109 protein-coding genes, 1 tRNA gene and 1 pseudogene (2 of these 111 cut by a window edge) are annotated in these 113,563 nt (G+C 63.6%); 53 read left to right on the forward strand and 58 right to left on the reverse strand.

The window, feature by feature from the left end; genetic code table 11:
- On the forward strand, window positions 1-327 hold the 3' portion of the coding sequence (locus ACXJ16_RS04890; protein WP_324695300.1) for an EF-hand domain-containing protein. Its footprint begins 141 nt before the window's first position; only the last 327 of its 468 coding nucleotides appear in the window; its start codon lies off the left edge, out of view; the stop codon is at window positions 325-327.
- Between the two features lie 40 nt (window positions 328-367).
- Here ACXJ16_RS04890 and trmFO read toward each other — a convergent pair whose 3' ends face one another.
- On the reverse strand, window positions 368-1,717 hold the full coding sequence (trmFO, locus tag ACXJ16_RS04895) for a methylenetetrahydrofolate--tRNA-(uracil(54)-C(5))-methyltransferase (FADH(2)-oxidizing) TrmFO (protein WP_324695298.1): 1,350 nt from the start codon (window positions 1,715-1,717) through the stop codon (window positions 368-370).
- Between the two features lie 99 nt (window positions 1,718-1,816).
- On the opposite strand from trmFO, the gene ACXJ16_RS04900 reads away from it, so the two are divergent.
- On the forward strand, window positions 1,817-2,446 hold the full coding sequence (locus tag ACXJ16_RS04900; RefSeq protein WP_324695296.1) for a hypothetical protein: 630 nt from the start codon (window positions 1,817-1,819) through the stop codon (window positions 2,444-2,446).
- Window positions 2,447-2,450: 4 nt separating this feature from the next.
- Here the strand turns inward: ACXJ16_RS04900 and ACXJ16_RS04905 are convergent, their stop codons facing one another.
- Window positions 2,451-2,795: a DUF952 domain-containing protein gene (locus ACXJ16_RS04905; protein ID WP_324695294.1), complete on the reverse strand. Its 345-nt coding sequence runs from the start codon at window positions 2,793-2,795 to the stop codon at window positions 2,451-2,453.
- A complete protein-coding gene (gene gyrA, locus ACXJ16_RS04910) occupies window positions 2,792-5,620 on the reverse strand; it encodes a DNA gyrase subunit A (RefSeq protein WP_324695291.1) in 2,829 nt (942 codons plus the stop codon). Before gyrA ends, ACXJ16_RS04905 begins: the two co-directional genes overlap by 4 nt.
- Before the next feature lie 317 nt (window positions 5,621-5,937).
- Between gyrA and ACXJ16_RS04915 the strand changes: the two genes are divergently transcribed.
- On the forward strand, window positions 5,938-7,287 hold the full coding sequence (locus ACXJ16_RS04915; protein WP_324695289.1) for a hypothetical protein: 1,350 nt from the start codon (window positions 5,938-5,940) through the stop codon (window positions 7,285-7,287).
- An 80-nt stretch (window positions 7,288-7,367) separates the two neighbouring features.
- Here the strand turns inward: ACXJ16_RS04915 and ACXJ16_RS04920 are convergent, their stop codons facing one another.
- Complete coding sequence (locus ACXJ16_RS04920) at window positions 7,368-8,036, reverse strand: carbonic anhydrase (protein ID WP_054437788.1); 669 nt, start codon at window positions 8,034-8,036, stop codon at window positions 7,368-7,370.
- Between the two features lie 84 nt (window positions 8,037-8,120).
- Here ACXJ16_RS04920 and lipA point away from each other — a divergent pair, with 84 nt between their 5' ends.
- Complete coding sequence (lipA, locus tag ACXJ16_RS04925; RefSeq protein WP_463921758.1) at window positions 8,121-9,074, forward strand: lipoyl synthase; 954 nt, start codon at window positions 8,121-8,123, stop codon at window positions 9,072-9,074.
- Window positions 9,075-9,090: 16 nt separating this feature from the next.
- On the forward strand, window positions 9,091-9,531 hold the full coding sequence (locus tag ACXJ16_RS04930) for a type II toxin-antitoxin system RatA family toxin (RefSeq protein ID WP_054437784.1): 441 nt from the start codon (window positions 9,091-9,093) through the stop codon (window positions 9,529-9,531).
- A gap of 42 nt (window positions 9,532-9,573) precedes the next feature.
- Here the strand turns inward: ACXJ16_RS04930 and ACXJ16_RS04935 are convergent, their stop codons facing one another.
- From ACXJ16_RS04935 to ACXJ16_RS04945, 3 genes are read right to left on the reverse strand one after another with little or no spacing between them, the layout of a single operon-like run.
- Entirely contained in the window at window positions 9,574-10,101 is a 528-nt protein-coding gene (locus tag ACXJ16_RS04935) for a CinA family protein (RefSeq protein ID WP_132469772.1), read from the reverse strand.
- A gap of 1 nt (window position 10,102) precedes the next feature.
- The gene (locus tag ACXJ16_RS04940; RefSeq protein ID WP_324695285.1) at window positions 10,103-10,660 is read right to left on the reverse strand and encodes a hypothetical protein; all 558 of its coding nucleotides are present in this window, start codon (window positions 10,658-10,660) and stop codon (window positions 10,103-10,105) included.
- Between the two features lie 10 nt (window positions 10,661-10,670).
- Window positions 10,671-11,855 carry a bifunctional 2-C-methyl-D-erythritol 4-phosphate cytidylyltransferase/2-C-methyl-D-erythritol 2,4-cyclodiphosphate synthase gene (locus ACXJ16_RS04945; protein ID WP_324695283.1) on the reverse strand — a complete coding sequence of 395 codons (1,185 nt, stop codon included), beginning with the start codon at window positions 11,853-11,855 and terminating at the stop codon, window positions 10,671-10,673.
- Between the two features lie 100 nt (window positions 11,856-11,955).
- On the opposite strand from ACXJ16_RS04945, the gene dusB reads away from it, so the two are divergent.
- The 7 genes from dusB to hflX all read left to right on the forward strand — a co-directional run bounded on the left by dusB (window position 11,956) and on the right by hflX (window position 21,449).
- A complete protein-coding gene (dusB, locus tag ACXJ16_RS04950; RefSeq protein ID WP_463921509.1) occupies window positions 11,956-12,999 on the forward strand; it encodes a tRNA dihydrouridine synthase DusB in 1,044 nt (347 codons plus the stop codon).
- Entirely contained in the window at window positions 12,996-14,123 is a 1,128-nt protein-coding gene (locus ACXJ16_RS04955; RefSeq protein WP_185997386.1) for a two-component system sensor histidine kinase NtrB, read from the forward strand. Before dusB ends, ACXJ16_RS04955 begins: the two co-directional genes overlap by 4 nt.
- Complete coding sequence (locus tag ACXJ16_RS04960; RefSeq protein WP_185997387.1) at window positions 14,120-15,535, forward strand: sigma-54-dependent transcriptional regulator; 1,416 nt, start codon at window positions 14,120-14,122, stop codon at window positions 15,533-15,535. The genes ACXJ16_RS04955 and ACXJ16_RS04960 overlap by 4 nt, the downstream gene beginning before the upstream one ends.
- Window positions 15,536-15,646: 111 nt before the next feature.
- Entirely contained in the window at window positions 15,647-17,821 is a 2,175-nt protein-coding gene (locus ACXJ16_RS04965; protein ID WP_324699051.1) for a sensor histidine kinase, read from the forward strand.
- 58 nt (window positions 17,822-17,879) lie between these two features.
- Window positions 17,880-19,277: a nitrogen assimilation response regulator NtrX gene (gene ntrX / locus ACXJ16_RS04970; protein WP_132469775.1), complete on the forward strand. Its 1,398-nt coding sequence runs from the start codon at window positions 17,880-17,882 to the stop codon at window positions 19,275-19,277.
- Between the two features lie 215 nt (window positions 19,278-19,492).
- Window positions 19,493-20,086, forward strand: coding sequence for an RNA chaperone Hfq (hfq, locus tag ACXJ16_RS04975; protein ID WP_132469776.1), 594 nt, complete (start codon window positions 19,493-19,495; stop codon window positions 20,084-20,086).
- A 22-nt stretch (window positions 20,087-20,108) separates the two neighbouring features.
- Window positions 20,109-21,449 carry a GTPase HflX gene (hflX, locus tag ACXJ16_RS04980; protein ID WP_185997390.1) on the forward strand — a complete coding sequence of 447 codons (1,341 nt, stop codon included), beginning with the start codon at window positions 20,109-20,111 and terminating at the stop codon, window positions 21,447-21,449.
- Here hflX and mazG read toward each other — a convergent pair.
- From mazG to ACXJ16_RS05030, 10 genes are all read right to left on the reverse strand, one after another.
- Complete coding sequence (gene mazG, locus ACXJ16_RS04985) at window positions 21,426-22,214, reverse strand: nucleoside triphosphate pyrophosphohydrolase (RefSeq protein ID WP_324695272.1); 789 nt, start codon at window positions 22,212-22,214, stop codon at window positions 21,426-21,428. The two genes, hflX and mazG, sit on opposite strands and share 24 nt — an antisense overlap.
- Window positions 22,215-22,282: 68 nt before the next feature.
- Entirely contained in the window at window positions 22,283-22,453 is a 171-nt protein-coding gene (locus ACXJ16_RS04990; protein ID WP_324695270.1) for a hypothetical protein, read from the reverse strand.
- A gap of 11 nt (window positions 22,454-22,464) precedes the next feature.
- Entirely contained in the window at window positions 22,465-23,244 is a 780-nt protein-coding gene (locus tag ACXJ16_RS04995; protein WP_324695268.1) for an MBL fold metallo-hydrolase, read from the reverse strand.
- The gene (locus ACXJ16_RS05000; protein WP_463921759.1) at window positions 23,241-24,017 is read right to left on the reverse strand and encodes a TatD family hydrolase; all 777 of its coding nucleotides are present in this window, start codon (window positions 24,015-24,017) and stop codon (window positions 23,241-23,243) included. The genes ACXJ16_RS04995 and ACXJ16_RS05000 overlap by 4 nt, the downstream gene beginning before the upstream one ends.
- Window positions 24,017-25,576, reverse strand: coding sequence for a methionine--tRNA ligase (metG, locus tag ACXJ16_RS05005; protein WP_463921511.1), 1,560 nt, complete (start codon window positions 25,574-25,576; stop codon window positions 24,017-24,019). Before metG ends, ACXJ16_RS05000 begins: the two co-directional genes overlap by 1 nt.
- A gap of 31 nt (window positions 25,577-25,607) precedes the next feature.
- A complete protein-coding gene (locus tag ACXJ16_RS05010; protein ID WP_463921513.1) occupies window positions 25,608-26,582 on the reverse strand; it encodes a DNA polymerase III delta subunit-related protein in 975 nt (324 codons plus the stop codon).
- Entirely contained in the window at window positions 26,579-27,217 is a 639-nt protein-coding gene (gene tmk / locus ACXJ16_RS05015; protein ID WP_185997396.1) for a dTMP kinase, read from the reverse strand. The genes ACXJ16_RS05010 and tmk overlap by 4 nt, the downstream gene beginning before the upstream one ends.
- Window positions 27,214-28,377: a D-alanyl-D-alanine carboxypeptidase family protein gene (locus ACXJ16_RS05020; protein WP_054437757.1), complete on the reverse strand. Its 1,164-nt coding sequence runs from the start codon at window positions 28,375-28,377 to the stop codon at window positions 27,214-27,216. Before ACXJ16_RS05020 ends, tmk begins: the two co-directional genes overlap by 4 nt.
- A gap of 61 nt (window positions 28,378-28,438) precedes the next feature.
- A complete protein-coding gene (locus tag ACXJ16_RS05025; RefSeq protein ID WP_463921515.1) occupies window positions 28,439-29,401 on the reverse strand; it encodes a septal ring lytic transglycosylase RlpA family protein in 963 nt (320 codons plus the stop codon).
- Window positions 29,385-30,437: a lytic murein transglycosylase gene (locus ACXJ16_RS05030; protein WP_054437753.1), complete on the reverse strand. Its 1,053-nt coding sequence runs from the start codon at window positions 30,435-30,437 to the stop codon at window positions 29,385-29,387. Before ACXJ16_RS05030 ends, ACXJ16_RS05025 begins: the two co-directional genes overlap by 17 nt.
- A gap of 166 nt (window positions 30,438-30,603) precedes the next feature.
- On the opposite strand from ACXJ16_RS05030, the gene ACXJ16_RS05035 reads away from it, so the two are divergent.
- Together ACXJ16_RS05035 and ACXJ16_RS05040 are read left to right on the forward strand one after the other, a co-directional pair.
- Window positions 30,604-30,693: transfer RNA gene (locus ACXJ16_RS05035), tRNA-Ser, on the forward strand.
- A gap of 20 nt (window positions 30,694-30,713) precedes the next feature.
- Window positions 30,714-31,040 (forward strand): annotated as a pseudogene (locus tag ACXJ16_RS05040) (IS3 family transposase); the annotation flags it as partial.
- A gap of 91 nt (window positions 31,041-31,131) precedes the next feature.
- Here ACXJ16_RS05040 and ACXJ16_RS05045 read toward each other — a convergent pair.
- Window positions 31,132-31,818, reverse strand: coding sequence for a TetR/AcrR family transcriptional regulator (locus ACXJ16_RS05045; RefSeq protein WP_082370425.1), 687 nt, complete (start codon window positions 31,816-31,818; stop codon window positions 31,132-31,134).
- 347 nt (window positions 31,819-32,165) lie between these two features.
- Between ACXJ16_RS05045 and ACXJ16_RS05050 the strand changes: the two genes are divergently transcribed.
- The 7 genes from ACXJ16_RS05050 to ACXJ16_RS05080 all read left to right on the forward strand — a co-directional run bounded on the left by ACXJ16_RS05050 (window position 32,166) and on the right by ACXJ16_RS05080 (window position 40,153).
- Window positions 32,166-32,474 carry a Dabb family protein gene (locus tag ACXJ16_RS05050; protein ID WP_185997398.1) on the forward strand — a complete coding sequence of 103 codons (309 nt, stop codon included), beginning with the start codon at window positions 32,166-32,168 and terminating at the stop codon, window positions 32,472-32,474.
- A 55-nt stretch (window positions 32,475-32,529) separates the two neighbouring features.
- Window positions 32,530-33,429 carry a 3-keto-disaccharide hydrolase gene (locus tag ACXJ16_RS05055; RefSeq protein ID WP_463921516.1) on the forward strand — a complete coding sequence of 300 codons (900 nt, stop codon included), beginning with the start codon at window positions 32,530-32,532 and terminating at the stop codon, window positions 33,427-33,429.
- Window positions 33,430-33,431: 2 nt separating this feature from the next.
- Window positions 33,432-36,464 carry a glycoside hydrolase family 9 protein gene (locus tag ACXJ16_RS05060; protein ID WP_463921517.1) on the forward strand — a complete coding sequence of 1,011 codons (3,033 nt, stop codon included), beginning with the start codon at window positions 33,432-33,434 and terminating at the stop codon, window positions 36,462-36,464.
- A gap of 369 nt (window positions 36,465-36,833) precedes the next feature.
- A complete protein-coding gene (locus ACXJ16_RS05065; protein WP_185997400.1) occupies window positions 36,834-37,832 on the forward strand; it encodes a rod shape-determining protein in 999 nt (332 codons plus the stop codon).
- 133 nt (window positions 37,833-37,965) lie between these two features.
- On the forward strand, window positions 37,966-39,051 hold the full coding sequence (locus ACXJ16_RS05070; RefSeq protein WP_463921518.1) for an alpha/beta hydrolase: 1,086 nt from the start codon (window positions 37,966-37,968) through the stop codon (window positions 39,049-39,051).
- Window positions 39,052-39,200: 149 nt separating this feature from the next.
- Window positions 39,201-39,617, forward strand: a complete 417-nt coding sequence (locus ACXJ16_RS05075; RefSeq protein WP_463921519.1) for a carboxymuconolactone decarboxylase family protein — start codon at window positions 39,201-39,203, stop codon at window positions 39,615-39,617.
- A gap of 11 nt (window positions 39,618-39,628) precedes the next feature.
- A complete protein-coding gene (locus tag ACXJ16_RS05080) occupies window positions 39,629-40,153 on the forward strand; it encodes a (R)-mandelonitrile lyase (protein ID WP_463921520.1) in 525 nt (174 codons plus the stop codon).
- Here ACXJ16_RS05080 and ACXJ16_RS05085 read toward each other — a convergent pair.
- The 7 genes from ACXJ16_RS05085 to rsgA form a co-directional block, all read right to left on the reverse strand.
- Entirely contained in the window at window positions 40,131-41,294 is a 1,164-nt protein-coding gene (locus tag ACXJ16_RS05085) for a VWA domain-containing protein (RefSeq protein WP_463921522.1), read from the reverse strand. The genes ACXJ16_RS05080 and ACXJ16_RS05085 overlap by 23 nt on opposite strands.
- Entirely contained in the window at window positions 41,291-43,519 is a 2,229-nt protein-coding gene (locus ACXJ16_RS05090; RefSeq protein ID WP_324695126.1) for a DUF5682 family protein, read from the reverse strand. Before ACXJ16_RS05090 ends, ACXJ16_RS05085 begins: the two co-directional genes overlap by 4 nt.
- A gap of 4 nt (window positions 43,520-43,523) precedes the next feature.
- On the reverse strand, window positions 43,524-44,603 hold the full coding sequence (locus tag ACXJ16_RS05095) for an ATP-binding protein (protein ID WP_324695124.1): 1,080 nt from the start codon (window positions 44,601-44,603) through the stop codon (window positions 43,524-43,526).
- Window positions 44,600-46,024 (reverse strand): DUF5691 domain-containing protein, encoded by a 1,425-nt coding sequence (locus ACXJ16_RS05100; RefSeq protein ID WP_324695123.1) that lies wholly within the window; start codon window positions 46,022-46,024, stop codon window positions 44,600-44,602. Before ACXJ16_RS05100 ends, ACXJ16_RS05095 begins: the two co-directional genes overlap by 4 nt.
- The gene (locus ACXJ16_RS05105) at window positions 46,017-47,408 is read right to left on the reverse strand and encodes an SWIM zinc finger family protein (protein WP_463921524.1); all 1,392 of its coding nucleotides are present in this window, start codon (window positions 47,406-47,408) and stop codon (window positions 46,017-46,019) included. The genes ACXJ16_RS05100 and ACXJ16_RS05105 overlap by 8 nt, the downstream gene beginning before the upstream one ends.
- A gap of 133 nt (window positions 47,409-47,541) precedes the next feature.
- Entirely contained in the window at window positions 47,542-47,697 is a 156-nt protein-coding gene (locus ACXJ16_RS05110; protein WP_165913197.1) for a hypothetical protein, read from the reverse strand.
- Window positions 47,698-47,701: 4 nt separating this feature from the next.
- A complete protein-coding gene (gene rsgA, locus ACXJ16_RS05115) occupies window positions 47,702-48,736 on the reverse strand; it encodes a ribosome small subunit-dependent GTPase A (protein WP_185997408.1) in 1,035 nt (344 codons plus the stop codon).
- Between the two features lie 458 nt (window positions 48,737-49,194).
- Here rsgA and ACXJ16_RS05120 point away from each other — a divergent pair, with 458 nt between their 5' ends.
- Together ACXJ16_RS05120 and ACXJ16_RS05125 are read left to right on the forward strand one after the other, a co-directional pair.
- Entirely contained in the window at window positions 49,195-49,509 is a 315-nt protein-coding gene (locus ACXJ16_RS05120) for a DUF6481 family protein (RefSeq protein ID WP_054438941.1), read from the forward strand.
- Window positions 49,510-49,594: 85 nt separating this feature from the next.
- Window positions 49,595-50,293, forward strand: coding sequence for a spermine/spermidine synthase domain-containing protein (locus ACXJ16_RS05125; protein ID WP_185998779.1), 699 nt, complete (start codon window positions 49,595-49,597; stop codon window positions 50,291-50,293).
- Between the two features lie 115 nt (window positions 50,294-50,408).
- Here ACXJ16_RS05125 and acs read toward each other — a convergent pair whose 3' ends face one another.
- Window positions 50,409-52,358: an acetate--CoA ligase gene (gene acs / locus ACXJ16_RS05130; protein ID WP_324695118.1), complete on the reverse strand. Its 1,950-nt coding sequence runs from the start codon at window positions 52,356-52,358 to the stop codon at window positions 50,409-50,411.
- 258 nt (window positions 52,359-52,616) lie between these two features.
- Between acs and ACXJ16_RS05135 the strand changes: the two genes are divergently transcribed.
- Window positions 52,617-53,129: a GNAT family N-acetyltransferase gene (locus ACXJ16_RS05135; protein ID WP_054438939.1), complete on the forward strand. Its 513-nt coding sequence runs from the start codon at window positions 52,617-52,619 to the stop codon at window positions 53,127-53,129.
- An 84-nt stretch (window positions 53,130-53,213) separates the two neighbouring features.
- Here ACXJ16_RS05135 and lpdA read toward each other — a convergent pair whose 3' ends face one another.
- The 3 genes from lpdA to ACXJ16_RS05150 are packed head-to-tail and all read right to left on the reverse strand — an operon-like array spanning window position 53,214 to window position 56,329.
- A complete protein-coding gene (gene lpdA / locus ACXJ16_RS05140) occupies window positions 53,214-54,632 on the reverse strand; it encodes a dihydrolipoyl dehydrogenase (RefSeq protein ID WP_463921526.1) in 1,419 nt (472 codons plus the stop codon).
- A 4-nt stretch (window positions 54,633-54,636) separates the two neighbouring features.
- Window positions 54,637-54,975 carry an acyl-CoA thioesterase gene (locus ACXJ16_RS05145; RefSeq protein ID WP_054438984.1) on the reverse strand — a complete coding sequence of 113 codons (339 nt, stop codon included), beginning with the start codon at window positions 54,973-54,975 and terminating at the stop codon, window positions 54,637-54,639.
- Between the two features lie 43 nt (window positions 54,976-55,018).
- The gene (locus tag ACXJ16_RS05150; protein ID WP_185997411.1) at window positions 55,019-56,329 is read right to left on the reverse strand and encodes a pyruvate dehydrogenase complex dihydrolipoamide acetyltransferase; all 1,311 of its coding nucleotides are present in this window, start codon (window positions 56,327-56,329) and stop codon (window positions 55,019-55,021) included.
- Between the two features lie 166 nt (window positions 56,330-56,495).
- Here ACXJ16_RS05150 and ACXJ16_RS05155 point away from each other — a divergent pair, with 166 nt between their 5' ends.
- On the forward strand, window positions 56,496-56,951 hold the full coding sequence (locus ACXJ16_RS05155) for a universal stress protein (RefSeq protein WP_132468799.1): 456 nt from the start codon (window positions 56,496-56,498) through the stop codon (window positions 56,949-56,951).
- A 51-nt stretch (window positions 56,952-57,002) separates the two neighbouring features.
- On the opposite strand, the gene rnr is transcribed toward ACXJ16_RS05155, so the two are convergent.
- From rnr to radA, 11 genes are all read right to left on the reverse strand, one after another.
- Window positions 57,003-59,255, reverse strand: coding sequence for a ribonuclease R (gene rnr, locus ACXJ16_RS05160; protein ID WP_324695110.1), 2,253 nt, complete (start codon window positions 59,253-59,255; stop codon window positions 57,003-57,005).
- Between the two features lie 62 nt (window positions 59,256-59,317).
- Entirely contained in the window at window positions 59,318-60,193 is an 876-nt protein-coding gene (locus tag ACXJ16_RS05165; protein WP_054438935.1) for a sulfite exporter TauE/SafE family protein, read from the reverse strand.
- A 288-nt stretch (window positions 60,194-60,481) separates the two neighbouring features.
- Complete coding sequence (locus tag ACXJ16_RS05170) at window positions 60,482-61,822, reverse strand: M20/M25/M40 family metallo-hydrolase (RefSeq protein WP_324695108.1); 1,341 nt, start codon at window positions 61,820-61,822, stop codon at window positions 60,482-60,484.
- 40 nt (window positions 61,823-61,862) lie between these two features.
- Window positions 61,863-62,447 carry a DUF805 domain-containing protein gene (locus ACXJ16_RS05175; protein ID WP_132468796.1) on the reverse strand — a complete coding sequence of 195 codons (585 nt, stop codon included), beginning with the start codon at window positions 62,445-62,447 and terminating at the stop codon, window positions 61,863-61,865.
- A gap of 18 nt (window positions 62,448-62,465) precedes the next feature.
- Complete coding sequence (gene proS / locus ACXJ16_RS05180; protein WP_420719838.1) at window positions 62,466-64,049, reverse strand: proline--tRNA ligase; 1,584 nt, start codon at window positions 64,047-64,049, stop codon at window positions 62,466-62,468.
- Between the two features lie 53 nt (window positions 64,050-64,102).
- Window positions 64,103-64,660 carry a polyhydroxyalkanoate synthesis repressor PhaR gene (phaR, locus tag ACXJ16_RS05185; protein WP_054438930.1) on the reverse strand — a complete coding sequence of 186 codons (558 nt, stop codon included), beginning with the start codon at window positions 64,658-64,660 and terminating at the stop codon, window positions 64,103-64,105.
- A 95-nt stretch (window positions 64,661-64,755) separates the two neighbouring features.
- Window positions 64,756-65,799 (reverse strand): alanine racemase, encoded by a 1,044-nt coding sequence (gene alr, locus ACXJ16_RS05190; RefSeq protein WP_324699043.1) that lies wholly within the window; start codon window positions 65,797-65,799, stop codon window positions 64,756-64,758.
- Entirely contained in the window at window positions 65,789-67,417 is a 1,629-nt protein-coding gene (locus ACXJ16_RS05195) for an MFS transporter (protein ID WP_324695102.1), read from the reverse strand. Before ACXJ16_RS05195 ends, alr begins: the two co-directional genes overlap by 11 nt.
- Window positions 67,418-67,476: 59 nt before the next feature.
- Window positions 67,477-67,896, reverse strand: a complete 420-nt coding sequence (locus tag ACXJ16_RS05200; RefSeq protein ID WP_324695100.1) for an iron-sulfur cluster assembly scaffold protein — start codon at window positions 67,894-67,896, stop codon at window positions 67,477-67,479.
- A complete protein-coding gene (locus ACXJ16_RS05205) occupies window positions 67,896-68,417 on the reverse strand; it encodes a CvpA family protein (RefSeq protein WP_185997416.1) in 522 nt (173 codons plus the stop codon). The genes ACXJ16_RS05200 and ACXJ16_RS05205 overlap by 1 nt, the downstream gene beginning before the upstream one ends.
- 10 nt (window positions 68,418-68,427) lie before the next feature.
- Window positions 68,428-69,801 (reverse strand): DNA repair protein RadA, encoded by a 1,374-nt coding sequence (radA, locus tag ACXJ16_RS05210; RefSeq protein ID WP_185997417.1) that lies wholly within the window; start codon window positions 69,799-69,801, stop codon window positions 68,428-68,430.
- Between the two features lie 71 nt (window positions 69,802-69,872).
- Here radA and ACXJ16_RS05215 point away from each other — a divergent pair, with 71 nt between their 5' ends.
- Window positions 69,873-72,173 carry a patatin-like protein gene (locus ACXJ16_RS05215; protein ID WP_463921531.1) on the forward strand — a complete coding sequence of 767 codons (2,301 nt, stop codon included), beginning with the start codon at window positions 69,873-69,875 and terminating at the stop codon, window positions 72,171-72,173.
- A gap of 49 nt (window positions 72,174-72,222) precedes the next feature.
- Here the strand turns inward: ACXJ16_RS05215 and dnaJ are convergent, their stop codons facing one another.
- Both dnaJ and dnaK read right to left on the reverse strand, forming a co-directional pair.
- Entirely contained in the window at window positions 72,223-73,353 is a 1,131-nt protein-coding gene (gene dnaJ / locus ACXJ16_RS05220) for a molecular chaperone DnaJ (RefSeq protein ID WP_185997419.1), read from the reverse strand.
- An 81-nt stretch (window positions 73,354-73,434) separates the two neighbouring features.
- Window positions 73,435-75,345, reverse strand: a complete 1,911-nt coding sequence (gene dnaK / locus ACXJ16_RS05225) for a molecular chaperone DnaK (protein ID WP_324695093.1) — start codon at window positions 75,343-75,345, stop codon at window positions 73,435-73,437.
- Between the two features lie 205 nt (window positions 75,346-75,550).
- Here dnaK and ACXJ16_RS05230 point away from each other — a divergent pair, with 205 nt between their 5' ends.
- Together ACXJ16_RS05230 and ACXJ16_RS05235 are read left to right on the forward strand one after the other, a co-directional pair.
- Window positions 75,551-76,087 (forward strand): copper chaperone PCu(A)C, encoded by a 537-nt coding sequence (locus tag ACXJ16_RS05230; protein WP_324695091.1) that lies wholly within the window; start codon window positions 75,551-75,553, stop codon window positions 76,085-76,087.
- Window positions 76,087-76,593 carry a vgr related protein gene (locus tag ACXJ16_RS05235; RefSeq protein WP_324699042.1) on the forward strand — a complete coding sequence of 169 codons (507 nt, stop codon included), beginning with the start codon at window positions 76,087-76,089 and terminating at the stop codon, window positions 76,591-76,593. The genes ACXJ16_RS05230 and ACXJ16_RS05235 overlap by 1 nt, the downstream gene beginning before the upstream one ends.
- Before the next feature lie 79 nt (window positions 76,594-76,672).
- Here ACXJ16_RS05235 and ACXJ16_RS05240 read toward each other — a convergent pair whose 3' ends face one another.
- From ACXJ16_RS05240 to hrcA, 3 genes are all read right to left on the reverse strand, one after another.
- Window positions 76,673-76,930, reverse strand: a complete 258-nt coding sequence (locus ACXJ16_RS05240; RefSeq protein ID WP_054438912.1) for a YMGG-like glycine zipper-containing protein — start codon at window positions 76,928-76,930, stop codon at window positions 76,673-76,675.
- A 141-nt stretch (window positions 76,931-77,071) separates the two neighbouring features.
- On the reverse strand, window positions 77,072-77,647 hold the full coding sequence (grpE, locus tag ACXJ16_RS05245; protein ID WP_324695088.1) for a nucleotide exchange factor GrpE: 576 nt from the start codon (window positions 77,645-77,647) through the stop codon (window positions 77,072-77,074).
- A 16-nt stretch (window positions 77,648-77,663) separates the two neighbouring features.
- Complete coding sequence (gene hrcA / locus ACXJ16_RS05250) at window positions 77,664-78,707, reverse strand: heat-inducible transcriptional repressor HrcA (RefSeq protein ID WP_054438908.1); 1,044 nt, start codon at window positions 78,705-78,707, stop codon at window positions 77,664-77,666.
- A 220-nt stretch (window positions 78,708-78,927) separates the two neighbouring features.
- Here hrcA and rph point away from each other — a divergent pair, with 220 nt between their 5' ends.
- The 4 genes from rph to ACXJ16_RS05270 are packed head-to-tail and all read left to right on the forward strand — an operon-like array spanning window position 78,928 to window position 82,328.
- Window positions 78,928-79,644: a ribonuclease PH gene (rph, locus tag ACXJ16_RS05255; RefSeq protein WP_054438906.1), complete on the forward strand. Its 717-nt coding sequence runs from the start codon at window positions 78,928-78,930 to the stop codon at window positions 79,642-79,644.
- Window positions 79,641-80,273 (forward strand): RdgB/HAM1 family non-canonical purine NTP pyrophosphatase, encoded by a 633-nt coding sequence (rdgB, locus tag ACXJ16_RS05260; RefSeq protein ID WP_324695085.1) that lies wholly within the window; start codon window positions 79,641-79,643, stop codon window positions 80,271-80,273. Before rph ends, rdgB begins: the two co-directional genes overlap by 4 nt.
- Before the next feature lie 10 nt (window positions 80,274-80,283).
- Window positions 80,284-81,435, forward strand: a complete 1,152-nt coding sequence (hemW, locus tag ACXJ16_RS05265; RefSeq protein WP_463921534.1) for a radical SAM family heme chaperone HemW — start codon at window positions 80,284-80,286, stop codon at window positions 81,433-81,435.
- Window positions 81,432-82,328, forward strand: a complete 897-nt coding sequence (locus tag ACXJ16_RS05270; protein WP_463921535.1) for a tyrosine recombinase XerC — start codon at window positions 81,432-81,434, stop codon at window positions 82,326-82,328. Before hemW ends, ACXJ16_RS05270 begins: the two co-directional genes overlap by 4 nt.
- Window positions 82,329-82,334: 6 nt before the next feature.
- On the opposite strand, the gene aqpZ is transcribed toward ACXJ16_RS05270, so the two are convergent.
- The gene (aqpZ, locus tag ACXJ16_RS05275; protein ID WP_054438899.1) at window positions 82,335-83,033 is read right to left on the reverse strand and encodes an aquaporin Z; all 699 of its coding nucleotides are present in this window, start codon (window positions 83,031-83,033) and stop codon (window positions 82,335-82,337) included.
- A 44-nt stretch (window positions 83,034-83,077) separates the two neighbouring features.
- Window positions 83,078-83,401, reverse strand: a complete 324-nt coding sequence (locus ACXJ16_RS05280; protein ID WP_463921536.1) for a hypothetical protein — start codon at window positions 83,399-83,401, stop codon at window positions 83,078-83,080.
- Window positions 83,402-83,474: 73 nt separating this feature from the next.
- Here ACXJ16_RS05280 and ACXJ16_RS05285 point away from each other — a divergent pair, with 73 nt between their 5' ends.
- The 4 genes from ACXJ16_RS05285 to ACXJ16_RS05300 are packed head-to-tail and all read left to right on the forward strand — an operon-like array spanning window position 83,475 to window position 84,560.
- Window positions 83,475-83,684 (forward strand): cold-shock protein, encoded by a 210-nt coding sequence (locus ACXJ16_RS05285; protein ID WP_054438897.1) that lies wholly within the window; start codon window positions 83,475-83,477, stop codon window positions 83,682-83,684.
- Between the two features lie 58 nt (window positions 83,685-83,742).
- Window positions 83,743-83,961: a hypothetical protein gene (locus tag ACXJ16_RS05290; protein WP_054438896.1), complete on the forward strand. Its 219-nt coding sequence runs from the start codon at window positions 83,743-83,745 to the stop codon at window positions 83,959-83,961.
- 60 nt (window positions 83,962-84,021) lie between these two features.
- Window positions 84,022-84,300 carry an antitoxin Xre/MbcA/ParS toxin-binding domain-containing protein gene (locus ACXJ16_RS05295; RefSeq protein WP_054438895.1) on the forward strand — a complete coding sequence of 93 codons (279 nt, stop codon included), beginning with the start codon at window positions 84,022-84,024 and terminating at the stop codon, window positions 84,298-84,300.
- 8 nt (window positions 84,301-84,308) lie between these two features.
- Window positions 84,309-84,560, forward strand: coding sequence for a hypothetical protein (locus ACXJ16_RS05300; RefSeq protein WP_463921538.1), 252 nt, complete (start codon window positions 84,309-84,311; stop codon window positions 84,558-84,560).
- Between the two features lie 31 nt (window positions 84,561-84,591).
- Here the strand turns inward: ACXJ16_RS05300 and ACXJ16_RS05305 are convergent, their stop codons facing one another.
- The gene (locus ACXJ16_RS05305) at window positions 84,592-85,752 is read right to left on the reverse strand and encodes a penicillin-binding protein activator (RefSeq protein ID WP_185997426.1); all 1,161 of its coding nucleotides are present in this window, start codon (window positions 85,750-85,752) and stop codon (window positions 84,592-84,594) included.
- A 41-nt stretch (window positions 85,753-85,793) separates the two neighbouring features.
- On the opposite strand from ACXJ16_RS05305, the gene rsmI reads away from it, so the two are divergent.
- The 7 genes from rsmI to ACXJ16_RS05340 all read left to right on the forward strand — a co-directional run bounded on the left by rsmI (window position 85,794) and on the right by ACXJ16_RS05340 (window position 92,100).
- Entirely contained in the window at window positions 85,794-86,621 is an 828-nt protein-coding gene (gene rsmI, locus ACXJ16_RS05310; RefSeq protein ID WP_324695071.1) for a 16S rRNA (cytidine(1402)-2'-O)-methyltransferase, read from the forward strand.
- The gene (locus tag ACXJ16_RS05315) at window positions 86,618-86,980 is read left to right on the forward strand and encodes a YraN family protein (protein ID WP_443477841.1); all 363 of its coding nucleotides are present in this window, start codon (window positions 86,618-86,620) and stop codon (window positions 86,978-86,980) included. The genes rsmI and ACXJ16_RS05315 overlap by 4 nt, the downstream gene beginning before the upstream one ends.
- Before the next feature lie 118 nt (window positions 86,981-87,098).
- Window positions 87,099-88,085, forward strand: a complete 987-nt coding sequence (gene gshB / locus ACXJ16_RS05320) for a glutathione synthase (protein WP_054438888.1) — start codon at window positions 87,099-87,101, stop codon at window positions 88,083-88,085.
- A 30-nt stretch (window positions 88,086-88,115) separates the two neighbouring features.
- Complete coding sequence (locus tag ACXJ16_RS05325) at window positions 88,116-88,715, forward strand: DedA family protein (RefSeq protein ID WP_324695066.1); 600 nt, start codon at window positions 88,116-88,118, stop codon at window positions 88,713-88,715.
- Between the two features lie 65 nt (window positions 88,716-88,780).
- Window positions 88,781-89,179: a Rap1a/Tai family immunity protein gene (locus tag ACXJ16_RS05330; RefSeq protein WP_324695064.1), complete on the forward strand. Its 399-nt coding sequence runs from the start codon at window positions 88,781-88,783 to the stop codon at window positions 89,177-89,179.
- A 157-nt stretch (window positions 89,180-89,336) separates the two neighbouring features.
- Window positions 89,337-91,334, forward strand: a complete 1,998-nt coding sequence (gene parE / locus ACXJ16_RS05335; RefSeq protein WP_132468792.1) for a DNA topoisomerase IV subunit B — start codon at window positions 89,337-89,339, stop codon at window positions 91,332-91,334.
- Entirely contained in the window at window positions 91,327-92,100 is a 774-nt protein-coding gene (locus tag ACXJ16_RS05340) for a hypothetical protein (protein ID WP_132468791.1), read from the forward strand. Before parE ends, ACXJ16_RS05340 begins: the two co-directional genes overlap by 8 nt.
- A 6-nt stretch (window positions 92,101-92,106) precedes the next feature.
- On the opposite strand, the gene ACXJ16_RS05345 is transcribed toward ACXJ16_RS05340, so the two are convergent.
- From ACXJ16_RS05345 to ACXJ16_RS05370, 6 genes are all read right to left on the reverse strand, one after another.
- On the reverse strand, window positions 92,107-92,823 hold the full coding sequence (locus ACXJ16_RS05345) for an NYN domain-containing protein (RefSeq protein WP_185997429.1): 717 nt from the start codon (window positions 92,821-92,823) through the stop codon (window positions 92,107-92,109).
- 14 nt (window positions 92,824-92,837) lie between these two features.
- On the reverse strand, window positions 92,838-94,058 hold the full coding sequence (locus ACXJ16_RS05350) for a glycosyltransferase family 87 protein (RefSeq protein WP_324695059.1): 1,221 nt from the start codon (window positions 94,056-94,058) through the stop codon (window positions 92,838-92,840).
- A 248-nt stretch (window positions 94,059-94,306) separates the two neighbouring features.
- Window positions 94,307-95,257 carry a glycerophosphodiester phosphodiesterase family protein gene (locus tag ACXJ16_RS05355; RefSeq protein WP_324695057.1) on the reverse strand — a complete coding sequence of 317 codons (951 nt, stop codon included), beginning with the start codon at window positions 95,255-95,257 and terminating at the stop codon, window positions 94,307-94,309.
- 100 nt (window positions 95,258-95,357) lie between these two features.
- Window positions 95,358-97,826 (reverse strand): TonB-dependent receptor, encoded by a 2,469-nt coding sequence (locus tag ACXJ16_RS05360; RefSeq protein ID WP_463921540.1) that lies wholly within the window; start codon window positions 97,824-97,826, stop codon window positions 95,358-95,360.
- A gap of 125 nt (window positions 97,827-97,951) precedes the next feature.
- Entirely contained in the window at window positions 97,952-99,088 is a 1,137-nt protein-coding gene (locus ACXJ16_RS05365; RefSeq protein ID WP_443477839.1) for an ROK family transcriptional regulator, read from the reverse strand.
- Window positions 99,089-99,658: 570 nt separating this feature from the next.
- Complete coding sequence (locus tag ACXJ16_RS05370) at window positions 99,659-100,270, reverse strand: TetR/AcrR family transcriptional regulator (protein WP_324695053.1); 612 nt, start codon at window positions 100,268-100,270, stop codon at window positions 99,659-99,661.
- Window positions 100,271-100,410: 140 nt separating this feature from the next.
- Between ACXJ16_RS05370 and ACXJ16_RS05375 the strand changes: the two genes are divergently transcribed.
- From ACXJ16_RS05375 to ACXJ16_RS05395, 5 genes are all read left to right on the forward strand, one after another.
- Window positions 100,411-100,857 carry a VOC family protein gene (locus ACXJ16_RS05375; RefSeq protein ID WP_463921541.1) on the forward strand — a complete coding sequence of 149 codons (447 nt, stop codon included), beginning with the start codon at window positions 100,411-100,413 and terminating at the stop codon, window positions 100,855-100,857.
- Between the two features lie 229 nt (window positions 100,858-101,086).
- On the forward strand, window positions 101,087-101,596 hold the full coding sequence (locus ACXJ16_RS05380) for an RNA polymerase sigma factor (RefSeq protein ID WP_324695049.1): 510 nt from the start codon (window positions 101,087-101,089) through the stop codon (window positions 101,594-101,596).
- 103 nt (window positions 101,597-101,699) lie between these two features.
- Window positions 101,700-102,680, forward strand: coding sequence for a FecR family protein (locus tag ACXJ16_RS05385; protein ID WP_463921760.1), 981 nt, complete (start codon window positions 101,700-101,702; stop codon window positions 102,678-102,680).
- A gap of 121 nt (window positions 102,681-102,801) precedes the next feature.
- Window positions 102,802-105,258 carry a TonB-dependent siderophore receptor gene (locus tag ACXJ16_RS05390; protein WP_463921542.1) on the forward strand — a complete coding sequence of 819 codons (2,457 nt, stop codon included), beginning with the start codon at window positions 102,802-102,804 and terminating at the stop codon, window positions 105,256-105,258.
- 56 nt (window positions 105,259-105,314) lie between these two features.
- Complete coding sequence (locus ACXJ16_RS05395) at window positions 105,315-106,022, forward strand: energy transducer TonB family protein (protein WP_463921544.1); 708 nt, start codon at window positions 105,315-105,317, stop codon at window positions 106,020-106,022.
- A 211-nt stretch (window positions 106,023-106,233) separates the two neighbouring features.
- On the opposite strand, the gene ACXJ16_RS05400 is transcribed toward ACXJ16_RS05395, so the two are convergent.
- Window positions 106,234-106,980, reverse strand: coding sequence for an SDR family NAD(P)-dependent oxidoreductase (locus tag ACXJ16_RS05400; protein ID WP_292636457.1), 747 nt, complete (start codon window positions 106,978-106,980; stop codon window positions 106,234-106,236).
- The gene (locus ACXJ16_RS05405; protein WP_463921545.1) at window positions 106,980-107,402 is read right to left on the reverse strand and encodes a DoxX family protein; all 423 of its coding nucleotides are present in this window, start codon (window positions 107,400-107,402) and stop codon (window positions 106,980-106,982) included. Before ACXJ16_RS05405 ends, ACXJ16_RS05400 begins: the two co-directional genes overlap by 1 nt.
- Before the next feature lie 161 nt (window positions 107,403-107,563).
- Between ACXJ16_RS05405 and ACXJ16_RS05410 the strand changes: the two genes are divergently transcribed.
- Window positions 107,564-107,947 carry a winged helix-turn-helix transcriptional regulator gene (locus tag ACXJ16_RS05410; protein WP_185997440.1) on the forward strand — a complete coding sequence of 128 codons (384 nt, stop codon included), beginning with the start codon at window positions 107,564-107,566 and terminating at the stop codon, window positions 107,945-107,947.
- Between the two features lie 55 nt (window positions 107,948-108,002).
- On the opposite strand, the gene ACXJ16_RS05415 is transcribed toward ACXJ16_RS05410, so the two are convergent.
- Window positions 108,003-109,094, reverse strand: a complete 1,092-nt coding sequence (locus tag ACXJ16_RS05415; protein ID WP_185998782.1) for an alpha/beta hydrolase — start codon at window positions 109,092-109,094, stop codon at window positions 108,003-108,005.
- A gap of 52 nt (window positions 109,095-109,146) precedes the next feature.
- Window positions 109,147-110,340: an MFS transporter gene (locus ACXJ16_RS05420; protein ID WP_324695035.1), complete on the reverse strand. Its 1,194-nt coding sequence runs from the start codon at window positions 110,338-110,340 to the stop codon at window positions 109,147-109,149.
- Window positions 110,341-110,470: 130 nt separating this feature from the next.
- Between ACXJ16_RS05420 and ACXJ16_RS05425 the strand changes: the two genes are divergently transcribed.
- From ACXJ16_RS05425 to ACXJ16_RS05440, 4 genes are all read left to right on the forward strand, one after another.
- Window positions 110,471-111,358 carry a LysR family transcriptional regulator gene (locus tag ACXJ16_RS05425; RefSeq protein WP_054438862.1) on the forward strand — a complete coding sequence of 296 codons (888 nt, stop codon included), beginning with the start codon at window positions 110,471-110,473 and terminating at the stop codon, window positions 111,356-111,358.
- A gap of 304 nt (window positions 111,359-111,662) precedes the next feature.
- Window positions 111,663-112,508: an AAA family ATPase gene (locus ACXJ16_RS05430; RefSeq protein ID WP_463921761.1), complete on the forward strand. Its 846-nt coding sequence runs from the start codon at window positions 111,663-111,665 to the stop codon at window positions 112,506-112,508.
- Between the two features lie 10 nt (window positions 112,509-112,518).
- Window positions 112,519-112,959 (forward strand): GFA family protein, encoded by a 441-nt coding sequence (locus ACXJ16_RS05435; protein WP_185997443.1) that lies wholly within the window; start codon window positions 112,519-112,521, stop codon window positions 112,957-112,959.
- 29 nt (window positions 112,960-112,988) lie between these two features.
- Window positions 112,989-113,563, forward strand: the 5' portion of a protein-coding gene (locus ACXJ16_RS05440; protein WP_463921547.1) for a DUF817 domain-containing protein. The gene runs 274 nt beyond the window's last position; 575 of the gene's 849 nt are visible here — the first part of the coding sequence; the start codon lies at window positions 112,989-112,991; the stop codon falls past the right edge of the window.

Here is a 113,563-nt window from a genome sequence, read left to right on the forward strand (position 1 = left end):
CCAAGTGCTGATCTCACCGACATTGAAGGGCCGGACCTTCCGGAAGCTACCGAGCAGACGCGCGAACAGCGCCGCTTTGGCCGCTACGATCGTGACCGCGACGGCCGGATCACCCGCAACGAAATGCTGTCGACACGAGTCGATGCCTTCCGAAAGCTCGACAAGGACGGCAACAACCTGCTGACGTTTGAGGAATGGGCGGTCGCGACCGTCACGAAATTCGATGGCGCCGATACGAATCGCGATCAATCGCTGACACCGGGCGAATTCAGAAAGACCGCGCCGCCCCCGGCCAAGCCCAAACCCAAGTGCAGTTGCGGATCCTAGAGACGTCCCGGATCGAGTCCGGGACGCTAGGATTTCGAGGTCAGGCTGTCGGCACCAGACCTTCAAGCCAGGGCGCGATCTCTTCCTTGGCGCGCGAGGTATAGGCTTCCTTGCGCTGCTTCTTCTTCACGTCGTGAAGCGGCGGGAACAAGCCGAAATTCACGTTCATCGGCTGATAGGTCTCCGCCTCGGCATCGCCGGTGATGTGGGAGAGCAGAGCGCCCAGTGCCGTCGTTCGCGGCGGCGTCTGCCAGTCCCGACCGGAGAGTTCGGCTGCCGTCATCAGTCCGGCCATCAGCCCCACTGCGGCGCTTTCGACATAGCCTTCGCAGCCGGTGATCTGGCCTGCGAACCGCACATGGGGTGCGGTCTTGAGGCGAAGCTGGCGGTCCAGCAGGATCGGCGAGTTGAGGAACGTGTTACGGTGAAGTCCGCCGAGCCGCGCGAATTCGGCATTCTCCAGGCCCGGGATCGTTCGGAACAGGCGAACCTGCTCGGCATGCTTCAGCTTGGTCTGGAAGCCGACCATGTTCCAGATCGTGCCGAGTTTGTTGTCCTGGCGGAGCTGGACGACCGCATAGGCCCAGCGGCCATTGGGATGTTCCGGGGTCGCCCAGTGCGGGTTGTCGAGCCCGACCGGCTTCATCGGTCCGAATCGCAGCGTTTCGACGCCGCGCTCGGCCATGACCTCGATAGGCATGCATCCGTCGAAGTAGGGGGTATTTTCTTCCCATTCCTTGAAGGCGGTCTTCTCGCCGTCGAGGAGGGCCTGATGGAACGCAAGGTACTGGTCCTTGTCCATCGGGCAGTTGATGTAGTCCTTGGTTTCGCCCTTGTCCCAGCGGGAAGCCATCCAGCATACGTCCATGTCGATCGAGTCACGATAAACGATCGGCGCTATGGCGTCGAAGAAGGCAAGGCTGTCAGCTCCGGTCGCGCGGCCGATGCTGCCGGCGAGCATTTCCGCCGTCAGCGGACCGGTGGCAACGATGGTCGTTCCGGTTTCGGGGAGCGTGTCGATCCGCTCTCGCACGATCTCGACATTGGGCAAGGCCGACAGCCGAGCTTCCACTTCGGCGGAGAAGACATCGCGGTCCACTGCCAGTGCCGAACCGGCAGGCACCTGTGCCTTGGCCGCGGCAGACATGATCAGCGAATCGCAGCCGCGCATCTCATGGTGCAGCAGGCCTACGGCGTTCTTCTCGTGGTCGTCGGAGCGGAAGGAATTGGAGCAGACCAGTTCTGCCAGACCGTCGCCCTGGTGGGCGGGGCTACGCTCTCCGGTTCCGCGCATTTCCGAGAGACGGACGCGGAAACCGCGCCGCCCAAGTTGCCAGGCGGCCTCGCTGCCGGCCAGGCCGCCGCCGATGATGTGGACGTCTTGTGTCATGGCGCTTGCGCCTAGACCTTTGCGTGGCATCAGGGAAGGGTGGTGCTGCGGCTAAAAAGGCAAATCCCGAAGCCGCGCCGCAACCGGAGAGTTCAGCGAATGCCCAAGCGCGCCCTGATCGAACGCCGCCCCTGGCTGCTTGCGGCCATAGTCGCGGCGGTTCTGTTCCTATGGTGTCGCAACAGCACGATGCCGGGGCTTTATCTGCTGGCGCTCAAGGCGCTGCCTTTCCTCCTTCTGGCCGTTTATGCGGTCTTGCGGCATCGCGGGAAGGACACCCGGACTCTGGCTGCGATGCTGGTGTTGGAAGGGACAGGTGCGGCGCTCCATGACCTCTACGACTACCCGGCCACGGTTCTGATGATTATCGGGCACGTCATGGGAATTGCTCTGTTTCTGAACCATTTGCGCCGCGATCTTGCGATGGCCCGGAAGATCTTCGCCACAGCGCTGCTACTGCTGACCCCGCTTGTTTTCCTGTTACTGACGAACACCGACCGAGGAGCGGCGCCGGCATTTCAAGGGCTGGCACTCGGCGGGATGGCGGCAAGCGCCTGGGCCAGCACTTTCGTGCGTGCGCGGGTCGGAAGCGGCGCGCTGATCGTGGTCGTGGCCTGCCTGATCGCGCTGGAATGGCCGTCCTGGCAATTCGCCTGGCCACTGTTCTTTGTCGGAAATCTGGTGCTGGCAACGGGGGTGACCGGCGAATTGCGGTCACGCCCGGACTGAACGTTCAGGCCGGGGGCAGGATCAGATTCCCGTCATCACCACGAACCACGGGCCCGTGAGCAAGCACGGCAGAGAGCGGAAGATCGGCATAGATGTGCGGAAACAGCGCGCCGCCACGCGAGACTTCCCACTTCACCGCATCGCCCAGCACGCCGAGGTCTACCACGGCAATAGCGAGGCCGGTCTGTCCGGCGAAGTGCTTGTCCAGCGTTTCCTGCGCCTGATCGGCGGTCGACATATGGATGTAACCGTCCGCCAGATCGACAGGCGCGCCGGTGAAGACCCCGTCGGAGAGCAGCCGTTCAAGCTGCTCCCCGTTCAGAATCTTGTAGGCGACGGTATCGCTCACTCTTCGTCTTCCGAAGAATCACTGTCTTCGGCAGTGTCGGCTTGCGGCGTATCGCCTTCGGTGGCGTCAGGCGCGGTCTGGGCGGCTGCAGCGCCATCGGCCGAAGGTGCCTCGCCCTCCAGCACTTCTTCTTCAGCCGGCTCATCAAGCCGCACGGCGCTGACGACGTGCTCGTCACCCGATACGTTGAACAGGCGCACGCCCGCCGAACCGCGCCCGATCACGCGCAGTGATTCGAGCGGCAGGCGGATAAGCTTTGCCTGATCCGTCACCAGCATGAGTTGGTCGGCACGGGTGGCCGGGAAGCTGGCGACGACCAGACCGTTGCGGCCGATATTGTCGATATTGGTGATGCCCTGGCCGCCGCGGCCCGTACGGCGGTATTCGTAAGCGGAGGACATCTTGCCGTAACCATTGGCACAGACGGTGAGGATGAACTGCTCCTTCTCGGCGAGATACGCGAAACGCTCCTCGTCGATCGGGTTTTCACCGTCCTTGTCACCCTTCCACGGCGCGAAGCGCAGGTAGGCATCGCGCTCGTCCTGGTCCTTCATGCCGACGCGGTGAAGGATCGAAAGCGAGATTACCTCGTCGCCGTCCTTCAGGGTCATCGCCTTGACGCCGGTGGACGTGCGGCTCGCGAATTCGCGAACGAGTTCACCGGCAAAGCGGATCGCCTTGCCCTGGCGGCTTGCCAGCAGCACGTCGTCCGAATGCGCGAGAAGGGCGACCCCGATCAGGCGGTCATCGTTCGGCGTGCCATCGGCGTCGGGTTCGAACTTCATCGCGAACTTGCCGTTCGACGGGATGTTCGCGAAGGCGTCCATGGAGTTACGGCGAACATTGCCCTTCGCGGTCGCGAATACGACCGAGAGCTTGCTCCACTCCTTCTCATCTTCCGGCAATGGCAGGACGGTCTGGATCGTCTCGTCCTTGTCCAGCGACGGCAGGAGGTTGACGATGGGGCGGCCGCGCGTGGTCGGGCCGCCTTCGGGCAGCTTGTAGACCTTGAGGCGGTAGACCTTGCCGGCGGTGGAGAAGAACAGCACAGGATTGTGAGTCGACGTGACGAACATCGTCGTCACGACATCCTCGTCCTTCGTGGACATGCCTGCACGGCCCTTGCCGCCGCGCGCTTGGGCGCGGAAGGTCGAGAGCGGGGTACGCTTGATGTAACCGTCCATCGTGACGGTTACGACCATTTCCTCGCGCTCGATCAGGTCCTCGTCCTCGATGCCGTCGGCGGCACCGGTGATCTGCGAGACGCGGGGCGTGGCATAGAGTTCGCGAACCGCGGTCAGTTCGCCGCGCATGACGCCGTAGAGCTTCACGCGGTCGGCGAGGATCGAGAGATATTCCTCGATCGCGGCGGCCAGGATCTTGAGCTCGTCACCGATCTCGTCGCGGCCGAGCGCGGTGAGGCGGTGCAGGCGCAAGTCGAGGATGGCCTTCACCTGGACTTCGGACAAGCGATAGGAGCCGCCATCCTGTTCCGCGTCGGGCTCGATCGCCTCGACGAGGCGGATGTAGGGCGCAATGTCCCCGATCGGCCATTCCTTCGCAAGCAGGCGCGCACGCGCTTCGGCCGGGTTCGGGGCACTGCGGATCATCACCACGACTTCGTCGAGGTTCGACACCGCAACGACAAGGCCGAGCAAGATATGCGCCCGGTCACGCGCCTTGTTCAGTTCGAACTTGGTGCGCCGGGTGATGACCTCTTCGCGGAACTGGATGAAGGCGTGGATGATGTCGCGAAGGTTGAAGACTTCGGGACGTCCGCCGCGGATCGCCAGCATGTTGGCCGCGAAGTTCGACTGTGCGGGCGTATTGCGCCAGATCTGGTTGAGCACGACTTCGGGGGTCGCGTCGCGCTTCAGTTCGACGACGACGCGCATGCCTTCGCGGTTCGATTCGTCGCGGATGTCCGAGATGCCCTCGATCCGCTTGTCCTTGGCGGCCTCGGCGATCTTCTCGACGAGGTTGGACTTGCCGACCTGATAGGGGATCGAGGTGAGCACGATCGAGCGACGGTCGCCCCGGCCTTCTTCGATTTCGTGACGGCAACGCATGATGACCGAGCCGCGGCCCGTGAGGTAAGCGTTGCGAGCGCCGCCCTGGCCCAGGATCAGCGGTGCGGTCGGGAAATCCGGCCCGGGAATGATCTGGATCAGTTCCTCGGTGGTGATCCCCGGATTGTCGATCATGGCAAGGCAGCCATCGACGACTTCGCCGAGGTTGTGCGGCGGGATGTTGGTCGCCATGCCGACCGCGATGCCGCCCGCGCCGTTGACCAGCAGGTTCGGGAAGCGCGCCGGAAGCACGGTGGGCTCGCTTTCGGAGCCGTCGTAGTTGTCGGCGAAATCGACGGTATTCTTGTCGATGTCCGAGAGAAGCTCGTTCGCCACCTTGTCGAGGCGCGCTTCGGTGTAACGCATGGCGGCCGGCGGATCGGGATCCATCGAGCCGAAGTTGCCCTGACCATCGACCAGCGGCAGTCGCATCGACCACGGCTGCGTCATGCGCGCCAGCGCGTCGTAGATCGCGCTGTCGCCATGGGGGTGATACTTACCCATGACGTCACCGACGATACGGCTCGACTTGCGATAAGGACGACCGGCGACGTAGCCCGCTTCCTGGCAGGCGTAGAGGATACGGCGATGCACCGGCTTCAGACCGTCGCGAACGTCGGGCAGGGCGCGGCTCACGATCACGCTCATCGCGTAATCGAGATAGCTCGTCTTCATCTCATCGACGATGTCGATGCGGGTGTATTCGCCTTCGGGACCGATATGCTCGGGGCCGTTAATGTCGGTGTCGTCGCTCACGCGCTGGATCGTTCGTTGCTGCGGGACAAAGGGTGATGGATCGCCCTAGGACATGCGCGGGGGGAAAGCCACCTGAACAGGTGCCACCGCGCCAAGGAGGCGCTCTTTTTCCACACTTATGGGGCGAGTTGGTCTTGCGAGGCGCAGGGAACCGTTCGGGCTGCGACGAATTGCATTCAATCAGCGTTCAGTGGCGGCCTTCTAATCGCCGGGCGAGGTTGCCAAGCGTTCAATTCGACGCCAAACCGGCACTGCAATTTTTACGGAGTCCCGCTTTCGGGCGCGCCTCCACGTGTCTTGATGAGGAGTAGGCCTGGATGGCTCGCAAGTTCCTGATTTCCCGTGTTGCCCTGGCTGTGGCCATGACTGGCGGAATGGCCGCCGCGGTTGCTCCCGTGGCTGCTGTCGCCAAGGAAAAGGCGCCTGCCAAGGCGACGTTCTCGAAGGAATACGCCGCCGTCGCCGCTCCGGTGGACAAGGCTATTGCCGACGCCCAGGCAAATCCCGCAGTGAAGGCCGCCTCGGACAAGGCCAAGGCCGCGCAGACGGATGCCGAGAAGGCTGCCGCGCGCGCCGAAGTGGACGCGGCCATGGGCGGTATCCTGGCGCAGCTCCAGACGGCGGGCGCAGCCGCGCAGCAGCCGATCGACAAGCTCAAGCAGGGCGAGATGACGCGCAATGTCGGCGTTCTGATGAATGACCCCGCCTTGCAGCACAAGGGTCTCGTCATGATGCTCGACAGCGGCCAGACCAGCCCGGAAACGCTGGGTCAGGTCCAGTATCTTGCCGGCGTCACCGCTTATCAGAGCGCGCAGTACGACGTTGCCGCACGCTATCTCCAGCAGTCCTTCGACGCGGGTTACCGTGACCAGCAGAACATGATCCAGCCGCTGCTGGCGGATTCCTACAAGCGTTCGAACAACCCGCAGGCGGCTCTGGCCATGGTCCAGAAGGAGCTTGAGGCGGCGAAGGCAAACGGCACCAAGCCGAACGAAAGCTCGATCCGTAGCGCGCTCCAGGCCTCCTACGACGCCAAGCAACTTGCGCCGTCGACCGAATATGCCGCCATGCTGGCGCAGTACTACCCCAGCGTGGCGTCGTGGAATATCTCGATCTCGATCGTGCGCCAGCTTGCCTCGCTCCAGAACCAGGAAAACATCGACCTGATGCGCCTGATGTTCGCGACGGGCTCGATGAAGGACAAGCGGGACTACTTCGAATATATCCAGAACGTCGATCCGCGCGCGTTCCCGGGCGAAGCCGTCAAGGTCATGGACCAGGGCCTTGCGAAGGGTCTTCTGACCCAGGCCGAGGTCGGCCAGGACCGTGCCAACAGCGCTGGCCGCGTTGCTGCGGACAAGGCATCGCTTCCGGCCGCCGAACGCGACGCTCTCAAGCCTGCCGCAACGGCCGCCTCCGTGACCGGCTCGGCGGACGTCTTCCTGAGCTACGAGCAGTACGCGAAGGCCGAAGAACTTTACAAGGTCGCGCTCGGCAAGCCCGGCGTCGATGCCAACAAGGCGAATCTCCGCCTCGGCATGGCTCAGGCCATGCAGGGCAAGGCCGCCGATGCGCAGGCCAGCCTCGCCAAGGTCACCGGCACGCGCGCACCGATCGCCAAGCTCTGGTCGGCTTATGCCGCTTCCAAGGCTACGCCGGCCTCGTAAGCCGACGTAACCTGGCCAAAAACACGAAAAGGGCGGCGGGAATAACCCGCCGCCCTTTTCTTTTGCCGTTTCCCGAAGGGTCAGGAAATCGGTGCGAATTTTCCGCTGGCGTCATCCATCAGATGAAGCTGCCCGTCTGAGATCGCGAAGAACGCGCCGCGCAGCTTGAGTTCACCGGTCTTCACCTTGTGGCGAACGCAGGGGAACGTCATCAGATTGTCGATGCTGACGCGCACCGCGGCCTGCTCCATCTGGCGTTCGGCCGGGCGTCCGGTCGTGCCGAATTGCGCGGCGACGGGAGCGCGGGCCTCATCCAGCATCGAAATCCAGTCAGCGATGAAACCGCCTTGTCCCGGCTCGGCGCCGTGGAGCTCCTGCGTGAGCGCCGCCTTGCAGCCGCCGCACATGCCGTGGCCCATGACCACGATTTCCTTCACCTTCAGCACCTGTACCGCGAATTCAAGAGCAGCGGAAACACCGTGGTGGCCGGGCGTGGTCTCGAAGGGCGGAACGAGCGCCGCAACATTGCGGACCACGAAGATTTCGCCCGGATCGACGTCGAAGATCTGCGAAGGGTCAACGCGGCTGTCGGAACAGGCCACGATCATCACTTCGGGTTGCTGCCCCTCGCTGAGACGCTCCCAACGCTCTCGGTGGGGGCTCCACCCGCTGTTGCGGAACCGGCGATAGCCGTCGATCAGGGTATCGAGGACGCGTTGTTCTGATTGCGGGGCGTTGGAATCTGTCATGGGTTGCCTCCATTGAAACGCACGCAACCCATAGAGCGGATATTCGCACTGGCAAGCAGGCAAGCTTGCGACTATCTGGACGCCATGAACGACCTTTCCTCCGTGCCGAGCCCCGAGCAGAAGCCCGAACGTCAGCGCAAGCCTGACTGGATCCGCGTCAAGGCGCCGACCAGCAAGGGTTATGGCGAAACGCGCCAGCTCATGCGGGATCTCAAGCTCAACACGGTCTGCGAAGAAGCGGCCTGCCCGAACATCGGCGAATGCTGGACGAAGAAGCACGCCACGGTGATGATTCTGGGCGACACCTGCACACGCGCCTGCGCGTTCTGCAATGTGAAGACCGGAATGCCCGGCCGCGTGGACCCTTCCGAACCGGAACATGTCGCCGAACTGGCGCTCAAGACGGGTCTTGAGCACATCGTCATCACCTCGGTCGACCGGGACGACCTGCCCGATGGCGGCGCCCACCAGTTCGTGAAGGTGATCCAGGCCCTGCGCGCCGCGACTCCGTCGACCACGATCGAAATTCTCACGCCCGATTTCCGCGGCAAGATGCGCCGCGCGATCGAGGCGATCGTGGCGGCCGGCCCCGACGTCTACAACCACAACCTCGAGACCGTGCCCCGCCTTTATCCCACCATCCGCCCCGGCGCCCGTTACTATGCGTCACTGCGCCTGCTGGAAGAGGTCAAGGCCCACGATCCGAAGATCTTCACCAAGTCCGGCGTGATGCTGGGCTTGGGCGAGGAGCGCCTCGAAGTCCACCAGGTCATGGATGACATGCGCTGCGCCGATATCGATTTCCTGACCATGGGTCAGTACCTGCGTCCCACGCCGAAGCACGCCGAGGTCAAGGAATTCGTGACCCCCAAGGCGTTCGATGCCTATGGCGCCATCGCCCGTGCGAAGGGTTTCCTGCAGGTCGCATCCTCGCCGCTGACGCGTTCGAGCTATCATGCCGGCAAGGATTTCGCCGAAATGCGCGCCGCCCGCGAAGCGCAACTGGCCAAGACCGCGCTGACAAAGACGCCGCGCTGAGCCGAAAGACGTTACTGTGCCCGGAATCCACGAAACCCAGCGCTTGCCCTACAGCGCCGAGCAGATGTTCGACCTCGTAGCCGATGTCGGCCGTTATCAGGAATTCCTGCCCTGGGTGGTCGCCACCCGGGTGAAGTCCGACACCGGAACCGAAATGGTCGCGGACATGCTGGTCGGCTTCAAGGCCCTGCGCGAAAAGTTCACCTCGCGCGTCGAGAAGGTTCGCGCGCGCGAGATCAAGGTCCACTATGTCGACGGGCCGATGAAGGACCTGCACAACCACTGGACGTTCCATCCGGTCGATGCGCATAGCTGCGATATCGAATTCGACGTGCGCTTCAGCTTCCGCAACGCCCTGTTCGAGAAGCTGGCAGGCCAGTATTTCGACAAGGCCTTCCGCAAGATGGTGGCCGCCTTCGAAACCCGCGCCCACGAACTTTACGGCGAACCGGTCTGACCGGACAGGCATCGTCCCGGAGCGATCCGGGACGATGAACGCTCAGTCCGCGTAGGCGGGCAACTCGGTTCCAGGCAGCAGCAGTTCCAGCGCGACCACTGCCGCGTGGTGGCGGATTTCAGCGCGGTTCGCACCTTCGATCAGCTTCTGTTCGGCATGGACCTCTTCCTCGCCGCGATGCGCGCGGGCGAAGACCACGGTTCCCACCGGCTTGAGTTCGCTGCCGCCTTCGGGCCCGGCAATGCCGCTGATCGCGACCGCCACGTCGGCATTGCTGTGCGTGATCGCCCCTTGCGCCATCGCCCATGCCGTAGCCGGTGAAACCGCGCCAAGCGTGTCGATGATATCCGACGCGACCCCCAGCATCTCCTGCTTCGATTCGTTCGAATAGGTCACGAATCCGCGGTCGAGCACGGCGGAGGAGCCGGCCACTTCGGTCAGCGCGGCGCAGACGAGGCCACCCGTGCAGCTCTCGGCCAGTGCGACCTTGCGGCCGATCGCCTTGTTTTCGGCGATCACGCGCACGGCGAGATCGTAGAGGTCCTGCGGGAATAGGATGTTGCCAGACATGTCAGTCCTTGCAGAGAGTGAAGCCGCCGAGCTTCGCCTTGCCGGGCGCCACTTCGTCAGCCTTCGAGGTGACTTCGATGAGCAGCGCGATGAGGCCGGCGGTGTTTTCGGGCGGGAGAGGGGAGAGCAGGTCGAGCGCGAGATCGACCTTGTCGCAGGATTTCAGCGGAAGACCCTGCGAGACCATCCCCTCGACAGTGATGTCGACGAGCGGACGAAGCGATTCGTCGGGAAGATTGCGCGCGAACTGGCCGACTTGCGCATCCTTGCCTTCGCCCAGCTTTAGGAAGGCGATCTTGGCTTCAGGCCAGTAACGACTTTTCTGCGCCGTATAGCGGGCGACGAGTTCGGCGCCGTGATTGCGCAGGTAGGAATCGCTGGGCAAGACCTGGGCGCACCGTTTGCTGGTGCCGGAAATGACCTGGGGAAGGGCATAGCCGAACAGGGATCGCGCCTCGACCTTGGTCAGGCAGGCGGACTGCTGGGCACTTGCCACGCCGGGCAGGATCGCGAGCGCGGACACCGCGGCTAAAGTGAGCATCTTGCGGAAAGCAGGCATCGTAGGCTCCTTAAATCCTGACCAGGCTGACCGCAGCCTGGCAGGCGATTCCCTCTGCCCTGCCAGTGAAACCCAGCTTCTCGGTCGTGGTTGCCTTCACGCTGACAAGGGAGGGATCGGCGCCGAGGATTTCGGCGAGGCGAGCCCGCATGGCTTCGCGGTGCGGGCCGATCTTGGGCGCTTCGCAGATGATCGTCACGTCCGCATTGCCAAGCGCATAGCCGGCCTCGGCCACGAGCTTCGCGGCATGTGCCAGGAACCGGTCGGATGCAGCGCCCTTCCACTGGGGGTCGCTGGGCGGGAAGTGCTGGCCGATGTCGCCCTTGCCCACGGCGCCGAGTAAAGCGTCGACCAGCGCGTGGATGGCGACATCGGCATCGCTATGGCCGGATAGTCCGTGGGTATGGGCGATCTTCACGCCGCAAAGCCAGAGTTCCTCGCCTTCTTCCAGACGGTGGACGTCATAACCGGTGCCGACGCGGATCGGCGGCAGGGCGCCGGCGAAGTCCGCGGCATATGTCAGCTTGTGCAAGGCTTCGTCTCCTTCGACGAGCGCGATACCCATGCCGGACGCCTGCGCCACCTGCGCGTCGTCTCCGGCGGTGGTCGGCCCGTCCCATGCGCGGTGGGCGGCGAGGATTTCGGGGAAGCGGAAGGCCTGAGGGGTCTGTACGCGGCGAAGATCCTCGCGGCGGGCAGGGGCGCCCATCATCTGCCAAACCTCGCCGGGCTCGGCGTGAGCGAGGCTGTCCACGACGGTCAGCACGGGAATCGCCGCCTCATGAACCGCCAGGGCATCCATCAGCCTGTCGATCACGGGGCCAGGGAGAATCGGCCGGGCCGCGTCGTGGATCAGAACCCGGTCGGGATGGCTGCTCACAAGCACTTCGAGCCCGAGTCTGACCGATTTCTGCCGGGTTTCGCCGCCGTTCGCCAACTGGACACCGGGGATGCCGGCCAGCGCTTCGGCGGCGATTTCCTCGGCGCCCTGGGGGATCACGACGAGAATCGGCGAAACCCCCGCGCGGGCCAGCGCTTCGGCCGAATGGCGAACCACCGGCTTGCCGCGCCAGAGCGCAAATTGCTTGGGAACAGGCTGGCCTGCGCGCAGTCCTTTGCCTGCAGCCACCACGATAGCGGCTGTGCGGGGATGTTCGGCGGGACGCGGGAGCGTTTCTGACAGGTCTTGCGACATTGTCGTTGCCGGTAATCGCTTGCCGAGGCGAGGGCAATCCACTATGCGCTGCCTGTTTTTTAGGCACTATACGTTTTTTAGGCAATTCCGGGCTCGCGCAATGAACACACTGCCTACTCCTCCGGCTCTGAAGCCGATCGAAGTCGGTCCCGTGACGATCGACTGTCCGGTCGTGCTCGCCCCGATGACGGGCGTTTCCGATTTGCCGTTCCGCCGCATGGTGCGCGGATTCGGGTCAGGTCTGAACGTCACCGAGATGATCGCCAGCCCGGCCGCCATCCGTGAGACGCGCGTTTCGCTTCAGAAGGCCATGTGGGACCAGATCGAGGATCCGGTTTCGATGCAGCTCGTCGGCTGCGAGCCGGAACAGATGGCCGAAGCCGCCAAACTCGTCGAGGATCGGGGCGCCGCCATCATCGACATCAACATGGGCTGCCCGGTCCGCAAGGTCGTCAACGGCGATGCCGGATCGGCGCTCATGCGCGACATTCCTCTCGCAACCCGGCTGATCGAAGCCACGGTCAAGGCCGTGAAGGTTCCCGTCACCGTGAAGATGCGCATGGGCTGGTGCCATGACAGTCTCAACGCCCCCGAACTCGCGCGGATCGCCGAGGATCTCGGTGCGAAGATGATCACCGTCCACGGCCGCACCCGCAACCAGATGTACAAGGGCTCGGCCGACTGGGCTTTCGTGCGCGGCGTGAAGGACGCGGTCTCGATCCCGGTCATCGTCAATGGCGATATCCTGAATATCGAGGATGCCGCCAGGGCGCTGGAACAGTCCGGTGCCGACGGCCTGATGATCGGTCGCGGCGCTTACGGCAAGCCGTGGATTCTCGCCAAAGTCATGCAGTGGTGGCGCGGCAACGGGCTTATGGAAGAGCCCGGTTTCGGCAAGCAGTACGAAATCATCCGCGAACACTACGAGGACATGCTCTCCCACTACGGCAGCGATACGGGCGTGAAGATGGCCCGCAAGCACCTGGGATGGTACATCAAGGGCATCAAGGGTTCGGCCGAGTTCCGCAACCGCATCAATTTCGTCAACGATCCTGACGAAGTGCTGCGTCTGCTAGCCGAATTCTATGCGCCTTACCGCGATCAGGGCAGCGAAACCGCATCGGCAGACCGTCAGGCTGCATGAGCCTCGCGCCGCACACGGCCTTGCCCGCGGCTTCGCGGCTTCTCGCAAGCCTTCCCCAGGCTGTCGTGCTGCTGGAACCGGGGCTGCGGATCGCATCGCTCAACCCCGCCGCCGAGCAGTTCTTCGGGCAATCGCTGCGCTTGCTGGTCGGTACGCCCTTGCGCGAGATCCTGACGTTTTCCGACCAGCTCCTGCTGGAGCGTCTCGACGATTATGAAACGCCGGTTTCGGCGCGCGAAGTCGTGGTCACGCTCAAGGGCAAGGGCGCACGAAGGATCGACATCAACGTCGCCCCAGTGGCCGATACGCCGGGCTGGCAGGTGCTTACGATCCATGACAACACCGCCACCGAGGCGCTGGGCGACGATTCCGGAGGCCCGGACAATGCAGTGCTGCGCGGGCCGGAAATCATGGCTCACGAGATCAAGAACCCTCTGGCCGGCATTCGCGGCGCGGCCCAGCTCCTTGCCCGCAAGATCGAGGACAAGGACCGCGCACTGACCGAGCTTATCACGCTCGAAGTCGATCGCATCGCCAATCTGATCGACCAGATGCAGAAGCTCAGCCGCCGCACGGCTCCGCCGGTCGAACCCTGCAACCTTCACGAAGCCGCGCGGCGCGCGATCAACGTGATGTCCGCCGCGCGCGGTGATGCGCCGGAGCGGGTGCGTCTTGTCGAGGAATTCGACCCTTCGCTGCCCGCCGTGCTCGGCAGCCCGGATGCGCTGGTGCAGGTCATCATCAACCTCGTGGCCAATGCTTCCGAGGCCTGCGCCGCCGAACAGGCGCCCCGCGTGACGATCCGCACGCGCTTCGCCAGCGGCCTCCAGCTCCACACCAGCGATTCCGGAGAGCCGGTGCGCCTGCCGGTGGAACTGCGCGTGTCGGACAATGGGCCGGGCGTGGAGCCGGCGATGCGCGATCATATCTTCGAGCCCTTCGTCACCACCAAGAAGTCTGGTCAGGGGCTGGGCCTTCCCCTCGTACGCAAGCTGGTGCGCGACATGAACGGACGCATCACGCACGAACGCGACGAGGAAGGCGGGTTCACCCATTTCCGTGTCCACTTGCCCCTGGCCCGCGAAACCCGCAGCCGCTCAACCAGAAGGAGGCCGGCTGCATGAGCGTGCTGCTCGTCGAGGACGACCTTTCGATCGCCATCGTCATTACCGCCGCGCTGGAGGCCGAGGGTTTCACCGTCGTCCATTGCCAGTCGATCGGCGAGCGGGACCGGCTGCTGGGCGAGGGCAGCTATCAGGCCCTCGTCACCGACGTCATGCTGCCTGACGGCGACGGAATCGAGACGATCGACCGGGTAAGGGCGCTGCATCCGGCGATGCCGATCGTCATCCTTTCGGCCCAGAACACCCTCGATACCGCCGTTCGCGCAACCGATACCGGGGCCTTCGAGTACTTCCCCAAGCCCTTCGATATCGACGAACTGGCCCGAACCGTGCGCCAGGCGGCAGGTGCAGGGCAGGGCAGCGCCCCCGAAGGCGACGAACCGCTGGGCGACGGCCTGCCGCTGGTCGGCCGCAGCCTTGCCATGCAAACGGTATTCCGCATGATCACGCGCGTCCTGCGCAACGATCTGACCGTGCTGATCCTTGGCGAATCCGGCACCGGCAAGGAACTGGTGGCGGAAGCGGTCCACAATCTCGGGCACCGCCGGGCAGGTCCGTTCATCGCCGTGAACACGGCGGCAATTCCGGCCGAGCTGATCGAGAGCGAGCTGTTCGGCCATGAAAAGGGCGCCTTTACCGGCGCGGTCGCCCGGCATGTCGGCAAGTTCGAGCAGGCAGCGGGCGGCACCCTGTTCCTCGACGAAATCGGCGACATGCCGATGCAGGCCCAGACCCGCCTGTTGCGGGCGCTCCAGTCGGGGACGGTGCGGCGTGTCGGCGGGCGGGACGAGATAAGGCTGGACGTGCGCATAATCGCTGCCACCAACAAGGATCTGGAGCCGGAGATCGCTGCCGGGCGCTTCCGCGAAGACCTGTACTACCGACTCAATGTCGTGCCGATCCATATGCCGCCGCTGCGCGACCGCCGGGACGACATCGAGGTACTGGCCCGCCATTTCCTCCAGCACGCCGCCAACGAGGGGCTGCCGCGCCGGCAGTTGACCGCCGAAGCGGCGGAACTGCTCAGCCGCCAGCCCTGGCGCGGCAATGTGCGCGAGCTCAAGAATTTCATCTACCGGCTTGCCCTGCTGGCACGCGAGGATGCGATCGATCCCGAGAGCATCCTGCCTTTGCTGGCCGCGGATACTTCGTCGGCGCCTGCTGACGTCAGCGAACCCGACGACATCGCGCAGGCGGTCAGCCGCTGGCTGGCTGCTACGCGCCCGGCGAACGGCACGATCTACGAAACGGCGGCAGCCGCATTCGAGCGTCCGCTTTTTGCGGAAGTGCTTAAAGAGACAGGCGGAAACCAGCTTCGTGCAGCCCAGGCACTCGGGATTAATCGCAACACCTTGCGCAAACGTCTTGGCGAGCTTGCACTCGACCCCGAGGACTTCACTCGTCGTTCCTGATCGGGCATTGATGGATTTGCTCTTGCAAACAGGCAACACCGGCGTTGTAACAGCGCAACGATGAGCGAGATCATGATCCACAAACGCGCCTGGCCACGATGGTGGCGGCGCATGCAGGTTGCAGCCCGCCGCGCGAACTTCTTCGCGATGATGGAAGTGCTCTCGATCGTCGCTTTCCTGGTGATGACCGGCATCACCTGGGTCGCGCTGAATTCGCGGGACAAGGGGCAATTGCTGCCCTCCAACCTCACGGCAACGCTGCTGGTCGGCACGCTGGTTCCGGCCATGGCCATCCTCGTGCTGCTGGGGCGCCGGATGGCACTGCGCCGCGCCGCCGAAAACATTGGCGGCACCGGCCAGATGCACGTCCGCCTGGTGTTCATCTTCTCGCTGATTTCGGCCGTTCCCACGCTGCTGGTGGTGGTTTTCGCGTCCTGGCTGTTCCAGTCCGGCGTCGAATTCTGGTTCTCGGACTCCTCGCGCGGGCTGCTGGAAAATGCGAACAAGCTGGCGCGCGGCTACTACGAGCAGACCCAGCGTGACGTCGGCTACGAATCCGCCGCCATGGCCAACGACACCCGCGTCACTCTCGGCGAATCGCCGGTTGCCAGCGCCTATTTCCAGCAGTTCTTCGCCAGCCAGGTGGTCCGCCGCAACCTGTCGGTAGCCGCGATCATCCAGGTCGCGAACGACGGTAGCCAGCGCACGCCGATCATCGTCGATCCCGAGGGGAAGACCGATGACAAGCGAATCACTCCCGAAGTCCAGGCCCGCCTCAACAAAGGGGAGCCGCTGGTCGTAACCTCGAACGCCGACCGGGTGGTGGCCGTCGTGCCGATCGAACGGGAGGCAGGCGTCTATCTTTATGCCGCCCGCAGTTCGGACCTGCTCGCACTCAGCCAGGGGCAGCGCGCCGAAAACGCGGAGAACATCGTCCAGGCCTACGAAGTGCTGACGAGCCGCGCCCGCGTACTCCAGCTGCGCTTCAACGTGGCTTTGTTCGTTGCGTCGCTGGCACTCGTCGGGCTTGCCGTATGGTTCGCGCTCCGCTTCGCCGACCGTCAGGTCAAGCCGCTCTACGAACTCGTCGATGCGGCTCGAAGGGTTGGCAGCGGCAACTTCGCCTTGCGGATCGAAGGCCGTACCGGCGCTGACGAGATCGGCCTGCTCAATCGCGCGTTCAACCGCATGACCGCGCAGATCGAAAAGCAGACCCAGGCTCTTTTGGGGGCCAACCGCCAGCTTCACGAACGCCGCGTGTTCATCGAAGCGGTGCTGGAATCGGTGACCTCGGGCATCATCTCGCTCGATACGGAAGGGCGCATCCTGCTGATGAACAGCACGGCGCAGAAGCTCCTGACCCAGCGCTCCGAACTGCCGGAAGACATGCCGCTTTCCGATCTGGCGCCGCAGTTTGCCGCCCTGATCGAGCAGGGTGGCTCTGGCGGGCTGGTCCAGTACAACCGCCACGGAGACCTGCTGACCTTCGCCGTCAAGGTGACGCGCGACGTGACCGGGCATGTCATCACGTTCGAGGACATCACCCGCCAGCTGCTCGACCAGCGCACGGCGGCATGGTCCGACGTGGCCCGCCGCATCGCCCACGAGATCAAGAACCCGCTCACGCCGATCCAGCTTGCCACCGAACGTCTCAGCCGGCGCTATCGCAAGCAGATCGTCGACAATCCCGAGCTATTCGAAGACCTTACGCGCACGATCATTCGCCAGGTGGGCGATCTTCGCAAGATGGTCGACGAGTTCTCCTCCTTCGCCCGCCTGCCGAAGCCGGTGTTCCGCGCCGAAGATCCGGTTGCGCTGACCCGGCAGGCACTGTTCCTCCAGGAAGTCGCAAGGCCGGATATCGCCTTCAGCTTCGCCGGCGATCCCGCCATCGGCTCGATCGACTGCGACCGGCACCAGTATGGCCAGGCGATGACCAACGTGCTGAAGAACGCGGTCGAGGCCATCGAGGCGAAGGCCAAGGATGCCCCGGCCGACTATCGCGGCGCAATCGCCGTCACCGTGGAGGCGCTGCCCGAGGCGATCCTCGTCCGCATTGCCGACAACGGCATCGGACTTTCGCAGGACCGCGAACGCATTATCGAACCTTACGTCACCACGCGAGAGAAGGGCACCGGCCTCGGTCTCGCCATCGTGAACAAGATCATCGAAGAGCATGGCGGCGAAATGCTGTTCCTGCCGACCGCCGGCGGCGGCACGACGGTAACCATGCGCTTCGCCACCGATCCGCTCGCCCATACACGCAAGCAGGAGGCCGCCGAATGATCCCGGCTTGCCGCACCCTGCCTGCCACTCCCATCCTCCTGACCAAGAAGACATTGCCATGGCTCTAGAAATCCTGATCGTGGACGACGAACGCGACATCCGCGAACTGGTGGCCGGCGTTCTCAGCGATGAAGGCTACGAATGCCGCACTGCGGGCGACAGCGGTTCCGCGCTTGACGCCATCGACGCCCGCCGTCCCTCGCTGGTCCTCCTCGACGTCTGGCTGCACGGCAGCCCTATGGACGGTCTGGAAGTGCTGGATGCGATCAAGGCGCGCGAACCGGAACTGCCGGTCATCATCTTCTCAGGTCATGGGAACATCGATACAGCCGTGGCCGCGATCAGCCGGGGCGCGGTGGACTTCATCGAAAAGCCGTTCGAGGCGGAGAAGCTGCTCCATCTCGTCGGCCGTGCCACCGAGACAGAGCGCCTGCGCCGCGAGAACGCGCAGCTTCGGCACGACTTCTCGATGGGTGAGGAGTTCACCGGGTCGAGCGGCTCGATCAATCAGGTCCGCGCCACCCTCAAGCGGGTGGCCAACACCGGAAGCCGCCTGCTCATCACCGGACCGGCCGGTTCGGGCAAGGAAGTGGCCGCGCGCCAGCTCCATGCCTGGAGCGCGCGGGCCGGGAACGCTTTCGTCAGCGTCAATTCCGCGCGGATCACGCCGGAACGCTTCGAGCAGGAACTGTTCGGGGAGGAAGCGGACGGCGCCCTGATCCGGCCGGGGCTTCTGGAAACAGCGGATGGCGGCACGCTCTATTTCGACGAAGTGGCCGACATGCCGCTGTCCACGCAGGCCCGCATCCTGAGGGTCCTGACCGATCAGGCGTTCGTCCGGGTTGGCGGCACCCGCCAGATTCGCGTCGATGTTCGGGTCGTATCCTCGACCTCGCGCGATCTGGAAAAGGAAATCGCCGAGCGGCGCTTCCGCGAAGACCTGTTCTATCGCCTCAACGTGGTGCCGGTAACGATCCCGGCCTTGCGGGAGCGGCGGGACGACATTCCCGCCCTGATCGACCATTTCTTCGCGCGCTATGCCAACGAGCAGGGGGTTCCCCCGCCGCAAGTCACCGGAGAGGCGATGACCGCGCTCCAGGCATATGAATGGCCCGGCAACGTGCGGCAACTGCGCAATGTGGTCGAGCGGACTGTCATCATGGCCCCGCGCGAGAAGCTGGCGCGGATCGATGCCGACATGCTGCCGCCGGAAATCTTCAACAGCCGCGGCGGCGGCGACGCCGGCGTCACGGTGATGATGAGCGCCCCCTTGCGCGAAGCACGGGAAAGCTTCGAGCGCGAGTACCTGCGTGTCCAGATCCGCCGATTTTCGGGCAATATCTCGAAGACCGCCTCCTTCATCGGCATGGAACGTTCGGCGCTCCACCGGAAACTGAAGCTCCTGGGCATGGCCGAGCGCCGCGAAGGGGAACACGAAAGCGAGGAACAGGCCTGAAGAACCGCAAGTTACCGCGATTTTTCAAGGCCACGGCATGGCCCGGACGCATCCTCCATCAAGTGTATCCGGGCACCTGTCACAAGAATGCTACATTTTTCGCGTTTACTGCATTGCAGCAAGTCGATAGATTTCGATTCGAGAACGGCATTGGGATTTTCCGGTGACCAGATCGCGGACCGCACAGCGGCCGCCAAAAAGAAGGAGAAAATGATATGGCCGGCCGTACGCTGACCGCGCGCCCGCGAACCACTCCCGCAGTGGAAGAACCCGAAGCGGCACCGTCGCCTTCCGGTTCGGTGGCTCCTCCCGTCACCGCCGGCACTTCGGCAGGGAAGGGGCAGAACCTCCAGGACCAGTTCCTGAACCTCCTGCGCAAGAACAAGACGCCCGTGACCATGTTCCTCGTGAAGGGCGTGAAGCTTCAGGGCATCGTCACCTGGTTCGACAACTTCTCCATCCTTCTTCGCCGCGACGGCCAGTCGCAGCTCGTCTACAAGCACGCCATCTCGACGATCATGCCCTCGACCCCGGTCGATGCGCGCCAGTTCGCGAGCGGCGCCGACAATGGAAAGAAGACCCGCGTCCTTCAGGACGTGTTCCTTTCCAGCATCCGCAACGCGGGCGTGCAGGTCACCATGTTCCTGATCAACGGCGTCATGCTGCAGGGCCGCGTGGCTGCCTATGATCTGTTCTGCATGCTGCTGGAGCGCGAAGGCTACGTCCAGCTTGCCTACAAGCATGCGGTTTCGACGATTCAGCCCGTGACTCCGGTCGATCTTCAGGCGCATGAAGAATCCGACGACTGAAACTTGCGGAAGCTGAACTGATTTGAACGAAGAACTCAAGGGCGAGGTCACGCGCGGTGCGCGTGCCCTCGTCGTTTATCCGCAGATGCGCGGCAGAGGGGATCTCGATCCCGAAGCGCGTCTCGAAGAGGCCAAGGGCCTCGCTCTGGCGATCGGGTTGATCGTGGCGGATGCCATGGCCATACCCATCCGGGAACCGCGCGCCGGAACGCTGTTCGGCGAAGGGCAGATCCAGAACATCGCAGTTGCCTGTGAACTGCACGAAGCGGAACTCATCATCGTCGATGGCTCGCTTTCGGCGATCCAGCAGCGCAATCTCGAAGAGAAGTTCAAGCGCAAGGTCATCGATCGTACCGGCCTGATCCTCGAAATCTTCGGCGAGCGTGCGGCGACGGCGGAAGGCCGTCTCCAGGTCGAACTGGCTCACCTGGACTATCAGGCAGGCCGTCTCGTACGCAGCTGGACCCACCTCGAACGCCAGCGCGGTGGCTTCGGCTTCCTGGGCGGTCCGGGCGAAACGCAGATCGAGGCCGACCGCCGCATGATCCGCGATCGCATGGCCCGCATCCGGCGCGAGCTGGAGCAGGTGCGCCGCACCCGCGGCCTTCACCGCGATCGCCGCGAAAAAGCACCATGGCCGGTCGTTGCGCTGGTGGGCTATACCAATGCGGGCAAGTCCACGCTGTTCAATTACCTGACCGGCGCGGGCGTGATGGCGCAGGACCTGCTGTTCGCCACGCTAGACCCGACAATGCGGGCGATCCGTCTACCGGCTGTCGAGAAGGCGATCCTGTCGGACACGGTGGGCTTCATTTCCGACCTTCCCACCCAGCTCGTCGCGGCCTTCCGCGCAACGCTGGAAGAAGTGAACGCGGCCGACATCATTCTCCACGTTCGCGACATCGCCAACCCGGATACCGAATCGCAGAAGCGCCAGGTGCTGGAAGTTCTGGCCGATCTCGGCGTGGCGACCGGGGAAGGGCAGGTCGAAGAGAGTGAGGAGGCCGCGCCCGCGATCCCGATCATCGAAGTCTGGAACAAGTGGGACCTGCTTGAGGCCACGCATGCCCAGGAACTGCGCGAAGCCATGGCCCAGCGTTCGGACGAGACCATCGTTCCGCTGTCCGCGCTTACCGGCATGGGCTGCGATTTCCTGCTCGAAACTGTCGGCAGGACGCTGACGGCTGACGCCAAGCTTTACAGCTTCGTGCTGCCGGCGGCCGATGGCCAGCGGCTCGCATTCCTACATGCACGGGGCGAAGTAGTGGCCGAAGAAGACGCGGGTGAGGGGCCTGAAGGTCCGATGCTCCGCCTCCAGGTCCGCCTTGCCGAGCGTGAACTAGGCCGTTTCAGCGCGCTCTGAAGCCTTTACCGCCTGCCAATAGGCTTCCTGTTCGTCGAGCGAGAGCTTGTCGAACAGGAAGCCGTCCCGATGGGCGAACGCTTCCATCGCCCGGAACCGACGCTCGAACTTGGCGTTGGCTGCGCGCAAGGCATCTTCCGGGGCGATGCCGTTGAGCCGCACCAGATTGACAGCGGCGAACAGCAGGTCGCCGGCTTCTTCAAGTTTCTCGGCCGGTGAGGCTTCCGCCAGTTCCGCCATTTCCTCATGCACCTTGTCGGCCGCGCCGCTTGGGTCGGGCCAGTCGAAGCCGACCCGCGCAGCTCGCTTCTGCAACTTTTCGGCACGCATGAGCGCGGGAAGCGATATCGCCACGCCATCGACAGCGCTGGTTTCACCCTTGGCCTTGCGCTCTTTCGCCTTCAGCTTTTCCCAACGCTCCGTCTGGGCATCTCCCGTGGCTTCGTCGGCAAAGATATGCGGGTGACGGGCTTCGAGCTTGTCGGAGATCGCGGCGGCCACATCGCCGAAAGCAAAATGCCCGTCTTCCTCGGCCATGCGGGCATGGAAAACGACCTGAAGCAGCAGATCGCCCAGTTCATCACGCAGATCGGCCAGATCCTGCCGAGCAATGGCATCGGCAACCTCGTAGGCTTCCTCGATGGTATAGGGCGCGATGGTTTCAAAACTCTGCGCGACATCCCATTCGCAACCGGACACGGGATCGCGAAGCCGCGCCATGATCGAGAGGAGCCGGTCAAGCTGCTGATGGCGAGTTTCTGTCATTTTCCCCGAGCGCATATGCAAGATTGATAATAGAGATTATGTTAAACCATGCGCCGCTGAGCGCGGTGTCACGGCTTTATCCTGAAGCCCGTCACCTGGATCAGCAGGACAAACCCGATGATGATCACGGCCCAGATCAACGCCATCTTGAGCATCCTGCTCTGAGGCAAGGATCGAAAACGGGAATTGCTCGTAACGAGAATGAGCGCCCCGATCACCGAGATGATGCCGACGATCATTCCTGTCTGGTTCACGGCTCGATCACCATTCCGTCATAGGCAACCCGAACATTCTCGGGAATTTCAGCGCTCAGTGTCGCATAATCCATGCTCTTGTCGAGATGGGTCAACACCGCTTGTCCGACCCGGCAGACTTCCGCGAGTTCCAGCGCCATGCCAAGATGAGCGTGCGTTGGATGCGGTTCGCGGCGCAGGCAGTCGACCACGAGAAGATCGGCGCCGTAGCACAAGTCGATCATGTCGCGGGTAATTTCACTGAAGTCTGTCATGTAACAGACTGATTTTCCGTCACAATCAAACCGAAACGCAGTCGATTCCGCAGGACCGTGCGGCATTTGCGCATGATCCACGCGAAACCCTTCGCAGAGCCTCAGCGTGTCGAGATTATCCAGCGAAATCAGTGTCGGATAGCCGAACTGCCCGGCGAAGACATATCCGAAACGCTGGCGCAGCCGCCTGACGGTCTCGGAGTTCGCAAAGCCGGGGATCGGGCCTGCGCGGCCGTAGCGAAGCGGGCGCAGATCATCGATTCCGTGGCAGTGGTCCGCATGGTCGTGCGTCCAGAACACGGCGTCGATGCGGTGGATTTCGTTCTGAAGAAGCTGCGCGCGCAGATCCGTGGAGGTGTCCACCAGGATCCTGGCGCCGGCATCGCTTTCCAGAAGGATGGAAACGCGGGTCCGTCGATTCCTGGGTTCGTCGGGATCGCACAGGCCCCAGTCGGCGCCGAATTCGCCGCCAAGACGAGGAACGCCGGTCGAAGTGCCGCTGCCGAGAATGGTAACCTTCACGCTGCGGCCTTCGTGAACAGCGAAAAGAAGTTGCGCGTCGTCGCTTCGCCGAGTTCCTCCACGGAAACGCCGCGCAGATCGGCTACGAAACGCGCCGTATCGGCCGTGAATGCCGGCTCGCAGCGCCTGCCCCTATGTGGCACCGGCGCAAGGAACGGCGAATCCGTTTCGACCAGCAGGCGATCCTCCGGAATGGTGGCAACAACCTCCTGCAAGTCCTTGGCATTCTTGAATGTCACAATGCCGGAAATCGAAATCGTCAGTCCCAGATCCAGCACCTTGCGGCCGAAATCGGCGCTGGCGGTGAAACAGTGGATCAGGGCCGGGAACGCCCCCTTCCCCATCTCGTCCTCAAGGATATGGAACGTGTCCGCTTCGGCGTCCCGCGTGTGAATGATCATCGGCAGCCCGGTTTCGCGGGCCACCGTGATATGCGTGCGGAACAAGGCCTGTTGCACCTCACGGTCGGACTTGTCGTAATAATAGTCGAGACCGGTTTCGCCGATGCCGATGACCTTGGGATGCCGGGTCGCTTCGAGAAGCGCGGCCTCGCCAAGGTCGGCATGCTGATCCGCCTCATGCGGATGAATACCGACCGAGGCCCATACATCGGGTTCACGAGCAGCAGTGGCGACCACCCTCTCCCATTCGCTGCGGCGCGTCGAGATGTTCAGAAATCCGCGAATGCCCGCCGCGCGGGCCCGGTCGAGAACACCTGTCTGGTCCTCGACGAGACCTTCGTATTCGAGGTGGCAATGCGAATCGATGAGCATCACGCGGCGGCTTCCTCCGGCAGTTCAAGGCGCGGGAAAACGCCGACCGGCTTGTCGACCTTGAAACCGCTGGCGGCGAGAGCCGCGAACCAGCCATCGTCGGCAAGAGCCGCGAAACTGCGCGCTTCGGCAGGCTGGCCCATCTGGTCCAGCAACTTGTCGATGGAAGTGGGAACCACGGGACGAACCGCGATCGCGAGGTCGCGAACGACCTGGAACAGCATCATCAACACTGCTTCCATGCGCGCGGGATCGGTCTTGCGCAGGGTCCACGGAGCCTGTTCATCGACATACTGGTTGCAGGCGAAGACGGCGCGCATCCATGCCTCGAGGCCTTCGCTGAACGACAGTTCGTCGAACGCCTTGCGCAGGCCGGCAATGCCTTCGGCAACGGCCGAAAGCAGGGCCAGATCAGCTTCGGCCTTCGGAAGATCGCCCTTAAGTTCTCCATCCATGTTCTTGAAAATCATGGAAAGACTGCGCTGAGCAAGATTGCCGAAACTGTTTGCGAGTTCGGCATTGGCCCGCGTCACGATGGCTTCGGCGGACCACGATCCGTCCTGACCGAATGCCACTTCGCGCAGGAAGAAATAGCGGAGCGTGTCGACGCCATATGTCTCGGCCAGACCGATCGGGTCGGTAACATTGCCGAGTGACTTCAATTCCTTCTGCCCCCGGTTGAGCAGGAAGCCGTGGCCGAACACCTGCTTGGGAAGTTCCAGCCCGGCGCTCATCAGGAAGGCCGGCCAGTAGACGGTGTGGAAACGGACGATATCCTTGCCGATGAGGTGAACGTCGGCAGGCCAGAACCTGGCGAATTCGCTCGTTTCTTCGGGGAAGCCAAGGCCGGTGATGTAGTTGGTGAGCGCATCGACCCAGACGTACATCACGTGATTTTCGCTGCCGGGCACCTTGATGCCCCAGTCGAAACTGGTGCGGGAAACCGAAAGGTCGCGAAGGCCGCCCTCGACGAAACGCAGGATTTCGTTCTTGCGCGTCTCAGGACGGATGAAGTCGGCCGAATTGTAGAGTTCGAGCAGCTTGTCCTGATATTTAGACAGGCGGAAGAACCACGATTCCTCGACCGTCCACTCTACCGGCGTTCCCTGCGGGGAAAGCTTTTCCCCACCTTCGCCTGCGACCAGTTCGCCTTCGTCGTAATAGGCTTCGTCACGGACGGAGTACCACCCCTCGTAACGATCGAGATAGAGGTCGCCGTTGGCCTCCATCCGGCGCCACAGTTCCTGTGTCGCGGCGTGATGGCGTGGCTCCGTCGTGCGGATGAAAACATCATAACCGACATTCAAGACATCACACATCTCACGGAAATGTCCTGACATTTCCGTTGCCAGATCCGCAGGTGTCGTGTCCAGATCGCGTGCCTTTTGCGCCATCTTGAGGCCATGCTCGTCCGTACCGGTCTGGAACCGGACATCGAAGCCTTCGGCCTTCTTGAAACGGGCAATGACGTCGGCGGCGATCGCCTCGTAGGCATGGCCGATATGCGGCTTGCCGTTGGGGTAGCTGATCGCTGTCGTTATATAATAGGGCTCGCCCATGCGGCGTCGCGCTTTCTTTTCCAGGAGTGTCTTAGCGAGCCGTCTCTCTAGGCATAGCGGCCGAAGCCAGCAACCCGCCAATTTCCATTATCAGGAGGCCCGCGTCGAAATTGTAGGTCGGCGCCTGCGTAGACAGGCGTGTCAGGGTGCCATGTGCCTCGATCAGCCGCATCTGGCGCGCGGGCGATGCGCCGGCCAGTTCGTTGGCGAGCGCCGTTCGCGCCAGTTCCAGCGTGGCCAGTTGGCGATCCCGTGCCGGGCGAGCACCCATCTCTTCGGCAAGGCTGCCGCGCAGATGATAATCTGCATCACCTTCTCGCAGGATCTGCATCATCAGGCGGTTAATGGGGCCAAGATCATGTTCGACGAAACTGATGGCGATGCCCGGCGACCCATGCGATGCCGCCACTGCGGCACGCCGCGTCTCTGCATCGGAATGAGGAGCATCCCGGCGAAGGACTTCATCGAGTTCCTGCTCGTTCAAAGCGGCGAAGCGCAAGACCCGGCAGCGCGAGCGGATAGTCGGCAGCAGGCGCCCCGGCTGATGGGCCAGCAGCAGGAAGTAGGTTCCCGTAGGGGGCTCCTCAAGCGCTTTCAGCAGTGCGTTGACCGCGCTCTTCTCCATATCGTCGGCCGGATCGATGATGATGGCGCGGCGATCGCCCAGCGTTGGCTTCGTCGCAAGGCGGCGGATCATTTCGCGCACCTGGTCGACCGAGATATTGCGCTTGGTCTGGTAAGGCTTGCCCTCGGCCTTCTTCTTCGCCTCGTCGTCGTTGGCGGGAAGATGCTCGAGGATGTGAATGTCCGGATGGGTGTCCGGGTCGGGCCTCGGCGCGCCGGGCAATCGTACCAGTTCGGCCGCGGCCACCCGCGCGAAACCGCGCTTGCCCAGGCCCTTGCCGCCAGCCAGCAGCCAACCATGGTGCATGCGCCCGGAATCGATCGCGGCCAGCCATTCTTGCCACGCGGCGTGCTGGCCGACGAACGGGAGTTCCTCGCTCATGTGCCTTCGCCCATCAGGCCGGTCAGTGCGGCGAGTACGCGGTCCCGCGTTTCCTCGGGTGTCCCGTCCCCGTCGATCCGTGCGAAACGTGCTGGTTCCCCTTCCGCGAACCGCGCGAATGCCTGCGCCACCCGGGCGTGGTAGGTCGCCTCGCGGCCGCCGATCCGATCGGTTCCGTCAACGTCGCGCAAGGCGAGCCGCTTGGCCGCGACGGCGGGAGACACTTCGATCAGCACGGTCAGATCCGGGAGCATTCCTTCACTGCCGATGGCATGAAGCGTGCGAATGTCACCATCCGAGAGACCGCCGCCGCCGCCCTGATAGGCTCGGCTTGAATCGAGAAAACGATCGCAGACGACCCAGGCCCCACGATCGAGAGCGGGCCGGATCAGCTTCTCGACGTGATCCGAACGCGCAGCGGCGAACAGCAGCGCCTCGGCGCGGGCTCCCCAGCCATCACCATCGCCATGGAGCAAAAGCTCGCGGATCGCTTCCGCTCCTCCGGTTCCCCCGGGCTCGCGAGTGGTCACGACGTCCAGTCCTCGTGCACGCAATGCCTCGGCGAGCAGGCGCGACTGGGTCGATTTCCCCGCCCCCTCCCCGCCTTCCAGCGCGATGAATTTTCCCCGGCTCATGAGAAGAAGCTGATAATCCCGTTCATCAGCCTGTCCAGAGGACCGGCCACGCCAACATCCTTTCCGGCGAACAAGGGGATATGCCCCGGCGCCAGACCTTCAACCTTGATTTCCAGTTCGCCGACCTGGTCGCCCTTGCGGATCGGCGCCACCAACGGCCCCTTGTAATGCACCGCAAGCGAGACTTTCTCGTGCCCGCCTCGAGGCAGGGTGGCGTGGACTTCGCGATTGGCGACCAGCGGCACCTCACGGGCTGCACCGCCCTGCACGCTGGCTTGCGCCACGGGTTGCCCCTGATCGAACAGATGGCGCGCTTCCCATGCCGAGAAGCCCCACTCCAGCAGCGCCTTGGCGGCATCGTCGCGCACCTTGGGTTTTGGCGAAGCGGCCAACATCATGACGAGACGGCGACCATCTCGTTCGGCGGTGCCGAGGAAGTTGTAGCCTGCTTCACGCGTGTAGCCGGTCTTGATCCCGTCCGCGCCTGGAACCACGCCAACCGTCGGGTCATGGCTGCGCATGGCAACGTCGCGCCAGAAGTAGTGCTTAACACCTGAAAACTCATGGTAAAGTTGCGGATGGCGCGTGATCATGGCGTCCGCCAGCTTCACCATGTCGCTGGCGGTGATGTATGTGTGGCCGTCATCCATCCAGCCATTCGGCGTGTTGTAGTGGCTGCCGGTCATGCCGATCCGGCGCGCGGCATCGTTCATCATCGCAGTCCATGCCGGCACGCTTCCCGCATACCCCTGCGCCAGCACCACGGCGCCGTCGTTCGACGATGCCGTCATCACGCCGTGGAGCAGATCGCGAACGGTAGGATGATCCTTTTCCGTCAGGTACATGGACGTACCCTTTGCGAACCATTCCCGCGCCGTTTCAGGCCGAACCGACATTTGCCGATCAAGGCTGAGCCGGCCTGCATCGATTTCCTCGAACGCGACGAAAGCGGTCATCACCTTGGTAACGGAGGCAGGCAGGAACGGCACATCGGGGCGGCGCTGGACAAGAACCTGCCCTGAACCGATGTCTACCAGGATGCTTACCGGTATCGGCGCGAGTTCCGGCGGCGGAGTGGGAATGGCTGCTCCTGCCGCACTTGCTGCGATGACGCTCGCGGGGACCGCAAGCAGGAGGGCAAACTTCAGGAAGGACTTCAAGGCGCGACTTCTCCCCGCGCATCCGGAACGGACGCGTTGGCCTGCGCGAAACGACCCGAAATCAATTCGCGCGCTGGATTCGTGCGTCGCTATACCCTGCCGCCCGGGCCTTCTCCAGCGCTGCGGCGGCTTGTGCACTGTTTGCGAAGGGCCCCATCTGCACACGCCAGAACTTGCCCGCCCTGCTCACGCTTGCACCAAGAGGACGCGCTGCCTTGCGAGCATTTTCTTCAACAGAAAATGCTCCAATCTGAACAACTTGCGAGCCATATTTTACAACCGATGGCGCAGGTTTGGCAGGAAAATGCGCTACTGTTTCCTGGGGTTGCGGCGTGGCGGGAGATTTTTTCTCAACCTTCGGCGGCACCGCTACCGCGACGGGGCCGGGATTCGCCTTTTGCGAATGAATTTCCGGCGTGGCAGCGGGTTGGATTGCCGGCCCCTTCGGCATCGTGGGGGGTGTGGACGGCAGCGGCAGCAACGGCGACTGGCTTTCGAGCTTGCGCCGCAAGACCTTGAGCAAGCCTTCCGGCGTTTCCATCCGCTCGGGCGCCTTGCCGCCGCTTCGCAGCATGGCCCGCTCCACTTCGGGAGGATTGACGCGTCGCACGCGAACAGGTGCATGGGCACCGCCCGCGATGCCGAGCTGCGCCGCTGCTTCCGGCGAAAGTTCGATGAGTGCATCGTTCACCATGGGCCCCCGCCGCTCCAGCCGGACCAGGATCGTACGACCGGTTCCCAGTGCGGTGACTTCGACATAAGCCGGCAACGGCAAGGTCTTGTGAGCGGCGGTCACTCCGCTGCCTTGGCCCACGGAAGCCATTCCCACGGCATCGTAGTTGAGCTGGTCAATCGGCGTCCACGTCGTCCCGCCAATGGTGAACGGATCGCCGAGGACGACCGGATAGTCGCCGGCAGGCCCGCTTGCAGGCAGGACGGGACCACGGTCCTTGCCAAACGCCGGAGCGGCAATCGATAGAATCAGCGCCGCAAGTGGCAGCGCATGGTTAACGGGCAATCTCATCTGCAAGCAACCCCACGGACAGTGCGTAGTAGTTCGAGCAGTTGTACTGAAGGATGACCCGATAATTCCCGGTTAACAGATAGGCCGGCGTGCCCGGCCCGTCAGGCTGGAACAGCGATGTCAGCACGTTGTCGGCAATCGCGCGCTGCGGTGTCACGCCGAGAGCCCGCCATTCCGAAACGGTCTTCCACTGGGAATGACGGGCGTGGACACGGTCGCAGCTAGGCGCTGCAAGCTTGCTGGCGTAACTATCGACATTGAGCCCGGAAGGCACCGATACGCGAACGCCCCATGGCTGCCCCGCACGCCATCCTGCATCGCGAAAATAATTTGCGATCGACGCGATAGTGTCTGCCGGGCTGGTGAAGATATCGCGGGTTCCATTGCCGTCACCATCGACAGCCAGCCGCAGGTACACGCTCGGCAGGAACTGGGGGTAGCCGAAGGCCCCTGCCCAGCTTCCCTTGAGACGGTAAGTGGGAACGCCCTGATCCACCATCTTGAGCAGCGCCACAAGCTCGCCCTCGAACAGCGCCCGACGGCGCCCTTCCCAGGCCAGTGTCGCGAGTGAGCGCGCCAGGTCGAAATCGCCGACATAGCTGCCGTAGTTCGTCTCATGCCCCCAGATCGCGAACAGTATGGGCGCAGGAACGCCATATCTACGCTCTATCGAGGGAACGATGCCGGAAAGGTCTGCATAACGCGCACGTCCACGAGCAATGATGCTCGGCCCGACGTGCTGGGCAATATAGGGAGCAACCGGCGGAGGCGTTGTCGCGCGGCTTGGCTGCGCCGAATCCAGTTCGACCACTCGCTGGTTCGGCGTGAGCCCGGTGAGCACCCGCGAAATGGTCGCCTCGGAAACGCCCTCCCGGCGCGCCCGCGCGCCCACCGCTTGCAAATAGCTGTCGAAGCTCTGCCCTCCCACGCTCTGAACCACTGGCTGCGCCTCGAGAACCGAGGCCATCGGCATGGCGGCAAGGGCGGCTGCAAGGAAAGGGAGACGCAGGGAACGAAGCTTCGAAGAAACAGTCATCCCGGCAAATCTCGCACAATGCGGCTGAGTTGCAAATGCCTTGAGCGTCATGGCCGTGGACAGTCATCGCAAGCCAACTGCCATCCGTCCCAATCCGCAATCGTTGTGGGACAACAAGCATACCCCTTGCAAGCCGCGCTGTTTTCTCTATGCGCTCAATCCGTGCGGACAGGTGGCCGAGTGGTTTAAGGCAGCGGTCTTGAAAACCGCCGTGGGTGCAAGCTCACCGTGGGTTCGAATCCCACCCTGTCCGCCAACGGTCCTTCCCAAGACATCCCAAAACAACGGGTATTGATCCACTCGGATCAAGGCTCGCAGTTCACCAGCATGGACTGGGCGGCCTTCATCCGGGCTCACAATCTTGAGCATTCGATGAGCCGGCGCGGCAACTACCATGACAATGCGGTGGCAGAGAGCTTCTTCTCGTCGCTCAAGCGAGAACGCATCCGGCGCCGAACCTACAAAACGCGCGACGAAGCCCGGCAGGACGTGTTCGATTACATCGAGATGTTCTACAATCCGCTCCGCAAGCAGGTCAGGAACGGGATGCTGTCACCCGCACAGTTCGAGCGGCTGCAGATTTTGAAAGCGGAAGGCGTCTAGAAAACTAGGGGCTACTCAGCCCTCCACAAGGCCGCGCTGACCTGTTGCAGGTGTTTTTCCTCGTACCGTTCTGCGTTTTGAGTGGTGAACTTTAGACGCTTCTCTGCGAAATCTCAGCCAATGCCATCCACCCGTCGACAATGAAATGAGTCAAAAGCCCGACTAAGTGGGCTGCTTCGTCGGGGTGCAATTGTCCGTCCGCAGTCGGCCGATCTCGCTCGATCACTATCCGCAGCGCTGCCAGGATCATTTCAAAGCCGGCGTCTTGTGACGTCGCATCCATCTCAGGGAAAAGTCGAGCAAGCTCGAGGCGGAATCTGTTGCCGTTTGGATAGATGAATTCTTCCAGCAAACCGCGAGAGGCACTGGCAGGGTCATGTGCCTCCTTGACCATGATCGCGACGAAGTGCCTGCCGCGCGGATCACTAAGCATCCGGGCGGGGCCATCAAAAAAAGCCCGCACTACGGCCCGAAGTTGCTCCTTTTGCGGCGCATCAGAAGCAGGCTGCTTCTCCAAGAGTAAAGTGCCTGCATCCACTTGGCTGATCCAATTCTCCCAAATTTCACGGTAGAGCGTCTCTTTCGTACCGAAGTGATACGGCAGTTGTCCCAGGTGAACACCTGCGGCTCCAGCAATTGCTCGCATTGATACGCCCGCAAATCCCAGTTTTGCGAACAGGGGTTCTGCAGCTTGGAGGATCCGCTGCCGGGTCGAAAGTTCGGGATTTGCCATCAGTCCTCCCATGGCTGCTGGCGCCCCTGCCATCAATGCCACCACTCGAATTATGATTTGTACGGCCGTACAAATGTCAATATGCAGACCCTGTCAACGAGAGATCAACGGGTCGTGATTCGTCACATCACCGAACAAATCCTTGCTGTTTGGGAGAGATTTTATGGGGCATCGCGAGGACTGCGTGTCTCGGCTGATCGGGCCGCAAGCTATCGTCGGCGCGGCTACCTACAGCCCCCGCAGGTGACGACCCACAAGAAAAGACTGGCGCTTGGGTCGGAAGCCCGCCGGCCCATTCGCGAATGGTACGAATGCTTTGTCGATTACCCGAGCGTGCACCGACAAGGTCAAATTACCGATCAGTTCCGCCGCTCCGAAACCGAGGGAAGCCGATGTACATTCACATCTTTTTGTTTCGCTGGAAGCCTGATGCGACAGCCGATGACTGCTCGCGTGCGACCCACGCAATCGAAGGTTTCCGCGGCGAGATTCCCGGGCTGCTCGAAGTTGCAGTTGGACCGAACGTTGCAGTCAACCACGGGGGCTACGGTTTTGGCGGATATATGAAGTTTGCGAACGCAGCGGCTTGCGCAGCGTATGCAGACCATCCTCTCCACGTAGCGCTTCTCGAATGGCTGTTGCCGCTGATCGAGGCTGTGGAACTCGACCTCAATCCCAGCAAGTTCGAAGGAACACCTTGAGATGAGCACCAGATTGGCGGTCGCGATGGCCGGACTAAGCGTTGCCGCGGCAGGAGTGACCCAGACCATCCTGGCTGCTCCCCCGCCGGCCGCTGATCTTCCACCGATTCAGATTATTCCAGGCACTCCGCCATTCAAAATCCAAAAGCTGGCGCTGGCCGAAGTTCCGCGACCGAGCGGAAAAGCGGAATCGCTCTTTAACGGCCGCGATCTCAGCGCATTCACGCCGTGGCTTGGCAAGCCAGGGGGCGGCATGATCTTTCCCGGTGCCCCGGAGCAACCGCTGGGAAGGACCGGTATCGGCGACATATTCCGTGTTGTCCGGGTAGACGGGGCTCCCGCGATCTATGTCTCCGGTCGTACATGGGGGGCACTCAATACGCGGCGAGCCTACTCGAAGTACCATCTCAGCCTGTCTTATAAATTCGGCAGGCAATGGTCGCCCGAGACACCGCCGAACAGCGGCGTGTTGTATCATAGCTTTGGCAAGGAGGGCGCCATACTGGGTGCTTTGGCTAGCTCGGTTGAGTTCGAGATTTCCCCACCCAGGACAGGCATGGTCATGCCGGTCGGGCTAGGTGTCCGCATGGATGTGACAATCGGTGAAGGTTCTGAAAAAGGGTCGATGGGCGGACCCGACTATCGTTTCCTAGCCGGGGGCAGGCTTGCCACCATCCGTATGCCGACCCAGGTCCGGCAGGCAACCGATGCCGAGCATCCACTCGGGCAGTGGAACCGGCTCGATCTATATGTCGCCGGCGAGAACTCTGTCCACGTCATCAACGGCGAACCGGTGATGGCATTGTCCAATCTCAAGGCCATCGGAGACGACGGTAAAGCGCGGCCGCTCACCAGCGGAATGATCCAGCTCCAGTCCGAAGGCACCGAAATCTATTTCCGCGACATTCGGATCGAACCGATCACGACCGTTCCGCAGATTGTTGTTAGGAATTGAACATGAAGGTAACGCAAGCCGCGCCTCGGTTCGATGTAACCCGCAGAGGACTTCTCAAATCTACTTCGACGCTGGCCGTCATTAGTTTGATGCCGGGCCAACTGGCCGCCGCGGGCATAGGCCGTGGAACTTCCACTCCAGCGATGTGGCAAGGGCGCTGGCCGATCCGTCCTTTGCTCAAGGCGGACCTGTCAAAGCTTCTGGACGAGAAAGGTCGCGCCAAGCCTGTCCATGAGCGCAGGCTGATCGATGACATGGAGTCTGACAATGGCTGGGTAGCATCTGCGGCGGTCTCGCTAAGCTACACCAGCGAACGGGCGCGATCCGGTAGCCGTTCGCTTCGGTTCAGCACGTTGCTACGTAACGAGGACTACATTCGGGCGGCGCGCCGTCCCAACGGCACGTTCCATGGTGAGGGTGTGCTCTTTGAAGGGCAGCCATTCGCAGCTTTCGCACGACGCACCTTCAAGGAGCCACAGGACTGGAGCGCGTTCAATCGCATTTCCATGTGGGCTTACGTCCACCCGACTACTAATCCGGTCAATGTGATATCGCTGCAGTTCACCTGTGAAGGCGCCCCAGCAGGCCCACTCGATCCGGTTGCAGTGCACTATATTGGCGACCTGAAACCGGGTGAGTGGAATCATTTGGTGTGGGAAATTCCCGAGCAGCACCGCGATCGCGTTTCCGAGTTTATGATTTTCCAAACGCTTTCCGGTGTCAGCATCGGCGGAGCAGACACGCGTATCACTTATGATTTTGATGAGCTGGCAGTCGAGAGGATCGATGCTGAGCAGCCTAAGGGCTGGGCCATTGCCCCTGGAACCATCGCCTTCAGCCACGTCGGCTATCAACCTGCCGGACCAAAGATCGCCATCGCACACGAGGGCTCCCACTCGTTTCAGATTGTTGAAGCTGATAGCAACCAGGTAGTGGCGACCTTGGACGCCGCCCCGGTCATTAACTCGCGCGGCTCCTATCGTAAGCTGGACTTCACCTCATTCAGTAAGCCTGGGCGTTATCGGCTGCGGCATGGCTCGACCAACAGCGATCCCTTCCTGATTTCCGACGACGCCTGGGAGCCAGTGATCGAAGCCACGCTCAACGCCTTTTACGGGTTGAGGTGCGGCTTCCCTGTGCCAGGTGTCCAGGATGCGTGCCATCGGGACGTCTTTGCGCTCTACAAAGGAGAAAAGCGCAGCGTCGAAGGCGGATGGCATGATGCCGCAAACCTGACCCAGAGCCCCTATCGAACCCACCTCTCGATCTACGCGCTGCTTGATTTGCACGATGCGTTGAAACTGCGCGGGAAGTCGGCGCTGGCCGAGCGCGCATTGGAAGAAGCTCTCTGGGGCTTGGACTGGTCGGTTCGTACCCGCTTCGCTCCGGCTCAGCGCGCGCTCTACAACCATGTGTCCTACTGGACCGACAGCAAGGTCGGCACCGCAGACGATGTCATTCAGGACGACGAGCGCAGTTCAGTTGGCCGGGATGATTTCCAGAACATCCTCGGTGTTCTTGCTGGTGCACGCTCTGTGCGAACTTTGCGGACGCGGGATGCCAAGCTTGCATCGAATGTGCTCAAGGCTGCGCGCGAGGACTTCGCTCTCGTTGCGGCGGCAATCCAACCTCCGAAGGATGCTCCTCCGCTCGAGATCAACCAGCCGAGTTGGCGGGACTTTATCGGCTATGCGACGCTGGCTGCCGTCGAAATGTACCGCGCAACGGGCGAGCGGCAATATGCAACCGAAGCGGCTCGCTTTGCCAAATGGCTCGTGGCCATCCAGGAACGCACCTTTATCGACGGCATTGGCATAACCGGCTATTTTTACGAAGACGCTGGAAGGACACGCATAGTCCACGAATACCACAACAGCTTCGAGGATTGCGGTCTTCTCGCGTTCTCGGCGCTGTGTGATGCGCTGCCCGATCACCCTGACTGGATGGACTGGTACGCGGGGTTGGCAATCTACGCCGATCATTTCTGTGTGACCGGCTCAGAGGCATCGGGTCCATTCAACATCATTCCAGCGGCGGTCTGGCGCAAGTCTGACCTAGACGCTCCGCAACCTCTTGATCGGACGGGCATGATGCTAGCGCAAAAGCCCAGCGCTGTGTTCCCCACACCGCCCATGCCGGACGTGATCCGCCGCCAAATGCAACAGCAGTACGATGCTGGAACCTCGCTCGGACCCAATCATACCTTGCGCATCTTCCCGCTCTGGTACGATCACGTTCGTAAGGGATCGAGTACGGTTCATATGAGCAAGACCATCGGTCTCGGTGCAGCGGCCGCGACGCTCCAACGAGCCGACCTCTCCGACTTGGCAGCGCGTCAGGTTCAGTGGGTCCTCGGCGCAAACCCATTTTCCCGCTCGCTTCTGTACGGCGTAGGCAACGCGTTTTGGCAGAATTTCACAGTGGCACTGCCAAACTTCGTTGGTGGCATGTCGCTCGGGTTCAATTCCTATGAGGAAGACGCCCCCGCCTGGGGTAACAATGCGGTGTTCCCGTACAAGGAGATGTGGGTTTACTCGAGCTGTCGCATGGCCATGAATTTTTCCCGCGTGGGAATTGGCGCTCGGCTGAAGGGAACAGCACCACAGGGAGCCGAGTTCCGGAACTCGCGAACAAAGAAGACGACTCGGGTGCGTCCGGGCAAGTTTGATCTGCAACTCGATGCCGGTCGTTACGATGTCCGATATGGCTCCATCGAAAGGCAACTTGCCGTCGCCGACGCCTCTTCTGTGGTTCTGTCGCTGGATCCACTGCGCACTGCAATCCTTTCGGCAACTTCGCGCCTAACTGAGGGCGGACGGCACCAAATCGATCTGACAGTTTCCGGTGCGGGTACACATGAACTGACGGTCCGGACGTGGAACGCTGCAGTGAGCGGTCCCAAGCAGGTCATCGCAACACAAACGGCAAAAACCTATCCGATTTCACTTGAAATCACTGATCCGTCAAAACCGTGGATCGTCGCGTTTGGTACGGCGAATGAACCCCACAATATGCTGACGATCAGCGGTAAGTAAACATGGAATAGTATACCAATTCCTGTTTCTGGATCCAATTACTTGTTACGCCAACGTTGCGCAAGATCGATGCGCAACGTTGGCGGGGCTGGCCTGCCTTATCTGGCAAAAGCCGGCAGCACGAAAAGGCTGAAAAGAACCAGGACGATCGCAGCTGCAGAGAGAATGCCGATCAACGAATGGGCTGATACTTTACCGCGCGGCGGTTGCCGTTGAAGAGGCCCCCGTAACGGCTGAAGCCGATGGGACGAAGGCGTCCGTGCATCGGGTAGCAGGCCCATAGAAAGCTGGTCCGTCCAATGAGAAACGCCCGAAAACGTCCGGAGAGTTGTTGAAGACAACGATCCAGCGGGCTGCTAGAGGGCAGCCATGGCTTCAATTTTTTCCTTGAAAAAGCCGGAAATCGCGATTGATTTCGGCACTGCGAATGTTCGCGTGGTTCATCGCTCCGATGGCATTTTATTCGATGAACCGTCGCTTTGCTGCTTCACTGGTCCTTCGGGTGCCGAGCGACTTCTTGCAGCCGGACAAAGCGCGCGGGCGATGGTGGATCGCACGCCAAGCCACATGCGGATCAAGCGTCCGCTTCGTCGCGGAGTCCTGCAGGACATCGATGCGGCCACGCACATGCTCAGCTATGCGCTGCGCAGCGCGATGGGACGCACACGGCTGGGCCGGACGCGCGTCCTGATCGGGGTGCCTTCGGATGCCACTCAGGCGGAGCGGGCAGCGCTTCTTACCGCGGCAAGCGACGCTGGCCTGGCCTCGGTCCGGCTTGTCCCCGAACCGCTGGCCGCCGCGATCGGTGCCGAATTGCCCATCGAGCGTCCCTCCGGAACCATGATCGTCGAATGCGGCGCCGGTACCAGCGAAGTGGCGATAATATCGCTTGGCGGCATCTGCGGGACGCGATCGGTACGTGTCGGCGGGGCATCGCTGGCCCGTGCCATCGCCGACGATCTGCACCTGCGGCACAAGTTGCTCGTCGGCGATCTCACCGCGGAACGCGTGATGGAGGAGTACAGCAACCACGCGCAAAACGGCGATCGTTCCGTACCGATCGAGGTCAAGGGACGCAGCCTTCGCACTCAGATGCCGGCTATCCTGTCGCTCTCCTGCGCAGAACTCGATCTTGTCGCGGAGAAGCATTTCCGCGTGATTATCGAAGCCGTACGTCAACTGCTCAGCGAAACTCCGCCGGAACTCAGCCATGACATTCTGGCGGACGGCATCGTGCTGACCGGCGGAGGCGCGCTTTCGCCCTTGCTCGGCTCGCTCATGTCAAAGGAAACCGGCCTTTCGGTGCGGACGGCAGCCGATGCGTGCGGATGCGTGGTGCGAGGACTGCAGGCGATGCTGTTGCATTGAGCCTCGAAGAGAGAGGCCACGGTACGGAAGGCAAGCCATTGATTAGCAGCGCTTACTACTACATGCGCATTTAGCCATCTAATCATGGAATTTTCCTGGCGCTACCTTCTCCCGGAAAACAGGAGAAAACGCCATGTCGCGACGCGCGATCACATCTGCAGCGATGCCGCTCCTGTTGGCGTTGTTCGCCGTGTCCGCGCAGGCCGCGCCCTCCCCCCTCGTCATCAGCGAACAAGGCAGTTTCGCGGTCGGTGGAACGATACACACCGAACCCGGCACCTTCGCCAACAACGCTCCGACGGCAGCGGGCCAAAGTCTCCACGCAGACCATCTCTATGCGTTCTATCAGGTGCCTGAAAAGCCGAGGCGGCTGCCTGTCGTGATGCTTCACGGTGCCTATCAGTCGGGGCGGAGCTGGGAAACCACGCCGGATGGCCGCGAAGGTTTCCAGACGATTTTCCTGCGCCGCCACTTCACGACATATGTCGTGGACCAGCCGCGCAGGGGGCGAGCCGGCAACAGCAGCGTGGCGGCGGCGATAGAGCCCGCGCCCAACGACCAGCTCTTTTTCGATCAGTTCCGCCTGGGGGCCTGGCCGGAATTCTTCGGCGGCGTGCAGTTCGATCCGCGTCCGGAGACGCTGGAGCAGTTCTTCCGCTCGGTCACGCCGAACACCGGCCCTTACGATGCCAGGGTCATTTCGAGCGCCATGACCGCGCTGCTCGAAAAGACCGGGCCTGCAATCCTCTTCACGCATTCGCAGGGCGGCGAGCCCGGGTGGCTGACCGCCATGGCAAGCCCGAATGTAAAGGCCGTGGTGGCATTCGAGCCGGGCAGCGGGTTCGTCTTTCCGAAGGGGGAGGCGCCGCCGGAAATGCCCAGTGCCGCCGGGACATTGAAACCGGTGGAAATAGCGCCTGCGGACTTCGCCCTGCTCACCCGCATTCCCATCGCGATCTTCTACGGCGACAATATCCCCGCCGATCCGACCGCGGAGCGCGGAAAGGATAACTGGCGGGTTCGATTGGCCATGGCGAGACTGTGGGTGGACTGCGTCAACCGGCATGGCGGCGACGCCCGCCTGATCCATCTGCCCGACCTCGGCATTCGCGGAAACACGCACTTCATGATGTCCGACCTGAACAACCTCCAGATCGCGGACGAGGTATCGAAGTTCCTTGCGGAAAAGGGGCTCGATCAGTCGGAGCACCCGCAATGACCGGTTCCATCCTCCATCGCAGCCTACCGCTCGTCCTCACCTCCACGAAGCTGCATTGGCACAACTTGCCCCGCTCTTTTCCCGCAGCGCTGAGCGGCTTAGCCGAGCGCCGACGCCGCGATCCCCGACACTGAAAAAGGAGCCGTCGAGTGAGCAAGAAGACCCGAAATCTGTTTTTCGCCGCGATGGTGCTGCTTGCAGGAAGCGCTTCGACGATGGCCGGGGCCCAGACCGCTCCCACACCGGACGACAAGCCGCCATCGCGGGCGCAGCAATTGATGGGCGATGTCGCCCCCAAGCTTGCCGAACTCACCGACGAAGTGCTGCTGGGCGACGTGTGGGAACGTCCCGGCCTCGCCAAACGCGATCGCAGCCTCATCACCGTCGCCGCGCTGATCGCGCTCAACCGGCCTGAGCAGCTTCGCTCCCACATGCGGCTTGCCCGGCAGAACGGCGTGACCGAAGCCGAACTGGTGGAAACGATTACGCAGCTTGCGTTCTACGCGGGCTGGCCCAACGCGATCGCCGCCGTCGGCATCGCTCGCGAGGTCTTCCAGTCAAAATGAGGTATCTTGGGATGAGCAATCGGGCGGGCCGCACGATCGCGGTACTGGGAATGGCCTGCCTGTCCGTCACCGCTCTGGCGCAAGAACCGGAAAAGGCCGAACGGCGGGGCGTTTCTGTCATCCGGGCGGGAACTGGTCCTGCGGCAAAAGGGCCGGCACAGAACTTCACGGGGACAGTCCGCGTGGAAGGTCGCTTTCAGCGTGAAGCGCCGGCGCGGGTGGGCGGTGCAACCGTAACCTTCGAACCGGGCGCGCACACGGCGTGGCATACGCATCCGCTGGGGCAAACGCTGGTCGTCACGCGCGGCCACGGCTTCGTGCAGGAGTGGGGGAGCCCCGCGCAGGCGTTCGTGCCCGGGGACGTCGTCTGGATACCGCCCCAGACCAAGCACTGGCACGGCGCGGCGCCGGATGACGGCATGGCCCATGTCGCCATTGCCGAAGTTCAGGATGGCAGCTCCGTCACGTGGATGGAGCCGGTCAGCGAAGTGCAATACCGCGAAGCCGTGGCCGTCATTCCGCGCGGACCGTCTTGATATCCTGATCGGCGGCCCAGCCGTTTATGTCCTCCCGGCGCAGCGCGGCCGCCATGAGGCCCGGAAACTGGTCGGGCGTACATGCGAAGACCGGGATGCCGAGCGCCGCCACCCGTGCGGACAGGGCGGGATCGTAGGACGGGCGGCCACTGTCGGTCAGCGCGAGCAGGACGATGACATTGACGCCCGACAGCACCAGTGTGGCCAGACGGTCGACTAGCGCGTCCGCGTTCCCGCCTTCGTAAAGGTCGGTAATCAGGATCAGGTGAGACTTGGAGGGACGTTCGATCCGGTCCTCGCAATAGGCCACGGCGCGGTTGATGTCGGTGCCGCCGCCGAGCTGGATTCCGAACAGCACTTCCACCGGATCGGCCAGTTCCCCGGTCAGGTCGACGATTGCCGTGTCGAAGCAGACCAGCCGGGTGGTCACCACCGGCAACGAGGCCATCACCGCCGCGAAGATCGAGGCATAGACCACCGAACTTGCCATCGAGCCGGACTGGTCGACGCAGAGCACGACCTCATCCAGATCCACGATCCGTCGCTGCTGGCGCATGAAGCCGATCAGCCGTTCCGGAACGACGGTCCGATGCTCCGGCTGATAATGGCTGAGGTTTGCGCGAATGGTGCGCGGCCAGTCGATATCCGAGAAGCGCGGGCGGCTGGTGCGGCGAGACCGGTCCAGCGCGCCGCGAATGGCCTCTGCAGTGCGCCGCTCCAGCCGTTCCATCAGTTCCGCCACGACCTTGCCGATGACGACACGGGCGGTTTCCCTGGTCTTTTCCGGCATCACGCCGCGCAGCGCCACCAGATCGGCGACGAGGTTCACGTCCGCCTCGACCGTGGCGAGAAATTCGGGTTCGAGCAGCATCTGGCGCAGGCCCTTGCGCTCGAACGCGTCCTTCTGGATCACCTGCACGACGGAGCCGGGAAAGAACTCGCGGATGTCGCCCAGCCATTTGGCGACGCGCGGAGCCGATCCGCCAAGCCCGCCGCGTCCCTTCATCTCAGTGCCATCGCCATAGAGCGCGGACAGCGCCCGGGACATCCGCCGGTCGCCGTCGGACAGCGCCGCAGTACCCTCCTCGGCTTCGGTTCCCAGCGCCAGCGTCCATCGGCGGTCGCGCTCCATGTCGCTCATCGCGGTGCTCCTGCGTTCATGAGGCCCAGGACGCGGGCTTCATGCGCGGGCCAGATCGCGTCGGCGCCGGGCAGCAGCCGATAGCCGCGCGCATTCGATGCGCCGCGGCCCAGCGCCGCATCCATGAGCCGCCGCCGCGCGCTGCGGTCAAGGCTGGAAAAGACGCGGCGAAACAGTGGCAGGTTGGTGATGAACGTCTCTTCGTCAAGCCCGGTAAGCCAACCGTCTACGGCATCGCGCAGGGGCGCATCATGGACCAGTCGCTCACCCATGCCCGCAAGGAAACCTTCGAAGAAACCCGCCGCCTGCGGAACCGGTGTCCCCGGCGACAGCATCCGGCCTAGCAGCGTGGCCGCTTCTTCCGCGGTGAGCAGATCGGCCTCGTAGAGCAGGCGCGCGGCGGCACCGGCAATGAGGCGCGTCGCCCGGTCATCGCCGATCAACCTGCGAAGCGCATCGTGCCAGGTTCCGGCGATCGCGCCGCCGAGCTGGGCAAGCTGGATGGCCGCTTCGGCCGCGAGGATGGCATCGCGCAGGGCGGCCGCCGGCTCGGCATCGAGATCGCGCGCCGCGTAGGGCAGCGCCAGGGCCGCCTGGACGACCATGCGCGGCATGAGATCGGCAAGATGCCCAGCCATGCCGCTGCGCGCTTCGCCGTAGCGCAAAATGTCGGCCATGGCGGGCAGCGCGGCCAGCAAGGCAAGACAGTCGCTGGTGAGCGCCGCCTTCGTTTCGAGCAGCCCGGTGCCGAACTCCGCTGCAGCGGGCAGACCGGCGATCATCGCGCTGCGAACCAGCCCGGCTAGCGCGGCGAGATCGGGTTCGGCGCGCATCGCATCGGTCAGACGCCCGGTCGCCGCCTCCGCGATCGTCGAGCCGTGGACGAGGTTCTCCACCAGCCGCACGGCAAATTCCGGTTCCCAGCACAGCAGCCAGTTCTCCCGGAAGGTGCCCCTGCTCCGCCCGGCATCGGCCGCCCTGCCCCACGGCACGTCCAGCGCCGCCAGCCGGTGAAGCAGGGTCGAGCGGGCAAGCCCGCTCTCGCTGCGCAGGTCCAGCGTCAGCGCGCGCTCCAGCGCTTCGGGCTTGAGCCGCGCCGCCTTCTGCTGGCGCTGCAGATCTTCCAGCAGGGGAGCCAGCGGGGTGTCGGCCGGGATCGTGCCCACACCTGACCCCACCAGCAGTTCCGCCGCGATATCGTCCCACACCGCCCGCTCGCCGTTGCACAGGCAGGCGACGGCTGCATCGCGCAATTCCTCGAAGCCGGGATGCGGCCGCGCCCGCATTGCCGCAAGCGCATGGCCCAGCCGCTGCGCCTCGATCACCGAGGCGGTGGAGACGAAATGGCCGCGTTCGCGCATGATGCGGGCGATGCGGGCCAGCCAGATCGCATCCCGGTCGGAGGCATCGCGGGTGTTCCAGAGATGCGCGCACCAGCCCGGCGCCACCACACCGGCGCCATAACCGCTCGCCCGGGCGAGACGCGGTTCCGTCCACGGTGCCCAGGTTGCCCGCATCCTGACTTTCGCACGCCCCTTCAGCAAGGCACGGTCAGCGGTGAGGCTGTGCCGCGCGGCGAGTGCGGGCACGTGCCAGGCCCCGCATATGACCGCAACCGGTCCCTCGCTCTCCTTTGCGGCCCGCGCGATCTCGATCCGCATGTGCGCCTCCCGTGCCGCTTCACGCGCGGGGATAGCGCCCGCTTCGCTGCGCAGCGCGGTCATCGCGTCGGCCACCGCATCGAACACTGGCCCCGATGAAGGCGTTTCCTCGATCACGTCCGACCACCAGCTTTCGCCGTCATAGTAACCCGCCGCGGCGGCCAGCACGCCGATGGGATCGTGGCTGATCGGATCGTCACCCGCACAGGCGGCCGCTTCCTGCCCGGCGCTGCCAGCGTGTTCGCCGAGACGGTCAGACGCGGGCAGGTCGATGAAACGCAGCCCCGCGCCCCGCGCCATTGCCCAGCGCGCCGCCTGATACTCCGGCGAATAATCCGCGAAGGGGAAGAAGCTGGCCTCCGAGGGATTGTCCTCGGCATACGTCAGCAGCGCGACCGGCGTTTCCATTGCCGGGTCGGCCAGCATCGGCAGCAGGTGGGAGGCATCGGACGGTCCCTCGATCAGCACGGTAGCCGGCTGGAGCAGGTCGAGCGCCTCCACCAGCCGGCGCGCGGAGCCGGGGCCATGGTGGCGGATGCCGAACAGCGATACCTCTGCCGCCATGGGCTCAGATCATCTCGGTGAGTGAGGCGTAATAGCTCTCGAAGCCGCGCCGCTTCTTGAGCACCGTTTCCAGGTATTCGCCCAGCACCGCCCTGTCCTGCACCGGGTCCTTCACCACGGCGCCGATCATGTTGGCCGCCAGCGTTTCCGGCGTCAGCCTGCCGTCGTTGAAGAAGGTCGCCTGACTGATCCCGCCGACCATCACGCCGATGGCCTCTGCCGTGGAGAGCCCGCCCGACGGCGATTTGAGCGCGACCTTGCCGTCCTCCGTCGATCCGGAGCGCAGTTCGCGGAAGATCGAAACGACCCGCGCCACTTCCTCGGCAACGTTCCGGGGGGCGGGCAGATCGAGGCTCTGCGCCATTTCGCCCACGCGCTTGACGATGATCGCCACTTCCTCGTCCGCACTGTCCGGCAGCGGCAGGACCACGACGTTGAATCGCCGCTTCAGCGCGGAAGACAGCTCGTTCACGCCCTTGTCCCGGTTGTTGGCCGTGGCAATGATATTGAACCCCCGCTGCGCATAGACGGCGCTGTTGAGTTCGGGGATCGGCATCATCTTTTCCGAGAGCACGGTGATGAGCGTGTCCTGCACGTCGCTGCCCATGCGGGTCAGTTCCTCCAGACGGCAGAGCTTGCCCGCTTCCATGGCCCGCATCATCGGCGTGGGTACCAGGGCTTCGCGGCTCGGCCCGTGCGCGAGCAACTGGGCGTAGTTCCAGCCATAGCGCACCTGGTTCTCGTCCGTCCCGGCAGTGCACTGGATCACCATCGTGGAATCGCCGGTGATCGCGGCGGCGAGATGTTCCGAGACCCAGCTCTTGGCCGTACCCGGCACACCCAGCAGCAGCAGCGCACGGTCGGTGGCGAGCGTGGCCACGGCCGTCTCGATCAGCCGCCGGTTGCCGACGTACTTGGGGGTGATGACGGTTCCGTCCGCCGTGGTTCCCCCCATGAGGTAAGTGACCACGCGCTGCGGGGATAGTGCCCAGCCGGGAGGGCGACGATCGCTGTCGCCCGCCGCCAGTGCGGCGAGTTCGCCGGCATGGATGGTCTCCGCCGGGAGACGCAGAATCTCGCTCATGGTATCGCTCCTCTATCGTCCAGTGCGGCGTTCAATCTCAGCATGTCGAGACGCGGATCGGATGCGAGCATCCCCGCCGCCGCCAGATGTTCCAGTGCCTGCGCGGCTGCCGCGCGCGAGGCCACAAGGCCCAGCGCGAGCAGTTCGGCCGCGTGATCGCCGGGCCGCGCGCCATCCTCGCCGAGCTTTTTCCGCAAGGCGGCGCCGGCAGGCGTGGCGATGACATTCTCCATGCTGCCATCGCCGCCCATGATGCCGAGCGCCTGCGCGAAGCTGGCGCCCGCACCGCGCAGCGCCTGCATCGCGGCGGCGCGGCGCTGCCCGGGCGCGAGACGCGGGACCAGCGGGCCGAACCGGAACGGATCAAGGGCATCGCTGCCCGTAAGCGCCTCGGCAAGCAGCGCGACGATGCTATCGGAAGCAGAGCGCGCAGCCATCTCCGCCAGGGCACGGTCGGCCATGGCATCGCCGTTCCACGGCCAGGCAGCGATCAACCGTTCCGGTTCAAGGTCCAGAGCCTGAGCGAAAGCGGCGAAGGAGAGCGCCTCCATCAAGGTGTTTCGGCGATTGCGCTGGGCGGGCGTCTTGAGCGCTTGCGGCACGACAACGCGCCCACGCCGGAGCAGGCCCCTGGCCTGCACGGAAAAGAAACCGGCAAGCTCCGCCGCATCCTCGCCGCCCCGGACCCCATGGCCGAGCCGCGCCAGCAGCGAAGCGGCAAGAGCCTTGACGCGGGGCGCTCGATCCCCGCCCAGCCCTTCGAGAAACGGGATATCGGCCTCCGACAGGCCGCAGTCGAGCAGTTCCAGCAGCCTCACACGCAGGTCTGCGGTTTCGCCGCCGATCTTCGCGGACAGCAGGGCCACCGCGCGCTCCGGCTCTTTCCCTCGCAGCACGGCGAATGCCGCCCGCCGCACGGCGGGCTGCCACAGGCTCCAGTTCTCGGCCGTCAGGCCCTCGCCGTCCGCTTCCGCCCGATGGGACGATGTAGCCCGCTCCGCCGAGGCGGCCCAGTCCTGCCACGGTGCGTAGATGTCCGGCACATCGTCATTCGCGCCGGGCAGCCAGTCTCCGGGATGGAGCGTCCAGCCGCGAGAGTTCAGGAATGCAAGAAAGGCCCGGAGATAGCCCGGCTCGCGAACCTGCTGCAGCAGGCGGCGTGCGCGTGGACGCAGGTTCTCCGCAAGCGGCGGGTCCGTCAGCCGGGGCAGATCGGCCAGCATGCGGACTTCACCTGTCGGTTCGGCAAGCGTGAGCACGCCGAGAAACTGGCCGGACAGCGCCAGCAGCCGCAGTTCCGCCTCCTGCGCTTCATCTCCCATCGGTCCGCGCCACGCGGCAGGAGCAGCGTCAACCGCGCTGCCGCCCATCGTCCAGCGCGTCAGCACCGACCCCAGTGCGCCGGGAATCCCGTCAACCATGGCCGATGCGCCCCCACGGCGTGTGCGCGGCGAGCAGTTCGATCCGCCCGCCCGACCAGAGCACGGCGGCCTGCGTCAGCTCGGTTCCGGCGATGACCCCGCTGACCTCGCCGGCCAGCGGAAGCGCCGCGCCCCCGTCGCTCGGCTGCCACCATGGCAGGTCGGCACTGTCGAAACCGATGCGCCCCCGGCCAAGCAAGATCGGCCGCTCGATCGCCCAGGGTTCCTCCAGGAAGGGCGCCGTCAACACGTCTTCCAGCGCCGCCGAGGTCACCGGCCATCGGAGGGGCGGGTCATCGGTGGGCGCAGTGCCCCGCTGCACCAGCACGGCGCGCAAGGGATGACGCGCCGGATAGAACGCCAGTTCGCCCTCGAACTGTTCGCCCGGCGTGAAAACCGATCCGCGGCGCCCGGTGCCGGCGGGGAAGAAATCGAGCAGCATCGCAAAGCGCGGTCCGCTCTCGCCAAGGTTCAACAGCCAGCCGGTTTGGGACACCAGCCCGTCGCGCCGCGTGCGCACACGCTCGCCCAGCACTTCCCAGGTGGAAGAGACGCGAAGGGCCGCGCCGTCCGCCAGCAGCGCCTCGCGGGCTTCGGCGGCGGCAACGGCGCGGCGGATCTCGGGATCGGTGGGCGAGGCGCGGTAGGCGCGGGACAGCATGACGAGCCGCGCCAGCTCCACCGTGGCTCCGCGAATGCGGTCTCCCGCCGGCAAGGCAAGGACACGGGCCGGAAGTTCATCGACATGACCGGCAAGTGCCGCTGCCTTGCCGTCTACAAGGCGGGCGCCGATGCGGCGGCACCGCGAGGTCGCATCCTCGATGAAACCGCCGAGGCCGAGGCGAAGCTGGTCGCTCACCCATTGCTCCAGCGCGCCGAGTGCATCGAGGATCGCCTGGTGCGTATCCTCGGCGCGTTTCGCCGAAGCGGCCTCGCGCCGGGCCGCTGCCTTGGGGTCTTCAGCCGCCGCAGGTTCCGCGCGGCGCGCCGCCGCAAGATCCTTTTCCGCAGCGGGCGCGCTTTCGGCAGGCGGGCGGGCGGAAGTGCCGGAAGGCCGGCGACGTCCCAGCCAGTCGCTCACCCAATCCGGCGTTTCGCCGCCGGGGAAAGGAACCACTGCCTCTGCCCGGAGCCAGAGCAGCGCGAGCACATGCTTGCAGGGAAACTTGCGCGAGGGACAGGTACATTTGTTCCCGAGATCGCGCAGATCGGCCATGACGCGGTAGGGATTGGCGCCCGAGCCCGCGCACTCGCCCCAGATCAGGGCTGCATCGTGACTGGCGCCCACGCCCGACCATTTTCCCGGCCGGGCCAGCCCGGCGGCCGCCTTGAGCGATGCCTGGTCGGCGGCGAGCTTTTCCACCGCCTGCAACTCGATCGCCACGCTACCCCCGAATCTACCCCATCAGGATGATAGGCCGCGGCGATGAAACCTCAACGACATTGATAGGGAACGGTAAAAGGCAATGCCCGGCCCCGGCCCGACCCCATCAGGCCAAGCCGGGGGCACGGCTGTTTCAGTCCGCCTTCCTGGCCTTGTGCTCAGCGAGGAGCTTGTCGAGTTCGTCGATCCGGAGCCGCTCGGGCGTGCCCTTGGCAAGGCCCTTCAGGCGGCATTCGGCCCACAGGCTCCGGCGCTCGGATTCGAGGGCCTTGAGGTAGAGATCTGCCATTGTTTCATTTCCTCTTTCGGGGATTTTTCGGACCCGACCGGCGTCCCGCCGTCCTGGCGGTGCCTTCGGTGTCCTCGATGATGAGCTTGCGCCAGCGTTCAAGCCGTTCGGGCGTCAGCGATCCCTGCCGCAGCGCGGCCTGCACCGCACATCCCGGCTCCGAACCGTGGCTGCAATTGGTAAAGCGGCATTCCAGCGTGAGGGCGACGATATCGTCGAACACTTCGGCAATGCCGAAAGCGGCATCAGGCAACTGGAACTCCCGCATGCCGGGAGTGTCCACCAGGCAGCCGCCCTTGATCGGGCCGTCCAGCCGGTGCAACTGCCGCACGGTGGTGGTGTGCCGGCCCTTGCCGTCGATCTCGCGGATGGACTGGGTGGCGATGCTCTTCGACCCGCGCAGGGTATTGACCATGGTGGACTTGCCCACGCCCGACGATCCGAGCAAGGCAACGGTCTTGCCCTTGCCGCAGTACGGCGCGAGGTTCGACACGCTCTGCGGATCGCGGCCGTTGACCATCTCGACCTCCAGCCCCGGCTGCAAGGCGCGCGCGGCTTCGAGGAAGCGTTCCGGATCTTCCGCAAGATCGATCTTCGTCAGCACGATCACCGGCTTCACGCCCACGTCCCGCGCAAGCACGAGATAGCGTTCGAGGCGCGCGATATTGAAATCCTGGTTGCACGACGTGACGATGAACAGCGTATCGACATTGGCTGCAATGAGCTGAATCCGCCGCTGGTCCAGCGGAGCCTTGCGCTTGAACAGGTTCATCCGTTCAAGCAGGCGCAGCGGCTCTCGCGTTTCGCGGTTTACCATCAGCCAGTCGCCAACGGTGGGGCGATCCTCCGGCCCCTTCGAATGCGGAAGAGTGGAAGAGATCATTCCTTCCTGGCCGACCCCCGCGATCTCGATCATGCCCCGGTGCACCGCCATCACCCGCACGACGCACGCTTCGCCCTGTTCTTCACCGGGGACAAGCTGGCTGCTGAAGAAGGCATTCCAGCCGAGGTCTTCGAGAATGGCGTCAGAGGCTTCCATGAACTCGGCAGGGACTTTCTTTGATCCGGGTCCAGGTTTTCGTCCTGGCCCGGGCAATGCCGGCGCGGCATCGTGGAACCGCGGGAGCGGCTTTGCAGGTCGCATACAGATTGTTGCGCCGTGGGAACACCATTACCTTTGCGGCGCCTGTCCGGCCGGTACGGCGGGAGGGCCATTCCTGCACGAAGCAACAGTCCGTGACAGAAAGCGCATGTCTTGATAATGGGCGATTCCACTGATGTCGCCCTTTGAAGGATAATGGCTGGGTGCGACGTGCACCTCACCTGTCCTCAAGACGCTGCAAGCAGGGCCTGCGCCGCGTTGGACCAGGCCCGTCAACAAAAGATCAGGGACGATGTCCATGATCGTCCGGAACCATCCCGTTCTTCAACACCTCCAAGGATGATGATCCCATCACATCCGCAGCCGGTGGCGACGACGCAATTAGGTAGAATACAATGGCAGCATACAAGGAGCCGGGCGTGGCAGCCCGGCAGAACGCCGCGGCTGAGGCGCGGGCCAAGGCGCTCGCAGCGCTGAAGGCGAAGGCTCCGATCGATCCGGCCGTCCAGGCGGAACGCGTGGCGAAGGCTGAAGCGCGCGAGCTGGCCCTTGCGGAAAAGCGCAAGGCGGCCAAGGAAAAGCGCGAGCGTGACCTTGCAGCCAAGGCGGAACAGGCCGCAGCAGCCGCGCCCAAGCCCGAGCCTACCGAGGAAGAGCGCAAGGCGGCGCGTGACGCCCGCTACGCCGCGCGCAAGGCACGCGGGAAGTAATTCTGCACCCTCACCCCCAGTCCGCAATCGTCCATTCCGCGACCGATGCCGGGATCAGGAGTTGAACGCTCCTGTTTCCGACCTTCTGCCCGGCGACGAGCTCATCGATATAGCGCACGTTCCGAACGGCGACCGTTTACGGCTCGTGCGCAACGGTGACGATTTTGTCATTCTGCTCGACAAGCACGAGCTCATGAGTACCGATCTCTTTTCGTCGGAAGAGGCACTTGCCACGATGACCTGCGAGCGGCTCGGCACCCGTGCCGACCTGCAGATGCTCATCGGCGGCTATGGCATGGGCTTCACCTTGCGCGCCGCCCTCGAAACCCTGGCGTCCGACGCTCAGGTCATCGTGGCGGAGATCGTGCCCGAGATCATAAAATGGGCGCGCGGACCGATGCGGGCCTTCACGGCCGGCTGCCTGGACGACGCCCGGGTCCAGCTCGTGCAGGACGACGTCGCGATACTGATAAATGCGGCGGATAGCGCCTATGACGCGATCCTGCTCGATGTCGACAACGGTCCCGAAGGGCTCACCCGCCGGGTGAACGACTGGCTCTATTCGCGAATGGGCCTCAGGGCCGCCATGACGGCGCTGAAGCCACAAGGTATCCTGGCGATCTGGTCGGCAACGCCGGACGCCGAGTTTTCGGCGCTGCTCGCCGCGATGGGTTTCGAAGTGACGGTCGTCTCCGTCGAAGCCTGCATCGGCGAAGCGCCCGGCCAGGAGGCACCCGGCGACGAACCGCTGGAGCACGTCATCCTGTTTGCGCAGAAGCCGTGATCAGTCCGGCCGCAGGCCGGGCGAAAGCCTGATCGAACAGACCGTTTGCAAAAGGGGCGGGAGGCGAATCTTTCATATTCGCCTCCCGCCCCTTTTCGCTGCGGTCCTGGGATCTTCAGGCCGCCGCTGGCTGGGGCCGGTTGGCGATCAGGTTGTCGACCACCGAAGGATCGGCGAGCGTCGAGGTATCGCCGAGGTTCGAAAAGTCGTTCTCGCCGATCTTGCGCAGGATGCGGCGCATGATCTTGCCCGAACGCGTCTTGGGCAGGCCCGGCGCGAACTGGATCACGTCAGGCGTGGCGATCGGCCCGATTTCATGGCGGACCCACTTGATGAGTTCGCGGCGCAGGGCCTCGTCCGGCTCGACTTCGGCATTGCAGGTGACGAAGGCGTAGATCCCCTGCCCCTTGATCTCGTGCGGCATGCCCACCACCGCCGCCTCGGCCACCGCCGGATGCGCGACCAGCGCCGATTCGATCTCGGCGGTGCCCATCCGGTGGCCCGATACGTTGATGACGTCGTCGATCCGCCCGGTGATCCAGAAGTACCCGTCCTCGTCCCGGCGGCAGCCGTCGCCGGTGAAGTAGGTGCCGGGGAAAGTGCTGAAATAGGTCTGGAAGAAACGCTCGTGATCGCCCCAGACCGTGCGCATCTGGCCGGGCCAGCTATCCGCGATGACCAGGCAGCCGTCGGCCGCTCCTTCCAGGACGGTGCCGTCGTTGTCCAGCAGCACGGGCTTCACGCCGAAGAACGGCTTGCTGGCCGAACCCGGCTTGAGCGCGGTGGCGCCGGGCAGCGGGGTTATCATGGCCCCGCCCGTCTCGGTCTGCCACCAGGTGTCGACGATCGGGCAGCGGCCCTCGCCCACGACCTCGTGATACCAGGACCAGGCTTCGGGATTGATCGGCTCGCCCACCGAACCGAGCAGGCGCAGGCTCTTGCGGCTGGTCTTCTTCACGAATTCGTCCCCCTCGCGCATCAGCGCGCGCAGGGCCGTGGGAGCACCGTAGAATATCTCGACCCCGAACTTGTCGACCACCTGCCAGAACCGGCTGGCGTCGGGGAAGTTGGGAACGCCTTCGAACATCACCGTGGTCGCGCCGTTCATCAGCGGCCCGTAGACGACATAGGAATGCCCCGTGACCCAGCCGATGTCGGCCGCGCACCAGTAGATCTGGCCGGGTCGGTAATCGAAGACGTATTCATGCGTCATCGAAGCCCAGACGGCGTAACCGCCGGTGGTATGGAGCACACCCTTGGGCTTGCCGGTGGAGCCGGAGGTATAGAGGATGAACAGCGGGTCTTCGGCGCCCATCTCCTCTGGCGGGCAATCGGCGGACTGCCCGGCCGCGGCGGAAGCCCAGTCGATGTCGCGCCCTTCGACCATCGGCACTTCGGCGCCGGTATGCGCCAGCACGATGACGCTGTCGACACCGGGACACGCCTTCAGCGCCTCATCGACATTGGCCTTGAGCGCAACCTTCTTGCCCCCGCGCAGCCCTTCGTCGCTGGTGAGAACGATGCGGCTGTCACAATCCTGGATGCGCCCCGCCAGCGCATCCGGAGAGAAGCCGGCAAAGACGATCGAGTGGATCGCACCGATGCGCGCACAGGCCAGCATGGCGACGGCTGCCTCCGGCACCATCGGCAGATAGATGGTGACGCGCTCGCCCTTCTTGACGCCGCGTGCCTTGAGCAGGTTGGCGAAACGGCAAACGGATTCGTGAAGCTCGCCGTATGTGATGCGGCGCTCGGGATTCTTCGGATCGTCCGGCTCCCAGAGGATCGCTATGTCGTTCTCTCGTGCCTCTAGGTGTCGATCAAGGCAGTTCGCCGAGAGATTGAGCGTGCCGTCCGGGAACCATGAAATGCCGAAGTCCGCCTCGTTGAAGCTGGTCTGCTTCACCACCTCGAAAGGCTTGATCCAGTCCACCCGCTGCGCTTCTTCCCGCCAGAAACCCTCGGGATCCTCGATGGAACGGGCGTACATCTGCTGATAGCGCGCCTCATCGATCAGGGCGTTCTCGGCCCATTCGGCGGGCACTGGATAGATGGCCTCGGCCATGACTTCCTACTCCTCTCGCCAGGCACTGCCCGGCAAACGACTTTCTAGGCCAGCTTCGCGAGCGGCCGGTTCCTCCCTACATTAACCGATGAATCGCCAAGCGCTACCTGTCTTGCAACGACTTGTCCCACTAGCGGGACATAACTGGCAGGTCGTGTTAGCCTTGGCCGCAGGCGACGGCGTTCGATGATCCCGATCAATGCCGGATCATGGTACAAGCGCCTAAGGAACCGACACAATTCCAGTGGAGTTCGACCCATGTCCCTCAATGACGCCATCACGCTGCCGACCCGTTCCGGGATCGTGCTCGACGTCCGCCCGGCCACCCAGAACGATGCCGAGGCTCTGGCGGAATTCTTCGAACGGGTAACCGATGACGACCGGCGGTTCCGTTTCTTCGCCGCCGCCGACAGGGTTAGCCCGCAGCAGATCGCACCCATCGTCAAAGCGGACCATTACCGTACCGAATCGTGGCTGGGATTCTCTGAAGACGGCGGGATCATCGCCTCGGGCGTGCTCGCCTTCGACGACAACAGCGATTCCGCCGAAGTAGCGATTTCAGTGCGAGCGGATCACAAGGGCAAGGGCGTGGGCTGGGCCATGCTCGACTTCCTCGGCAAACAGGCCGATGCCCGCGGCTGCAAGCGCATCATCGCCATCGAGAGCCGCGAAAACAGCGCGGCCATCGAGGTGGAACGTGACAAGGGCTTCATCCCCGAACCCTTCATCGGCGATCCCACTCTGGTCATACTCTCCAAGAACTTCGGCTGAGCGCCATCCTCCGCTACCGAACCAAAGAGAAAGGGCGGGCCCGCAAGGACCCGCCCTTCTCATTTTCGTCCGGAGACGCGATCCTCAGAAGTGGATAGCGCGACCGTAAGCCGAGAGCGTCGCCTCGTGCATCATTTCCGACAGTGTCGGGTGCGGGAACACGGTCTGGATCAGCTCGGCCTCGGTGGTTTCGAGGGTCTTGCCGACCACGTAGCCCTGGATCAACTCGGTGACTTCCGCGCCGATCATGTGAGCCCCCAGCAATTCGCCGGTCTTGGCGTCGAACACGGTCTTGATGAAGCCTTCCGGCTCGCCGAGAGCGATCGCCTTGCCGTTACCGACGAACGGGAAGTTGCCGACCTTCAGCTCGTAGCCCGCTTCCTTGGCCTTGGCCTCGGTCATGCCGACCGACGCCACCTGCGGGTGGCAGTAGGTGCAACCCGGGATGTTGTTACGGTCGAGCGGGTGCGGGTGAACGTCCTTGTTGCCCAGTTCCTGAGCAATGGTTTCGGCAGTGGTGACACCTTCGTGGCTGGCCTTGTGCGCCAGCCAGGGGCCTTCCACACAGTCGCCAATGGCCCACACGCCCTTGACGTTGGTGCGGCCGTAGGGATCGACCTTGATGTGGAAGCGCTTGTCGGGTTCGATACCGAGATCTTCCAGCCCGATGTTCTCGACATTGGGGACAATGCCGATCGCCACGATGACATGGCTGAACTCGACCGTTTCAGTCTTGCCCTTCTTGTCGGTCAACGCAACCTTCACGCCGTCCTTGCCGACCGCGATATCGCCGGTCTTGGCGCCCGTCATGATCTTGAGGCCCTGCTTGGTCAGCGCCTTCTCGAGGAAGGTGGAGACGTCGGCGTCCTCAACGGGAACGATACGGTCCATCATCTCGACGACGGTCGTATCGACACCCATGTCGTTGTAGAAGCTGGCGAATTCGATACCGATCGCGCCCGAACCGATGACCAGGAGCTTCTTCGGCATTTCCTTCGGCGTCATCGCGTGGCGATAGGTCCACACGCGCTCTCCGTCAGCCTTGGGCTTGGGAAGGTCACGCGCGCGGGCACCCGTGGCGATGATGATGTGCTTGGCGGCCAGTTCGGTCGCCTTGCCGTCGGCATTGGTGACGGAGAGCTTGCCCGGAGCCACGAGCTTGCCGTTGCCGAAGTGCACGGCAATCTTGTTCTTCTTCATCAGGTGCGTAACGCCCTGATTGAGCTTGTCGGCTACCCCGCGCGAGCGCTTGACCACCGCGTCGAGGTCGGCAGTGATGTTATCCGCCGCCAGGCCGTAATCCTTGGCGTGCTTCATCTGGTGGAACACCTCGGCCGAGCGCAGCAGCGCCTTGGTCGGGATGCAACCCCAGTTGAGGCAGATGCCGCCGAGGCGTTCGCGCTCGACGATGGCGGTCTTCAGTCCGAGTTGCGCACAGCGGATCGCCGAAACGTAGCCGCCGGGGCCGGAACCGAGGACGATGACGTCGTAAGTATCAGCCACTGAGTTATTTCTCCTGATCGATGACGCGCGGTTTGCCGAATTCGTTCACCGCGACGAAGGTGAACACCGCCTGTGTCACCTTCACTTCTTCCTCTTCATGCCGGTGCCGACGCCATGCCTCGATGGCGATGGTCAGCGAAGTACGGCCCACGCGCTGAATTTCGCCGTAGACCGAAACCTCGTCGCCAACCTTGACCGGCAGGTGGAACTGCATGCCGTCCATTGCCACCGTCACCGCGCGTCCGCGCGAGCGACGGGCGGCGACGAGGCCGGCACCCATGTCCATCTGGCTCATCAGCCAGCCGCCGAAGATGTCTCCATAGGCGTTGGCGTCAGCCGGCATGGCCGTGACCCGGATCACCGGGTCGCGTGGATGCTCGCTCACGTCAGGCGACCATCCCGAGCGGGGTCTCGACGTATTCGCGGAACGCGGCCATCAGGCGCGCACCATCCGCACCGTCCACCGCGCGGTGGTCGAAGCTGCCGGTTGCACTCATGACGGTCGCCACGCCGAGCGTGCCGTCGGGCATGACCCACGGGCGCTTGTCACCCGCGCCGATCGCCAGGATGGTCGACTGCGGCGGGTTGATGACGGCCGAGAACTGCTTGATGCCCATCATGCCCATGTTCGAGATCGAGGCGGTGCCGCCCTGATACTCGCCGGGAGCAAGCTTGCCTTCGCGGGCACGCGTGCCAAGATCCTTCATGTCCTTGGCGATCTGCGAGAAGGACTTCCCGCTCGCATCGGTGACGATCGGGGTGATGAGCCCGCCGGGGATCGAGACTGCGACAGAGATGTCGGCTCGGGCGTAAGTGATCAGTTCGTTGCCGGCGAAGGTCACGTTGCACTCCGGCACGTCGATCAGCGCGCGGCCAAGTGCCTTGACCAGCATGTCGTTGACCGAGACCTTCACGCCCTGCTTTTCGAGCATGGCGTTCAGTTCGGCGCGCAGCGCCATAAGCTTGTCGAGGCGGACATCGACCGAAAGGTAGATGTGCGGCGCTTCCTGCTTGGACTGGGTAAGACGCTTGGCGATCGTCTTGCGCATTCCCGAAAGCTTGGTGACCGCGTGCGGAACCCGATCGTCGAGCAGCGCACGGGTTTCCGGTGCCATGTCGACGGCAGGAGCCTTGGCTTCGGCGGCGGCGGGCGCGGCGGCAGCAGGCGCCGGAGCGGCGGCGGCAGGCTTGGCCGAACCGGGCTGCGCGCTCTCGACGTCGGCCTTGACGATGCGGCCGTTCGGGCCGGAACCCTTCACGGTGGCAAGGTCTACGCCCTTGTCGGCGGCGATACGCTTGGCAAGCGGCGAAGCGGCAACGCGGCCGTCCTTGGCAGCAGGCGCAGAGGCGACCGGGGCAGGCGCGGCGGCAGCCGGAGCCGGAGCGGCATCGGCTGCCTTGGGGGCTTCGGTCTTGGCGGCGGCAGGTGCGGCGGAAACGGCACTGACGTCTTCACCTTCACCGGCGAGGACGGCGATCACGGTTCCAACCTTCACGCCTTCGGTACCTTCGGCGATCATGATCTTGCCGATGGTGCCTTCGTCGACGGCTTCGAACTCCATCGTGGCCTTATCGGTTTCGATTTCGGCCATGATATCGCCGGAGCTGACGGTGTCGCCTTCCTTAACCAGCCATTTTGCCAGTTTTCCCTCTTCCATCGTGGGGGACAGGGCGGGCATCTTGATCTCGATGGGCATGGAAGCTTGTGTGTCCCTTGTTTTCCTGGGGAGGTGTGCGGGGTCCGCCTTTCCTTGGACAAGTTGAGCCGCGCGCACAAGCGCCTTCGCACGCCTTTTTTCGCATTCGTGATGGCTTGCACCGTGACCTGAATAGCCCGATAACCCGTGTTCAAGAGGGAACACTATGCGCATCTACCTGGTCATCGTCGACGAAACGGAAGAAGCGCTGGTGGCGCTGCAATTCGCGGCGCGCCGCGCCGCGAAGACCGATGGTGCACTGCATCTGCTGGCCCTCGTGCCGCCCCAGCCGTTCAATGCCTTCGGGGGGGTTCAGGCTACCATCGAGGAAGAGGCCCGCGCCCGTGCGGAAACGCTGGTGACGGCCGCCGCCGGCAACCTTTTATCACAAGGCGCTAAGATGCCGGTAATCTCGGTCCGCATGGGCGAGGACATCAAGATCGTGCGGCAGTACCTGAAAGAGCACGCCGAGGTCTCGGCACTCGTGCTCGGCGCCGCCCGGGAAGGCGGGCCGGGCCCACTCGTTGCGCACTTCACCGGCGCCGGACTGGGGCAGATGCCCTGCCCCGTTTTCGTGATTCCCGGCACCCTCGATGCCGAAGCGATCGAGCGCCTGAGCTAGGATCGCAAAAGCGGCGTTCGTCCCAAAGCGAATCCGGGACGAAACGACCGACTACTTCCTGCGCCCCTGATGCCGAATGTTGCCGGGCCGCCCGCGCTTGCCGACGAAGTGCTTGCCCTTCTTCTTCAATTCCTGGGGCTTGCCGCGCGGCTCGATACGGCCGCCACCCTCTTCCAGCTCGAACTTGAGCGCACCGGTAAGCGGATTGGCCTCGGCCAGGCGCAGCCGCAGGATCTGGCCCATTGCATAAGTGGTGCCCGTGCTTTCGCCTTCGAGAATCTGTGCCTTCTCGTCATAAGAGAAGCGTTCCGCGCCCAGAGTCGAAACCGGCACCAGACCATCGCCACCAAGGCCGATGATCGTGGCGAAGAACCCGAACTTCTGAACTCCGGTGATGCGCGTGTCGAACACATCACCGACACGGGCGGAAAGCCATGCCGCAACGTATCGGTCGATCGTCTCGCGCTCGGCCTCCATGGCGCGGCGCTCGGCGGCGCTGATGGCCTCGCTGACGCGGCCGAGATCGTCACGGTCGCGCTCGGACAAGCCGGAGGTCGCGGGAATCTTGCCCTTGGGCGCCGGTTGCTCCAGTCCATAGGCATCGACCAGCGCGCGGTGGACCAGAAGGTCGGCATAGCGACGGATCGGCGACGTGAAATGGGCGTAAGAACCGAGCGCGAGGCCGAAGTGACCTTCGTTGCGCGGCCCGTAATAGGCCTGTGTCTGGCTGCGCAGCACCGCTTCCATGATGAGCGCCTTCTCGCTCTCATCCGCGATGTCCTTGAGCATGCGGTTGAACAGGCCCGGCGTGATGACCTGCCCAAGCGAAAGCTTGCGCCCGAAGGTGGCAAGATAGTCTTTCAGCGCCATGAGCTTTTCACGGCTGGGCACTTCATGGACACGGTAGACCACCGGCGCAACCTTGGCTTCAAGGGCCTTGGCTGCTGCAACGTTGGCGGAGATCATGAAATCCTCGACCACGCGGTGCGCGTCGAGACGCTCGCGCAGGGCGATCTCGGCAATGCGGCCCTGATCGTCCAGCTTTACCCTGCGCTCGGGCAGTTCAAGTTCGAGCGGATCGCGGTCGCTGCGCGCCTGGGCGAGCACCTTCCAGCAAGCCCACAGATCCTGAAGGTGCGATTCGGCACGGCCTTCATCAATGCTTGCCTGGGCCTCCTCGTAAGCGATCACTTCATGGATGCGGACGAGCGCGCGTGTGAACCGCCAACCAACGACCTTCCCCTGTGCATCGATCTTGAGGTGGCACGCCATGGCCGCGCGGTCCTCTCCCGAGCGCAGCGAACACACGTCGGCACTGAGCACTTCGGGCAGCATCGGCACGACGCGGTCGGGGAAATAGACCGAATTGCCACGCCGCCGCGCCTCGCGGTCAATCTCACCACCCGGCCGCACATAGAAAGAGACATCGGCGATGGCGATGAGTGCATCGAATCCGCCCTCGCCGTCCGGCTTGGCCCAGATCGCATCGTCATGGTCGCGGGCGTCCGAAGGATCAATGGCGACTATCGGCAGATGCCGCAGGTCTTCGCGCTTCTCGGCGCTGAGCGGCATCTTCGCCGCGGCCTCGGCTTCCTCGATGGTCTCTTCGTTGAAGCGGTTCGGGATACCGTGCTTGTGAATGGCGATAAGGCTGAACGCTTTGGGCGCCAGTGGCTCGCCCAGGATTTCCGTGACCTTCACCGATGGACGCGCGGATCGCCCGATCGGTTCGGCCAGAACCAACTCGCCCTTTTCGGCGCCGCCAAGGTCGGAAATCGGGGCAGAACTGCGGACACGCTTGTCAACAGGTGCCAACCATGGCTTGCCCGCACCGTCGATCTCGACGACCCCGAGAAGCTGCTCGGATCGCAGGGTGAGCTTCTTCATCGGCCAGGCGCGCCACCCGGTGGGAGTTTCCTCGGTGCGCGAAAGTACGCGATCGCCCTTCTTGAGCGCTGAACCACGCCCCTTCTCCACCAGGCGAATGCGCGGTGGCGGCGTTGCATCGTCCGGTGTCCAGGTGTCGGGAATGGCGATCGCCTCGCCTTCCTCGATCTGGACCACGCGAAGAACAGTGACCTTGGGCATACCGCCCATCCGATGAAATGCTGTGCGCTTGCCGTCGATCAGGCCTTCCTCGGCCATGTCCTTCAGCAGCGACTTGAGCTGAATTTTCTCCTGCCCTTTCAAGCCGAATTCACGCGCAATTTCGCGTTTGCCGACGGGGTCGGACGAATTCTGAATGAGATCGAGGATTTGCTGGCGTGTCGGCAGGCCAGGCTCGGGCCGGTTCTTGGGAGGCATGACAGCGCCATGCGCCCGTTCAGGGCTTATTGCAATGGCGCCGCATCATTGCGGCGCCGTCATCACGGGTGCTGTTCGGGAATTTCACCCTCGATTGTTGCGGCATGGGCTGTTGCCGGCGTTGGCAGCGCCTTGTCTGCCGAATTGGCCTTCAGGAACAGTTGCCAGGAGGAAACGGCGAGAACGCAGGCCAGAAGAGGCTGCAGAATCCTGTCCGGCGCATGGGACGAGAGGTAGCTTCCAAGAATGACCCCGGGGATCGATCCCAGCAGCAATACCGCCAGAAGTCCGAAGTCCACATCACCGATAAACCAGTGCCCCACGCCGGCGATAAGAGCCAGCGGCACGGCATGGGCAATATCGGAGCCGACGATGCGGGCGACGGGCAGCTTGGGATAGAGCATGAGCAGCACAGTCATGCCGATCGCGCCCGCTCCTACCGACGAAATCGATACCGCAACGCCGATTGCCGCTCCGAGCAGCACCGTCCCTCCCACGACCCGAGAGCGGGGCTGGTCCGGATTAATGTCATGCGCGAACTTGAGCAGCCATTTCCGACAGACAACCGCCACCGCCGTCAGGCCGAGGAGGACCGCCAGCGAGATCATGATGAGATGTTCGGTGGAATTGCCGATCTTGCCGAAGTACGACAGGAAACCGAGAGTTACGATGGCTGCCGGCACGCTGCCGCAAGCCATGCGGCGCACGATCGTCCAGTCGACAGTGTTGCGCTTGCCGTGAACCGCGGAACCGGCGATCTTGGTCACCGCGGCGAACAACAGGTCGGTGCCTACCGCTGTCTGCGGGCTTACGCCGAACAAAAGCACCAGCAGCGGCGTCATGAGCGAGCCTCCGCCAACCCCGGTCAGCCCCACCAAAATACCCACCAGCATACCGGCCAAGGCATGCAACAGGTCGAAATGTTGTGTCAGGCCCATGATCGCTTACCGTTTCCCTTGGATAACGGCGCCGTCCAGATATTCCCACGCTTTGGCAAGCGATAATGGCAAGTTGTTGCGATATATCCCGGGTTGTGCCCCGGCCTTGCGATTGTCATCCAGATCCCCTTCAGCCCGAATTTCCCGCATCACTGCTGCATAACAAGCCTATCCGCGAGCTGCGAACCGAGAATGCACCATCCTCGGTCAGCACACTCCCGATTGCAGGCATTGGCAACCGAATTGGACGCATCGGATCTTCCCTCGGCAATGCCTGAAACATCCGTTTCAAGGCAATTGCGCAAGCGGAGTAAAACCCCCGCCCGGAACGGCGGCTGCAATCGGACTGACGCTGCCGTCAGCCGCGATCGATCTTACGCCGAGTATCCAGTCGTCGCCGCGCAGTCCTTCAAGCTTCACGCTGGTTTGCGAAGTCTTCGCCACCAACGGCTGCGCTTCCCATTCCGGCGCATCGGTGCGTCGGCGCCATACCGAATAGCCGGCAGCCCCCGCCACTGCCTTCCAGGTCACGTCGGTCCAGGTCTTGACCGCGGCGTCCGCCACCGGCTCCGGTGGCATGGGTGCGCTGGCGAGCGCAGCCAGACCTGCGATGTTGAGGCGCGTGACCTTGGCGAGATAGGGGAAATCCATCTCATCGATGGTATCGCCGAACTTCACGCCGTTTTCGGTGCGCAGGTCCTGATGCTGATGGTCATAATCCTCGATCGCGACCGAGAATCTCACCGCCGGATTTCCCTGCTCCAGGAACGGAATCTGATCGCCGCCGCGCCCCATACGGTCGGCGCGCCAGACCTGCCGAACCGCGAGATCATCCTGAACGCCTCCTGCCAGAGCGGCAATGTAGCGAGAGATATTGCGGCCGGGACTATCGTTTTCACCACCAAAACGGCGGGCATCAGCGCGTGTCTTGTCCGTTGCGTCGGCACGCGGCCCTTCGGAAAACACGCGCACATGCCGATCATCCACGAGGCCGTCGGAACCATGAGTGCCGCCAACGATATCGTTGTTGAAGACGGCCTTGACAGTCCAGCCCTGTTTTCTGGCGTACTCCGCCAGCAGCTTGCCGCCATATAGCCCCTGCTCCTCGCCCGAAAGGGCGGCGTAGACGATCGTGGTCGGAAACTTTCGCCTGGACAGCACGCGGGCGGCCTCGAGAACGAGCGAGGTGCCTGAAGCATCGTCATTGGCACCCGGTGCATCGCTCTTGATGTCCATCACATCGGTCACGCGGCTGTCGATATGAGCCTGGACGATCACCACTTCATTGGGCCGTTCGGTACCGCGCTGTATCGCAACCACGTCCACCATCCTGACTGGCGTCGGAATGCGCGTACCGCTCACAATGGCTTCCGGCATGGTGACTTCGAGGCAACCGCCACAAGCCTTGGAGGTTTTGCGGAACTCGTCGGCGGCCCAGCGCCGGGCCGCGCCGATCCCGCGCTTTGGGTCGGTATCCGATGAAAGCGTGTGGCGGGTGCCGAAGGACACCAGTTTTTCCACATCGGCGCGCATCCGGCCTTCGGAAACTTCGGCCGAATCACCGGCTGAAGCGGGGACGGCGTAAATGATCGAGGCGGAAAGCGCAGTCGCGGCCAGAAGCTTGTTCATGTACGCGCTTGTCACGCCGGATATCCGGGTTGGCAAGAGGTCAGACGCGAACCGGCGGAGGTCCGTAGCGATTGGTCCCTGGGCTGGAAGGCCATACGCCGAACACGATGACAAGCAAAATGGCCGCGTAACCGAGCAGGCTGGCGCCCACCAATTTCGATTGCATCGCGAATGCCGTTTCAAAATTCTCCGGCGAAACGGTGCGCATAGTCGAAACGATCTCGTTCATTTTCGACCAGACAATCGCCTTCGAAGAGAGTGAGAGCAGGAACGTCAGAACCGATATCCAGCCCGGCCTCCCGGAATCGTGCAGGCGGCGGGCGAAAGCGGCCATCAGCAGGAGGCCGGCCAGAACCGAAACGATGGAGGACACCGTCATCGACGTCCTCATGTAACCGGCCATCTGGGCCATCAGGCGGACCTGCATGTCGGCCGCAGTGGCACCTTGTTGAGCGGCGCTGAAAGCGCCTTTCATCATTCCACCCATCATCGGCATGGCCATGACCATGCCGACGAGATACTGGATGACGACGAGGAAGAGGACGTAGAGCCAGAACGTCTGGCGGGCATCACGTCCCCTGAAGTTCAACAGGTTCGACAGGTTGTACTTGATCGATCCCAGCACGCCCTCTTCCCCTTCAGATCAGTAGGACCTTGCGACGTAGATCCGCTCGACCGCCGGCTCTCCGGAGAATACGCAAGGGCCAGTGACCGGCGCAGCGTCCAGCGGGGTGTTGCGGATGGTGAGCTTCAGCGCCTTCAGCTTATGCACCACGGCTTCGAGTTCGGCACCGGTCGGCCGCGACCATTCGACCTCGACCCAGCCCGGATAACGCTTGCCTTCCGAGAAGAAGGAAGCAAGTTCGTCGAAGCTCGCAGCGCGCGAGATGTTCGCATCGAGCTTGCCCTTCGCCTCGGCGAAGAGCGAGGTCTGGATATCCTCGATTTCTGTGGCCGCGCGGGCGATGAAATCTTCCTTCGCCATGGCAGCAAAGTTAGCCTTGGCCGCCTCGTTCCAGAGCTTGTTGCGGCGCAGCATCGAGACCTGCCCGCCGGCAGCATCGCGGCCGCCGATCTCGAGGATGAGCGGAACGCCCTTCTTGACCCAGGCCCAACGCTTCTGGGTCGCCTTGCCCGGACGCTTGTCGAGCAGGACGCGCAGCGGTTCCCCAAGTGCGAATTGCGTGACGAGCGCCTTGCGGAGTTCCTCGCAGTAAGCGAGCAATGCTGCGTCTTCGTCGTTGTCGCGCAGCATCGGCAGGATGACGATCTGGTGCGGCGCGATCATCGGCGGCACGCGAAGACCATCATCGTCGCCGTGCGTCATGATGACACCGCCGACCATGCGCGTGGAAGTGCCCCAGCTCGTCGTATGCGCGTACTGCTGGGTGCCTTCCTTGTCCTGATACTGAATGCCTGCCGCTTCGGCGAAGCCCGTCCCCAGGTAGTGCGAGGTGCCCGCCTGAAGCGCCTTGCCATCCTGCATCATGGCTTCGATCGAGTAAGTCGCGACCGCGCCGGGGAAGCGTTCATTCTCAGGCTTTTCGCCCGCGATCACCGGCATGGCCAGCTCGTTCTCGGCAAAGTCGCGATACATCTCGAGCGCACGCAGCGTCTCGATCATGGCATCGTCACGGTCGGCGTGGGCAGTGTGCCCTTCCTGCCAAAGGAATTCGCTCGTCCGCAGGAACATGCGGGTGCGCATTTCCCAGCGTACGACGTTGGCCCACTGGTTGACCATGAGCGGCAGGTCGCGCCAGGACTGCACCCAACGCGCCATGGCAGCGCCGATCACCGTCTCCGAAGTCGGGCGGACAATCAGCGGTTCTTCCAGCTTCGCTTCGGGATCGGGCACAAGGCCGCCCTTGCCGTCACCGACGAGGCGATGGTGAGTGACAATCGCCATTTCCTTCGCAAAGCCTTCGACGTGCTCGGCTTCCTTGGCGAAGTACGAAAGCGGAATGAACAGCGGGAAGTAGCAGTTCGTGACGCCGGCAGCCTTGATGCGGTCATCCATCAGGCGCTGGATGCGCTCCCAGATACCGTAGCCCCACGGCTTGATCACCATGCATCCGCGAACGCCCGATTCCTCGGCCATTTCGGCCTCGGAAATGACTTCCTGATACCACTGGGCGAAGTCGTCCTCGCGCTTGGTCGAGAGGGCGTGACGAATGGCGGACACGATTGCTTCTTCCTGATCTGCGATGCGACGGACCATCCGTTGCATTCAAGGCAATTCGCGGCGCCTTGTTCGCGCCGCGAAGGACCATGCGCAGACCCTTATTTGCCCAGCGCGTCAAGCCTCTTCTGGATTTCGGCCATCTGATCGCGCAGTGCCGAAAGATCGCCTGCCTCTCCGGCTGGAGGGGCTTTGGGCTCGGGCTTTTCCGCTCCCGGCATGAACGCGGCGGCGGCGGCCTTGAACATCGCCATGTTCTGTTCGGCCAGCTTCGCCAACGGGTTGTTGCCGAGGCTGTCCTCGAAAGCCTTGTGGAGCTTCGTCTGATTGGCCCGGAAGTTGTCCATCGAAGCTTCGAGATAGTGCGGAACCAGCGACTGCATCGAATTGCCGTACATGCTGATAAGTTCGCGAAGGAAATTCACCGGAAGCATCTGCTCTCCGTTGGATTCCTCCTCCATGATGATCTGCGTGAGGATCGTGTGCGTAATGTCGGTACCGCTCTTGGCATCGAGCACTTTGTAATCGACACCTTCACGGGTCATCTTCGCAAGATGATCGAGCGTGATGTAGCTCGAGGAACGTGTATTGTAGAGACGACGGTTTGCGTACTTTTTTATGATTACCGTGTTGTCGTCCTGCGACGCCGTTTCAGCCATTGCCAATCCCCAGTCCAGAATGACAACATGTTACCACCCGGTGTTGTCGCAACGCAACACAAATTGCTGCGCAGCAAAACTCCGGGTTAATCGCGTTAGCGACCGAACCTGCGCCCCAAAAGCGTGAGCAGTTCGTATTGCGACAATCCCGTCTTTGCAGCAGCCTCGGGAAGTGCATAGTCTGCGGAGACCCAATCGCCCTCTCCCAGTTCAGGAGCATGGGTCAGATCGATTACGGTCATGTCCATGCTGACCCTGCCGAGCACTGGCAATACGTGTCCCCCGGCGCGGAACACACCCCTGTCCGACCAGCACCGCAGATAGCCGTCGGCATAACCCAGCGCGACGGTTCCCACGCGCATGGGGGAGGTAACCTCATACGTAGCATTATAGCCGATCGTTTCTCCGGCGGAGACCGAACGCACCTGAAGGATGGCCGCTTCCGGCAGGACCACCTGCCTGAGATCGTCCGCCATCTCCGCCCGTGGCACGCCGCCGTAAAGCGCGATTCCCGGCCGCGTGATGTCCCCGTGGTAAGCGCTGCCAAGTGCAATCCCGGCGCTGTTGGCAAGGCTGGCGCGTTCATGACGCACTTGTCCGAGCGCCTGCCGCCAGCGAAGCCGCTGCCGTTCGTTAAGATCGCTTTCTTCCTCGGCCGATGCGAGATGCGATAGCACGATGTCGACATCCAGCGCTTCGACCGCCTCGTCACCCAGTTCGGAAAGCGAAACGCCGAGACGGTTCATCCCGGTGTCCACCATCAAATGGCAACGCCCACCGCCGCATTCGATCCAGCGCCGGGCCTGCGCAATCGAATTGATCACCGGAACCGTTCCTGTTGCACGGGCAAAGGCGGCATCCCCTGCACTAAGCGGGCCGTGCAGAACGGAAAGACCGGCAGAGCCGATACAGTCGAGCAGATCGGCGGCTTCACCCCAATGAGCTACGAAGAAATCCTGACAACCAGCCTCCCGCAGGACCGGCACGACTTCGCGCGCGCCAAGACCATAACCGTTGGCCTTCACCGCCGCCCCTGCCAGTGCACTTCCCGAAAGACGGTCCAGCGCTTGCCAGTTTGATTTCAGGGCCTCCCCATCAAAGGAGAGGCGGAGGGCGGAAGCAGGAACTTCAGGAAGCATCGTCACCATAATCGCGCGGAGGGCCGCCTCGCAGCCCCCACAGCGAGACGACGAGGGCCATCGCGACAACACCCCACGTATACCAGAGACCCTGATAGGGGTTGCCGCTGCTCGCGACCATGTAGCTGGAAATCAGCGGAAGGAAACCGCCAAAGTAGCCCGTCCCGATGTGATAGGGGATGGACATCGAACTGTACCGGATGCGCGGCGGAAACATTTCCGAAAGCAGGGCCGCTACCGGACCGTAAGTGGCACCGGACAAGGCCATCAGCACGATTAGCACAACTCCGATCGTCACGGCATCTCGCGCGCCTGGCGTGACTTTGGCGAAATCGTAGCCCGCCTCGCGCAGCCATCCCTGCAGGACAGCGCCTCGGCCTTTCCTGTCGCCCCACGGATAGGTTTCGAGCGGAAGCGCCTTGCCGCCGACCTGCAAGACAAGCTCCGGCGCGGCGGACAGGCGATAGGTCACGCCCGCTCCGGCGAGATCTCCAAGCAATTTCCCGCAGTTCGACTTCTGCTCGATATCGAAGGGATTGTAGCTGCAGTCAGGCCCGACAACGAAGACCGGCGCCTCCCGAGCCGCATGCGCAAGCTGGGGATTGGAATGACTCCCGATCAACCAGAAAGCGGGAAACAGCAGGAGCAAGGTCAGGGCATAGCCCCATATGATCGGCTTCCTGCGACCGATACGGTCAGACAGGCTGCCGAATATTACGAAGAAGACCATGCCCAGCGCCGCGGACGCACCAACGATCAGTTCCGCCGGCCTGTCCTCCATGCGCATGGCTCCCTTGAGGAAGCTCAGAGCGGAGAACATCGCGGTATACCAGATCACGGTCAGTCCGGCGGCGATCCCGAAGAGAGCGATGAAAATCCGCTTCCTGTTACCGGGGTAAGTGAGACTTTCGATAAAGGGGTTACCGGAAATTTCGCCCTGCGCCCGCATCGCCTTGAAGACCGGGCTTTCCGATAGCTTGAGGCGCATCCAGAGCGATATCGCCAGTAATGCGAGGCTGAGGATGAATGGCAGGCGCCAGCCCCACGCCTCCCATAGGGCTGGGCTCATGACCGATTTACAGCCAAGCACCACGATCAGGCTCAGCACGAAACCTCCGACGACGCTGGCCTGAATGAAGCCGGTGTAGAACCCGCGCCTGTTCGGCGGCGAATGCTCGGACACGTAGATCGCGGCGCCCCCATATTCCCCGCCGAGTGCGAGCCCCTGCAGCACGCGGAGCACCAGGATAATCGCAGGAGCCGCCCAGCCTATGGCATCGGCGGAGGGAATAAGGCCCACGCCGGCTGTCGCCACGCCCATCAGTGTGACCGTCACGAGAAACGTGTACTTGCGACCCAACTTGTCGCCGAGATATCCGAACAGGATCGCACCAAGCGGCCGGAACCCGAAGCCCACGGCGAAGCCGGCCCAGACCAACAGGGTCTCCAAAGTCGCATTGCCGGAAGGAAAGAAGGTCTTGCCGATAACCGCAGCAAGCGTGCCGTAAATGAAAAAATCGTACCACTCGAAAACCGTGCCCATCGAGGACGCGGCTATTACCAGCCTGATGTCGGACACGCTCGGCTGAACCGGTTTCCCAGGTGCTACCTCTGCCATTTCGATCTTCCCCCGCCGGTCCCGATTTCGAGATCCGTCAACGCGATCTAACCGCGCTTTCAGCCGATGGGAAGAACCTGCGTCGCCGCCTTCCAAGGGAGCATGACCGCACCATGGCGTGCCGGATAATCACGCGCAGCAGCGATCAAAACAAAGCCGGGCCAATCGGGAAGACCTTCCTCACCCGCCAACCACCGTGTAATTTTCGCAGCCGCATCATGCACTTGTGCAGAAGTCCGGCCGATTGCAGCGTCTGAAAAAATTGCAGCGGCAGCCTGTCCGATCGCGCAGGCCTGGCTGCGGACCCCCACGTGCACGATCCTGCCTTCAGCGTCCAGGTCGAGACCCAGCGCGATCGTGCTGCCGCAGCTTTGCGAGCGCGCCTCTGCCTTCAGCGACAGTGCTTCGTCCCAGGGGTGGCCCGCCAATTGAACGGCTAGCCCCAGGACTTCTGGCGTATAGAGCACTGCCGTCGACATCAATTGTCTGCCGCTTCGCTTGCTGCGGCTTCGTGTCGGCGTTCGGCAATCATCTTGACGAGCGCTTCGCTACTCGCGTTGACGAACGGATAGGTTCGCGCCTGCTTTATCCAGTCCGGCCGGCCGCCTGCACCCCAGATCGTGTCATAACCAAGCACCAGCACCGAAAACGCGAGAACCACGATAATCATGCCCTTCACCGCCCCGAAACCGAAACCCAGCACGCGATCGATCGGGCCAAGCACCGACGCGCGGCTCCGCTTGCCTGCCCAGCCTGCGATCAGCTTTACGGCAAAGAACGGAACCAGCAGCAGAAGCGCGAATGCCAGGACGGGTGTCGCCGATCCCGTGCCGGAATAGGGCTCGAGCAGGAGCGACACCGGCTCATGGAAAGCGCGGATGGCAAACACCGCAAAGACCCAGGCGCCCAGCGCCAGTATCTCTTGCACGAAACCACGAAGAAACCCGGTGGCGGCCCCCACGCCGACAAACACCAGAACAGCAATATCGAAACCGGTCATAAGCTACGAACTAGGCATCCCCCAGGATACGGTCAACGAGATTGGGCAGCATCGCAAGTCCGGTGAAGTCGATGTCCTTGGCGGATTCCGCTTTTGCACCGCCTGCCGGACCTATCGCGCGCCCGAATCCAAGCTTGGCCGATTCGCGCTGACGGATAGATGAATGGGAAACCGGCCGGATTTCTCCTGCCAGCGAAACCTCGCCGAACCAGACGGCATTCTTCGGTAGCGGGCGATCGCCCAGTGCCGAAACAAGCGCCGCAGCCACGGCCAGATCGGCGGCCGGATCGGCAAGCCGATAGCCGCCGGCGACGTTCAGATAGACTTCGGCACTGGAAAAGTTGAGCCCGCAGCGCGCTTCCAGAACCGCAAGCAGCATCGCCATGCGTCCCGAATCCCACCCCACTACCGCACGCCGCGGAGTCGCCCCGCTCTGGAGTCGCACGATCAGCGCCTGGATTTCGACCAGCACAGGCCGCGTGCCTTCCATGGCAGCGAAAACCGCGCTCCCGGGCATTTCCTGATCGCGACCGGACAGGAACAACATGGAAGGATTGCCGACTTCGGTCAGACCCGCCCCTTCCATGGCAAAGACCCCGATCTCATCGACCGGGCCGAACCGGTTCTTCAGGCTGCGCAGGATCCTGTACTGATGGCTACGCTCACCCTCGAAGCTCATTACCACGTCGACCATGTGCTCAAGGACGCGCGGACCGGCGATTGAACCATCCTTGGTAACGTGACCGACCAGCACGAGCGTGACGTCGTTTTCCTTGGCGTACCGGATCAATTCGAACGCGCAGCCGCGCACCTGGCTGACTGTGCCGGGAGCGCCCTCTATCGAATCGGAATGCATGGTCTGGATCGAATCGATGACCAGCAGGGCTGGCGCATCCATCATGCCCAGCGTGGTGAGAATGTCCCGTACCGAAGTTGCCGAAGCCAGCAGGATCGGGGATTTCGATAGGCCAAGCCGCTCCGCCCGCAGCCGGACCTGCCCTGCCGCCTCTTCACCACTTACATAGACGACGCTGCCACCCGAGTTTGCGATATGCGCGGAAGCCTGAAGCAACAGCGTCGACTTGCCGATGCCCGGATCGCCGCCCATCAGGATGGCGGAGCCCGGGACAAGACCTCCGCCCAGAGCCCTGTCGAATTCCGCATATCCACTCGCGCGGCGTTTGGGCAGTTCGCCGGGGGCATCGAGCGGCGTGAACTGGATCGGACGGCCGCCCGAAGACAGATCATGCTTGGACGAAAACACCGTTTGCGGCGCATCCTCGACCAATGTGTTCCACTCGCCGCAATCGGCGCATTGGCCTTGCCAGCGGCTGGAAACTCCCCCGCAGGACTGGCAGACATATCGACGTTTGGGCTTTGCCATGAGGTTCCGGGTATCTGGAACGGAATGAGAACGCAATTGCCTTTCTTCCAATATGCCGCCAACATGGAGCCATGCGGCAAAAGGAACTGCGGATCGCGCTGGTCTGCTACGGTGGTATCAGTCTGGCCGTCTACATGCACGGCGTTACCAAGGAGTTGTGGAAGACCCTTCAGGCAAGCCGCGCGTTCTGGGCGGGCGAAGAAGCTCCCGAAGGAACCGCCCGCGTCTACCGACGATTGCTGCAGCGGCTGGAAGAAGGAAGCAACCTGCGACTACGGGTGCTGACGGATATCGTCGCCGGCGCGAGCGCGGGCGGGATCAACAGCGTGTTCCTTTCCCAGGCGATCCATTCAGGCCAGTCGCTCGAGCCGCTGACCGAACTCTGGCTGGAAAATGCCGATATCGATGTGCTGCTCGATCCCGAAGCGCGCGCACGGTCGCAGGCGACCAAGTTCTGGGCCAGACCGATCGTATCCTACCTGTTGCACCGCCCCGGCAACGCGGTGAGCACCAGCGTAGCGCCGGAAACACGGGAAGAAGTACGCGAGAAACTCTCGCGCCTGATCCGATCACGCTGGTTCGAGCCCCCCTTCAGCGGTATCGGCCTGTCACGATTGCTGGCGGGCGCTTTTTCGGCGATGGAACGCGCAAACGCGGGACCTGCGCTCCTTCCACACGGACACCCGATCAATCTGTTCGTCACCGCCACCGACTTCAAGGGCCACCTCGAAACCCTGAGGCTCCATTCCCCCGAGCTGGTGCTCGAAAGCGAACACCGACTGACTATCGGGTTCGAGGCTTTGTCGGGCTCGGCAAATCTCGCCCCCATGCCGGAGCTCCTGCTAGCCTCGCGTTCGACCGCTAGCTTTCCCGGCGCGTTCCCGCCTCTGCAGATCGAGGAAATCGACAATCTCGTGTCCGAACTGAGCCTTGAGTGGCCGGATCGCGAGGCGTTCTTCCGTCGCATCATGCCAGAGCACAGCCTGCGCGGAGATCTCGACAAGGTCGCACTGATCGACGGCTCCGTACTCAACAATGCACCGTTCGCCGATGCCATGGCCGTGCTGCGCGATCGTCCGGCAACGCGAGAAGTGGACCGACGCTTCGTCTACATAGATCCCACGCCCGATCGTATCGGCGCCTCGATACGCCGACAAAAGACGGCGCCCGGTTTTTTCTCGACGATCTTCGGCTCGCTTTCCTCGATTCCGCGCGAACAGCCTATCCGCGACAACCTCGAAGCGCTCGAGCGCCAGTCGCAGGAGATGGCGACGATGCGCACCATCATCCTCGCCCTGCGGCCCGAAATCGAGGAAACGGTAGATCGCCTGTTCGGCAATACCTTCTTCCTAGACCGGCCCACCCCGAAGCGGCTCGCGGCGTGGCGCAACAAGGCACAGCTCGCCGCCCTCGAACAGGCCGGTTTCGCCTATCACGGCTACGTTCAGTTCAAGTTCTCGGGCATTGTCGCGACATTGGCGCGACTGGTTCACGAGGCGGCGCCCGACCTTGGCCTGTCGTCCAGCCAACCTGTCGTCCAGCGTCTGCACGATCATTTCACGCTCAGCGGGCTGGATCGGATCGAAGGCCTCAAGGGAGACGGTTCTCCGGGAATGATCGGGTTCTTCCGCAGTCACGATCTCGCCTTCAGGGTGCGCCGCCTGCGGCTTCTGGCACGCCGCGTCACGCAGGAATGGCAGCAGGAAGCCAGCGTAACCGAGGCCGAGCGGGACAAGGCGCGCGAAGCGATTTACGCCGCGCTTGCGCTCTATCTCGACCGAGAGCCCGCCGCTGCACTGGGAGAAGATTTTCCAGCACTGGCCGCCGGTGTCTTTGCGGACCCTGCAGCCGTGGTCGATCACGTCTGGAAAGCTCGAAACCTGGTCGAGATCGATGCACGGGTAGATGTCATGCTGGCCGAGGCACTGGCCGACATGCCCCAAGCTCTGCGCCGGCGCGTGCTGCTCGCCTATCTGGGATTCCCGTTCTACGATACTGTAACCCTGCCGCTGCTGCGCGGCGAAGGGCTGACCGAGTTCGACCCGGTTCGCGTCGACCGCATCTCGCCCGAGGATTGCCACATGATCCGCAAGGGGCCGGTGCTGCGCGGAACCGAATTCTACAACTTCGGCGCCTTTTTCAGCCGCGCCTACCGCGAGAACGACTACTTGTGGGGAAGGCTCCACGGTGCGGAGCGTATGGTCGACCTGATCGCCTCCTCACTTGAAGGCGAACATGCACTCTCACAGGGCGAAATGGCCGCATTCAAGCGGGACGCCTTCCTTGCAGTGCTTGATGAGGAAAAGAACAGGTTGACCGCCGATCCGGCGCTGCTTCGCGACCTTCGCGAAGATGTTTTGCGGGGCGGCTAGAGGAACCACATCGTCGTCCCGGAAGAGGTCCGGGACGACGATATGAACCTCATTCGGTCAGATCGTTCCAGGCTTCCTTGATCCGGTCGAAGAAGCCCTTGGACTGCGGGCATTCATCGCCGGTTTCGGTTGCCTGAAGCTCGCGCAGCAATTCCTTCTGGCGAGCGGAGAGCTTGGTCGGTGTTTCCACGCTGATCTCGACGACGAGATCGCCGCGGCCGCGCCCCTGAAGCACCGGCATGCCTGCACCGCGCTTGCGCAGTTGCTTGCCTGACTGGATGCCCGCGGGAATATCGATCGTGATCGGATCACCGTCGATGTTCGGAATCTCGATCGACCCACCAAGTGCTGCCGTAGTGAAGGTGATCGGTACGCGTGTGAGCAGTGTCGTTCCGTCTCGCTCGAACACCCGGTGACGCTTGACGTGCAGGAAGATGTAGAGATCTCCGGGAGGCGCGCCGAAAGGCCCGGCCTCGCCTTTGCCGGACAAGCGAATGCGCGTGCCCGAATCGACTCCTGGCGGGATGTCGACCTGCAAGGTCTGCGGCTTGTCCACGCGCCCTTCACCGCCGCAGGAGCGGCATGGCTTCTCGATCACTTCGCCCCGGCCGTGACAGGTCGGGCAAGTGCGCTCCACCACGAAGAAGCCCTGCTGGGCACGAACCTTGCCGTGGCCCGCGCACATGTTGCACGCGCGCTTGCCTGTGCCCGGTTCGGCGCCAGAACCGCCGCAAGGCTCACAGCCCTGCGACACTTCGATGGTGATTTCGGTCTGCTTGCCATGGAACGCCTCGTCGAGGCTGACTTCCATGTCATAGCGCAGATCGGCGCCGCGACGCGCCTGCTGCCGACCGCCGCCACCGAAGGCACTGCCGAAGATGGATTCGAAGATGTCTCCGATGTCGCCGAACTCGGCGCCACCGGCATGACCGCCACCGCCCATTCCCTGCTGGAACGCCGCATGACCATAACGGTCGTAGGCAGCCCGCTTCTGGGGGTCCTTGAGGCAATCGTATGCCTCGCTGATCTGCTTGAAGCGCGCTTCGGAATCGTCGCACCCCGGATTCTTGTCGGGATGATAGCGCATCGCGAGCCGGCGATATGACGACTTGATAGTCTTGTCGTCGGCGCTGCGCTCTACTTCAAGCAGTTCGTAATAGTCGATTTCGGTAGCTGACACGTCTCGTTATTCCCCGCGTGCGACCTGGCCGCCACCGTTACGTCCGGTAACGATGGCGGCCACGCTTGTCATGAGGACCGATCAGCCCTTGTTTTCGTCGACTTCCGAGAATTCGGCGTCGACGACATCGTCGTCACCACCGGCCGGAGCGGCTTCCGGAGAAGCGGCAGAGGCCTGCTCCTTCTCGTAGATGGCCTGACCCATCTTCATCGCGACTTCGGTCAGAGCCTGCGACTTGGCAGTGATCTCGGCGGGCTCACCGCCTTCGATCGCGGCCTTGGTCGCGGCGATGGCCGCTTCGACTTCCGCCTTCAGGCCGGCGTCGATCTTGTCGCCATGTTCGACGATCTGCTGCTCGGTCGCATGGACGAGGCTGTCGGCGTTGTTCTTGGCCTCGGCAGCCTCGCGACGCTTCTTGTCCTCCTCGGCAAACTTCTCGGCATCCTTGACCATCTGGTCGATGTCGTTGTCCGACAGACCGCCCGATGCCTGGATGCGGATCTGCTGCTCCTTGCCAGTGCCCTTGTCCTTGGCCGAAACGTTGACGATGCCGTTCGCGTCGATGTCGAAAGTGACTTCGATCTGCGGCACGCCCCGGCGCGCGGCCGGAATGCCCACCAGGTCGAACTGGCCGAGCATCTTGTTGTCCTGCGCCATCTCGCGCTCGCCCTGGAACACGCGGATGGTCACCGCCTGCTGGTTGTCCTCGGCGGTAGAGTAGACCTGGCTCTTCTTGGTCGGGATCGTCGTGTTACGGTCGATCATCTTGGTCATGATGCCGCCCAGCGTCTCGATACCCAGCGACAGCGGGGTCACGTCCAGCAGCAGCACGTCCTTGACGTCGCCCTGAAGCACGCCGGCCTGGATCGCGGCGCCCATGGCGACGACTTCGTCAGGGTTCACGCCGGTGTGCGGATCCTTGCCGAAGAAGTCCTTCACGACTTCACGGACCTTGGGCATGCGGGTCATACCGCCAACCAGCACGACATCGTCGATGTCCTTGGCCGAGACGCCGGCGTCAGCCAGAGCCTTCTTGCAGGGCTCGAGCGTGCGCTGAATGAGGTCCGCAACCATCTTTTCAAGGTCGGCGCGGGTGATCGTCTCCACGAGATGCAGCGGGGTCGTGGCGCCGCCTTCCATGCGTGCGGTGATGAAGGGCAGGTTGACCTCGGTCGTCGCGGTGGACGACAGTTCGATCTTCGCCTTCTCGGCCGCTTCCTTCAGGCGCTGCAGGGCGAGCTTGTCGCTGCGCAGGTCCATGCCTTCCTTGGCCTTGAACTTGTCGGCCAGCCATTCAACCAGCTTGGTGTCGAAGTCTTCACCGCCCAGGAACGTGTCGCCGTTGGTCGACTTCACTTCGAACACGCCGTCGCCGATTTCGAGGATCGAAACGTCGAAGGTACCTCCGCCAAGGTCATAAACGGCGATCGTCTTGCCGTCCTGCTTGTCGAGGCCGTAGGCCAGTGCAGCCGCGGTCGGTTCGTTGATGATGCGCAGCACTTCCAGACCGGCGATCTGGCCGGCGTCCTTGGTCGCCTGGCGCTGTGCGTCGTTGAAGTAGGCGGGCACGGTGATGACGGCCTGCGTCACGGTCTCGCCGAGGTACGATTCGGCGGTTTCCTTCATCTTCTGCAGAGTGAAGGCCGAGATCTGCGACGGGCTGTAGTCTTCGCCGCCGGCCTGGACCCAGGCGTCACCATTCTTACCCTTGACGATGTGGTACGGAACCAGCTCGGTGTCCTTCTTGGTCACCGGATCGTCGAAGCGGCGGCCGATGAGGCGCTTTACCGCAAAAATCGTGTTGTCGCCGTTGGTCACGGCCTGGCGCTTTGCCGGCTGCCCGATCAGGCGCTCACCATCCTTGGTGAAAGCGACGATCGAGGGCGTCGTGCGGGCGCCTTCTGAATTTTCGATTACCTTGGGCTTGCCGCCGTCCATGACGGCGACGCAGCTGTTGGTGGTGCCAAGGTCGATACCAATTACTTTTGCCATTATCCCCATTCCTCACGTCAGTGGATGACACCATGCGGATCGCCTCCCTCCATAAGGCAAGGCGGCTTGCACGGCTCGATGACGTTCAAGTCGTCGCACCGGCATATAGGTGTGGTTTCGCTTGGAACAAGTCTGTCTCGATGGCATTACGCCGGGGAAATTTTCAGTGCCCCGTCATGAGCCTGCCCGAGAGGATCAACCTGCCGTGAAGCCGCTTCGTTTGCTGACCCTTGCCAGTGCCCCCGCCCTGCTTTTCGTGCTCGCCGCCTGCCAGCAGGGCGAAGCCCCAACGTCGCAGGAAACCGCCACACAGTCGGCTGAAGGCGCTGTCGGCCCAACGGCAAAGCCGGGCATCAGCGCAAGCGACGGGCACCTGGTCCTTCCCGTGGTAAGCGGCCGCCCGGGCGCGGTCTACTTCTCTGTGCGCAACGATGGTCCGGCCGCCGTGAAGCTTATCGGCGTACACGTCACGGGGGCAGGCAGCGCCCAGATGCACAAGACCGACGGCGGCAGCATGGCGGCTGTCGATTCGCTTGAAATCGCACCCGGTGCACAGGTCGAATTTGCACCCGGCGGCCTTCACGTCATGGCGTTCGACATCGGCGAAAGCGTGAAATCCAGCGGAACCGCTGAACTCACCCTCACCTTCTCCGATGGAGACAAGCTGTCGATGCCCTTGCGGGTGGAAACGATGGGCGGGGACATGCCCGGAGGCGGAGACATGCCGGGGATGAACCACTGATCGCGGGCCTTCCACTCGCGCTCCCGGACAGCCCCTGCCCACCCGGAGGAGAGCGCAAGCTGACCGCCGGCGAAACGGCGCTAGTGCGCTCGATATTCGGAGAAGCGGTGGACTGCAGGCCCGTGCGCATCCGGCGCAGGCGGTGGTTTCCTTTCCAGCCCGCCAATGTGGCGATGGCGCCTTGCGGCCATATCCATTTCGCCGGCGCCTCGGACCTCTATCGCGATGATTTTTCAGACGCGCCGATTGGGATGCAGGGCCTCTTCATTCACGAAATCACGCATGTCTGGCAGGCGCAACAACGAGGTCGATGGTATCTTCCACTGATGCGCCACCCCTTCTGCCGCTACGATTATGCGCTGCGACCGGGCTGGACGCTCGCCAGGTACGGGATCGAACAGCAGGCGGAAATCGTGCGCCATGTCTTCATGCTCGAACGAGGCTGGCAAATTCCGGGCGCGCCGCCACTGGCCAGCTATCGCGGAATTCTTCCGTTTTCTGCCTGAGCCCGAAACCAAAAGTGTGCCAACGAAAAGAGCGCGCGGAACGTTCCGCGCGCTCTTTTCGTTGGATGACCCGAAGTTTTCAGCAATCGCGGTCCCAATAACGGTTCCCGCGGCGGTCGTAGCGGTAGCAACCGTCGTGCTTCTTTGCTGTCGAGCCCGCAACAGCGCCTGCCGCTGCACCGATGGCCGCGCCGGTGCCAACGTCGCCGCCGGTAATGGCACCGACACCCGCGCCGAGAGCGCCACCGGCAAGGGCGCCTTCGCCCGCGTAGTTGCTGGCGCAACCGGCGATGCTGAATGCCCCGGCGGCGAGGATGGGAAGTATGAGCTTGCGCATGGAATCTCTCCGCTGAAAGTCAGGTTTGTCTACCTGCTCAACGGCTCCGGCGCGGACGGGTTCCATGTCGCCCCGTCAAACATCGACGCCCCGCCCCCGTTCGTCCCTGCGGGACTTGACGGCAGGCGGGGCGCGAAAGGATCAGTCAGGCTTCTTTGCGACGGCGACCATGGCCGGGCGCAGGAGGCGATCCTTGATCATGTAGCCCGCCTGGAGCTCCTGCACGACAGTGCCGGGTTCCGCGTCGGCCGAGGGAATCTCGATCATCGCCTGATGCTGGTTGGGGTCTAGCGGCAGGCCCATCGCCGCGATGCGGCTGATGCCGTGGTTCGTGAACGCCTTTTCGATCTCACGGCCAGTGGCCTCGATACCGGCGACCAGGCTCTTCAGCTTCTCGTCCTCGCGCAGTTCGGCGGGGATCGCCGAGAGCGCCCGCGTCAGATTGTCCGCAACCGAAAGGATATCGCGGGCAAAACCGGTCGCCGCATAGGCGCGCGTGTCCGCAATGTCCTTTTCGAGACGGCGACGCACGTTCTGTGTCTCGGCGCGCGCATAGAGCGCGTCCTGCTTGGCGACTTCGATTTCCTCGCGAAGCTTCGCGATTTCACCGCTGTCCTTACCACTGTCGATCATGTCTTCGGGCACGCCCTTCAGTTCTTCCGCGATCGCGGGATCTACAGTTTGACCCTCTGGCGGCTGGGTCTTGTCGTCAGTCATTATTCTGTTGTTCCAACTATCCGATGAGCTTGCCCAGGCTCTGGGCGGTGAAGTCCACCATGGGGACGACGCGCGCATAATTCAACCGAGTCGGCCCGATTACCCCCACGACGCCCACCACGCGGCCTTCGCGGTCGCGATAAGGCGAGGCGATCACGGACGAGCCCGACAGAGCGAAAAGACGGTTCTCGGAACCGATGAAGATACGGGTCGATTCGGCTTCGCGGGCAAGGTCGAGGAGTTCGGCCACGGATTGCTTGTTCTCGAGATCGTCAAGCAACGAACGCACCCGTTCGAGATCGACCAGCGCGGTCTCGTCGAGAAGGTTGGCCTGTCCGCGCACGATCAGCACCGGGCGCGCCATGGCATCCTCGCTCCACACCGCAAGCCCCCGCTCCACGAGATCGCGGCTCGCCGAATCCAGGGCGGATTTGCCGGTGGCGATATCGGCGCGCATCGCCCTTGCGGCCTCGCTCAGCGTACGGCCAGCGAGGTGCGACGAAATGTAGTTCGAAGCTTCCTCCAAAGCGCCCGGCGGCAATATCGCGGGAAATTCGACGATGCGGTTCTCTACAGCGCCATCTTCTCCCACCAGCACTGCCAGCGCTCGCCCCGCAGCCAGCGGAACGAGTTGCAAGTGCATCAGGCGCGGCTCGCGGCGCGGCACCATCACGACGCCAGCTCCGGAAGTAAGGTTCGACAACAGGGAACTGGTCGCTTCGAGCGCGGCCTCGATCGGGCCGGGTGCGGCGATTCGGCTCTCGATCGCCATGCGTTCCTCGGCGGTGGGCTCGGCCACCTGCATGATGCCGTCCACGAACAACCGAAGCCCGGCCTCGGTCGGCAGGCGTCCGGCGCTGGTGTGCGGCGCGGCCAGAAGTCCAAGCGATTCGAGGTCTGCCAGAACCGAGCGGATCGACGCCGAAGACAACTGCACCCCGCCCGGCCCCGCCAATACCTTGGATCCGACCGGGGTTCCGGTCGCCAGATAGCCCTCCACGACTAGGCGGAAAATCTCCCGCGCGCGGGCGGTCAGTTCATTGATGGGCGTCGTCGGCATGTACCTTCAATCTAGGGATTGGGATTGCAGCCTCAAGCACAATGCGCAGCCTGTTTCCCGATTGTCGCATTTTCCGAGCCGTCAGGTGTTTCCACCTGACTTGAAAATGCAAGTTTACCGTTTGTCGCATTTTCCGAACCGTCAGGTGTTTCCACCTGACTTGAAAATGCTCTAGGGGGCGCGGGTAATCGACGATCCGAACTAGACCAAAGGAACCTCCATGCGACCTTCCGGCCGTACGCCCGACGAGATGCGCACCATCGATATCCAGACCGGTTTCACCAAGCACGCCGAAGGTTCGGTGCTGATTTCCTTCGGTGATACCCGCGTCCTCGTCACCGCCTCCGTCGAAGAGAAGGTGCCGCCGTTCCTTCGCGGCAAGGGCGAAGGCTGGGTAACGGCCGAATATTCGATGCTGCCCCGCGCAACGCATACCCGCGGTAGCCGCGAAGCGGCCAAGGGCAAGCAGTCCGGCCGCACGCAGGAAATCCAGCGCCTCATCGGCCGCAGCCTTCGCGCCGTGGTCGACATGAAGAAGCTCGGCGAACGCCAGATCGTGCTCGACTGCGACGTGCTTCAGGCGGACGGTGGCACCCGCACCGCCTCGATCTCGGGCGCGTGGGTTGCGCTGCGTCTTGCCGTCGACAAGCTGATGGCGGACGGCAAGATCAAGGAAGACCCGATCCAGGCCCGTGTTGCCGCCATTTCCTGCGGCATCTGCAACGGCACCCCGGTGCTCGATCTCGACTATATCGAGGACAGCGCCGCCGATGCCGACGCCAACTTCGTGCTGATCGAGGGCGGCAAGATCGCCGAGGCACAGGCCACTGCCGAAGGCGCGACTTATGACGAGGAAGGCCTCCTGCGCCTGCTTCGCCTCGCCCGCATCGGCTGCGACCAGATCTTCGCCGCCCAGGCCAAGGCAGTCGGCCGTTGAGCAATCGCCGTCTCCAGGGCGAACGCCTCGTCATTGCCACGCACAATGCGGGCAAGCTGAGGGAAATCGGCGCCCTGCTCGCCCCTTACGGGATCGAGTGCGTTTCCGCCGGGGAACTCGGCCTGCCCGAGCCCGAGGAGACCGGCACGACGTTCGTCGAGAACGCACTGCTCAAGGCCCATGCCGCCGCGAAAGCCGCGCAGCTTCCTGCGCTGGCTGACGATAGCGGCATGTCGGTAACGGCGCTGGGCGGAAAGCCCGGCGTCTACACCGCCGACTGGGCCGAACGGCAGTGGTTCGAGGGCGAACCCGGCCGGGACTGGTTCATGGCGATGGGCAAGGTTGAAGGCCTCCTTTGCGAACAGGGCCCTGAAGCCGACCGTTCGTGCTGGTTCTCCTGCGTCCTCGCGATCGCTTGGCCGAACGGCGATGAAGCGGTCTACGAAGGCCGCTCCAACGGGACTTTCACGTGGCCTCCGCGCGGAAAGTTGGGTTTCGGCTACGACCCCTGTTTCGTGCCGGACGGCCTCGACCAGACCTTTGCCGAAATCGCGCCTGAAAAGAAGCACGAGATCAGCCACCGCGCCGATGCTTTCGCCAAGCTGGTCGCGGAGCAGTTCCCGAGCTAATCTGCCGATCATGGCCCGCGCGCTGTACATCCACTGGCCGTTCTGCCTCGCAAAGTGTCCCTACTGCGACTTCAACAGCCATGTCCGCGAGCGGGTCGAGATCGCGCGCTGGGAGGCGGGGCTGCTGGCCGACATGCGGCATGAGCATGCGGTGGCAGGCGGGGAACCGCTCGATTCGATCTTCTTCGGCGGGGGCACGCCCTCGCTGATGCCCCCTGCCCTCGTTGCGCGGCTGCTTGACGAGGCGCAGAAACTCTGGGGTTTCGCGGATGGAATCGAGATCACGCTGGAAGGCAATCCTTCCTCCGTCGAGGCCGGCAATTATGCGGCGCTTGCCGATGCCGGTGTAAACCGGGTCTCGCTCGGCCTTCAGGCGCTAGACAACGCAACTCTGCGGTTTCTTGGCCGTCTTCACGATGCGCAAGAGGGACTGAAAGCGCTTGAAGTGGCACAGAAACGCTTTGAGCGCGTCAGTTTCGACCTGATCTACGCCCGCCCCGGCCAGACGCCGGACCAGTGGCAGGCCGAACTGTCCCATGCCCTGTCCTTCGGCACCGGACACCTCTCGCTCTACCAGCTGACCATCGAGCCGGGCACCAAGTTCGCGACCATGGTTCGCCAGCATGAATTCGAGCCGCTGGACGAGGACGCCTGCGCCGACATGTTCGCCCTCACCCGCGAGATGACCGCCGGCGCCGGCCTGCCCGCCTACGAGATCAGCAATCACGCCCGCCCCGGCGAGGAAAGCCGCCATAACCTGACCTACTGGCGCTATCAGGACTATTGCGGCATCGGCCCGGGCGCTCATGGCCGGCGCGGCGGGGTGGCCACCACCCGCCACCGCAAGCCCGAAAACTGGCTTGAAGCCATCGACCGCGCCGCGCACGGCATCAACGAGAGCCGCGAACTCGGCCGCCGCGAGCAGGCGAGCGAGGCCATGCTGATGGGCCTGCGCCTGCGCGAAGGCGTGGACCTTGGCGCGATGTCCGCGCGGTTCGGGCTGGACGCGGCGCAGCTTTGCGATCCCGCCAAGGCCGCATTCTACGAGAAGCAGGGGCTGATCCGGCGCAGCGGCTTGCGGCTGCACGTCACCGAATCGGGAATGCCGTTGCTTGACGGCTTGCTGGGCGAAATCGTGCCCGAAGACCTCGTCGAACCTTGACCAAGGCGGACCTGCTCGAAACCTGGGGCAATCACCTCGGCAACGCGCGGCGCCGCAGCCCCCATACCTTGCGCGCCTATCTCGCGACCGCGGCCCGCCTGATCGACCGGACCGGGGCGGAGGACTGGAATACCCTGGCCCGGCTCGAAGCGGCGGAGCTGCGTCTTCACCTTGCCGACCGGCGCGAACAGGGCATCGGCAACGCTTCGGCCGCGCGCGAACTTTCCGCACTGAAGAGCTTCCTCGCCTTCGCCCGGGAACAGATGGGCGTGGCCCATGCCGCGCCGCCGCGGCTCAGGGGGCCGCGCCTCAAGAAAGGCCTGCCGCGCCCGGTCACGCCGGACGAAGCCGTCAATCTCGCCGCCACGGTGGAGGAAGACGCGCGCGAGCCGTGGATCGGCGCGCGGGACCGCGCGGTCCTGCTCCTGCTCTACGGCGCGGGCCTGCGCATTGCCGAGGCCCTGTCGATCGAAGGCAGCGCCCTGCCCCTGGGCGAGACCCTGATGGTGACCGGCAAGGGCGGCAAGCAGCGCATGGTGCCCTTGCTGCCGATCGTGCGCGAAGGCGTGGCCGACTACATCCACAAGTGTCCATGGCCGATGGTAGCGGGCGGTTCGATCTTCCGCGGGGCCAAGGGCGGAGCGCTTGCCCAGGGTATGGTCCAGAAGGCGGTCGCGCGTGCCCGCATTTCCCTTGGCCTGCCTGCCAGCGCCACGCCCCATGCCCTGCGCCACAGTTTCGCCACCCACCTGCTCGGCGCCGGGGCGGACTTGCGCAGTCTCCAGGAACTGCTCGGCCATGCCAGCCTCGGTTCGACCCAGATCTATACCAAGGTGGATGCGGCAACCCTGCTCGACGTCTACCGCAATGCGCATCCGCGCGAGCAGGGTTGATCCATTCTAGAGAGCGCCTTCGTTAGGCGCCAGCAGCGTGCGCCAGATGAGGGCGCCGATGGCCGCGCCGATCAGCGGCGCGAGCCAGAAGGCCCATAGCTGGCCCAGTGCAGCGGTTTCGGCGAAGAGCGCCACCCCGGTCGACCGGGCGGGATTGACCGAGGTATTGGTTACCGGGATCGACACGAGGTGGATCAGCGTCAGCGCCAGGCCGATCGCCAGCGGGCCGAACCCGGCCGGAGCGATCTTCGAGGTCGACCCGAGGATGACGATGATGAAGCCCGCGGTCAGGATCGTTTCGATCAGCAGCGCCGAATGAAGCGCATAGCCACCGGGCGAAAGCGCGCCATAGCCGTTCGTCGCAAAGCCTTCGGGCGTCCAGCCCGCCTTGCCCGAGGCGATCGCGTAAAGCGCGCCCGCCGCCACGATCGCGCCGAGAACCTGCGAAATCCAGTAGGGAACGAGGTCTTTCCAGTCCAGTCGGCCGCCGATCGCCATGCCGAAGGAAACCGCCGGGTTGAAATGCCCGCCGGATATGCTGCCCACTGCATAGGCCATGGTCACGACCGTAAGGCCGAAAGCCAGGGCGACACCGGCAAAGCCGATGCCAAGCTCCGGAAAGGCTGCTGCAAGAACGGCCGAACCGCAGCCTCCGAAGACGAGCCAGAATGTACCGAAGAATTCCGCTGCCAGTCGCTTCGACATAACGCCTGCTCCCCAAATGGTTGCGCGCCATGGGTACTCCACTATTACTGCGTATGAAAGTGTACTTTCGGGAAGCGCCGTTCTTTATTCTGATGGAAAAAGACGACCTTCTCCCCCCCGGCCGGTCGCTCTCTTGGGGGAAGTAATTTTTCAGGAAAGTGGCGGCGGAAGTCCGGCTTGCCCGGAAGCGATCCCGAAAATGCGCGGCGGGCGATTTCAGAGTGGATCTCTGCCGGGCCTGCGGCGGCATAATTAAATAGGACAGACCTTCGGGCCGTGTTACACTCGCCCGATAGATTTGATCTTTCAGATTTCGATGGCCGCAACGGCACTCCCATGAAATCGGGAATCACGCCTTTATTGGCCATTTCGATTAATCGTTTTTGAAAATCTCTCTCCACATTCTCGCTTTTGCGGGACGTTTTTCATGAGAGGGAAAACATGCAAACCGGAATTGTCCAATTCCTTAGCCTTGCAAAAGGTTACGGCTTCTTGCGTCCCGAGGACGGCGGCGGAGACAACTTCGTCCACATATCGAGCGCCCATGCCGTGGGGCTTGAGACCCTGGCACTGGGCGACCGCTTCACTTACGACATTCAGATCGCGCGCAACGGGAAAGCCTCTGCCGTCAATCTGGTGAAGCTGGCCTGATGCCCGGCGCCCCCCTGACACAACCCCGGCAACCCGGGTCGGGCCCATGGCGCAGCTGATGAGCCTGACCAAAGCATTCTGCGACGCAAGGGCGCAGGAGGCGGCCTCTGCCGCCCAGCAGGCGATGCTCTCGAATGTGCGGGAGCGCGAACTGCGCTCCGAAGCCGCGTGGAGAGCGATGTCCGACCGCATCAGCAAGATGGAAGCCAGCCGCGCTCTCCGCGAGGCGGAGCGTGCCCAGACCGAAACCACCGAGCATACCGAACAGCCCACTTGAGGCCCCGTCGCGGAACATTTCCGGCTTCGGTTGCGCGCTCATTCTGAAGGGAACACGACGATGACGGATACTCCCCCCGATCCGGCCCCGCGCAAGAACAGGAACCGCTGGCAAGCCCGCAACCCGCTCACGCAGGATGAAGCGCGGCGGCAAGGTGACGTGACGCGGTGCGCGCTCCTCACGCTTGGAAACAAGGACGCGGCCATCGCCTATCTCAACGAGGACCGGGACGACCTTGGCGGGCGGCCCATCGATCTGGCGCTGGCCACTGCCGAAGGCTTCAGGCGCGTCGTCGCCCATCTGGCGGACCTTCCGGCTCCCTCGCCCGCGATCGGATAGGCCCGGCCATGACCAGCGGGCTGATCCTGGCCTGTCTCCTGATCGCCGCGATAGGCACCGGGATCGTCTGCCTGGCCATAAGGGCGCTGCGCCGGTCGCGCGCAAAAAACGAAAGCTGGCGCCGCCCCGATCCCGATCTCGAGATTCTGGACATCGCCAGCTTTCAGGCGAAACTGGAACGCCAGATCGGCAAAACCGCTGCGGACCGGCGAAAAGCCTCGAAGATGTTACCCGAGGACGGCGGCAAGCCGCCGTCCTAGCCGGCCCCCCGAACGCAGCCGGATCGCGGACCTAGTCCTTGGCGAAACCGCTGGGGGCAGCGCTGATGACCTTGATCGCGCCGCCGTCCACCGCGCGAACCTCCAGAGCGCGTTCGATCAGGCCGTTCCGGTTGAAGCGGAACGGACCGTCCATGCCGAGGAAGCCACCCGGATCCAGCATCTCGCCGGTGGGGAACGCCTTGCCGGGAACCCAGGCGCGGGTAACGCGCAGGGTCAGCAGCACGGCATCGTAGCCAAGCGTTGCGATGCGGAAGGGCGCGGCGCCGAAGCGGCTGCGATAGCTCTTGGAAAACTGCGCGAAGCGAACGTCGGACACAGTGGAGAACCAGGCGCCGTTGAGCGCCGGGCTGGTGGCCAGTTCGCGCTCACCGCCCCACAGTTCGGTGCCGAGCAGGCGCACGCCCGCACCGCCACCGGCCGCGCGGTAGGAAACCGCTGCCCTGGCCGAAAGGCTGCCGCTGTCAGCGATGAGCAGCGCGCCGTAACCGCTCTTGGCCTTGATGCGATTGGCCGCCGCACCGATCGAGGCGGCGGTGCGATCATAGGTTTCCATGGCCACGACCGAGCCGCCGCTGTCCCGCACCGAGGCGAGGAGCGAGCTGCTCACGCGTTCGCCATAATCGCCCTTGGGCACGAGAGCCGCGAACGTGCTGATGCCCTTGCCGCGCGCATAGCCGACCGTGCGGGCGATCGACTGGCCCGGCAGGTTACCGATGATGAAGACATCCTTGCCGGCCGCCTTCTCGTCGTTCGAGAACGAGATGAGCGGCACGTGCGCAGGCTTGGCGACAGCCGCGACCGAGGCGATGTCGTCAGACAGCAGTGGACCGAGAATCAGCTTGTTGCCGTCGGCGATGGCGCGGCGGGCGGCTTCGCCCGGATTCGTGCCGGTGTCGTAAGTGGTGATGCGCAGGTTCTTCGCGCCGGTATCGAGCAGTGCCATGTTCGCCGCATTGGCGAGCGACTGGCCGACGCCCGCGTTGGGCCCGCTGATCGGCACCAGCAGCGCCACGCGGTGACGTTCGGTATCGGTGGGAATCTCGCTTTCCGGCGCCGTTGGCGTGGGGGCGGGAGCCGGCGCGGGCGCCTTGGGGACCACTGCGCAACCCGCGAGGGCTGCCATCGCTGCCGCCGCGAGAAGATTGCGCCGGTTCAGGCGATTATAGAACATTGCTTGCCGCTCCCATAGTGCTTGGGCCATGAGTCCCTGCGATGGAACACACTCTCACCTCAGGCCTCTACATAGTGGCAACCCCGATTGGCAACCTTGGGGACATTACCTTTCGCGCCGTGGAGATCCTCAAAGGCGTGAGCGCGGTCGCTTGCGAGGACACGCGCATCACCGGGAAGCTCCTGCATCACCTCGGCATCAAGCAGAAGATGATCCGTTATGACGATCACGCCGGCGAAGCCGACCGCGAGCGGCTGCTGGCGCTGATGGAAAGCGAGCCGGTGGCCTTGGTCAGCGATGCCGGAACGCCGCTGATCTCCGACCCCGGCTATCGCCTCGTCAGGATCGCGCGGGAACGGGGCATTCCCATCACCAGCCTGCCGGGCGCGAATGCGGCGGTCATGGCCATGACGCTTTCCGGCCTGCCGAACGACCGCTTCCTGTTCGCCGGCTTCCTGCCCAACAAGGCCAAGGCGCGCGAGACGGTGCTGGCGGATCTCGCCAGAGTGCCCGCCACGCTGATCTTCTACGAAACCGCCCCCCGTCTCGGCGATGCGCTTGAGGCCATCGGCGCGGTCCTGCCCGGCCGCGAAGTCGCGGTGGCGCGCGAACTTACCAAGAAGTTCGAGGAATGCCGCAGCGGCACGCCCGGCGAGCTTATCGCCCATTACGCGGCGCACCCGCCCAAGGGCGAGATCGTCCTGCTCGTCGCCCCTCCCGGCGAGGAACCGATCGGCGAGGTGGATGTCGATGCCCTGCTCCGCGCCGAACTGGCGCTGGCGAAGCCCTCACAGGCGGCCGGAACGGTGGCGAAGGCGACCGGGCTCGACCGCAAGGTGCTCTATGCCCGGGCGATGGAGCTGAAGTGAACAGGCAGCGCGCCGAAGCGGAGCGCAAGGGGCGCCGGGGGGAGGCTCTGGCCGCATGGTACTTGCGGCTCACCGGCTGGAGCATCCGCGCCCGGCGGGTCAAGACCGGTCGCGGCGAGGTCGATATCGTCGCCCGGCGCGGCCGCACGCTGTGCTTCGTCGAGGTGAAGTGGCGCGCGCGCCGCGCCGATCTCGACCATGCGATAGATCATCACCGCCTGCGCCGCGTGGCGGCCGCCGCCGAGGCCGTCGCCCACCGGTACCGGAAGCCGGGCGACAGCCTGAGGGTGGACGTCCTGCTGATGGCGCCCGGCTGCTGGCCGCGCCGGATCGCCAATGCCTGGCAGCCGGACCTGTAGCCCGATCCGCAAAGTTGCAGGACCGGCCCCAAAATCATTCGCGCCCGGCGCCGATTCCGATTAAGCCGCCTTCCCGAAAGATACCGCTCGGTACATATCCGCGAGGACCAGACTTTTCATGACCTTACGCATCGCCGTTCAGATGGACCCGCTGGAATCGATCAAGATCGCGGGTGATTCCTCGTTCGCGCTCATGCTCTCGGCGCAGGCGCGCGGGCACGAACTGTTCCATTATGACGTTCGCACGCTCGCCTATGACGCGTCCTCTGGCGCGGCCGGACGCCTCACCTGCTGGGGTGCCCCGGTTACGGTTCAGCGCGTGGAAGGCGCGCACTTCACGCGCGGCGAGTATCGCCTGATCGACCTCGTGGCCGATATCGACGTGGTGCTGATGCGGCAGGACCCGCCTTTCGACCTCGGCTACATCACCGCCACGCACCTGCTTGAGCGGCTGGCCGGGCAGACGCTGGTGGTCAACGATCCGGCTTCGGTCCGCAATGCGCCCGAAAAGGTCTTCGTGCTGGACTATGCGCGCTTCATGCCGCCCACCTTCATCGCCCGCCGCATCGAGGACGTGCGCCTGTTCCAGCAGCGCAACGTCGAAGCCGGTTTCGGCGGCGACCTCGTCATCAAGCCGCTGCACGGCAACGGCGGCAAGGCAGTGTTCCGCGTGCCCGCCGACGGCAGCAACCTGGGCGCGCTGATCGAGATGTTCGAGAACGCCTGGGTAGAACCGTTCATGGTCCAGCCCTTCCTCCCCGACGTTGCCGAGGGCGACAAGCGCATCGTCCTGGTGGACGGCGTGTTCGCAGGCGCCATCAACCGCAAGCCCGGTGCCGGCGAATTCCGCTCCAACCTCGCGGTGGGCGGCTCGGCGGAGGCCACCGGCCTCACTTCGGCGGAAGAGGAAATCTGTGCGGCGCTTGCCCCGGAACTCAAGGCGCGGGGGCTGGTTTTCGTCGGTATCGACGTGATTGGCGGAAAATGGCTGACCGAAATCAATGTGACTTCCCCCACCGGCATCGTCGCGATCGACCGGTTCAATGGAACCGACACCGGCGCCATGATCTGGGACGCCATCGAGGTCCGCCACGCCGCGATGTAGGCGGTTACCGCCAGGCCGGAGCAGCGCCGCATGAATGAATGGGTGATCTCCCTCGTCGAGGGCGGCGGCTATTGGGGCATCCTGTTCCTCATGGCGCTGGAGAACATCGTGCCGCCGATCCCCTCGGAGCTTATCATGGGCCTCGCCGGGATCGCCATCGCGCATGGCCGCATGGATTTCCTGCCGGTCCTGCTCGCGGGAACGGCAGGCGCCACGCTCGGCAACTACGTGCTGTTCCTCGCCGCCGACCGCCTCGGCTACGAGCGTCTCCGACCGCTGATAGATCGCTGGGGCCGCTGGCTGACGCTGGAATGGGGCGACGTGGAGAAAGCCGGGCATTTCTTCCGCAGGCACGGCCACTGGGTGGTGTTCGTCATGCGCTTCATGCCCATGTTCCGCACCATGGTCTCGGTTCCGGCCGGGCTCGCCCACATGCGGCACCTGCCCTTCCTGCTTTACACCGCGGCCGGCGCGGCGATCTGGAACACGATCCTGCTGATGGCGGGCCGGTGGCTGGGCCATACTTTCGCCGAGGCCGAAACCTGGATCGGATGGGGCACGCTCGCCTTCGCGCTGGGCACCGTGGCCTGGTATCTCTGGCGCGTGATCTCGTGGAAGCCGTCGAACTGAGGGCGCGCCTCAAGCGCCGAGGGCCGCCGAAAAACGGCTCGCATATGGGTTGGAGAGTTTCAAGAATGATGTCCCGGAAGCTGGCCTGCCTTGCCCTGATCCTGCCGCTGGGGTTCGTGCCCGGCGCCGCCAATGCCAGTTTCTATACCGGCGCCCAGCTCTACGAGAGCTGCACCGCCCAGCGCGGCAGCAACAGCTACGTCGAGAAGACCTACGAATGCATCGCCTACATCACCGGCGCGGTGGATGCCTTCAATACCGCGCACAAGTCCAAGAGCTGCATTCCGGCAGGGGTGACGATCAGCCAGCTCCGGGAAGCCACGGTCGGCTACCTGCACGACAATCCCAAGGTTCACAGCGAATCCGGCTCCGACGTGGTCTTTGCCGCCACGCGTAGCGCCTGGCCCTGCGCCGGGGCCGCAACGAAACCCGCGGGCAAGACGGGCAAGACCAGGAAGAAATAGACCCGGCAAACACCCCCGCGAATCGCCATCGGCCACGCGGTGCTTCCCCTCCCCGCGCCTGCCCGAATCCCGAAAAAGATCAGACCGCGAACATCTCTTTGCGGATAAGCACGAAGCCGTGCTTGATCGCGGGTTTAGCCGCCCTATAGTCCCGGCCATGTCCGATGACCTGTTCGACAAGCTCCCGTCTGCGGGCGGGGAATCCTACGATGGTTCCGCGATCGAAGTGCTGGAGGGGCTCGAGCCCGTCCGCCGTCGTCCCGGCATGTACATCGGCGGCACCGACGAGCGCGCGCTGCACCATCTCGCCGCCGAAGTGCTGGACAACGCGATGGACGAGGCCGTGGCCGGCCACGCCAACCGCATCGAAGTCACGCTGGACGAAGGCAACCGGCTGACCATCACCGACAACGGTCGCGGTATCCCGGTTGACGAACACCCCAAGTTTCCCGGCAAGTCGGCGCTGGAGGTCATCCTCTCGACGCTGCACTCGGGCGGCAAGTTCTCCGGCAAGGCCTATGCCACTTCGGGCGGCCTGCACGGCGTCGGCATCTCGGTGGTCAACGCCCTGTCCAGCCTTACCCGCGTCGAAGTGGCCCGCAACAAGGAACTCTTCGCGCAGGAATTTTCGCGCGGGGTCACGCTCGGGCCGCTCCAGAAAGTCGGCGCGGCGCCCAACCGGCGCGGCACGGCGGTCAGCTTCACGCCCGATACCGAGATTTTCGGAGACCAGCAGTTCAAGCCCGCGCGCCTGTTCAAGCTGGTGCGTTCGAAGGCCTATCTTTTCGCGGGCGTCGAAATCCGCTGGAAATGCGCGCCCTCGCTCGCTTCCGAGGATGTTCCCGCCGAATCGACCTTCCAGTTCCCCGGCGGCCTTGCCGATCATCTGGCGGAGCAGATCGGCACCCGTGAATGCGTGACCACGCAGTTCTTCTCCGGGCGCCAGGATTTCCAGCGCGGCGATGACGGTTCCGAACAGGGCCGCGTCGAATGGGCGATCGCCTGGCCGCTCTATTCCGACGGTTCCTATTCCTGGTACTGCAACACCATCCCCACCCCGGACGGCGGCACGCACGAACAGGGCCTTCGCGCCGCGCTGACCAAGGGCATCCGCGCTTTCGCGGACCTGGTGGGGCAGGCCAAGAAGGCCAAGGACATCACCCCGGATGACGTGGTGACCGGCAGCGAAGTCATGCTCTCGGTCTTCATCCGCGATCCCCAGTTCCAGAGCCAGACCAAGGACCGCCTCACCAGCCCCGAGGCCGCCCGCCTCGTGGAAGCGGCGGTGCGCGACCATTTCGACCACTTCCTCACGGACAACCTCGATCGCGGCAAGGCGCTGCTCGGCGCGGTGATGGAACGCATGGACGATCGCCTGCGCCGCAAGGCCGAGCGGGAGGTCAAGCGCAAGACCGCCACCAATGCCCGCAAGCTGCGTCTTCCCGGCAAGTTGACGGACTGTTCGGGCGAGGGGCCGGGCGAGACCGAACTGTTCATCGTCGAAGGCGATTCGGCAGGCGGATCGGCCAAGCAGGCGCGCAACCGCAAGACCCAGGCCATCCTGCCGATCCGGGGCAAGATCCTCAACGTGGCCTCGGCCACGGCGGACAAGATCCGCGGGAACTCGGAAATCGCCGACCTCGGCCTCGCGCTCGGCTGCGGCACCCGCAAGGACTGCAACGCCGACAACCTGCGCTACGACCGCGTCATCATCATGACCGACGCCGACGTGGACGGTGCGCATATCGCCACGCTGCTGATGACCTTCTTCTTCCAGGAGATGCCGGACATCGTGAAGCGCGGGCACCTCTACCTCGCGCAGCCGCCGCTTTACCGCCTCACCGCAGGCTCGACTTCGGCCTATGCCCGTGACGACGCACACCGCGCCGAACTGGAAGCAACGGTGTTCAAGAACAAGAAGGTCGAAGTGGGCCGGTTCAAGGGTCTGGGCGAAATGAACCCGCAGCAGCTTCGTGAAACGACGATGGCGCCGGAAAGCCGCTCGCTCATCCGCATCACCCTGCCGCCGGAATACGAGGGCCGCGCGGCGGTGAAGGACCTTGTGGACCGCCTGATGGGCCGCAATCCCGAACATCGCTTCATGTTCATCCAGAACCGCGCCGGTGAGATCGACCCGGAGCTGATCGATGCGTAACGCTCTTATGCTCGCGGCGCTGGCCGCGATCTCGTTCACCCCGGCCGGGGCCGTCCCCTCGCTTGCCGCCACTGCGGCCGTCTCGCAGCAGGCGGTTTGGGACGAGCTTGCCGGTATCGTCGTCACTGACGAGCAGATGGCCCGGTCGAGCAACGCCATGCTGAAGGCCATGGTTGACGGTCTGGCCGCCGACGAGGAAATGGCCGAACTCGAAACCGCTTATCCCGGCCTGCTCCGGGCATTTTCCGATGCCCTGAAGCCGATGATGGTGCAGGAAGCCCAGCGGATCGTGCCACTGTACCGCAGCGATCTCGCGGCGCTCTACAAGGCGAACCTGTCCGCCTCGGAGGCGGCCGAAATCGGGGTTTTCCTCCGTTCCCCGCAAATGACGCGCTTCATCTCGACCGTGGCCGAACGCAACGCGATGGGCGCCACCGCCCGCGATGCGATGGCTTCCAGGGAAATATCGGCGGAGAGCCTTTCGGCCGATATAGGTTCCGCCGCGATCGATGCCTCGCTTCAGGTAGACGGTGCGGACATGAAGTTCATCAAGGACTTCTTCGCCACGCCGCTGGGCAAGCGGATGTCGGCGCTGAATGCGCAGAAGATCCAGATCGACGCCAGGTGGTCGAACTATATCTCGCCCGAAGCAGAGGCCGAAGTCGGCCCGCTGGTGATCGAGGCCATGGCCCAGCACATCGCCAAGACCGATCCCGAAGTGGCGGCGGAAGTGCGCAAGACCAAGCTGGACACCTCCGCAAATTAAGCGGCTCTAGCGCGTCCGCTTGACGAACAGCCCGCTTTCCCGCCGCTCGGTCGCGAAATTGGGCAGTGTCTGCACCAGTTCCGACAAGCGCGAGAAACCATAGCTGCGGGCATCGAAGCTGGAGCGGTTCGCCACGCGCTGCCCCACTTCGGACAGGCTCGCAAACCCCATTTCGTCCCGCTTGCTGGCCTTCCACGCCTCCCCCAGCAGCTTCACCAGTTCGTCGTCGATGGCGGGCTTTGCCGCTTCGCTCGCCGGTTCGACCGCGTCCTCGTCCGGCATGGCGTCGAGATCGATGAACCGCGTGCAGGCCTCGCGAAACGCCTCGGGCGTGCGGGCGGTGCCGAAGCCATAGACCGGCGTGCCGTTCTGACGGATGCGGATGGCGAGCGGCATGAAGTCGCTGTCGCTCGTCATCAGTCCGAAACCGTCGACATGGCCTCCGTATAGGAGGTCCATCGCGTCGATCGTCATCTTCATGTCTGTGGCGTTCTTGCCCTTGGTCAGGTCGAACTGCTGCTGCGGCTCCAGCGCGTGGCGATGCACGAGCCGGGACCAGCCCTTGAGCGCGGGCTTGCTCCAGTTGCCGTAGATGCGCCGCACGTTGACCGTGCCGAGATCGCCCAGGATCGTCAGCGCCGCATCGAGATTGGCGGGAGAGGCATTGTCGGCATCGATCAGCAGCGCGATGTTGCGGCCGATGCGGGGCTTGGGTTCGGGCACTTTTGGCTCCTTTATCAGGGTATTGCCCTGGAATGCCCGGAAGCTTCCGAGGTTGCCCTCCGCCAGACTACCCCGAAGAACAGCACGAGGACCAGAGGCATGACCGGGATATCGAAGCCAAGCGCCAGCGGGCGCGCCAGCGCGGGCGCGGCAAAGGCGAGCACGAGCGCCAGCTTCTCGTAAGGCGCAAAGCCGCTGCGCAGCCCCTCGCCCACCAGCCAGAGCATCGGGAAGGCCAGCAGCACCATGTCATAGTCCAGCACATAGGGCGTCGCCAGGGGGGCGCCGGCCAGCATCAGCGCGGCCAGCCCCGGCGTCCAGGCCCCTGCCCGTCCCTTGCGCAGGCAGGCCCACAGCACCAGCCCGGCCACCGCCAGCGTCACCAGCCCCTGCACGGCATAGCTCAGGCCCATCGAGGTGCCGATGAGGCGCATTCCCGCAAACGGGCTCATCATCTTGCCGTAGCCGATCTGCCCATGGGCCATCGCCGCCTGCGCCCGCTCGCTCGCCCCCAGCCAGCCGATCCAGGCCTGCGCGCCGAATGCCCATGCGGATAGCAAGGCCAGCGCCGCGGCCGTGATGCAGGCCGAGGCGATGACCCGCCATTGCCCCGTCGCCACCAGCACAAGGGGGAGCAGCAGCCCGAACTGCGGCTTGATCGTCGCCAGCCCGAACAAGGCGCCCGCGATCCAGGGCCGGGTCGGCACCAGCCAGGCGCCCAGCCCAAGCAGGCCGCAAACAAGGAATGCCGTCTGCCCATGTGTCACGACGATCGGCACTGCGGGGAAGGCCGCGAACAGGAGCCACAGCGGCACCCCGGTCGCCGCCCGTTCCCACCAGCACCGCACCGCGCCGAGGTACAACGCGCCCGTCATCAGCAACCATGCCCCGAGCGCCGGAAAATAGGGCAGCCCGCCAAGCGGCCAGCAGAACGGCAGAAACGAAGGCGGGTAATAGAATGCGGTATAGGCGCCTTCCGCCGAGAAATAGGTGCGCTGCGCCGCGATATGCGCGGCCCCGTCGTATGGGTCGCCATGGGCGAAGAGCATGTGGCCCGTCGTCCAGAAACTGATGAAGTCGCTGCCGAGCAGATAGCCGTTGGCATCTACCCCCCCGTGCGAGGTTCCCACCAGCCAGGCCAGCATGACGGCGGCAAGCACCGCGAAGAGTCGCAGGTATCCGGTGACGCGCGCGGCGCCCAGCCAGTCCATCCGTTTCAGGAAATCAGCCCCCATGCCCCGCTGTCTGCAACGCCCCGGCGGCGAAGTCCATGCCTCGCCCGAGGTAGCGGGCTCCGCGCTTGCCTTGCCGGCTCGCAAAACATGGACCTCGCAGCGCGTCCTGCAACCGACTGGAGTTCTTGAAGGGAACGAGGGCCTTTCTCAGTTCCGCTCCGGCTGATTGTGCTGTTGGTGCGGGCAGCCTTGGTACGGGGCCGGGCACTGCGTGGAGGGCCCCGCTGTTGGAAGCCCCTCCCCGATCATTACCGCCGACCGCTTGCGTCACGCATCGCCAGCATCGCTTCGGGCTCGTCGGTCAGCAGCATGGAAACACCTTCGCGCACCAGACTGCCCCATACGGCATCCGGCGCGCGCAAGGCATCCCTGTCGCTCCCAGCACCAAGGACGAAATTGCCGTCGAGCATGTTCACCCACAGGCGAACGCCCAGCGATTGCGCGCGCTTGACAATGGCTGGCAGCGCCTCGCGCGGGAGGCGGTAGGGAAGCTCGATGCCGACGGGTTTGATTTTGCCGGACATTTGCGCGGCGATCATGTCGGGAATGCTCTTGCCGCTGTCGTCGCCGTCCTTTGGGATGACAAGGAAAGGCACCTCATCATAAGGCGCCATCGGGGCCAGCGGTTGCGAGCCCACGCCGACCCGCGTCTTCAGCGTCACGCGGTTCTGGGCGCCCGCCTTGCGCACGGCGGCGATCACTTGCGGGTAGATGGCGTCCTTGACGTCCAGGTTGAGCGTGATGCGATCCTTGGCGAGCGCCAGCATCTCATCCAGCGTGAGCACGAACTGGTCGGTTGCCGCGGCATCGCTGCCGCCCTCGTCCTGGCGCAGTCGCAGGCTCTTGATCTGTGCCAGGGTGAGATCGGCGACCTTGCCGGTGCCGGTGGTCGTGCGGTCCACAGTCTCGTCATGCATGATGACCAGGTAGCCGTCCTTGCTCTCGAGCACGTCGGTTTCCATCATATCGACGCCCATCGCCGCGCACTTTTCGAGAGCCTGCACCGAATTTTCAGGCGCCGCGCCGAAGCCGTGAAGAGGCGCCGGTTCGTGGCAGCCGCGATGGGCGACCACGATGAGCCGGCCATGCGGATCGCGGATCTGGGCCATGATCTCGCCGGTGGAACGATGGGTGGGTGCGGCATGTGCAGCCGTAGCGGCCAGCGACAGCGCGGCCGCGGCAAGAAGAATGATCTTCATCGAGCGTTTCCAGTATCGAAAAGGGAGTGCCGCGGCCTTGGCGGCGCGGCGGAAGCGGCCCGAACACAAAGGTCCGGGCCGGACAGTCAGCGCGTGATCGTCACCACTTCAGGCCGAGCACGAAGCGCACGTTACGGCCCCACAGCGGACGCCCGAAGATTGCCTCCGACGTGCCCTGACCGGTCAGAGTATCGCCGGCGGTGTTGCCTTCGGTGAAGCCGTGGGCATTGGTGATGTTGTCGCCCACAACCTGAAGGCTCCACCGCCCGTGGTTGAAGGTCGCGCCCGCGCTGAAGTAGCCATAAGCGGGCAAGGCCGTGGTGTTCGTGACGTCGACATAGCGCTTGCCGACGTAATCGTAGCGACCGTAGAGGCTCAGGTGATCGCCGCCCGCAAGGTTGAAATCCAGGCTCGGGCGGATGTTGCCGTAGACCTTCGGCTGGCGCACGATCTGCTTGCCCAGCACGTCCCCGGCGTCGGCGCCGGTGCTGCTGGTGAAGTTGATGTACTTGGGATCCTGCACCGTGACGGCGCCCGCGATCGAGAACGGTCCCGCCACGCGCAGCAGCCCGTCTGCCTCCACGCCCTTGTCCTCTGCCGATCCGAGGAACTGGATCGGCTGATCGCTGCGGCCCGTCACCGGGTTGTAGGTGGCGAAGCTGGCATTGAGCGGGTCGAACCTGGTGTAGAACCCCGTGAGGTAGAGGTAGGAGCGGCCGAATACAGCCTTGACCCCTGCTTCGTAGAGCTTGGCCTTCGATGCCGTGTACGAAGCTCCGGCAGAGCCGACTACGGAGCCATTGGCAGGCACCTGAAGCTGCGACGCGCGGGCGTAGAGGCCGAAATTGTCCGTCAGGTCATAATTCGCGCCGACAGTCCAATTGGTCGCCTTGGGTTTGAACGTCGTGTTGACGATGGCGCCGGTGAAGCCGCGCGTGGCATTGTCCGCCAGCGTGGTGGCATCGCCCAGATCATAGGCTGCAGTGGTGCGCGAAAATCCGCTGTAGTCGTACCATTCCTGGCGCAAACCCAGATCGATGCGCAGCTTGTCGGTCACGTCCCAGCTATCGGTGCCGTAGACTGCGAACATCCTCGCCTCGTACTTGCCGCCGATCAGCGACGCCGCATCGGTCAGTGCGCCGTTATCGGTAACATAGCCGCTGACCGAGCCGGTCGCACCATAAGCGACAAGGTCGAGTACCTGCGGCTGATTGGCCACTTGCAGCAGATAGTTCTGATAGACCCCGAAGATCGTGCTGCCCCAGGTCGCCCCGTAGACGCCGACGCGAACATCGTGGCTGCCCAGGCCGGTTTCGAATTTGCGGGTGACGCTCAGGTCGCCCTGGCCGGAATAGAATTTGGCGTCGGTGTGGCGATACTGCGCCGAAAGCACGAGGCCGGATTCGCTGTTCGGATCGTAGACAGTCGCGCCGCTGGTGCCGGCGATGGCATAGCCCAGCGACGCGACGTTCCCTAACGCGGACTGTGCTGCCGACAGATAGCCGGCGGCGAACGTATCCGCATCCACCGGATTGGAGGTCGTGTAGAGGGCATCGAAGGTCGAACGCCCCTGCGTATATCCGGCTTTGGCCGATACGTGCCACTCGCCGAAATCGCCTTCATAATCGACCTGCACATTGCCGAACCGCATGTGGCGGCCATTGGCAAGGTCGTAAGTGTTGCTCTGGACCTGTCCGCTACCGTCGCGATAGGCAATGTTGGCGGCGCGCAGCGCCGGGGTATCGAGCGTGCCGGTCAGCGAATTGAGGTACGGGTTCAGGCTGACCGAAGGATCGCGCGGATCGGCGGTGGGCAGCGAGAGATAGAAGATGTTGTGATCGTTGGTGTACTGGCCCGACACCTTGATCGAACCGTTATCGAAATCATGCTTCAGATTGGCGCGGATCTGGCCCCCGCGATCGGCAGGGAAGCCTGCATCGCGATACCCGTCGTTCTGGCGAAGGAAGCCGCCGACGGCATAGTACGTGTCCTTGCCCAGCGGACCGGACTGATAGGCATCGAGGCGGTAGAGGCCGCTGGTGCCCAGCGTCACTTGCGCTTCACCCTGCGGCGTATCGCTGCCGGTCCGCGTGATGACGTTGGCGATGGCCGCCGCGCCGCTGGCATAGATCGGTGCCGGGCCGCCGCGCACCACTTCGACCCGCTGCGTCATCAGGTCGGTACGGTTCATGCCGTCTCCGGAATTGAAGAAGTAGCCGTCCAGATCGTGAAACAGCGGCAGGCCGTCCTGCTGGAAATAGAGGTAGCCGCGGTCGGTGGGAATGCCGCGCACGCGGGTGATGTTCTGCACTTCGCCGCCGGTCGATTCGACCTGAACGCCGGGAACGACGCTGAAAAGCTGGGCCATGCTCTGCGGAGCGAGCTTCTTGATATCGTCTTCGGACAGCGTGTTGACGGCATAGGACACATCGAACCGGCGCTGCGCACGGGCGGAACCGGTAACGATGATGTCGGTCGGCCGGGCATCTTGGGACGCGGTCGCCGTGTCCGTCGCCGATTGGGCGAGCGCGGGCGCGCCGGTAAGCAGCGCTGCCGCTGCGGCGTTCATTAGCAGGAATGACTTCGGTTGCATGGAATCCCTCATGAGCTTGCGTTCTCGAGGGGCGCTCTCGGCGCGTTCCGTGACGGTTTTAATTGCTTTCATGAAATTAAATGGGCGGCGTCGCTGGCGGCTCAACCTCGCGCCCCCAGAACGTCGTGCAGAGGCGCGAGCGCAGCGCCGAGCACCACCGCCTTGCTGGCGAGCGAGGACGCATAGATGCGCGGCGTAGGGGCCCGATATCCGGCGAAAAGCCGGCCGCAGTGGGCCTCCACCTGCTCGGCTAGCGCGGCCAGAACGGCCCTGGGCAAGGCGCCCGAGATGACCACCGCGCCAGGATCGAGCCAGGCGACGCCGCTGTGAACCGCCGTGGCCAATTGTGCCGACGCCCGCTCGATCCACGCATCGAAGACCGCGCGATGGCTGTCCATCACCCCCTCCAGATCGGCCAGCGAACTGGCCTCTGCACCGGCGTCGCGCAGGGTCTGGAGCAGGTCGATGCCGGATGGACGCGGCTGATCTCCGGGAAACAGGCGTCCGACTTCGCCGGCGTTATGGAATTCTCCCACAAAGAGATCCCGTTCGGCAATCAGTCCACCGCCAACGCCGTGGCCGAGGAAAAACACCAGGATCGAACGATGGCGGCTGATGATCTCCGGGCGATAGTATTCGGCAAGCGCGGCAGCGGCTGCATCGTTCTCGATCCAGACGGGCATGTCGAGAACGCTTTCCAGTACCTGCTGCAACGGGATGTCGTCCCAAGGCGCGATCCAGTCGACCACACTGCGGCGGTTGCGATCGCCGCCGATGGCATATCCCGCCACCGCAACGCCAAGCCCCAGAAATCGGCCGCGCATGAAGCCGCGCTCGGCCGCCAATGCCCGCAGCCGCTCGTCCAGGGTACGTGCGAAGACCTTGGGATCGCCTTGCGCGAAGGGCCGCGAATCCTCGAACAGCACTTGCCCCCGGAAATCGATGACCGCCAGTTCCAGCCAGCCGGGATGGACAGTGGCGCCGACGGACCAGCCCCCGTGCCCCGCGATGGATACCGGAACGGTCGGACGTCCCCGTACCGTCACCGGGCTGGCCGGGGTCTCCTCCACCAGTCCAAGAGCGGAGAGTTGCTGGGTCAGGCGCGTCAAGGTCGCCGCGTTGATATCCAGCGTCTGTGCCAGATGAACCCGGGCGGTGGGCCCGTGAATCCGCAGATGCTGTACGACGCGGCGCTGGGCATCGCTGAGTTGGAGCTGGGGGCGCATCATGACCGGCATGGCCGCCGCCCATATATTTTCATTGCGTCAAAAAAATGAAGGCAAACGGGTTTGGAGCGCGCGTGCATGGCCGGCTCTCCCGCAACCCTGCATCCTGCCGAGAACGCGTCTCGCTGCTCTATTTCCTCACCGTCCGGACGGGCATTCCCATTGTTCTCGCTGGAAGCCTGTTGACGATCCTGATGGTCTGGGACGGATTGGCCGACCTTGCCGTTTCCTATGTTATCGATGATTTTGTCGAGTTCAGGGCTGGATCACCCAACCGCCGGGATGCCTCACTTTCTGATCACTGCAGCCAGGTCGTAAACTCATGCTTGGATCGAGCTGCTTGCTGCTGGTTCATCGCTGGTCGAGGCGTTCGGCGAAGCGGCCGCTTTCGGGATTGCCGCTGTAGACCACCTGCGTCTGGAAGGAGGCGCTTTCTGCCGGAGGCCCCTGCCATGCGCTCGGGATCAAAACCGCCTACGAATCGCAGTGCGATCTCGGTCTTGCCTGTCGGCCCATCCCGCGAATCCATCACCGACGGCGGCGGGGTATGTCGCCGCCGTCCAGATTGGATCCTCGCGGATGTCAGATGGCGATAGAGATATCCAACCCGAGATAGCCGAATACGGCCCGCTTCACTCGCTTTTCAAGTCCCGCCATATCCGTCTCACCTCGCTCTCCTGCAGCATCGTTGATGCCCTTGATGATCGCCAGACAGTCGGCAGCCGTAGTGTCCAGCCGATCGGGTAGCGGGCCTGGAAGCAGACGCAGAATCGACGCAAGGGCAGCCGTGAGGCTGTTTTCCGCATGAGACTGCTGGTCGTGCAGCGGCAGCCTCAATTCCTCGAAATCCAGCAGGCGAGCGAGAGCCGGACGGCGCATCTGGTGGGCGGCGCAGGCGGCAATGACGGCGCACAGCGCCGAGCGCGGAACGGTGATTTCAATCGCCGTGACGTCCTCGAGCAGCTGTGCTTTTTCCCGCTGGATTAGCCCCGCGGTCAAGGCATCCTTGCCGGGGAAGTACTGGTACAGCGATCCAATGCTGACCCCGGCGAGTTCAGCTACGGCATTGGTGTTGTAGCCGTCGAAGCCCTTCGTCTCCAGAATGCGAGCAGCAGCCTCCAGGATCGCGCGCACGGTCTCTGAGGACCGCGCTTGTCGCGGCGTTTTGCGGGGCTCGATCGGCGTTTCTGGCAAGGCGCGAGCCTCCTTTTGGAATGCGAGTTGTGAAAGTGAGTTTAAGCTCGCATTTTTTCGGCGTCCACTGAGATACAAAGGCTCCCCGAATGCAAAAGTCTGTTACGGAAAAGCATGTTTTTCCCGCCAAACTCAACCACATGAGCTTCCCGACCAACGACGTCGCGGCCACATCTGCATTCTTCGAGAACTATCTAGGCTTCACGCTCTCGGCATTCGTCGAGCCCCATTTCGCTATCCTGAAGCGCCCCGGCCTCGACGTCGTGATCGAGAATGCGGACCCGGACGCGCCCACGATCCGCACGATCGGGGCCGACAAGCCGAACCGCCCCTTTGGCGAATGCGTTTCCACCGACCCTTCCGGTCTTCGCTGGCCAATGTCATTTCACATCGGCCTTGAACTGCCCGGCTATGACGATGTCTGCGCCTTGCACGACAGGTTTGCGGCGGATGGCTTCGTCGCCGAAACGCCAGTGTTCCACCATGAACGCGGTTCGCGATTTTTCCTGCGCGCGCCGGGGGGCGTTATGGTCGAATTCAACACCCGCTCCGATGCGGACATCCGATATCGCGACACCTTCGACTGATGCTTAGCCAGCCCACTTGGCGCGCGGCGCATTGGCGAGGCATCGTTTCGATGGTGCCTTAGCGGACCTGACGTTCCGCACAGCCTTTCTGATCATCGCCATCACTGGCCGGATTTCGGGCAAGTACTTTCCCGCAAGGCCGGGAAACAGGGAACATGGGAGAGCGACGGGACTAGTTGCGAATTACTCGCAACTGGATTAGTGGCCCCGTTCCCGTCGAGCGGAAACGATGTCCACGAACGCTTTCGTCCTGTCCCATCTGCTGCTGCGAGAGCGGCCGTCGCTGCTGAAGCGGCTGCGGCGGATGCTGCGCGATGAGCGCGCGGCGGAGGATGTGACGCAAGGCTTGTGGCTGAAGATCCAGTCCGTCCACGATCATCCGCCGATAGACAATCCCGGCGCTTATCTTCACCGTCTCGCCATGAACGCGGCGACCGATGCCCTGCGCGCCTCGAAACGGCGCGGAGCCTTGGTCGAAGCGGAAGTGGCCGACTTGCTCTGGGTAGAGGATGACAGCCCCGCGCCCGACCGGATCGCCATCGGGCGCGACATGCTGGAGCGCATCATGGCGGCATTGGCCTCGCTACCCGAACCGACCCGCTCGATCTTCCGCCTCAACCGCTTCGAAGGTCTGACCCAGCGCGAAATCGCCGCGCGGTACGGCGTTTCGACCACCGTCGTCGAACGCCATATCCGCCGCGCGCTAAAGGCGCTCGACGATGTCCGGAATGCACCGTGACGAAAATATCGCTGCGCCTGTTTGGAGATCCCATCCCTGAAACGTCGTACCTTGTGGCAGGCGGTTTTACGCCGCTGCGGGCCGCACTGGGGACGAGGGCGTGATGGATCCCGAAGAGGCACTGGAGGCCGAAGCTCTGGCAGAAACGGCACGCGGCTGGGTCGCGCGGCTGGCGTCGGGAGAAATGGACAGCGCGGAACTCGACCGCTTCAAGCAATGGCGTGCGGCTCACCCGGACCACAACCGGGCGTTCGAGCATCAGCGCGCGCTCTGGCGCGCCCTCGGACGGGCAAGCGCGTCTGCACCGGGCGGCCCGCAACGCCCAAAGCGCTTGCCGTGGTCGCGGCGCGAGCAAGCGCGCGTTCCTCGCCGTGCATGGCCGAGGATCGCCTTCGCTGGAGTTGCCGCACTGGCCGCGGTGCTGGCCTTTCCCGAACTGATGCTCTCGTTGCAGGCCGATCACCGCTCCGGGAAGGCCGTGGAGAGCCTGACCTTGCCCGATGGCAGCGCCGCCGTTCTCGACGCAGATTCCGCCATCGCCGTGCGTTTCAGCGACAATGAGCGGCGCGTATCGGTGCTGAAAGGCGATGTATGGTTCGACGTGCGCCATGGCGATGCTCGCCCGTTCCGGGTCGAGGCGCTGGGCGGGGTTACGCAGGATGTCGGCACGGCTTTCGAGGTGCGCCGAGAGCGCGATAGTGTATTTGTCAGCGTGACGCAGGGTGAAGTGGCAGTCCGCTCTGGCACCGCCGCTTCACCGCTTTTTCTGCAGGCAGCGCAGCGCGCGCGCTATGAACGTGGCGGCCCGGCCTTGCGGCTCGGCGATGCGGCAACCGGTGATATCGCCGTTTGGCGCAATGGCGAACTGCTGCTCGACAGGGTGGCGGTAAGCGACGCCATCGCCGCGATCGGTCGCTATCGGCGCGGCCCCGTTCTGGTCATGGGTAGCGTTGAGAAAACCGCGCGGATCAGCGCCGCATTCCGTACCGACAAGCCTGAGGAAGCCATCGACGCCATTGCCCAGATGTCCGGGTTCGATGTCTACCGCCTGGCAGGAATCGCCGTTTTGCGTCCAGTCCGGTAAAATTTTTCATCGCCATGTTAGGAAGCCACCCCTGCCCGACGTCAGACACAATGGACGCGCTGCTAATGCGGATTATTTGCAAAATTAGGCGCGTCCCGCTTGTCGAGCAGGGGATAATAGAATGTCGTTGCCATCGTACCGCCGAATTGCCGGCGCCACGCTTCGCCTGTCACTACTGGCATCGGGAGGGGTCTTCGCGCTTGCCGCCAGTGCCCCGGCGCTCGCCCAGAACGCCCGTCAGGCCGCCCGCAATTTCGATATTGCGGTCCAGCCGCTTCCCGGCGCAATTCGCCAGTACATGCAGCAGTCCGGCATTCAGGTCGCCTACCCGGCCGACCTTGCCGAAGGCGTAAACGCCTCTGCGGTAAAGGGAGAGTTCGGTTCGGCAGAAGCGCTTTCGCGCCTGCTTGGGGGTACCGGCCTTACCTTCCGCTTCACAGGTGCGGGCACCGCCACGCTGGAGCGCGCTCCGCAGTCGGCGAGCGGCACGATCCAGCTCGGCCCGGTACAGGTTCAGGGGGATGGCGGCGACTACGGCATTCCCGCCAGTTTGACGAGCGATCCCAATGCCACGGAAGGCACCGGCTCTTACACGATCCGCCAGACCAAGGGCGTGACCCGCCTCGACCTCTCGCCGCGCGAGACGCCGCAATCGATGTCGGTCGTGACCCGCCAACAACTTGACGACCAGCAACTGATCTCGGTTACCGATGCGCTGCGCGTGGTACCCGGCATCGTCCTCTCGCACGACGACAGCGACCGCCACTTCCTCTATTCGCGCGGGTTTTCGACCACTATCGTCCAGGTCGACGGACTGCGTTCCTACGATCAGGACGCCAGCGCCAGCTTCCTGACGCAAGTCGACACCGTGACGCTGGACCGCGTTGAGGTGGTGCGCGGCGCCAGCGGGTTGCTCAAGGGCGTGGGCAACCCGTCCGCTGCGATCAACCTCGTGCTCAAGCGCCCGACCAGCGAATTGCAGGGCCATGCCTCGGTCAGCGCGGGATCATGGAACCGCTATCGCGGAGAGGCGGATATTTCGGGTCCGGTCAACGAGGAAGGGACATTGCGCGCCCGCGCCGTTGCCGCCTTCGAGAGTCGCGACAACTTTTCAAATTACTACCACAAGGAAGCCCAGACCTATTACGGCATTCTCGAATACGACCTGACCCCCGACACGGTGGTCGATGCCGGGATCGAGTACCAGTATTCGCACACCGATGGTTCGACTTACGGTGCGATCCCGCTGTTCTGGTCGGACGGTACGCGCTTCATCGCCAAGCGATCATGGAGCCCGTCGAGCAAGGGCGCCTATCTGGAATCGAAGAGCCGCAAGGTCTTCGTGGACGTGAAGCACGATTTTTCGCCCGACTGGCAGGCCCGCCTCCGCCTCACGGATTCGCGACTGATCCGCGACATGCTGGTGCGCCAGATCTATGGCGCCGTCGCACCGAACCGGCAGACGGGCCTGGCGACGATCTACAACACGACGTTGACCCCTGATCGCAAGGCCAAGGGTCTGGACGCACAAGTCACCGGTCATGTCGATCTCGGCGGCTGGGACGCAGATGTCGTGGCCGGTTACTCCTGGACCCGCGGCGTCCTGCACCGCACGGATACGACCAAGGACGAACCGGCCACCCTGCTGGCTGATTGGGACGGCGAGATCGCGCCGCTCGACGATTGGTCTGGCGCTTCGGTCGTGCAGCGCCGCACGATGGAGCGCGAGAGCAGTGCCTATGCCACAGCGCGCCTGCGCCCGCTTGACCGCCTCTCGGTAATCCTCGGCACCAACTTCACGACCTACAAGCTGCGCGACGTGGTCAACGGCACGCTCAGCCGCAAGCTCGATGAAAGCGGCAAGTTCGTGCCCTATGCCGGCGTGGTCTACGACTTTGCGAAGAACCTTTCGGTCTACGCCAGCTATGCCCAGATATTCTCGCCCGCGTCGGTCTACGACGCCAACGACAGGGTGCTCGATCCGGTCACCGGCGACAATTACGAGGCCGGCATCAAGGGCGAATTTCTGGACGGCAAGCTCAACACCAGCATCGCCGGGTTCTACATCAGGCAGAACAACGTGGCGGTTGCCGTTCCCGGTGAAACCACACCGTCCGGCGCGCAGGCCTATGAGGGGCAGGACGGCGTTACCAGCAAGGGTATCGAGTTCGAAGTCTCGGGCGAGATCCTGCCCGGTTGGCAGGTGCAGGGCGGCTACACCTATCTGCACGCCCGCACCGCCGCCGGAAGCCGCGTGAACACCGGCCTGCCGCAAAACCAGGGCAAGCTGGCAACCTCCTATCGCTTCCACACGGGCACTCTCGACGGCGCGATGATCGGGGCCAACCTGACATGGCAGGACGCTACCCACTACGCGACCTACTATGGTACCGCGAAGCAGGGCAATGTCGGCGTTGTCGGCCTGATCGGCGGCTATGAGGTGAACGATCACCTCTCGCTCTCGATCGTGCTCAACAACCTCTTCGACAAGACGTATTATGATGGATACGGCCTCTACACATCCTACACCTACGGCGCGCCGCGCAACGTGCTGTTCACGGCCCGCTACAAACTGTGAGCGAACGGCGGCGCCTGACTTCGATGGTATCGAAACTTCCGTCGCCGTTTTCCGGCATGTCCCTCCTCGTCGATGCGCCCGAGCGCTATCGCACGAGCGGGGGCAGCCGCTGGCTGGGCCTTGTCGGCACTGCCGGCCTCTATGGACTGGTGCTCATGTGCCTTTTCGCGACCTTCCGGACCATGGTCGAGCCCCCCAGGGTTTCGGCCGCGCTGATGGTCGAGCAAGTGCCGCTTGCCTCGCCCGAGGAGACCCCGCCCAAGGATAAGGAAGCGCCGCGGCCCGTCGAAAAGCAGGAGCCCCCGCCGCCACCGCCGAAGGTTGAACCGCGCGAACCCGTGGCGATCGCCCTGTCCCCGCTTCAGACTCCGGCTACCGTCACACCGCCAAAGCTCTCTGACCCGGCTCCCCCGCGGCCCGAAACTGCCGCGCCCGAGACCGTCCCGGCACCGCCCGCTCCCCAGGTCTCAAGCAATGCCGCAGATCGCTGGGAAGGACGGGTTCTTGCCCGGCTCAACAAGTATCGGCGCTATCCCTCTGGAGCCCATGCCCGCCGTCAGCAGGGCGTTCCCTATATCCGTTTCACGATGGACCGGGACGGGCGTGTGCTGTCGACCAGCCTCGAGCGCTCCTGCGGTTTCCCTGAACTCGATCGCGAAGCGCTTACACTGGCGAAACGTGCCCAGCCATTGCCCCGGCCGCCGGAAGACAAACCCGGTGATACGCTGGAACTGGTCGTTCCGGTCGAATTCTTCATTCGTTGAAGGCGAAACGGCTATCCCATAAACCGGAGCGACGAGTTGCTGCCGTGGAACGGGAAGCCTACGGAAAAGCGGCCGGTATCCGCGTGGGAAGTGGGAATCCGCGCCTGAATGACCGACAAGGGTCACATCCAGCCTCGGGGCCCCCGCAAAAAACCACCCCAACTCGTCGTGGCGGGAGGAGCACTCATAGAAAAGTGCCCCATTTCACCGCTTAGCGCGCAGTATCGATGATCATTCCGCCGTCGGGTGTGAGGCTGTAGCCGGTCAGGAACCGGGCATCCTTGCTGGCGAGGAACAGCACCACCGGGGCAATGTCCTCTTCAGGCGAACCGAATCGCGCAAGCGCGCTATCGGGCGCAGGCGCATTCGCTTCCGCCGCACCCCAGGTGTCGGCCACGGGCAGGACATTGTTGACGGTGATGTTGTCCGGCCCCCATTCGCGCGCCGCTGTACGCGTGAGCGCCCGCGTGGCTTCCTTGGCCATGTTATATGGGCCGTAGGGCGACATCCCGAGCGTGGCCGCGGGCGATCCGAAATTGATGACCCGGCCTTCGCCGCTGGCCTTGAGATAGGGATAGCAGGCCTGCATCGCCCGCAGGCTGGCGATCGGGCCGGTATCGAAGTTGCGTTGAAGCTGCTCGACCGAAAGATCGTTGATCGGCGACATGACCACTCCGGGATCGAAGGCATTGTTCACGAGGATGTCGATCCGTCCCCAGGCGGCGACCACGGTGTCGACTGCGGCCCTGATCTGATCCGGGTCGCTGACGTCGGTCGGCACGCCCAGTGCGGTTCCACCGGCGGCCTCGATATCCGCGACGACCGCATCGACATTCGCGGGCGTGATCGAGAGGACCGCGACCTTCGCGCCCTCTGCGGCGAATAGCCTCGCGGTAGCGCGGCCGATACCGCGGCCTGCGCCGGTGATGATGGCGACCTTTCCGTCAAGACGACCCATTATGAATTCCTTTCAATATGTGTTGACTGGTGCACGCCGAAAGCCGGCGCGTAAGGCGATGGGATGTCGCGTGCGGCGTTCTGCGTGGCGAACGACGCGGCCAGAAGCACCAGCGCCACAGCCGCAGGCATGGCGCCCTTCGGCTTGCCCACGCCGAGATGGGCCATCCCGGAGAGCACGAGGTGATAGAAGATGCCGGCATAGGCGAGGTCGCTGAGTGCCACGCTAACGCGGGACAGGATCGCTACGGGTCCAACGATCTTCACCGTGATCATGAAAGTCAGCAAATAGGGCGCCGGATAATTCAATTCGACGAGGGCTGATCTGACCCAGTCTTTCCTGGTAGCGTAGAAGAAAGCGGACGTGAGATAGAGCAGGACAAGCAATCCCGTGCTGATCCAATATGTGTAGATTGCGGACATAACACTCCCCCCGCCGCCAATGCAGGCGACGATCCGGTTGATTGACGTTCGGCGGACTTGAGGATTCCCAACAGCGACCTGAACCTGTATCGAAATGTCATCCAGGATGAGATGCTACAAGTAGGATGAATTCGTGACACTAAGTATGGAAAATCATACTAATGGCTGACGATGGCTTCACCATGCAGGACGAGATGCGCCGCGCCTTCGCGATGCTCTCGGGCAAATGGAAACTGGAGATCATGTGGCTGCTGCATCAGCGGGTGCATCGGTTCGGGGAGTTGCGAAAGGGCATCCCGGGCATCACGCAGCACATGCTCACCGCCCAGCTTCGCGAACTGGAGGCAGATGGCCTGGTCTCGCGCACCGTCTTCGCGGAAGTGCCGCCGCGCGTCGAATATGAGATGACGACCAAGGCGCGCGGGCTTGGCCCCACCATGGAGGCGCTGACGGCGTGGTGGGAAGAGTATGGAAAGACCTTGCCGGAAAAGCCTGCCGCACGCGGACGGAAGAAAACGCCGAACGACAGGTCGGGGTCCGCTTAGGCCAAGGCGGCCGCGCCCGACCATTCGTCGCGCGCGGCCGCATGTCCTCATCCGGTCAGGCGCCGAGATGCTCCTGGAAGAAGCTGGTCAGCTTGTCGAACGGTATGATGTCTACCTGGTCGTAGAGGTCGGTGTGGGTGGCACCCGGAATGATCATCAGTTCTTTGGGCTCAGCCGCTGCCGCAAAGGCCGTCTCGCTGAAGTAGCGGGAATGAGCCTTCTCGCCATGGATAAGCAGGATCGGCCGGGGTGAGATTTCAGCAATATAAGTGAGGATCGGCAGGTTCATGAACGACAGGGGCGTAGTGAGAGACCATGCCGCGTTCGAGTTGATGGCCCGGGGATGGAACCCGCGCTTCGTCTTGTAATAAGCCGCATATTCCACGACGAACAGCGGCTCACCGCCCTTCAGTTCCAACGATACGGGGCCATAAGCAGGGCTGCCCTCTTCGGCGTCCGTCCAGCGCTGGCGGCTCAGTTGCTCAAGCGTCTCCGTGCGCTGCTGCGGGGTCACACTGTCGTTATAGCCCTTCGACATGACACGGGTCATGTCGTACATGGTGCTGGCGACGACGGCCTTGATCCGCTTGTCGATCGCCGCGGTGCTGAGCGCCATACCGCCCCAGCCGCAGATACCGATGACGCCGATCCGCTCGCGATCGATTTCCGGCCGCAGCCCGATGAAATCGACGGCCGCGCTGAAATCCTCGGTGTTGATATCCGGGGACGCGACGTTACGCGGCTCGCCGCCACTTTCGCCGGTATAGGAGGGATCGAACGCCAGCGTTGCGAACCCGCGTTCCGCCAGGGCCTGCGCATAGAGGCCCGAGGATTGCTCCTTCACGGCGCCGAACGGGCCGCTGACCACGATTGCGGCCAGTTTGGCGGTTGGATTCTTCGGCAGATACATATCGGCGGCGAGCGTAATGCCGTAGCGGTTTTTGAACGTGACCTTCTGGTGGTCAAGCTTGGCGCTTTTCGGGAAGGTCTTGTCCCATTCGTTTGTCATAGTCTGAGCCTTTGCGTTGGAGGAGGCGATGATTGAAGCCGCACCGAATGCGGCGATGCCTGCACCCGTCAGTTTCAGAAGTTCACGCCGATGAAGGCCGGGGGCTGGCGCATTCGTCTCAGGGGTACTCATGGGCATCTCCAATCGTGCGACTTGTGGAGGTTCGTTATTTGCGGGAGAGGAGCGGTAGCTACGCGCGGGCGGGCTTCAGCAGCCGCTGGCCGCTGCCGATGAGAGCAAGCGCGAGACCGGCAAGAATCACGCTGCCGGTAAAAGTCGCAACGATCGTCAGACCGTCCAGTAGCAGGCCGCCGACAACCGCGCCGAGCAGTATCGAGGCCTGGATCGCGGCGACCATCAGGCTGCCTGCAGCTTCCGGCGCATCATCCACATTCTGAGACATCCATGTCATCCAGATCACCGACATGGCGGTGTTCATGACACCCCAAAGTGCAAGGAAGATGCTGGCAGCCACTACCCAGTGGCCGAGCAGCAGCAGTCCCGCCGTGCAACCGCCCATCAGGAGAGCCGGCAACTTCAAGAGGGGGGCGACATTGCCGGTCAGGAAGCGCCCGGCCGCCCAGGTGCCGATAAACCCGGCACAGCCCAGGATCAGCAAAAGGATCGACAGGGCCGAGAGGCCCACGCCCGTCACCTGTTCCAGAAAAGGCCGAAGATAGGTGAACATCGTGAAGGCCGAACCCCAGGTCAGCATCGCCGCAATCAGGCCGCGCAGGAAGTGGGGCCGCTTGAGCAGGCCGAACATCGACCTGAAGTCCTGGGGCTGGCTCGCGGGAAGCGAGGGCAGAGCTACCAGATGCCAGAAGAGATTGACCGCGACGATGGGCGTCAGCGCCCAGAACACCGCGCGCCAGCCGAAAATGCCGCCCAGATAGCTGCCGATCGGCGCGGCAAAGGCTGCGGCTATGGCCTGTCCGCCGTACATCAGGGCCAGCGCGCGCGGCACGTCGGCCTCGGGCACCAGGCGCATGATCACGGCGGTGGCCAATGCCCAGAAGCCTCCGATACAGACGCCGAGCAGGGTGCGGCCGATCATGAGCATTGCGAAATTTGGCGCCGCCGCGACCAGGATGAGCGAAATCAGCATCAGGGCGGTCATCGCGACCAGAACCGATTTCCGGTTTACCGTACCGGCGGCAGTGGTGATGAGCATGCTGGACAACACCGCAAACAGTCCGCTGATCGAAATGGCCTGTCCGGTCTGGCCGCTGGATGCGTGAAGCCCTTCCGCCATCGGCGTAAGCAAGCTGACCGGCATGAATTCCGAAGCGATCAGCATCGCCACGCACAGCGCCATGGACAGTACTGCACCCCAGGCGCCGACGGGCCTACTCCGGGCATCGGATGTGGTCGCGACCACCATTAAACAGACTCCTGCTTCGATCTACAGAGCCAATCTAGCCATCAAGCGATCATGCGATTAGACATGCAAATTCGCATGAACTTATCGACACAGCCGAATAATCACCTGGCGCGACAGTGGAAGGGCACCTGTGGCCAAGACCGACCTCAACCAACTTGCCTGGTTTCAGGCCGTCGCCGAAGAACACAGCTTCACGCGGGCAGCGGCGAAACTGGGCATTTCACAATCGACGCTGAGCCATGCGATCAGGCAGCTCGAAGAGCGTATGGGGATAAGGCTGCTGTCGCGTACGACGCGCAGTGTCGCGACAACCATCGCCGGAGAGCGGCTGCTCCAGACCATCGCCCCGCGAATTGGCGAGATCGAGGATGAGATCGCCGCGTTGATGACGTTCCGGGACAAGCCGTCCGGCTCGATCCGGCTAACCCTGTCCGACCATGCGCTGGAGAGCGTCGTCTGGCCGAAGCTCAAACCGGTTCTCAGCGCCTATCCCGACATCAGCGTCGAACTGATCCTCGACAGCACTTTCCGCAACATCGTCGAAGAGGGTTTCGATGCAGGCGTCCGGCTTGGAGAGGCGGTTGAAAAGGACATGATCGCCGTCCGCATCGGTCCGGACTGGCGTCTGGTTGCGGTGGCGTCACCCTCTTATCTTGACGCGCATGGTGCACCGGAACATCCGCACGAACTTGTGGGGCATGTCTGCATCAATATGCGGCATGAAAGCGCCGGGGGGCTTTATGCCTGGGAATTCGAAAAAGACGGTCAGGCGCTGCGCGTCAGGGTGAGCGGGCAAGTGACCTTCAACAATTCCTACGCGATGATCGACGCGGCGGTAAGCGGCTACGGCATCGCCTACGTCCCGGAGAACATCGTGGAGCAGCATGTCGCGTCAGGCGCGCTGGTTCAGATCCTGGACGATTGGTCGCCCCTGTTCGACGGTTACTTCCTCTACTATCCGAGCCGGCGTCAGAACCTGCCCGCATTCAAGATCGTCGTCGATGCCTTACGAATATAAGGGTTTCCCTGTAAGCCACGCCAACGCACCAACCAAACGCCCCCGCGCTTCCCGCGCCGGTATCCTAAATGCTCTTGCGCATTTACGCCCCGCCAGTGCACACCCTCGGCAAGTTTCGCCCGCGCGGCGCGGGTTGCAAGCGGGGCCTTTTTGAGCGCTTTTTGCCATATCGTCCACGTCAAGTCGTCAAAGATGCGTCAAACATGCGCATCTGCACAGGCTCAGACAGCAGTGGACGAACTTGGCGGAAAAGCAGGGTTTTTGCGGATAAGGACGGATAGGCGTGGACGATAATTCCGGCAGTTTGCAGCGTTTCGAAGGCACCAGCAGCTACGTCGCGACCGATGACCTGAAAGTCGCGGTGAACGCCGCCGTCCTGCTGCGCCGTCCCCTTCTGGTGAAGGGCGAACCCGGCACCGGCAAGACGGTGCTGGCGGAGCAGATCGCCGCCTCCCTCGATGCCCCGCTCATCACCTGGAACGTCAAGTCCACCACCAAGGCCCATCAGGGCCTCTACGAGTACGACGCCGTGGCCCGCCTGCGCGACGGTCAGCTCGGCGATGCGCGCGTCCATGACATCAACAATTATATCCGCAAGGGCAAGCTGTGGGAGGCGTTCACCTCGCCGCGCCTGCCTGTCCTCCTGATCGACGAGATCGACAAGGCCGATATCGAGTTTCCGAACGATCTCCTCGCCGAACTCGATCGAATGGCTTTCGACGTTTACGAGACCGGCGAACGCGTGGCGGCAAAGGACCGCCCCATCGTGGTCATCACCTCGAACAACGAGAAGGACCTGCCCGACGCGTTCCTGCGCCGCTGCTTCTTCCACTACATCCGCTTTCCCGACCGCGAGACGATGCAGGCCATCGTCGATGTCCACTTCCCCGGCATTCAGAAGACCCTCGTCACCCGCGCGATGGAAATCTTCTACGAACTGCGCGAGGTTCCCGGCCTCAAGAAGAAGCCTTCCACCAGCGAACTGCTGGACTGGCTGAAGCTCCTGCTCAGCGAGGACATGCCGCTCGACGTCCTTCAGAACCAGGACTCGACGAAGGCGATCCCGCCGCTGCACGGAGCCTTGCTCAAGAACGAACAGGACGTCATGCTCTTCGAACGGCTCGCTTTCATGGCGCGCCGGGGAAATTGAGAAGAACGCCATGACCGCCCCCTATCCCGGCCGCTGCGCATGTCGCGCCGTCACGCTCGAAGTAACAGGCGAACCGATCGGCACGCGGCAGTGCTGGTGCCGCCAATGCCAGCAGATCGCCTCCGGTGGGCCGACCAACAACGCCATCTTCAAGGTCGAGGATGTCGCGATCGAAGGCGAACTCGCCCACGCGACGTGGACGGCGGCAAGCGGCAATACCCTTGCCTTTCACTTCTGTCCGAAGTGCGGCACGCAGGTTTATGCACAAAGCTCGGCGCGCCCGCACCTCGCAACCGTGCGCCTCGGCGCTCTCGATGCGGGCCACGGCCTGCACCCGGAAACCGTGATCTGGACGGAAGACGCGCCCGAATGGGCCAGCTTCGACAAGGCTCTGGAGAGCTGGCCCCGCCAGCCGCCCGCTCCCGCGTCTCCGGCGCCGACAGGCTCCTGATCGAGCTGCCGGGCCAAACATATCCTGTCATGCAGACCCGTTTTGCCGCAATCCGGCAGCAACTAGAGGATTTTACACCCGCAGCCGGATGGCAGTCTTGGCTGTATGAATTCCTGCTGTTCGGCTTCAAGCAAGGCTGGGCCTGCCTCTATGGCGGCGTCTTGCTGGCGCTGCTGGTGGCCACTCACCTGTTCTACCCAGCCGATGCAGCGCTGGCCCGCTACGACTTCCTGACGCTGGCCGCACTGGCAATCCAGGTGGCCATGCTCGCCTTGCGGCTGGAGACCTACGACGAGGCGAAAGTGATCCTCGCCTTCCACGTCGTGGGCACGGTGATGGAGCTGTTCAAGACCGCTTACGGATCCTGGCAATATCCTGAGGCAAGCCTGCTGCGGATCGGCGGCGTGCCGCTGTTTTCCGGCTTCATGTATGCCGCCGTAGGCAGCTATATCGCCCGCGTCTGGCGGATCTTCGACTTTCGCTTCACCCGCTACCCGCCCATCCCCGCCACATGGGTCCTGGCGATCGCCGTCTATGTGAACTTCTTCGCCCACCACTGGCTGTCCGACATCCGGATCGGACTGTTCGCGGCGCTGGCCGTCCT

The organism is Novosphingobium sp. TK71, from assembly GCF_055361505.1.

Bases quoted from the DNA above. Each gene is read 5' to 3' on its own strand.
- trmFO (WP_324695298.1), bottom strand. From the start codon at position 1,717: ATGACACAAGACGTCCACATCATCGGCGGCGGCCTGGCCGGCAGCGAG.
- ACXJ16_RS04900 (WP_324695296.1), top strand. From the start codon at position 1,817: ATGCCCAAGCGCGCCCTGATCGAACGCCGCCCCTGGCTGCTTGCGGCC.
- ACXJ16_RS04915 (WP_324695289.1), top strand. From the start codon at position 5,938: ATGGCTCGCAAGTTCCTGATTTCCCGTGTTGCCCTGGCTGTGGCCATG.
- ACXJ16_RS04920 (WP_054437788.1), bottom strand. From the start codon at position 8,036: ATGACAGATTCCAACGCCCCGCAATCAGAACAACGCGTCCTCGATACC.
- lipA (WP_463921758.1), top strand. From the start codon at position 8,121: ATGAACGACCTTTCCTCCGTGCCGAGCCCCGAGCAGAAGCCCGAACGT.
- ACXJ16_RS04935 (WP_132469772.1), bottom strand. From the start codon at position 10,101: ATGTCTGGCAACATCCTATTCCCGCAGGACCTCTACGATCTCGCCGTG.
- ACXJ16_RS04940 (WP_324695285.1), bottom strand. From the start codon at position 10,660: ATGCCTGCTTTCCGCAAGATGCTCACTTTAGCCGCGGTGTCCGCGCTC.
- ACXJ16_RS04945 (WP_324695283.1), bottom strand. From the start codon at position 11,855: ATGTCGCAAGACCTGTCAGAAACGCTCCCGCGTCCCGCCGAACATCCC.
- dusB (WP_463921509.1), top strand. From the start codon at position 11,956: ATGAACACACTGCCTACTCCTCCGGCTCTGAAGCCGATCGAAGTCGGT.
- ACXJ16_RS04955 (WP_185997386.1), top strand. From the start codon at position 12,996: ATGAGCCTCGCGCCGCACACGGCCTTGCCCGCGGCTTCGCGGCTTCTC.
- ACXJ16_RS04960 (WP_185997387.1), top strand. From the start codon at position 14,120: ATGAGCGTGCTGCTCGTCGAGGACGACCTTTCGATCGCCATCGTCATT.
- ACXJ16_RS04965 (WP_324699051.1), top strand. From the start codon at position 15,647: ATGCAGGTTGCAGCCCGCCGCGCGAACTTCTTCGCGATGATGGAAGTG.
- ntrX (WP_132469775.1), top strand. From the start codon at position 17,880: ATGGCTCTAGAAATCCTGATCGTGGACGACGAACGCGACATCCGCGAA.
- hfq (WP_132469776.1), top strand. From the start codon at position 19,493: ATGGCCGGCCGTACGCTGACCGCGCGCCCGCGAACCACTCCCGCAGTG.
- mazG (WP_324695272.1), bottom strand. From the start codon at position 22,214: ATGACAGAAACTCGCCATCAGCAGCTTGACCGGCTCCTCTCGATCATG.
- ACXJ16_RS04990 (WP_324695270.1), bottom strand. From the start codon at position 22,453: ATGATCGTCGGCATCATCTCGGTGATCGGGGCGCTCATTCTCGTTACG.
- ACXJ16_RS05000 (WP_463921759.1), bottom strand. From the start codon at position 24,017: ATGCTCATCGATTCGCATTGCCACCTCGAATACGAAGGTCTCGTCGAG.
- metG (WP_463921511.1), bottom strand. From the start codon at position 25,576: ATGGGCGAGCCCTATTATATAACGACAGCGATCAGCTACCCCAACGGC.
- ACXJ16_RS05010 (WP_463921513.1), bottom strand. From the start codon at position 26,582: ATGAGCGAGGAACTCCCGTTCGTCGGCCAGCACGCCGCGTGGCAAGAA.
- tmk (WP_185997396.1), bottom strand. From the start codon at position 27,217: ATGAGCCGGGGAAAATTCATCGCGCTGGAAGGCGGGGAGGGGGCGGGG.
- ACXJ16_RS05025 (WP_463921515.1), bottom strand. From the start codon at position 29,401: ATGAGATTGCCCGTTAACCATGCGCTGCCACTTGCGGCGCTGATTCTA.
- ACXJ16_RS05030 (WP_054437753.1), bottom strand. From the start codon at position 30,437: ATGACTGTTTCTTCGAAGCTTCGTTCCCTGCGTCTCCCTTTCCTTGCA.
- ACXJ16_RS05050 (WP_185997398.1), top strand. From the start codon at position 32,166: ATGTACATTCACATCTTTTTGTTTCGCTGGAAGCCTGATGCGACAGCC.
- ACXJ16_RS05060 (WP_463921517.1), top strand. From the start codon at position 33,432: ATGAAGGTAACGCAAGCCGCGCCTCGGTTCGATGTAACCCGCAGAGGA.
- ACXJ16_RS05065 (WP_185997400.1), top strand. From the start codon at position 36,834: ATGGCTTCAATTTTTTCCTTGAAAAAGCCGGAAATCGCGATTGATTTC.
- ACXJ16_RS05070 (WP_463921518.1), top strand. From the start codon at position 37,966: ATGTCGCGACGCGCGATCACATCTGCAGCGATGCCGCTCCTGTTGGCG.
- ACXJ16_RS05080 (WP_463921520.1), top strand. From the start codon at position 39,629: ATGAGCAATCGGGCGGGCCGCACGATCGCGGTACTGGGAATGGCCTGC.
- ACXJ16_RS05085 (WP_463921522.1), bottom strand. From the start codon at position 41,294: ATGAGCGACATGGAGCGCGACCGCCGATGGACGCTGGCGCTGGGAACC.
- ACXJ16_RS05090 (WP_324695126.1), bottom strand. From the start codon at position 43,519: ATGGCGGCAGAGGTATCGCTGTTCGGCATCCGCCACCATGGCCCCGGC.
- ACXJ16_RS05095 (WP_324695124.1), bottom strand. From the start codon at position 44,603: ATGAGCGAGATTCTGCGTCTCCCGGCGGAGACCATCCATGCCGGCGAA.
- ACXJ16_RS05100 (WP_324695123.1), bottom strand. From the start codon at position 46,024: ATGGTTGACGGGATTCCCGGCGCACTGGGGTCGGTGCTGACGCGCTGG.
- ACXJ16_RS05110 (WP_165913197.1), bottom strand. From the start codon at position 47,697: ATGGCAGATCTCTACCTCAAGGCCCTCGAATCCGAGCGCCGGAGCCTG.
- rsgA (WP_185997408.1), bottom strand. From the start codon at position 48,736: ATGGAAGCCTCTGACGCCATTCTCGAAGACCTCGGCTGGAATGCCTTC.
- ACXJ16_RS05120 (WP_054438941.1), top strand. From the start codon at position 49,195: ATGGCAGCATACAAGGAGCCGGGCGTGGCAGCCCGGCAGAACGCCGCG.
- acs (WP_324695118.1), bottom strand. From the start codon at position 52,358: ATGGCCGAGGCCATCTATCCAGTGCCCGCCGAATGGGCCGAGAACGCC.
- ACXJ16_RS05135 (WP_054438939.1), top strand. From the start codon at position 52,617: ATGTCCCTCAATGACGCCATCACGCTGCCGACCCGTTCCGGGATCGTG.
- ACXJ16_RS05145 (WP_054438984.1), bottom strand. From the start codon at position 54,975: ATGCCGGCTGACGCCAACGCCTATGGAGACATCTTCGGCGGCTGGCTG.
- ACXJ16_RS05150 (WP_185997411.1), bottom strand. From the start codon at position 56,329: ATGCCCATCGAGATCAAGATGCCCGCCCTGTCCCCCACGATGGAAGAG.
- ACXJ16_RS05155 (WP_132468799.1), top strand. From the start codon at position 56,496: ATGCGCATCTACCTGGTCATCGTCGACGAAACGGAAGAAGCGCTGGTG.
- rnr (WP_324695110.1), bottom strand. From the start codon at position 59,255: ATGCCTCCCAAGAACCGGCCCGAGCCTGGCCTGCCGACACGCCAGCAA.
- ACXJ16_RS05165 (WP_054438935.1), bottom strand. From the start codon at position 60,193: ATGGGCCTGACACAACATTTCGACCTGTTGCATGCCTTGGCCGGTATG.
- ACXJ16_RS05170 (WP_324695108.1), bottom strand. From the start codon at position 61,822: ATGAACAAGCTTCTGGCCGCGACTGCGCTTTCCGCCTCGATCATTTAC.
- proS (WP_420719838.1), bottom strand. From the start codon at position 64,049: ATGCAACGGATGGTCCGTCGCATCGCAGATCAGGAAGAAGCAATCGTG.
- phaR (WP_054438930.1), bottom strand. From the start codon at position 64,660: ATGGCTGAAACGGCGTCGCAGGACGACAACACGGTAATCATAAAAAAG.
- alr (WP_324699043.1), bottom strand. From the start codon at position 65,799: ATGCTTCCTGAAGTTCCTGCTTCCGCCCTCCGCCTCTCCTTTGATGGG.
- ACXJ16_RS05195 (WP_324695102.1), bottom strand. From the start codon at position 67,417: ATGGCAGAGGTAGCACCTGGGAAACCGGTTCAGCCGAGCGTGTCCGAC.
- ACXJ16_RS05200 (WP_324695100.1), bottom strand. From the start codon at position 67,896: ATGTCGACGGCAGTGCTCTATACGCCAGAAGTCCTGGGGCTAGCCGTT.
- ACXJ16_RS05205 (WP_185997416.1), bottom strand. From the start codon at position 68,417: ATGACCGGTTTCGATATTGCTGTTCTGGTGTTTGTCGGCGTGGGGGCC.
- radA (WP_185997417.1), bottom strand. From the start codon at position 69,801: ATGGCAAAGCCCAAACGTCGATATGTCTGCCAGTCCTGCGGGGGAGTT.
- ACXJ16_RS05215 (WP_463921531.1), top strand. From the start codon at position 69,873: ATGCGGCAAAAGGAACTGCGGATCGCGCTGGTCTGCTACGGTGGTATC.
- dnaK (WP_324695093.1), bottom strand. From the start codon at position 75,345: ATGGCAAAAGTAATTGGTATCGACCTTGGCACCACCAACAGCTGCGTC.
- ACXJ16_RS05240 (WP_054438912.1), bottom strand. From the start codon at position 76,930: ATGCGCAAGCTCATACTTCCCATCCTCGCCGCCGGGGCATTCAGCATC.
- grpE (WP_324695088.1), bottom strand. From the start codon at position 77,647: ATGACTGACGACAAGACCCAGCCGCCAGAGGGTCAAACTGTAGATCCC.
- hrcA (WP_054438908.1), bottom strand. From the start codon at position 78,707: ATGCCGACGACGCCCATCAATGAACTGACCGCCCGCGCGCGGGAGATT.
- rph (WP_054438906.1), top strand. From the start codon at position 78,928: ATGCGACCTTCCGGCCGTACGCCCGACGAGATGCGCACCATCGATATC.
- hemW (WP_463921534.1), top strand. From the start codon at position 80,284: ATGGCCCGCGCGCTGTACATCCACTGGCCGTTCTGCCTCGCAAAGTGT.
- aqpZ (WP_054438899.1), bottom strand. From the start codon at position 83,033: ATGTCGAAGCGACTGGCAGCGGAATTCTTCGGTACATTCTGGCTCGTC.
- ACXJ16_RS05280 (WP_463921536.1), bottom strand. From the start codon at position 83,401: ATGGCCAATAAAGGCGTGATTCCCGATTTCATGGGAGTGCCGTTGCGG.
- ACXJ16_RS05285 (WP_054438897.1), top strand. From the start codon at position 83,475: ATGCAAACCGGAATTGTCCAATTCCTTAGCCTTGCAAAAGGTTACGGC.
- ACXJ16_RS05290 (WP_054438896.1), top strand. From the start codon at position 83,743: ATGAGCCTGACCAAAGCATTCTGCGACGCAAGGGCGCAGGAGGCGGCC.
- ACXJ16_RS05295 (WP_054438895.1), top strand. From the start codon at position 84,022: ATGACGGATACTCCCCCCGATCCGGCCCCGCGCAAGAACAGGAACCGC.
- ACXJ16_RS05300 (WP_463921538.1), top strand. From the start codon at position 84,309: ATGACCAGCGGGCTGATCCTGGCCTGTCTCCTGATCGCCGCGATAGGC.
- ACXJ16_RS05305 (WP_185997426.1), bottom strand. From the start codon at position 85,752: ATGTTCTATAATCGCCTGAACCGGCGCAATCTTCTCGCGGCGGCAGCG.
- rsmI (WP_324695071.1), top strand. From the start codon at position 85,794: ATGGAACACACTCTCACCTCAGGCCTCTACATAGTGGCAACCCCGATT.
- gshB (WP_054438888.1), top strand. From the start codon at position 87,099: ATGACCTTACGCATCGCCGTTCAGATGGACCCGCTGGAATCGATCAAG.
- ACXJ16_RS05325 (WP_324695066.1), top strand. From the start codon at position 88,116: ATGAATGAATGGGTGATCTCCCTCGTCGAGGGCGGCGGCTATTGGGGC.
- ACXJ16_RS05330 (WP_324695064.1), top strand. From the start codon at position 88,781: ATGATGTCCCGGAAGCTGGCCTGCCTTGCCCTGATCCTGCCGCTGGGG.
- parE (WP_132468792.1), top strand. From the start codon at position 89,337: ATGTCCGATGACCTGTTCGACAAGCTCCCGTCTGCGGGCGGGGAATCC.
- ACXJ16_RS05340 (WP_132468791.1), top strand. From the start codon at position 91,327: ATGCGTAACGCTCTTATGCTCGCGGCGCTGGCCGCGATCTCGTTCACC.
- ACXJ16_RS05350 (WP_324695059.1), bottom strand. From the start codon at position 94,058: ATGGGGGCTGATTTCCTGAAACGGATGGACTGGCTGGGCGCCGCGCGC.
- ACXJ16_RS05355 (WP_324695057.1), bottom strand. From the start codon at position 95,257: ATGAAGATCATTCTTCTTGCCGCGGCCGCGCTGTCGCTGGCCGCTACG.
- ACXJ16_RS05360 (WP_463921540.1), bottom strand. From the start codon at position 97,826: ATGAACGCCGCAGCGGCAGCGCTGCTTACCGGCGCGCCCGCGCTCGCC.
- ACXJ16_RS05365 (WP_443477839.1), bottom strand. From the start codon at position 99,088: ATGCCGGTCATGATGCGCCCCCAGCTCCAACTCAGCGATGCCCAGCGC.
- ACXJ16_RS05375 (WP_463921541.1), top strand. From the start codon at position 100,411: ATGAGCTTCCCGACCAACGACGTCGCGGCCACATCTGCATTCTTCGAG.
- ACXJ16_RS05380 (WP_324695049.1), top strand. From the start codon at position 101,087: ATGTCCACGAACGCTTTCGTCCTGTCCCATCTGCTGCTGCGAGAGCGG.
- ACXJ16_RS05385 (WP_463921760.1), top strand. From the start codon at position 101,700: ATGGATCCCGAAGAGGCACTGGAGGCCGAAGCTCTGGCAGAAACGGCA.
- ACXJ16_RS05390 (WP_463921542.1), top strand. From the start codon at position 102,802: ATGTCGTTGCCATCGTACCGCCGAATTGCCGGCGCCACGCTTCGCCTG.
- ACXJ16_RS05395 (WP_463921544.1), top strand. From the start codon at position 105,315: ATGTCCCTCCTCGTCGATGCGCCCGAGCGCTATCGCACGAGCGGGGGC.
- ACXJ16_RS05400 (WP_292636457.1), bottom strand. From the start codon at position 106,980: ATGGGTCGTCTTGACGGAAAGGTCGCCATCATCACCGGCGCAGGCCGC.
- ACXJ16_RS05405 (WP_463921545.1), bottom strand. From the start codon at position 107,402: ATGTCCGCAATCTACACATATTGGATCAGCACGGGATTGCTTGTCCTG.
- ACXJ16_RS05410 (WP_185997440.1), top strand. From the start codon at position 107,564: ATGGCTGACGATGGCTTCACCATGCAGGACGAGATGCGCCGCGCCTTC.
- ACXJ16_RS05415 (WP_185998782.1), bottom strand. From the start codon at position 109,094: ATGCCCATGAGTACCCCTGAGACGAATGCGCCAGCCCCCGGCCTTCAT.
- ACXJ16_RS05420 (WP_324695035.1), bottom strand. From the start codon at position 110,340: ATGGTGGTCGCGACCACATCCGATGCCCGGAGTAGGCCCGTCGGCGCC.
- ACXJ16_RS05435 (WP_185997443.1), top strand. From the start codon at position 112,519: ATGACCGCCCCCTATCCCGGCCGCTGCGCATGTCGCGCCGTCACGCTC.